The sequence below is a fragment of the Streptomyces griseoluteus genome (genome assembly GCF_004784465.1).
GTDB classification, from domain to species: Bacteria; Actinomycetota; Actinomycetes; order Streptomycetales; family Streptomycetaceae; genus Streptomyces; species Streptomyces griseoluteus.
Window position 1 is genome coordinate 1021529 of sequence record NZ_SRRU01000001.1, and the last position, 115343, is coordinate 1136871.

Sequence of the window (115343 nt, forward strand, 5' to 3'; positions counted from 1 at the left end):
GGACCCGGCACCTCCCGGCCGCCCAGACCGAGCGCGGCCAGCCGGTCCATCAGCAGCGTCACCACGGCCAGGAACTCCAGCAGGCTGCGCGGATGCCCGGTGTCCGTGAAGTACGCGGGCCGCTCCGCCAGCAGCTCCAGCGCGCGCTCCTCGTTCCCGCTCAGCGCGCAGAACTCCACGTGGGCGGCGTACGCGTCCCGCATGCTCTCCATCGGCCGCACCAGCCGGATGCCCCGCAGATGATGGGCGCGCGCCTCCTCCACCCGGCCCAGCCGCAGCAGCGGCACCAGCGAGCGGGCCAGCACTCCGTGCGGCTCGTGCGCACAGACGAACTCGCCCTCCAGCACCGGCGTCCACAGCTCCAGCGCCTCCGCGTCCCGCCCCGACCGCGCCTGCCAGCCGCCCTGCCCGCCCAGCTCGCAGGCGTGGCAGTCGGCCATGTCGTCCCGGTCGGCGGCCAGCCACGCGCGGTACGCCCGCTCGGCCCGCGCCCGGTCCCCGATGTGCGAGGCGATGCCGAACTCGGCCGCGCGCACGGCCCGTTCGGAATACCCGGCGACCCGGTAACGGCGCTCCATCTCGGCGAGCCAGTTCTCCACCGACGCCAGCGGGATGTGCGGCTGGCCCAGCATGCCCGCGGTCATCCACTTGAACGTCCAGTGCAGCGCGTGCGCCTCGTACGCGTCGAAGTCCTCCGGACGCTCGTCCCACATCCGCAGCAGCCGCGCGAACGGGACGAACACCCGGTCCTTCTCCGAGCTGTAGTTGTAGACCTTCACCTGATGACCGAGCGCCTCGATCACCGCGAGCGGGATGTCCAGCTTCTCGGCCTCGGTGAGGAGTTCCTCGGCGCGCGCGTTGCGCGCCGGGCCCTCCGGCCGCTCCGCGTTCTCCGCCATGGCCTGGCGCAGCGCCTCGAAGTCCATGATCCGGCTCATCGTCCCTCGCCCTCTCCGAGTACCGCCCGGTCCAGCAGTCCGGCGAACGCCCGGTTCACGAGCGCCGAGTCGGCCGGCCGCAGCGGGCGGTGGGCCAGCAGCAGCGCCTGGCCGTACAGCGCCTCGGCCGCCGTGCCCGTCAGCTCCGGGTCGGTCAGTGAACCGACGCGCCGCACCAGCGGGTTGAGATGGTTCAGCACCAGCCGGGCGCGTGGCGCGGTGCCGCGCAGCGAGCCCAGGATGCCCGCCCACAGGTCGTCCGCCCGCTCCTCCGCGTCCGCCCGCGCCCGCTCGTGCCGCGCCGACCGGTCGTCCAGATGCAGTGCGGGCACCGACACCGGGTGGAACGCCCGCAGCACCACATCGCAGTCCAGCGGATCGAGCCTGGCCCGCGCGGCCGCCAGGAAGCCGGAAAGCGCCAGCTCCGCCGCCGGGTCCACCGAGTCCAGATGCGCGGTCACCGTGTCCGCGTCCAGCTCCGCGACCACCGTGCCCGGCCGCACCGACGGCAGGGCCTCCACCAGCTCCGCGTCGTAGGTGTAACCCCCGTTCACCACCCCGATGCCCTGGGCCGCGGCGATCGGCGCGACCTGGCGGAACTCCTCCACGCTCCGGGTGAAGTGCACCACCGGGTGCCGTCGGGCGAACTCCTCCAGCGACAGCTCCCCGTCACTGGTCTCGAACGGCAGCCACGGCAGCATGACCCGCAGCATCTCGCCGTCGTGCCGGGCCAGCGCCCGCACCCCGAGATGGTGCACGGCCAGGAAGGCCGAGAGCCGCTCCGGGGCACCCGCCGCGAGCCCCGTCAGCCAGTCCCGCACCCGCGCGCCCAGCGCCTCGCGCACCCCGGCCAGCGTCTCGTCCTCGTACAGCGCCTCGCGCGAGGCGGTGGGCCGCAGCGTGTCCGTGTCCAGCACGCAGCGCACGAAGAACGCCCAGTCGGGCAGGAGCTGTTCGGCGCGCTCGGTGAGCAGCATGCCCTTCAGGTGCACCCGGTGCGTGGCCCGCTGCGCCGGGCTCACCGCCGAGGGGAGGACGTACGCCACCCCGCGCACCCCGGCCAGCGGCACGTCCAGCGTGATCGCGTCCAGCGGGGTGAAGCCGAACAGCTCCCGGCAGTGCGCCTCCAGCGCCGCCCGCCGCTCCTCCTGGCTCGGCCAGGGGCGGTCCCAGGGCGCCGGGAGGTCGGTGACCGGCTCGTCGTCCACCCGTACGTCGTACGGCAGCAGCGAGCCGAAGTCCCGTGCCAGGGTGCGCACCCGCGCGGGCGCCAGCCACTCACCGGCACCCGGCCGCGCCACCAGGTGCACGGTCGTGCCCGGCTCCGGGCGCGCCGAGTCCGGCAGGGTCCGCACGGTGTACGAGCCGTCGTCGGCGGCCGTCCACTCCACCGGCGGGGCGCCGGGCGTACGGGCGCTGCGGCTGACCACGCGGATGCGCTCGGCGACCACGAAGCAGGCCAGCAGACCGATGCCGAACCGGCCGAGGAACCCGGAGCGGGTCTCCTCAAGGCCCTCCGCCCGCTTGGAGCTGCGGCCGATGGTCGCCAGCAGGGTGTGCACGTCCGACTCGGTGAGCCCGATGCCGCTGTCCTCCACCCTGAGCCCGCCCCGCCCGTCCGGGAACAGCCGCACCCGCGCCGGGGCGCCGGGCTCCTCCGCCCGCCGGGCGGTGACCGCGTCCACGGCGTTCTGGAGCAGCTCGCGCAGGTAGACCCTGGGACTGGAGTACAGGTGCTGGGAGAGCAGGTCGACCAGACCGCGCAGGTCGACCTGGAAGGTGTGCGGAGGGGCGGGCTCGGAGGCCGGGGATGACTGGGAGGTCTGGGAGTCCATCGTCACGGCGCCGGTGGGAGGTGCTTCGCGCGGCGCGGGGTCGGGCGGTCGGGTGCCGTGGGGGCGGTGACCGCGGGGGATGGCCGGAGGCGCGTCATCCTAGGCCCGGAGGTCCGAGCTGACCAGGTGTTTCGGGGATCTCGCCGGGGCCGGGCGGAGTCACCTGTACGGCGATGTCGGTGGTGTGGTGTGCAATGGATCTCGTGCCCGCACTGCGAGAACCCCTGAAGAAGGTGCTCGGTCCCGCCACCGCGAAGGTGATGGCCGAGAACCTCGGCCTGCACACCGTCGGCGACCTCCTGCACCACTACCCCCGCAGATACGAGGAGCGCGGCCAGCTCACCCACCTCGCCGACCTGCCCATGGACGAGCACGTCACCGTGGTCGCCCAGGTCGCCGACGCCCGGCTGCACACCTTCGCCTCCTCGCGCGCCCCGCGCGGCAAGGGCCAGCGGCTGGAGGTCACCATCACGGACGGCAGCGGCCGCCTCCAACTGGTCTTCTTCGGCAACGGCGTGCACAAACCGCACAAGGAACTGCTGCCCGGCACCCGCGCGATGTTCTCCGGCAAGGTCTCCGTCTTCAACCGCCGCCTCCAACTCGCCCACCCGGCGTACGAATTGCTGGACAAGGACGCCGAGGACGGCGACGAGGCCGTGGAGAGCTGGGCGGGCTCCCTGATCCCGATCTACCCCGCCACCGCCAAACTGGAGTCCTGGAAGATCGGCAAGGCGGTGCAGACCGTGCTGCCCAGCGTCCAGGAGGCCGTCGACCCGCTCCCCGAGTCCTTGCGCGAGGGGCGTGGCCTGGTCGAGCTGCCCGAGGCCCTGGTCAAGATCCACCGTCCCGCCGCCAAGGCCGACATCGCCGACGCCCGCGCCCGCCTCAAGTGGGACGAGGCGTTCGTCCTCCAGGTCGCCCTGGCCCGCCGCCGCTACGCCGACACCCAGCTCCCCGCCGTCCCCCGCCGCCCCCTCGAAGACGGCCTGCTCACCGCCTTCGACGCCCGCCTCCCCTTCACTCTCACCGAGGGCCAGCAACGCGTCTCCGCCGAGATCTTCACCGACCTCGCCACCGCCCACCCGATGCACCGGCTGCTCCAGGGAGAAGTGGGGTCGGGCAAGACCATGGTGGCGTTGCGCGCCATGCTCGCCGTGGTCGATGCCGGGGGGCAGGCGGCCATGCTCGCGCCCACCGAGGTGCTGGCCCAGCAGCATCACCGGTCGGTCACCGAGATGATGGGAGAGCTGGCCGAGGGGGGCATGCTGGGCGGGTCGGAGCACGGGACCAAGGTGGTGCTGCTGACCGGGTCGATGGGGGCTGCCGCGCGCAGGCAGGCGCTGCTCGACATCGTCACCGGTGAGGCGGGGATCGTCATCGGCACCCACGCGCTCATCGAGGACAAGGTCCAGTTCCACGACCTCGGCCTGGTCGTCGTGGACGAACAGCACCGCTTCGGCGTCGAGCAGCGTGACGCCCTGCGCGGCAAGGGCAAGCAGCCCCCGCACCTGCTCGTGATGACGGCCACCCCGATCCCGCGCACGGTCGCGATGACGGTCTTCGGCGACCTGGAGACCTCGGTCCTCGATCAGCTCCCGGCCGGCCGCTCCCCGATCGCCACCCATGTCGTCCCGGCCGCCGACAAGCCCCACTTCCTCGCCCGCGCCTGGGAGCGCGTCCGGGAGGAGGTCGAGAACGGCCACCAGGCGTACGTCGTCTGCCCCCGCATCGGCGACGAGGACGAGAGCGCCGCCGAGAAGAAGGCCGCCGAGGGCGACAAGCGGCCCCCGCTCGCCGTCCTCGACATCGCCGACCAGCTCGCCCGCGGCCCGCTCCAGGGCCTCAGGGCCGAGGTGCTGCACGGCAGGATGCACCCCGACGACAAAGACGCCGTGATGCGCCGCTTCGCCGCCGGGGAGACGGACGTGCTGGTCGCCACCACGGTCATCGAGGTCGGCGTCAACGTCCCCAACGCCACCGCGATGGTCATCATGGACGCCGACCGCTTCGGCGTCTCCCAGCTCCACCAGCTGCGCGGCCGCGTCGGCCGCGGCTCGGCCCCCGGCCTGTGCCTCCTGGTCAGTGAGATGCCCGAGGCGAGCCCGGCCCGCCAGCGTCTCAACGCCGTCGCCTCCACCCTCGACGGCTTCGAACTCTCCCGCATCGACCTCGAACAACGCCGCGAGGGCGACGTCCTCGGCCAGGCCCAGTCCGGCGCCCGTACCAGCCTCCGGGTCCTGGAGGTGATCGAGGACGAGGAAATCATCGCGGAGGCAAGAGAGGAAGCGGCAGTGTTGGTGGCGGCGGACCCGGAGCTGGAGCGCCTCCCCGGCCTGCGCACAGCCCTGGAGGCCCTCCTGGACGAGGAAAGAGAGCAGTACCTGGAAAAGGGCTGAAGTGGCTTTCCCCCGAAGGGGCGTGGGGAACTGCGCGATCGGCCACCCGGCACCCGCACCCGCCAACGCACCAGCAGACCCCCTACCACCTGCGAAAATAGAAGAACCCCCAAGAAGAAGGACCGCTCACATGACCCGCGTGATCGCCGGCACGGCAGGCGGACGCCGCTTGGCCGTCCCGCCGGGGACCGGCACCCGCCCAACCTCCGACCGCGCACGCGAAGCCCTCTTCTCCACCTGGCAGTCCCTCCTCGGCACTCCCCTGAACGGCGAACGAGTCCTGGACCTCTACGCCGGCTCCGGCGCGGTCGGCCTGGAGGCACTGAGCCGCGGCGCGGCGCACGCCCTCCTCGTAGAGGCCGACGCCCGCGCCGCGAGAACCGTCCGCGACAACGTCCGCACCCTGGGCCTGCCCGGCGCCGAAGTGAAGGCGGGCAAAGCGGAACAAGTCATCCGTACCGCACCCCCCGCCGTCCCTTACGACCTGGTCTTCCTCGACCCCCCGTACGCCGTCTCGGACGACGATCTCCGCGAGATCCTCCTCACACTCCGCTCCGGGGGCTGGCTGACCGCCGAAGCCCTCGTCACCGTGGAGCGCAGCACCAGAGGGGGCGAATTCCACTGGCCGGAGGGGTTCGAGCCGATCCGGTCCCGTCGCTACGGCGAGGGAACGTTTTGGTACGGTCGCGCCGCCTCACCGTGCGAAGACGCACGATGACCGGACCCGAGAGCGAGGGATCTCCCGTGCGCCGCGCCGTCTGTCCCGGATCGTTCGACCCGATCACCAACGGACATCTCGACATCATCGCCCGCGCCTCCCGCCTGTACGACGAGGTGTTCGTCGCGGTGATGATCAACACCTCCAAGAAGGGCCTGTTCGACGTGGACGAGCGGATCGGCCTGATCCGCGAGGTCACCGCCGAGTACGCCAACGTCCGCGTCGAGGCCCACCACGGCCTCCTCGTCGACTTCTGCAAGGACCGCGACATCCCCGCCATCGTCAAGGGCCTGCGCGCGGTGAGCGACTTCGACTACGAGCTCCAGATGGCCCAGATGAACAACGGCCTCACCGGTGTCGAGACGCTGTTCGTGCCCACCAACCCCACCTACAGCTTCCTCTCCTCCTCCCTGGTCAAGGAGGTCGCGGCCTGGGGCGGCGACGTCTCCCACCTGGTGCCCCCGCAGGTGCTCCGGGCGCTCGGCGACCGGCTCCGGAAGGACTGACGCCCCAGGGGTGCGGCCGGGCGAGGTGACAACACGTCACCCGGTGTCGGACGGCCGCCCCAGGGCCGTACAGTCGTCCCGTCCGTCTCCAACACAGCAGTAGAGAGTGGCGAGCCAGGTGGACGTCCAGAAGAAGCTCGACGAGATCGTCTCGGCGGTCTCCGGTGCCCGGTCGATGCCCATGTCGGCCTCCTGCGTGGTCAATCGCGCGGAACTGCTCGCGCTGCTCGAAGAGGTCCGCCAGGCCCTGCCCGGCTCCCTCGAGCAGGCCCAGGAGCTGATCGGGGGCCGCGAGCAGATGGTCGAGCAGGCCCGCCAGGAGGCCGAGCGGATCATCGAGAGCGCGCACGCCGAGCGCGGCAGCCTGATCGCCGGCACCGAGGTCGCCCGCCACTCCCAGGCCGAGGCCGACCGCATCCTGGCCGAGGCCCGCGCCGAGGCCGAGCAGATCCGGGCGGACGCCGACGACTACGTCGACTCCAAGCTCGCCAACTTCGAGGTCGTCCTCACCAAGACCCTCGGCTCGGTCGGCCGCGGCCGGGAGAAGCTGCTCGGCACCGGCCCCGGTCTGGACGAGCACGGTTACGAGGACGAGGACGCCCCCGAGCGCAGCCAGGACCCGGAGACCCTGCGCCACGACGCGGACGCCTACGTCGACGTCAAGCTCGGCGCCTTCGAGGCGGTGCTCGCCAAGACCCTGGAGGCCGTCCACCGCGGCCGGCAGAAGCTGCACGGCCGGATCGCCACCGACGACCTGGGCGCGCTCGCGGACGACACCACGACCTTCCAGCACTCCAGCGACGCCGACTACCTGGCCGACCTCGCCGCCCTCGCCGACACCCCGCCCGCCCCGGCCCAGCGTGCCCCGGCGGCCCCGGCACCGGCCCGGGAACCGGTGTACGAGCCGCAGGAGACGTACGGCTACCAGCAGCCCGACGCCTACCCGGCGGCCTACCCCGCGCAGCCCGGCTACGCCCCCCAGGAGGCGTACGGCTACCAGCAGGACCCGTACGCGGCTCCCAACGGCTACGCCCCGCAGGCCGAGGGCGCCTTCCACGGCTACGACGCCCAGCAGGCGCCGTACGACCCGAACCAGCAGCAGGGGCAGCAGCAGGAGCAGGGCCGGCAGGACTACGCGCTGGACGAGACCAGCTTCTTCGACACCGGCATGATCAGCGCGGAGCAGCTCCGCGCGTACGAACAGGGCCGCGAGCTGTAGTCGCCCGGGGACCCGATTGGGCCCTGAGTGAAAGGTCCAGTATCCTGGCTGTTCGGTCGCGTGTATCCCCGCGATCCGCGCTGCCCGGAACACCATCGGGCCGCGTCCCTCCTAGCCCGGACCGAAAGCAGGAATGGCTTCCAACGCACGCCTCGACCACCGCAACCCTCTCGTGATCGACACCCACGAGCTGGGCCGGCGGCCTGGTGCGATGCAGCGCCTGACCCGCGAGGTCGACGCCCCCCGGGACCTCGGTATCGAGGGCGTCGTCGGAGTGCCGGAAGGCGCCCCGCTCGAGCTGGACCTCCGTCTGGAGTCGGTCATGGAAGGGGTGCTTGTCACAGGCACCGCCCGTGCATCGGCCAAGGGGGAGTGCGTAAGGTGTCTGGAGCCGGTCGGGCTGGAGCTCGAAGCGGACTTCCAGGAAATGTTCTCGTACCCTGACGCCGACGACCGTGGCCGCGTGATCGCGGAACCGGGCGACGACGCCGAGGACGACGAGGACAGGCAGTACATCGAGGACGGCTTGATCGACCTCGAGCCTCTGCTGCGGGATGCGGTGGTGCTCGCACTGCCGATGCAGCCGGTGTGCCAGGACGACTGTCAGGGTCTGTGTTCCGAATGCGGAGCGCGGCTCACGGACGACCCGGACCACCACCACGACGCCCTCGACATCCGTTGGGCGGCATTGCAGGGACTCGCCGACACCATGTCGGACGGCGAGAAGGACGAGATGAGCGGCGACGTGCCTCGATCAGCACGTGCCGACGAGAAGCAGGAGAAGTAGCCGTGGCTGTTCCGAAGCGGAAGATGTCGCGCAGCAACACGCGCCACCGCCGGTCGCAGTGGAAGGCTGCGGTCCCCACCCTGGTTGCGTGCGAGCGCTGCCACGAGCCCAAGCAGCAGCACATCGCGTGCCCGTCTTGCGGCACCTACAACAAGCGCCAGGTCCTCGAGGTCTGAGCGGCCGGTGAGAGGCACTGTGTCCACTGCCAAGAAGGTGGAAGACGCCGAAGCCAACGCTTCCCGCCGACGCGGGAACGGCAAGGCGGAGAACATGGCCTCGTCCCACACGCTTCTGGAAGGGCGGCTCGGCTACCACGTCGAGTCCGCCCTTCTGGTGCGTGCGCTGACCCACCGTTCCTACGCGTACGAGAACGGCGGCCTGCCGACGAACGAGCGGCTGGAGTTCCTCGGGGACTCCGTGCTCGGTCTCGTCGTCACGGACACGCTGTACCGCATCCACCCCGACCTGCCCGAAGGCCAGCTGGCCAAGCTGCGGGCCGCGGTGGTCAACTCGCGTGCGCTGGCGGAGGTCGGCCGTGGCCTCGACCTGGGTTCCTTCATCCGGCTCGGCCGTGGTGAAGAGGGCACGGGTGGCCGGGACAAGGCGTCCATCCTCGCCGACACCCTGGAAGCGGTGATCGGCGCGGTCTATCTCGATCAGGGCCTCGACGCGGCGTCCGAGCTGGTCCACCGGCTCTTCGACCCGCTGATCGAGAAGTCCTCGAACCTCGGAGCCGGCCTGGACTGGAAGACCAGTCTCCAGGAGCTCACCGCGATCGAGGGGCTCGGCGTGCCCGAGTACCTGGTCACGGAGACCGGCCCGGACCACGAGAAGACCTTCACTGCTGCTGCCCGCGTCGGGGGCGTCTCGTACGGCACCGGCACCGGCCGCAGCAAGAAGGAGGCGGAGCAGCAGGCCGCCGAGTCCGCCTGGCAGGCCATCAAGGCCGCCGCGGACGAGCGCGCCAAAGCGGCGAAGGCCGTCGAGGCCGAGGCCGCCCCGGACGACGCACCGTCGTCCGCCACCGCCTGACCGAGCACATCCCGAGCGCCCGCCCCCGTCCGTCGGGGGCGGGCGCTCGGTTCTTCCCAACGGTTCCCACAGGGGGTTGTCGATGCCCGAGTTGCCCGAGGTCGAGGTTGTCCGGCGGGGGCTGGAGCGGTGGGTCGGCGGGCGTACCGTCGCCGAGGCCGAGGTCCTGCATCCGCGTGCGGTGCGGCGGCACCTGGCGGGGGCCGACGACTTCGCGCACCGGCTGAAGGGGCACCGGTTCGGGACGCCCAGCCGGCGCGGCAAGTACCTGTGGCTGCCGCTCGCGGACACCGGGCAGTCCGTCCTCGCCCACCTGGGGATGAGCGGGCAGTTGCTGGTGCAGCCGCACACGGCGCCGGACGAGAAGCACCTGCGGGTACGGGTCCGGTTCGCCGACGAGCTGGACACCGAGCTGCGCTTCGTGGACCAGCGCACCTTCGGCGGGCTCTCGCTGCACGACAACACCGCCGAGGGCCTGCCCGACGTGATCGCGCACATCGCCCGCGATCCGCTGGACCCGGTCTTCGACGACGAGGTGTTCCACCAGGCCCTGCGGCGCAAGCGCACCACGATCAAGCGGGCCCTGCTGGACCAGTCGCTGATCAGCGGCGTCGGCAACATCTACGCGGACGAGGCGCTGTGGCGCTCCCGCCTGCACTACGAGCGCCCCACGGCCACCTTCACCCGCCCGGTCACCGCCGAACTCCTCGGCCACGTACGGGACGTGATGAACGCGGCCCTCGAAGTCGGCGGCACCAGCTTCGACAGCCTGTACGTCAACGTCAACGGCGAGTCCGGCTACTTCGACCGCTCCCTGGACGCCTACGGCCGTGAGGGCCTGCCCTGCCGCCGCTGCGGTACGCCGATGCTGCGGCGCCCGTGGATGAACCGGTCCAGCTACTTCTGCCCGAAGTGTCAGCGGGCGCCGCGCGTCTCGTCGTAGCGGGCGCGGGCGGCGAGGACCTCGTCCATGGCGCCCTCCACGCAGTGGATGAGCGCGAGCAGCCGCTCGGCGACCCGGCGGCCGAGGTCGGTGAGTTCGTAGTCCACGCGGGGCGGGTTGACCGGCTGCGCCTCCCGGTGCACCAGCCCGTCCCGCTCCAGCGCCTGCAGCGTCTGGGACAGCATCTTCTCGCTGACCCCGTCCACCCGCCGCCGCAGCTCATTGAACCGCAAGGACCCCTCGTACAACGCCCCCAGCGCCAGCCCGCCCCAGCGCCCGGTGACATGCTCCAGCGTCCCCCGCGACGGACAGGCCCTGGCGAACACGTCGAAGCCACACTCCACGCCCGCCGACTCCTGAATGCTCCCGCTCATACCGTCAGGGTAGGCGAGGGGTGCGCTAACCGCCAGGTTGCACTAACCGGGGGTTAGTGGGCGGGGTGCGGGGTGAGCAGCGGGTCAGTAGCCGAAGTCCTGGGTCCACCAAGGGCCGCCCGGGGCCAGGTGGACGCCCACGCCCAGGGTCTTGAAGTCGCAGTTGAGGATGTTGGCGCGGTGGCCGGGGCTCTTCATCCAGGCGTCCATGACGGCCGCGGCGTCGGTCTGGCCGCGGGCTATGTTCTCGCCGCCGAGGCCCTTTATGCCGGCCTTCGCGGCGCGGTCCCAGGGGGTGGCGCCGTCGGGATCGGTGTGGTCGAAGAAGCCGCGGGCGGCCATGTCGCCGCTGAGCGCCCCGGCGAGCTCGGTGAGCGCCGAATCGGCCGCGACCGGGGTGCAACCGACCTTCGCCCGCTCGACGTTGACCAGCCGCAGCACCTCCGCCTCGGCTGCCGCCTGCGCGGACACGGTGACGGGGGCGGAGGCCTCGGGGGCCTTCGGCCCATGGGCCTTCGACCCGGAGGCCGGCGCCTTGGTATGCGACTTGCCCGGCTTCGGGTCGGGCTCGGGGTCGGCGGCCGGCTTGGACGGAGCCGGCGTGGTGGGTGCCGGGGCCTGCGAGGTGGGGGCCGACGCCGGGGCGGACGGGGCCGGGGACGCCGGGGTCGTGCTCTGCTGTCCGCCGGTGGCGGGGGAGCCGGGGGTGCTCGGGGTGTCCGCGCTGCCGGAGGCACCGCCCTGCTCGCTGGCCGCGTTGCCGGGGACGCCCACCGCCTGCACGGTCTCGCCGGGACCGCTGCTGGTGCCGCCGCCGAGCCGGTAGTTCTGCAGACCGGGCACCGCGCCGGTGGCGACGGCCGCCGTGCCGAGGGCGACGGCGGCGGAGACGCCCAGCAGCCCCGTACGCACCGGGGTGGCGGCCTTCTTGGCGCGCCGGTGGCCGCGCTGCTTCGAGCCCACCGTCGCGGCGAAGTCGGCCTCCAGGGCCCGGCGCTCGTCGTCGGTGGCGTACAGATAGTCCGTGCTGCGGGCCGCGGTCGCCGCGTACGCCTGCGGCCGCTGGTACGACGCGGTGCCCCTGGGTTCGTACGACTCCGGCCCCGTGGTCGCGGTGCCGGATCGTCGATGGCGTCCCATGCCCTGCCCCATTCCTCGTTCTCGTCGGTCGGCCGACGCCGGGTCGCGGCGGATTCCCCCCGGCCGGTCCAACTCACTCGTTCGAGTGAGTTTCAGATGAGAGTCATTGGACCGGGACGGTACCGCATGCCACTGGGGCAGGGTGTGCCTCGCGGGACATCGGGCGGTTAGGTTGCAGCCATGAGTGAGGAAGTACGGCTGGTGGCCTGGGTGCGCGGACAGGTCCAGGGAGTGGGTTTCCGCTGGTTCACGCGTGCCAGGGCGCTGGAGATCGGCGGGCTGAGTGGTTTTGCTCTCAATCTGGCCGACGGACGGGTCCAAGTGGTCGCGGAGGGGCCCCGTGACGGCTGCGAGGGGTTGCTCGACTGGCTCCAGGGCGCCGACACGCCCGGACGGGTCGACGGTGTCACCGAGATCTGGGACACACCCCGCGGGGGATACGACGGCTTCGCCATTCGCTGACCCGGCGCCTCCGATACCCTTCCGGACCCTCTCCGCAGGGTGCCGCGCGGGGCCCCCGGAGCGAAAAGAGGCTGGTGGTTGCCAAGAACGGCTCCACGTGGCAGGCTCGCGAGTACACCTGATCGTCACGCCCCGAGGGCCCCGTACAAGCAGCAGCGCCGCCGTCCACCGGCCGCGCGCCATGGGTTCGCCCCCCAATACGGGGTGTGATCGTGTTGACCGTCAAACTTTTTGGTGAGACGCTGAAAGCCCCGCGCATCTTGGCTGTTTGGCATGACGAACGGCAGTGCAACACCAGCGTGTGCCAGGCATGCCGGGTGCGAATCCCTCACGACCCAACCGCTTCGGTTGGTCACTCAGTGTGGAGGACCATCCATCATGGCAAAGGCGCTTCTCGGTTACGTCGGCGGCTCCGACCCGCGACTCCTCGCCGAGATGCGACGGCTCCAGCAGCGCGTACAGGATCTGGAATCCGAGCTGACTCGGATCCAGTCGGAGAACGACGCACTGGCGGCTGCCGCTTCTCAGGACAGGATCATGGAGAGCATCGACGCACACCAGGCGGAGCCGGCGCTCACCTGATCACTGCATCGCTCCACGACAGCAGTCGCTCCACCCAGGCCCGGACGGCGAGGCCCGCCTGTCCGAGTCCACAGGGACGCTTCGGCGTCCCTCAGTTCTTTCCCCCGCGCAGCCTTTCAGCCTCTTCAACAAATGATGTGCCCTTCGTGCACTTGGGCGAAACCGTGGGGTTGCGAGTGTTCATGGAGTGAGATACCGCCTGCCCGGTAAAGTCCGGATGCGTGCATCTCAAGGCCCTGACCCTCCGCGGCTTCAAGTCGTTCGCCTCCGCGACCACGCTCCGCTTCGAGCCGGGCATCACGTGCGTCGTCGGCCCGAACGGCTCGGGCAAGTCCAACGTCGTGGACGCGCTGAGCTGGGTCATGGGCGAGCAGGGCGCGAAGTCGCTGCGCGGCGGCAAGATGGAGGACGTCATCTTCGCCGGCACCACCGGCCGTCCGCCGCTGGGCCGCGCCGAGGTGTCCCTCACCATCGACAACTCCGACCGCGCGCTGCCCATCGAGTACGCCGAGGTCACCATCACGCGGACGATGTTCCGCAACGGCGGCAGCGAGTACCAGATCAACGGCGACACCTGCCGTCTGCTGGACATCCAGGAGCTCCTCTCCGACTCCGGCATCGGCCGCGAGATGCACGTCATCGTCGGCCAGGGCCAGCTCGACTCCGTGCTGCACGCCGACCCCATGGGCCGGCGCGCCTTCATCGAGGAGGCCGCGGGCGTCCTCAAGCACCGCAAGCGCAAGGAGAAGGCGCTGCGGAAGCTGGACGCGATGAAGGCCAACCTCGCGCGCGTGCAGGACCTCACCGACGAACTCCGCCGCCAGCTCAAGCCGCTCGGCCGCCAGGCCGCCGTCGCCCGCCGCGCCGCCGTCATCCAGGCCGACCTGCGCGACGCCCGCCTCCGCCTCCTCGCCGACGACCTCGTACGGCTCCGCCAGGCGCTCGGCGCCGAGATCGCCGACGAGGCCGCGCTGAAGGAACGCAAGGACACGGCCGAGCGCGAACTGCGCCAGGCCCTCCAGCGCGAGGCCCGCCTCGAGGACGAGGTGCGCCGGCTCGCCCCCCGCCTCCAGCGCGCCCAGCAGACCTTCTACGAGCTGTCCCAACTGGCCGAGCGGGTACGCGGTACCGTCTCGCTCGCCGAGGCCCGCGTCCGCAGCGCCACCTCCGCGCCTCCCGAGGAACGGCGCGGCCGCGACCCCGAGGACCTGGAGCGCGAGGCCGCGCGCGTCCGCGAGCAGGAGGCCGAGCTGGAGGCCGCGCTGGAGGCGGCCCGGCACGCCCTCGACGACACCGTGGCCCATCGCGGTGAACTCGAACGCGCGCTCACCGCCGAGGAACGGCGCCTGAAGGATGTCGCGCGGGCCATCGCCGACCGCCGCGAGGGCCTCGCCCGGCTGTCCGGCCAGGTCGGCGCCGCCCGCTCCCGCGCCGCCTCCGCCCAGGCCGAGATCGACCGCCTCGCCGCCGGCCGCGACGAGGCCCGGGAACGCGCGGCCCACGCCCAGGAGGAGTACGAGACCCTCAAGGCCGAGGTCGACGGTCTCGACGCGGACGACGCCGACCTCGCGGACCGGTACGAGTCGGCCAGGCTCCGGCTCACCGAGGCGGAGGCCGCGCTCGGTGCCGCCCGCGACGCCGCCACCGGCGCCGAACGCGAACGGGCCGCGCTGCGCGCCCGGCACGACGCCCTCGCCCTGGGCCTGCGCCGCAAGGACGGCACCGGCGCCCTCCTCGCCGCCCGCGACCGCCTCACCGGCGTCCTCGGCCCCGCCGCCGAACTCCTCACCGTCACTCCCGGCCACGAAACGGCCCTGGCCGCAGCCCTCGCCACCTCCGCCGACGCCCTCGCCGTCACGACTCCGGCCGCAGCCGCCGAAGCGATCCGCCACCTCCACAAGGAGGAGGCGGGCCGGGCGTCACTGCTGGTCGCGGGGGGACCGGGGCCGGGTGAGGAAGGTAGTTCCGCTCCCGCCCCCGGAGGGCACCCCTTCGCTGCCGACCTCGTGCGAGCCCCCCTCGAGCTGATGCCGGCCGTGCGGCGGCTGCTGCGGGGGGTCGTCGTGGTGGGGACATTGGAAGAGGCGGAGGCGGTGGTGTACGCCCGGCCCGAGTTGGTCGCGGTGACCGCCGAGGGAGATCTGCTCGGGGCGCACTTCGCGCAGGGCGGGTCGGCCGGGGCGCCCAGTCTGCTGGAGGTGCAGGCGGCCGTGGACGAGGCGGCCGGCGCGCTGGCGGAGCTGGCCGTGCGGTGCGAGGAGTTGGGGCGGGTGCAGGAGGAGGCGGCCGGGACACGGGCCGATGCCGCGGCGCTCGTGGAGGAGCTGGGGGAGCGGCGGCGGGCCGCCGAGCGGGAGAAGTCGGCCGTCGCCCAGCAACTCGGGCGGCTCGCCGGGCAGGCGCGCGGGGCGGCGGGGGAGGCCGAGCGGTCCGCGGCGGCCGCCGAGCGGGCGCGGGAGGCGCTGGAGCTGGCCGTCGCCGAGGCGGAGGAGCTGGCCGAGCGGCTGGCCGTCGCCGAGGAGATGCCGGCCGAGGAGGAGCCGGACACCTCCGTACGCGACCGGCTCTCCGCCGACGGGGCCAACGCGCGGCAGACCGAGATGGAGGCGCGCCTCCAGGTCCGTACGCACGAGGAGCGGGTCAAGGGGCTCGCGGGGCGGGCCGACTCGCTGGACCGCGCCGCCCGCGCGGAGCGCGAGGCACGTGCGCGTGCGGAGCGGCGGCGGGCCCGGCTGCGCCACGAGGCGGGGGTCGCCGGGGCGGTCGCGGACGGTGCCCGGCAATTGCTGGCCCACATTGAGGTGTCCCTCGCCCGCTCCCGGCGCGAGCGCGACGCCGCCGAGGCCGCGAAGGCCGTACGCGAGCGGGAGTTGGCCGACGCGCGCGGTACGGGGCGCGAACTCAAGGCGGAACTCGACAAGTTGACGGACTCGGTGCACCGGGGCGAGGTGCTCGGCGCGGAGAAGCGGCTGCGGATCGAGCAGCTGGAGGCCAGGGCGCTGGACGAACTCGGGGTCGAGCCGGAGGGGCTCGTCGCGGAGTACGGCCCCCTCCAGCCGGTGCCGCCCTCGCTCCCGGCGGAGGGTGAGGAGCTGCCGGAGGACCCCGGGCACCCCCGTAACCAGCCGCGCCCCTTCCACCGCGCCGAGCAGGAGAAGCGGCTGAAGGCGGCCGAGCGGGCCTACCAGCAGCTGGGCAAGGTGAATCCGCTGGCGCTGGAGGAGTTTGCGGCGCTGGAAGAGCGGCACAAGTTCCTCAGTGAGCAACTGGAGGACCTCAAGAAGACGCGGGCGGATCTGCTGAGGGTGGTGAAGGAGGTCGATGAACGGGTCGAGCAGGTCTTCACCGAGGCGTTCCGGGACACCGCCCGCGAGTTCGAGGGCGTCTTCTCCCGGCTCTTCCCCGGTGGGGAGGGGCGCCTGGTGCTGACCGACCCGGACGACATGCTGGCCACGGGTGTGGACGTGGAGGCGCGGCCGCCGGGGAAGAAGGTGAAGCGGCTGAGCCTGCTGTCCGGCGGGGAGCGGTCGCTGACGGCCGTCGCCATGCTGGTGGCGATCTTCAAGGCCCGCCCCAGCCCGTTCTACGTCATGGACGAGGTCGAGGCGGCCCTGGACGACACCAATCTCCAGCGGCTGATCGGGATCATGCGGGAGCTGCAGGAGAGTTCGCAGCTCGTCGTGATCACGCACCAGAAGCGCACGATGGAGGTGGCCGACGCGTTGTACGGCGTCTCGATGCAGGGTGACGGTGTGTCGAAGGTCATCTCGCAGCGGCTGCGCTAGCCGGCTTCCAAGATCACATACGTGTGCGTTTACTTCTTGAACAACATCGACGCGTACGTATCTCTTAAGTCACAGGCATGCAGGTATTGACTTCGAAACTTGAAGGCATAGTCTCTGCAACGTTGCTTTTACCTTCAGGTGTAAGTGGCGCCAAGGTGTGCGCCACTGGAACCTGGAAGGGCTCGCCCCCACCCGGCAGCGTTGCCGTGGCCCGAGGAGTTACACGTGACCAGCACAGCGCAGGCACCCCAGCCAGGAGCCGGGACGGCTCACCCCGAACATCTCGGGCACGTCATCTTCATCGCGGCCGCGGCCGCGATGGGCGGTTTCCTGTTCGGCTACGACAGCTCCGTGATCAACGGCGCCGTCGAGGCCATCCGGGACCGTTATGACGTGGGCTCCGCCGCCCTCGCCCAGGTCATCGCCATCGCGCTGATCGGCTGCGCCATCGGTGCCGCCACCGCCGGCCGCATAGCCGACCGGATCGGCCGTATCCGCTGCATGCAGATCGCCGCCGCCCTCTTCACCGTCAGCGCGGTGGGCTCCGCCCTTCCGTTCGCGCTGTGGGACCTCGCCTTCTGGCGCATCATCGGCGGTTTCGCCATCGGTATGGCCTCGGTCATCGGCCCGGCGTACATCGCCGAGGTCGCCCCGCCTGCCTACCGCGGGCGGCTCGGCTCCTTCCAGCAGGCCGCGATCGTCATCGGCATCGCCGTCTCGCAGCTCGTCAACTGGGGCCTGCTGAACGCCGCCGGCGGCGACCAGCGCGGCAAGCTGATGGGCCTCGAGGTCTGGCAGGTCATGCTGGGCGTCATGGTGGTCCCGGCCGTCCTCTACGGCCTGCTCTCCTTCGCGATCCCCGAGTCCCCGCGCTTCCTGATCTCCATCGGCAAGCGTGAGCGCGCCCGCGAGATCCTGGCCGAGGTCGAGGGCAAGGGTGTCGACCTCGACGCGCGTGTCAACGAGATCGAGCACGCGATGAAGTCCGAGCACAAGTCGTCCTTCAAGGACCTGCTCGGTGGCAGCTTCTTCTTCAAGCCGATCGTCTGGGTGGGTATCGGCCTCTCGGTCTTCCAGCAGTTCGTCGGCATCAACGTCGCGTTCTACTACTCCTCCACGCTGTGGCAGTCGGTCGGTGTCGACCCGTCCGACTCGTTCCTCTACTCCTTCACGACGTCGATCATCAACATCGTCGGCACCGTGATCGCCATGATCTTCGTGGACCGCATCGGCCGTAAGCCGCTGGCCCTCATCGGCTCGGTCGGCATGGTCGTCGGTCTCGCGCTGGAAGCCTGGGCGTTCTCGTACCACCTCGTCGACGGCAAGCTCCCCGCCACGCAGGGCTGGGTCGCCCTCGTCGCCGCCCACCTCTTCGTCCTCTTCTTCGCCCTCTCCTGGGGCGTGGTGGTCTGGGTCTTCCTCGGCGAGATGTTCCCGAACCGGATTCGCGCCGCCGCCCTCGGTGTCGCCGCGTCCGCGCAGTGGATCGCCAACTGGGCCATCACCGCGAGCTTCCCGTCGCTGGCCGACTGGAACCTCTCCGGCACCTACGTGATCTACACGATCTTCGCCGCGCTCTCCATCCCCTTCGTCCTGAAGTTCGTGAAGGAGACGAAGGGCAAGACCCTGGAAGAGATGGGCTGACCGCCCTCCATTACCCGAGGAGAAGGGCCAAGTCCCCGCTGCCCCTCTCCTCGCACCTCCACCGCCCCCACCCCGGCCACTGCCGGGGGTGGGGGCGGTGTTGTTTCTGGGGGTGGTGGTGCGGTGCGCGTTGCGGGTTCTGGCCGGTGCCCGGTGTGTGCGCCGGCGCGCGGATGGGGGAGCCGATGCCTGTGCGGGGGCGGTGCCTCGCTGGTGCGCTTATGAGGGGTCGACGCCCGTGGGTATGAGCCGGTGCCCTGTTGGGTGGCTGGGTTTTACGACGCGGGGGGCTTGGGCTGGCGCGCGGCTGGGGGGGGCGGGCCGACGCCAGGGGTGCGGGTCGGCGTTCGATGGAGTGGCCGGGCTCTCCAGCGGGGCGCTGCTCGCTGGGCCTGGCTCCATCCGCTGTGCTCAGAGGGCCGGGGTTCCCGCTTGCCACGGGTACGCGGGCCGGTGGCGCCGGTTCGCTTCCTGCGCCCGGCGGCCCGGGGTCCGCGCCGTGCCGCCGTACGCCCCGCACGGCCGACGCGGTCGACGGAACCTCCGAGCCTCCGTACCCGGCCTTGGCCTGGCCGGACGGGCAGCCACCTTCGGCCGGGCCAGCCGTGAGGCTGGGCGTGGGGGCCGACCGACAGCGCGGTCAGCCTGGCCAGGCGACCGGCGCCGGCTTCATGAGGCTGGAGCAGCCGTGGGTCGACACGCCCGGCACCGGCCGTGGGTGCCGGGACCTGGCTGGATCGCCGTGACTGCGGGCCACCCCCTGGTGGCGGGGGCATTCGACGCACCACCTCGAACCCGCGTACTCGGCACAAGCTGACGGCCTCGGCCCCGGCCCTGGTGGCAGGGCCGTCGGTCCAGTCGGCGGAGTCGGGTGTCCGGCCCCCGCCCTGGTCGGCAGGGCCGTCGGTCCAGTCGGCGGAGTCGGGTGTCCGGCCCCCGCCCTGGTCGGCAGGGCCGTCGGTCCAGTCGGCGGAGCCGGGTGTCCGGCCCCCGCCCTGGTCGGCAGGGGCGCTGGTCCGGTGGCCGTGAGCCCCCTGGCTTCCCGGGCGGCGGAGGAGCGGTCCGACCGGCCTTCCGGCCCTGGCGCCGGCGGCGCCGCCACGCGGGGCACCGCATGCCGAAGGCCCCCTCCGGGGAGGGGGCCTTCGGGGATGAGGTCAGACCGTTGCCGGGATCTGGGCCTCGGCCGGAGCCGGGGTGGGGGTCGAGGGGGTGATCCGGGGCTTCGGGAGGGCCAAGTACAGCGCGGCGGAGATGACGATCGCTGCGATCCAGCCCAAGCCGTACTCGCCGATGGGGTTGTTCTTCGCCAGCGGGCCGGTGAACCAGTCCGACGTGGTGAAGAGGAGGCCGGAGACCAGGCCGGTGGCCCAGGAGGCGACCGCGGCGGGGGAGAAGCCGGCGCGGTACCAGTAGGCGCTGGTGGGGGTGGTGTCGGCGAGAGCGCGGGGGTCGTACTCCTTGCGGCGGAGCATGTCCGCGCCGAAGACGCCGGTCCAGGCGGAGAAGGCGACCGCGAGCATGGAGAGGAAGGCGATGAAGGAGCCCATGAAGCTGGACGCCACCAGCATCAGCACACCGCCCAGCGCCAGCGAGATCACCGCGTTGACGGAGACCGCCCAGTGGCGCGGAACCCGGAAGCCGAGGGTCTGGGCGGTGAAGCCGGCCGAGTACATCGACATCGAGTTGATCAGCAGCATGCCGACTACCGCGATCAGCAGATACGGCACGGCGATCCACAGCGGCAGGATCGTGCCCAGGAAGGACACCGGGTCGGAGGCCGAGGCCAGATCCGGCGTAGCCACCGCCATCACCGCGCCCATCAGCACCAGCGGCAGCACGACGATGCCCGCCCCGCCGACGGTCTGCCCGACGATCGCCCGCGAGGAAGCCGTACGCGGCAGATAGCGGGTGAAGTCCGGCGCGGACGGAATCCAGCTCACCCCGCCCGCGGCGATCATGCCGACCGCGGTGATCAGCGAAGCCGTCGACCCCGCGCCGCCGTGCAGGACGCGCGACCAGTCGGTGTGCACGGCCAGGTACGCCAGCACCAGCACCGAGAAGACGCCGAAGAGATACGTCGCGTACTTGCTGCACTTCTGCACCGCGTTGATCCCGAGCCCCGAGATCACGAACGTGGCGATCACGAAGAGCAGCAGCGTGACCATGTCCAGCACGCCGTTGGCCTTGATGCCCAGCGCGAGGTCCAGGATGGTGAGCAGCGCGTACGCACCGGTCACCGCGTTGATCGTCTCCCAGCCCCAGCGCGCGACCCAGATCAGCGAACCGGGCAGCAGATTGCCGCGCTGGCCGAAGACCGCCCGCGACAGCGCCATCCCCGGCGCCGCGCCGCGCTTGCCGGCGATCCCGATCAGCCCGACCAGGCCGTAGGAGATGACGGGAGCGACGGCCGCGACCACGAGGGCCTGCCAGAAGTTCAGGTGGTACGCCACGACCAGGCTCGCGCCCATCGTGAGCAACAGGACGCTGATGTTGGCCCCCACCCAGGTGGGGAAGAGTCCGCGGGTGCGCGCGGTGCGTTCGTGATCGGGGACCGGCTCGATGCCACGGGTTTCCAGCGCGCCCTCGCGCGCGGCCGTCTTGCTCATGGAGGGGGAGTGTCCTAGCGGTGGGGGACGAGGACGACGGGCTCGACGCGCGGAGCGGAGCCAGGAGTCATCGTAGTTTAATCCGACTCCACCACCCCTGTGGCATTTGTCTCCTGGAGGAAATGCCAGGAGCGTGGAAGCCCTTTCGTCGGATACCCCATGGCCGATACTGGTCGGGTTATGGAAACCATCATCCTTGCTGTAGTCATCGCCGTGGTCGTGCTCGGCGCGCTCGGCGGGCTCCTCATCACCAGCAGGCTCAAGAAGCCGCTGCCGCCGCCCCCGCCGTCGAAGCCCGACCTGACCGCGCCCCCGGCCGAACCGCACGTCGGTGACGAGGCCGAGACCCCGCGCGACGAAGAACGCCGGACCATCGAGGAGGTGGACCTGCCGGGCGGCGGCGCCCCCGCCACCGTCGAGGAGCCCCCCGCCGCCGAGAAGGCTCCCGAGATCGAGATCCCGGAGCCCAGCGCCGGACGTCTGATCCGGCTGCGCAGCCGCCTCTCCCGCTCCCAGAACGCCCTCGGCAAGGGCCTGCTCACGCTGCTCTCGCGCGAGCACCTGGACGAAGACACCTGGGAGGAGATCGAGGACACCCTCCTCACCGCCGACGTCGGCGTCCAGCCCACCCAGGCACTGGTCGAGCGGCTCCGTGAGCGGGTCAAGGTGCTCGGCACCCGCACCCCCGAGGAACTGCGCGGCCTGCTCCGCGAGGAGCTGCTGAAGCTTGTCGGCACCGACATGGACCGCGAGGTCAAGACCGAGCCGGAGAGCCGCAAGCCCGGCATCGTGATGATCGTCGGGGTCAACGGCACCGGCAAGACCACCACCACCGGCAAGCTCGCCCGCGTCCTGGTCGCCGACGGCCGCAGCGTGGTCCTCGGCGCCGCCGACACCTTCCGCGCCGCCGCCGCCGACCAGCTCCAGACCTGGGGCGAGCGCGTCGGTGCCTACACCGTGCGCGGTCCGGAGGCCGGCGACCCCGCCTCCGTCGCCTTCGACGCGGTGAAGGAGGGCAAGGAGATGGGCGTGGACGTGGTGCTCATCGACACCGCCGGCCGTCTGCACACCAAGACCGGTCTCATGGACGAGCTGGGCAAGGTCAAGCGCGTCGTGGAGAAGCACGCCCCGCTGGACGAGGTGCTGCTCGTGCTCGACGCCACCACCGGCCAGAACGGCCTCGTGCAGGCCCGCGTCTTCTCCGAGGTCGTGGACATCACCGGCATCGTGCTCACCAAGCTCGACGGCACCGCCAAGGGCGGCATCGTCATCGCCGTGCAGAACGAGTTGGGCGTCCCGGTCAAGCTCATCGGCCTCGGTGAGGGCCCCGACGACCTGGCGCCGTTCGACCCGGAGGCGTTCGTCGACGCGCTCCTCGGTGACTGACCCCCGTCACCCCGCCCGCGACCACGCCGAAGCGCCCGCCCCCAGCAGAACCGGGGGACGGGCGCTTCGCCGTACGAGGAGTTCGCCGCGCTACGCCGGTGCGGCCGAGCGGTGCGCCACATAGGCCAGCGTGCCCAGCAGCAGCCGGGCCGCCGGAGGGCGCGTCGCCCCGTCCAGCACCGGCGGCCGGAGCCAGCGCACCGGGCCGAGGCCGCCCCGGTCGGAGGGCGGGGCGGTGATGTACGTACCCGGACCGAGGCCGCGCAGATCCAGCGCCCCGGGGTCGTCCCAGCCCATGCGGTAGAGCAGGTGGGGCAGCTCGGCGGCGGTACCGGGGGCGACCAGGAAGTGCGCGCGGCCCTCAGGGGTCGCGGTGACCGGACCGAGGGGCAGCCCCATCCGCTCCAGCCGCACCAGCGCACGGCGCCCCGCGGCCTCCGCCACCTCGATCACGTCGAACGCCCCGCCCACCGGCAGCATCACCGAGGCGCCCGGCACCTCGGCCCACGCCCGGCTCGCCTCGTGCAGCGTGGCCCCGGCCGGCAGCCGGGGCGCGAAGTCCAGCGGATGCGCGCCCGGCTCCGGGCAGTCGGCACGCCCGCAGGAGCAGGCGCCGCCCGAGGCACGCGCCCCCGGCACCACGTCCCAGCCCCACAGGCCGGTGAACTCGGCGGCCGTGGTGCATTCCGGCGTGCGGCCGCGCCGACGCGTGCCGGAGCGGATCTCCCGGATGCCGCCGATCGTGAAGCCCATGCCCCCTCCAACGGGTACAGCGCGCCGGTGGTTACGAAACGGAGCGAGAGGGATGCGGAACGTGACTCCTCGACTCCCGCTTTCCCTCACCTCTACCGGGACAAGGCGGCGCATCGCGGCACGAACGGTGGTGAACGGGGCTTCGCGCGCCCCTATGCGCTTCCCTCCGCCCACTGTCGAACGTCCGGTGTCAAGTGAAGCGCGCGGTGGTCATCGTGAGTTCATTCGAAGGGGTGGCGAATGGTGGCGTTTCAGGGATCGCCGTGGCTGGAAGGGTGATCGTGGGATTACTGTGAGTGTGCGAGTCCCAGGGGCACATGCACTCATGGGTATGCCGGAGGCAAGTCGTCAGCTCGTTCGAAGGGTGAGAACCACCGGACGCGCGGCCCGGTCCACCGGCATTCTGATAGGGCTTGGCGCATCCGGCGACAGGTGGATTCAGGGAATGGGGGCGTTCCAGTGGGCGGCAACGGCGGTGGCGGGACGAACGCTGACAAGCGCCCCAACGACCTGCTCGGCTCGTGGTTCGTGCGCAGCGGCTGGTCCAAGGGGGAGCTGGCCCGCCAGGTGAACCGCCGGGCCCGGCAGCTCGGCGCCAACCACATCTCCACCGACACCTCGCGGGTCCGCCGCTGGCTGGACGGCGAGAACCCGCGCGAACCGATCCCGCGCATCCTCTCCGAGCTGTTCTCCGAGCGCTTCGGCTGCGTCGTCTCCGTCGAGGACCTCGGCCTGCGCGTCGCCCGTCAGTCGCCCTCCGCGTCCGGCGTCGACCTGCCCTGGACCGGCCCGCAGACCGTCGCGCTGCTCAGCGAGTTCTCCCGCAGCGACCTGATGCTCGCCCGGCGCGGCTTCCTCGGCACCTCCCTCGGCCTCTCAGCGGGCCCCGCGCTCATCGAGCCCATGCAGCGCTGGCTGGTCCCCACCCCCTCCTCGCCGGCCCCGCCCGAGCCCGACCCGCTGCACGAACCCCGCAGGCCCGGCCGGCTCTCCCGCCCCGAGCTGGAGCTGCTGGAGTCCACCACCAAGATGTTCCGCCAGTGGGACGCCCAGTGCGGCGGCGGCCTGCGCCGCAAGGCGGTCGTCGGGCAGCTGCACGAGGTCACCGACCTCCTCCAGGAGCCCCAGCCCGAGAACACCACCCGCAAGCTGTTCAAGGTCGCCGCCGAACTCGCCGAACTCGCCGGCTGGATGTCGTACGACGTGGGACTCCAGCCCACCGCGCAGAAGTACTTCGTGCTCGCCCTGCACGCGGCCAAGGAGGCCGGGGACAAGCCGCTCGGCTCGTACGTGCTCTCCAGCATGAGCCGCCAGATGATCCACCTCGGCCGCCCCGACGACGCCCTCGAACTCGTCCATCTCGCCCAGTACGGCAGCCGGGACTGCGCCAGTCCCCGCACCCAGTCCATGCTGTATGCGATGGAGGCCCGCGCCTACGCCAACATGGGCCAGCCCGGCAAGTGCAAGCGGGCCGTCCGCATGGCCGAGGACACCTTCGCCGACGCCGACGACTGGGACGAGCCCGACCCCGACTGGATCAGGTTCTTCTCCGAGGCCGAGCTGCACGGCGAGAACTCGCACTCCTTCCGCGACCTCGCCTACGTCGCCGGCCGCAGCCCCACCTACGCCTCGCTCGCCCAGCCGCTGATGGAGCGCGCCGTCGACCTGTTCGCCAAGGACGGCGAACACCAGCGGTCCTACGCGCTCAACCTGATCGGCATGGCCACCGTGCACCTCCTCCAGCGCGAGCCCGAGCGGGGCAGCGCCTACGCCTCCCAGGCCATGGAGACCGCCCGCAAGGTCCGCTCGGAGCGGGTCAACACCCGCATCCGCAAGACGGTCGGCGCGGCCGTGCGGGACTTCGGGGACCTCTCCGTCGTCGTCGACCTCACCGAACAGCTCGCCGTCGACCTCCCGGAGAGCGCCGACGCGGGCTGAGAGGCACGCCCCACCCCATGCCCCGGCCGCGGCCGGTCCTCCCGAACTGCCCGACTCGGCTCCCCCATGCCAGGTCATCGAGAGGCCGTACGCGGCCGGTTCACGTATGCCCCCATCCGCCTGTCGCTACGGCGAGCCCGGCGCCGGTTGCGCCACGATAACGACCGGTGTGCCCGGCAGCGGGCAGTTCATGGAGGCGTAACACGCCAGGTGCCTTCGTCACCCCCGCGAAACAGCCGGGGGCCCCGGTCGAAACCGCGCTGCGCCAGTCTCTGGCGCATAACCGGCCCACCCCTCACTTGACCGGACCGCTCAGGCACCGCCCGCACGGGGCCGTACAACCGATGAGGAGACGCCGATGGCAGCAGCCATCACGCTTGCCGCGGAGGCACCCGAACTGTCCTCCGCGAACACAGGCTTCATGCTGATCTGTTCCGCCCTGGTGCTGCTCATGACACCGGGCTTGGCCTTCTTCTACGGAGGCATGGTCCGCGTCAAGAGCACCCTCAACATGCTGATGATGAGCTTCATCAGCATCGGCATCATCACGCTCCTCTGGGTGCTCTACGGCTTCTCCCTGGCCTTCGGCTCCGGCTCCGCCTTCATCGGGTGGAACGCCGACTGGCTCGGACTGAGCAATGTCGGGCTGACGGAACTCTGGCCGGGCTACACCATCCCGGTGTTCGTCTTCATGGTCTTCCAGATGATGTTCGCCATCATCACCCCCGCCCTGATCAGCGGAGCCCTCGCCGACCGGGTCAAGTTCTCGGCCTGGGCCCTCTTCGTCGCCCTGTGGGCCACGGTCGTCTACATCCCGGTCGCCCACTGGGTCTGGGCCTCCGACGGCTGGGCCTTCAAGCTCGGCGTGATCGACTTCGCGGGCGGCACCGCCGTCCACATCAACGCCGGTGCCGCCGCCCTCGGCGTCATCCTGGTCATCGGCAAGCGCGTCGGCTTCAAGAAGGACCCGATGCGCCCGCACAGCCTGCCCCTGGTCATGCTCGGCGCCGGACTGCTGTGGTTCGGCTGGTTCGGCTTCAACGCCGGCTCCTGGCTGGGCAACGACGACGGCGTGGGCGCCCTGATGTTCGTCAACACCCAGGTCGCCACCGCCGCCGCCATGCTGGCCTGGCTCGCCTACGAGAAGATCCGGCACGGCGCCTGCACCACGCTCGGCGCCGCCTCCGGCGCCGTCGCCGGACTCGTCGCCATCACCCCGTCCGGCGGTGCCGTCTCCCCGCTCGGCGCGATCGCCGTCGGCGTCATCGCCGGAGTCGCCTGCGCCGCCGCCGTCGGGCTGAAGTTCAGGTTCGGCTACGACGACTCCCTCGACGTCGTCGGCGTCCACATGGTCGGCGGCATCGTCGGCTCCCTGCTCATCGGCTTCTTCGCCACCGGCAAGGGCCAGTCCGACGCGGCCGGCGTCTTCTACGGCGACCACTCCTTCGACCAGCTCTGGAAGCAGTGCGCCGGCGTCTTCGCCGTCCTCGCCTACTCCCTGCTGGCCTCCGCCGTTCTCGCCTTCCTCCTCGACAAGACCCTCGGCATGCGGGTCCCCGAGGACGAGGAGGTCTCCGGCATCGACCAGTCCCAGCACGCCGAGACCGCGTACGACTTCAGCGGCACCGGCGGCGGAGTCGTCGGCGGCTCCACGGCCCAGGCGCTCGCCGCCGCGAAGAACAAGAAGGTGGACGCATGAGGCTCATCACGGCGGTCGTCAAGCCGCACCGGCTCGACGAGATCAAGGAAGCCCTCCAGGCGTTCGGTGTCCACGGACTCACCGTCACCGAGGCCAGCGGCTACGGCCGCCAGCGCGGGCACACCGAGGTCTACCGGGGCGCCGAATACACCGTCGACCTCGTCCCCAAGATCCGCATCGAGGTACTGGCCGAGGACGAGGACGCCGAACAGCTGATCGATGTCCTCGTCAAGGCCGCCCGCACCGGCAAGATCGGGGACGGCAAGGTCTGGTCGCTGCCCGTCGAGACCGCCGTCCGCGTCCGCACCGGCGAGCGCGGCCCGGACGCGCTCTGACACGAGGAAAGACAGGAGTCGCTGGGTGACGCGCACGGACGACCACAAGACCGACGACACGGGACCCAGCGGCTACGCGGCGGCCCGGCTGCACCTCCTCAACGAGGGGGCGCGGTCCGGGCCGCCGCGCCGTACCGCCCTCGCCGGAATCACCGACGACTGGCTGACCGGCCTCTTCACCGCCGCCGCCCCCACCGCCAAGGGCATCTCCCTCGTCGCCGTCGGCGGCTACGGACGCGGTGAACTCTCCCCCCGCAGCGACCTCGACCTGCTGCTCCTGCACGACGGCAGCGACCCCGCCGCGGTCGCCGCCCTCGCCGACCGGCTCTGGTACCCCGTCTGGGACCTCGGCATCAGCCTCGACCACTCCGTCCGCACCCCAGCCGAGGCCCGGAAGACCGCCGGTGAGGACCTCAAGGTCCAGCTCGGCCTCCTCGACGCCCGCCACCTCACCGGCGACCTCGGCCTCACCGCCGGACTGCGCACCGCGATCCTCGCCGACTGGCGCAACCAGGCGCCCAAACGCCTCCCCGAACTGCAGGAACTCTGCGCCGAACGCGCCGAACGCCACGGCGAACTCCGCTTCCTCCTCGAACCCGACCTCAAGGAAGCCCGCGGCGGACTCCGCGACGCCACCGCCCTGCGGGCCGTCGCCGCCTCCTGGCTCGCCGACGCACCCCGCGAGGGCCTCGCCGACGCCCGCCGCCGCCTCCTCGACGCCCGCGACGCCCTCCACCTCGTCACCGGCCGCGCCACCGACCGCCTCGCCCTGCAGGAACAGGACCAGGTCGCCGCCGAACTCGGCCTCCTGGACGCCGACACCCTGCTCCGCCAGGTCTACGAGGCCGCCCGCGTGATCTCGTACGCCGGTGACGTCACCTGGCGCGAGGTCAGCCGCGTCCTGCGCGCCCGTGCCGTACGCCCCCGGCTGCGCCAACTGGCAAGGGAGCGGAGCGACTTCCTCAGAAGGGCGGTGGCGGGCGACGGGAGGGCGATCGGCGGCGGCAAAGCCGTCGCCGAACGCTCACCCCTCGCCGAAGGCGTCGTCGAGCAGGACGGCGAGGCCGTCCTCGCCCGCACCGCACGCCCCGAACGCGACCCGGTACTGCCCCTGCGCGCCGCGGCCGCCGCCGCACAGGCCGCGCTCCCGCTCTCCCCCCACGCCGTACGGCGCATGGCCGCCACCGCGCGCCCCCTCCCCACCCCCTGGCCCGCCGAGGCCCGCGAACAGCTCATCACCCTGCTCGGCTCCGGACGCCCCACCGTCGACGTATGGGAAGCCCTGGAGGCCGAGGGCCTGATCAGCCGGCTGCTCCCGGACTGGGAACGCGTCCGCTGCCGCCCCCAGCGCAACGCCGTCCACCTCTGGACCGTCGACCGGCACCTCATCGAGACCGCCGTCCGCGCCTCCGCCCTCACCCGCCGCGTCAGCCGCCCCGACCTGCTCCTCGTCGCCGCCCTGCTGCACGACATCGGCAAGGGCTGGCCCGGCGACCACTCCGTGGCCGGCGAGATCATCGCCAAGGACGTCGCAGCCCGGCTCGGCTTCGACCGCGCCGAGGTCAGCGTCCTCGCCACCCTCGTCCGGCACCACCTGCTGCTCGTCGAGACCGCCACCCGCCGAGACCTCGACGACCCCGCCACCGTCCGCGCCGTCGCCGACGCCGTCGGCAGCGAGAGCACCCTGGAACTCCTGCACGCCCTCACCGAGGCCGACGCCCTCGCCACAGGCCCCGCCGCCTGGTCCACCTGGCGCGGCTCCCTCGTCAGCGACCTCGTCCGCCGCGTCTCCGCCGTACTCGCCGGCGACCACCCCGGCAGCGAACCCGAACCCGTCGCGCCCACCGCCGAACAGGAACGCCTCGCCATCGAGGCCCACCGCACCGGCGGGCCGGTCCTCGCCCTGCGCGCCCAGGCCGAACCCGGCCCGCCGGAGGAGTCCGCGGAGACGGGCGAACCGCTCGGCGTCGAGCTGGTCATCGCCGTACCCGACCAGCCCGGCGTGCTGCCCGCCCTCGCCGGGGTCCTCGCCCTGCACCGGCTCACCGTCCGCACGGGCGGGCTGCGCACGCTGCGGCTGCCCGACGATGTCGACGACGACGGCTCCGTCCTGCTGCTCGACTGGCGGGTCGCCGCCGAGTACGGCTCGCTCCCACAGGCCAGCCGGCTCCGCGCCGACCTCGTCCGCGCCCTCGACGGCTCCCTGGACATCACGAGCCGCCTCGCCGAACGGGACGCCGCCTACCCCCGCCGCCGAGGCCGCGCCGCCCCGCCCCCGCGCGTCACCGTCGCCCCCGCCGCCTCCCGCCACGCCACGGTCATCGAGGTCCGCGCCCAGGACGCCCCCGGCCTCCTCTTCCGCATCGGCACGGCCCTGGAGAAGGCGGCGGTCCGGGTCCGCAGCATGCACGCCAGCACGCTTGGCGCCAACGCCGTCGACGCCTTCTACGTCACCAGCGGCACAGGGGCGCCTCTGCCCCCGGAGGACGCGGCGGCGACCGCCCGCGTGCTGGAGGAGGCGCTGCGGGCCTGAGACAGGTGCCGGTACTCCCCGCCCGCCGAGTGCGACGGGCGGGGACGAATCGCTTGCGCGGCCGGATACCCTGGAGGGCAGCCCAAAACGACTCCGACCTCGAGGACCGACGCCGCCGTGTTCGATACTCTCTCCGACCGCCTGTCAGCGACTTTCAAGTCTCTCCGGGGCAAGGGTCTGCTGACCGAGGCGGACGTCGACGCCACGGCGCGTGAGATCCGCATCGCCCTCCTCGAAGCGGACGTGGCGCTCCCTGTCGTCCGGTCGTTCATCAAGAACGTCAAGGAGCGCGCGCTCGGCGCCGAGGTCTCGCGGGCCCTCAACCCCGCCCAGCAGGTGCTCAAGATCGTCAACGACGAGCTGGTCACCATCCTGGGCGGTGAGACCCGCCGTCTGCGCTTCGCCAAGCAGCCGCCGACCGTGATCATGCTGGCCGGTCTCCAGGGTGCCGGTAAGACCACGCTCGCGGGCAAGCTCGGCCGCTGGCTGAAGGAGCAGGGCCACTCGCCGCTGCTTGTCGCCTGCGACCTCCAGCGCCCCAACGCCGTCAACCAGCTGAGCGTCGTCGCCGAGCGCGCCGGTGTCGCGGTGTACGCCCCCGAGCCGGGCAACGGCGTCGGCGACCCGGTCAAGGTCGCCAAGGACTCCATCGAGTTCGCCAAGGCCAAGGTCCACGACATCGTGATCGTGGACACCGCCGGCCGCCTGGGCATCGACCAGGAGATGATGCAGCAGGCTGCGGACATCCGCGACGCGGTCTCCCCGGACGAGATCCTCTTCGTCGTCGACGCCATGATCGGCCAGGACGCGGTCAACACCGCCGAGGCGTTCCGCGACGGCGTCGGCTTCGACGGCGTGGTGCTCTCCAAGCTCGACGGTGACGCCCGCGGTGGTGCCGCCCTGTCGATCCGGCAGATCACCGGCAAGCCGATCATGTTCGCGTCCAACGGCGAGAAGCTGGACGAGTTCGACGCGTTCCACCCCGACCGGATGGCCTCCCGCATCCTCGACATGGGTGACCTGCTCACCCTGATCGAGCAGGCGGAGAAGACGTTCAGTCAGGAAGAGGCCGAGAAGATGGCCTCGAAGCTGGCGTCGAAGAAGGGCCAGGACTTCACCCTGGACGACTTCCTGTCCCAGATGGAGCAGGTCAGGAAGATGGGCAGCATCAGCAAGCTGCTCGGCATGCTCCCGGGCATGGGCCAGATCAAGGAGCAGATCAACAACATCGACGAGCGGGACGTGGACCGCACGGCCGCCATCATCAAGTCGATGACCCCGGCCGAGCGCACCGACCCGACCATCATCAACGGCTCCCGCCGCGCCCGTATCGCCAAGGGTTCCGGTGTCGAGGTCAGCGCGGTGAAGGGCCTGGTGGAGCGTTTCTTCGAGGCGCGCAAGATGATGTCCCGCATGGCCCAGGGCGGCGGGATGCCGGGCATGCCGGGGATGCCGGGCATGGGCGGCGGCCCCGGCCGCACCAAGAAGCAGCCCAAGAAGGCCAAGGGCAAGCAGCGGTCGGGCAACCCGATGAAGCGCGAGCAGCAGGAGCTGGAGGAGGCCCAGCGCCGCGAGGCCGCCGCGCAGGGCGGCCACGCGCTCGGTCTGCCCCAGCAGGGCGGCCAGGACTTCGAACTCCCCGACGAGTTCAAGAAGTTCATGGGCTGACACCGGTCCCGCACGTGCCGAGGGCGCCCCTTCTTCGTGAGGGGGCGCCCTTCGCGCATCAGGGTGCGCCCCGTCAGGGCACGCGGGCGATCAGGTAGCGGAAGACGTTCGGCATCCAGACCGTCCCGTCCGGGCGCCGGTAGGGGTGCAGGGACTCGGTCAGCTCCTTGCCGACCTGCTTGCGGTCCGTCGCCGCGACGGCCGCGTCGAACAGTCCGGTCGACACCAGCCCGCGTACCGCGCTGTCGGTGTCGGCGTACCCGAACGGGCAGGCCACCCGGCCGGAGCCGTCCGGCCTCAGTCCCGCGCGCAGAGCGACCTCCTCCAGGTCGTCCCGGCGGGCCGGGCGCCAGGTGCGGGCGCCGCGCAGCGGTTCGGCCAGCTTGGCGGCGACCCGCAGAACGGTGGAGGTGGCGCACCGCTCGGGCGGGCCCCAGCCGGCCAGCACCACGGCGGCCCCGCGTGCGGCCAGCGGCAGCGCGGCGGCGAGGGTGTCATCGAGGCCGGCGGAGTCGTCGAGGGCGCCGACCGTCTCGTAGGCGGTCACGAGGGTGTACGGGGGTGTGTCGTCGTCGGCCGCGTCCGCGGGGGAGTCCGCCTGTACGAGCCGGGCGTCCAGGGGGCCGTCCGGGTCCAGGCGTTCGCGGGCGAGGGCGAGGTGTTCGGTGCGGGAGTCGACGCCGGTGACGGCCGCGCCCTTGGCGGCCGCCAGCAGCAGGGCGAGCCCGGAGCCGCAGGAAAGGCCCAGCAGGCGGGTGCCCGGTCCCACTTCGAGGCGCTCGTGGACGGTCTCGTGGAGCGGCAGAAGCATCCGCTCCTGGATCTCCGACCAGTCGCGCGCGCGTTTGCGGGGGTTCACGCGGGGTGGTGCGGAACCCGCGTGGGCCAGGTGCTCCCGCACGAGCGTAGGTGTCATAGGTAGCGCCCCAATCCGCCGGCTGTCCGTCGCTGTGCCCGGTGTGTGGCCCCCCGTGTGCCGTGCGTGCGCACTTTCCACGTATGCCAGGTAACTCCCGGCTCGCCGTGTCGTCCAGTGGTCGTGGGGCCCGGCTTGCCGCCGGATGGCGCGTGTGGCTCGAATTCACGCCCCCGCAACGCTGCCGCGCACCACCGGGTTCGGCGGCGCTCGGGGGCACCCGGTAACGTGCGGATTCCGGTGGTGGCAGTAGCCCCGCGGACGCCGGTGGCCGTACGTCTGGCTACGCACCGGCTTGTGGGGAGCTGCGAGGCTTCTCCGTGAAACGGCGGACCCGCCCTCGTCAGGACGCATCGGCGACAACTGACGGGTAGGTGCAAATTATTTGAGATGCCCCGGAATAGGAACACAGCGGCACCCCCGCTCGTTGTCATTACGTGAGCACGACACAGACACCACCTGTTCTCGCCGCGGAGCTGGCACAGGCGTGGGCCGACATTCAGCGGTACCACCCCGAGCTGCCCGACCTCGCCGCACCGGAATCACTGATCGGGGAGTCGTCGTCCGCGTGCGGGCACGAACTCTCCTTCGAGCGGCTGCTGCACGAGGCGGTGCACGGCATCGCCGCCTCCCGCGGGGTGCGTGACACCTCGCGCGCCGGCCGCTACCACAACCGCCGTTTCCTCGCCGTCGCCGAGGAGCTGGGCCTGGACCACCCCGAGGAGCCGCATCCCAGCAGCGGTTTCTCGCTGGTCACGCTCAACCCCGAGGCCAAGCGGCGTTACCGTCCGACCATCGACCGGCTGCAGCGGGCGCTGAAGGCGCACACGGTGGCCACCTCCGCCGACACCTCGCGCACCTTCAGGGGCCCGGCCGCCCGGCACGGCTCCTCCGGGGGTGGGGTCCGGGTCAAGGCGGTCTGCGACTGCGGGCGCAACGTCCGTGTGGTCCCCTCGGTCCTGGCGCAGGCGCCGATCATGTGCGGCGGCTGCGGCAAACCGTTCCGCATCCCGGAGGCGGTGGCAGCGGCGAGCTGACAAGACGGCTGCTCGTGGCAGCCGTACGGTCAGCTTCCCTCCGCCCGGCGGGCGGGCGCGGGCGCGGCGCCGAGCGCCTCACAGGCATGCCCGCGATTGCTGGCCGTGTCCCTCGGCGCCCCGCCGGGTGTGGCACAATGTCTAGCTGTACTCGACAGTCGCACAGGACCCCTCTCTCCTCCGGCTGACGCGTCCATCGGGCACTCGGGTACCGCAACCCCACGCGGCAACTCCGCCGTGCCCAACACGTCAATTCCAGGAGAACTCACTCCCGTGGCAGTCAAGATCAAGCTGAAGCGTCTGGGCAAGATCCGTTCGCCTCACTACCGCATCGTCGTCGCCGACTCCCGTACCCGCCGTGACGGCCGGGCCATCGAGGAGATCGGCAAGTACCACCCGACCTACAACCCGTCGGTCATGGAGGTGGACGCCGATCGCGTCGCCTACTGGCTGGGTGTCGGTGCGCAGCCGACCGAGCCGGTGCTCGCCATTCTGAAGAAGACCGGCGACTGGCAGAAGTTCAAGGGCGAGCCGGCCCCCGCGCCGCTCCTCGTCGCCGCGCCGAAGGCCGAGCGTCCGTCGTTCGAGGGCCTCGGCTCCGACGACGACAGCAAGGGTGAGGCCATCACCCAGAAGAAGAAGGCTGAGAAGAAGGACGAGGCGGCCGCTGAGTCCGCCGAGTCGACCGAGGCCTGAGCAGCATGCTCGAAGAGGCGCTTGAGCACCTCGTGAAGGGCATCGTCGACAACCCCGACGATGTGCAGGTCGCCTCGCGCGACCTGCGCCGCGGGCGCGTGCTGGAGGTCCGGGTGCACCCCGACGACCTCGGTAAGGTGATCGGCCGCAACGGCCGCACCGCGCGCGCTCTGCGTACCGTCGTGGGCGCCATCGGCGGCCGCGGTGTCCGTGTCGACCTCGTCGACGTGGACCACGTCCGCTGACGCTTCATAGCAACCGGCTCGGGCCGGGGAGGGCCACTGGGCCGTCCCCGGCCCGCAGTCGTATGACAGGAGATCTGTACTCGTGCAGTTGGTAGTCGCACGGATCGGCCGTGCTCATGGCATCAAGGGTGAGGTCACCGTCGAGGTGCGGACCGACGAGCCGGAGTCGCGGCTCGCACCGGGCGCCGTCCTGGCCACCGACCCGGCGTCCGTCGGGCCGCTCACCATCGCCACCGGCCGCGTGCACAGCGGCCGTCTCCTCCTGCGCTTCGAGGGCGTCGGCGACCGCACCGGCGCGGAGGCGCTGCGCAACACGCTGCTGATCGCCGACGTCGATCCGGAGGAGATGCCGGAGGACGAGGACGAGTACTACGACCATCAGCTCATCGACCTCGACGTGGTCACCGAGGACGGCACGGAGGTGGGCCGGATCACCGAGATCTCCCATCTGCCCTCCCAGGACCTCTTCATCGTGGAGCGGCCGGACGGCAGCGAGGTGCTGATCCCCTTCGTGGAGGAGATCGTCAGCGAGATCGATCTGGAGGAGCAGCGGGCGGTCATCACCCCGCCGCCCGGCCTGATCGACGACCGGGCCGAGATCGCTTCCGCGCGGGACGAGGCTGCGGAGGCTGCCACGCGCGACGAGGACGAGGACGCATGAGGCTCGACGTCGTCACGATCTTCCCGGAGTACCTGGAACCGCTGAACGTCTCCCTCGTCGGCAAGGCCCGCGCGCGCGGCCGGCTCGACGTGAACGTCCACGACCTGCGCTCCTGGACCTACGACCGGCACAACACGGTTGACGACACTCCGTACGGCGGCGGTCCCGGCATGGTCATGAAGACCGAGCCCTGGGGCGACGCCCTGGACACCGTGCTGGCCGACGGCTACGAGTCGGGCGCGCACAGCCCCGCCCTGATCGTGCCGACCCCGAGCGGCCGCCCCTTCACCCAGGAACTCGCCGTCGAGCTGTCGGAACGGCCCTGGCTGGTCTTCACGCCGGCCCGCTACGAGGGCATCGACCGTCGGGTCATGGACGAGTACGCGACCCGGATGCCGGTCTACGAGGTGTCCATCGGGGACTACGTCCTCGCGGGCGGTGAGGCGGCCGTCCTGGTCGTCACCGAGGCCGTGGCCCGGCTGCTGCCCGGCGTGCTCGGCAACGCCGAGTCGCACCGGGACGACTCCTTCGCCCCCGGCGCGATGGCCAACCTCCTGGAGGGGCCGGTCTACACCAAGCCGCCCGAGTGGCGGGGCCATGGCATCCCGGACGTGCTGCTCAGCGGGCACCACGGCAAGATCGCGCGCTGGCGGCGGGACGAGGCGATGCGCCGCACCACCGCCAACCGGCCCGACCTGATCGAGCGCTGCGACCCCGCGACGCTCGACAAGAAGGACCGGGAGATGCTCTCCATCCTGGGCTGGTCCCCGGACCTGGAGGGCCACTCGTCCGGGCGATTTTGGCGCAGGAGCGACGGCGTGGAACAATAGGCCGCTGTTGTGCGTCCGTCCGGCGTGCGCCCCTGCCACAGGGGGACACGACGCCCGTTCCGACCCGCACGGCAGACCTCTTCGAACATCTAGTTCCGTTGATGACCTGTGGCATCAGCGAAGAAAGCAGACGAAATGTCTCACCTGCTCGACACCGTCGACTCCGCGTCGCTGCGCGACGACGTCCCGGCCTTCCGCCCGGGTGACACCGTCAACGTGCACGTCCGCGTCATCGAGGGCAACCGCTCGCGTGTGCAGCAGTTCAAGGGCGTCGTGATCCGCCGCCAGGGTTCGGGCGTCCGCGAGACCTTCACGGTCCGCAAGGTCTCCTTCTCCGTCGGCGTGGAGCGTACCTTCCCGGTGCACACCCCGATCGTCGAGAAGATCGAGCTCGTCACCCGCGGTGACGTGCGCCGCGCCAAGCTGTACTACCTCCGTGAGCTGCGCGGCAAGGCCGCGAAGATCAAGGAGAAGCGCGACAACTGAGCGCCTGCCCGGAGCCCTGACGGGGCCGGATAGCATCTGGCCCCGATGGACACCGAAGCACAGCCCGCCGAACGCGACCGTTCCCGCCCACCCGGTACACCGGGTACGCGGGGCCGGTCGCGTTTCGCGTTGGCCCCGCTCGCCGAGCGGGTGCCGGGCGGCCGGTTCACCCTGGCGCTCCTCACCTGCCTCGCCTTCCTGCTGCTCCTGAGCACGTTCGTGGTGCGGCCGTTCGAGATTCCGAGCGGTTCCATGGAGCGCGGATTGAGGGTCGGGGACCGCGTCCTCGTAAACAAGTTGGCGTACCGTTTCGGTGCCCGTCCGAGCCGTGGTGACGTGGTGGTGTTCGACGGGACCGGCTACTTCGGGCACGCCGACTACATCAAGCGCGTTGTAGGGGTGGGAGGCGACCATGTGGTCTGCTGCGACAGGGAGGGGAGGATCGAGGTGAACGGCCACCCGGTCGACGAGACGGGGTTCCTCTATCCGGGGAACAGCGCGTCCGACGTGCCCTTCGACGTGGTGGTGCCCGACGGCCGCCTCTTCCTGCTCGGCGACCACCGTGCCCGCTCCAGCGACTCCCGCGACCACCTCGGCTCGCCCGGCGGCGGCATGGTCCCGGTGGAGGACGTGGTGGGGCGCGCCGACTGGATCGTCTGGCCGTACGGCCACTGGACGCGCATCGAGCGCCCCGGCGCCTACGCGCACGTACCTGCCGCGGAGGCCGCGCATGGGTAACCGGGCAAGGCCGCGCGGGGTGTCCGGCGCGGCCGCCGACAATCCGCTGCCCACCGGTGCCCGCCGGACCTCCCGGCCGAGCGCCGGCCGTTCGCGGGCCGAGCGGCGCAAGCTTCAGCGCAAGGTGAAGCGCAAACGCAGACGGTCGGCGGTGCGGGAGATCCCGCTGCTGCTCGGGGTCGCGGTGCTGATCGCGCTGGTGCTGAAGACCTTCCTGGTGCAGGCGTTCGTGATTCCCTCCGGCTCGATGGAGCAGACGATCCGGATCGGGGACCGGGTGCTGGTCGACAAGTTCACCCCCTGGTTCGGCTCCCGGCCGGAGCGCGGTGACGTGGTGGTGTTCCACGATCCGGGCGGCTGGCTGACCGGCGAGGAAGCGCCGAAGAAGAACGACCCGGTCGTGGTCAAGCAGGTGAAGGAGGGGCTGACCTTCATCGGCCTGCTCCCCTCGGACAACGAGAAGGACCTGATCAAGCGGGTCATCGGGGTGGGCGGCGACCACGTGAAGTGCTGCGACGCCGAGGGGCGGGTCACGGTCAACGGCGCCCCGCTCACCGAGGGCGCGTACATCTATCCCGGCAACGCCCCCTCCGCGACCACCTTCGACATCACGGTGCCCAAGGGCCGCCTGTGGGTGATGGGCGACCACCGGGGCAACTCCGCCGACTCCCGCTATCACCAGAACCTCCCGTACGGCGGGACCGTCTCCGAGGAGTCGGTCGTCGGCCGGGCGATGTTCATCGGCTGGCCCTTCGCCCACTGGACGCGCCTGGACGAACCTAAAACCTTCGCAAGCGTCACCGACGCGGCCTCCGGGGCGAGTGCGGCCCGTGCCCCGTCGCATAGGGTTGCCCCCTACGATCCGAACGGACTGACCCAGCTCCCGACCCCTGCGGAACTCCCGCTCGTTATGGGAGTGGTGGGCCTGCACCGTGCATGGGGCAGGCGGCGGCACAGAGTAAGGAGTTGGCGTGGGGGATGTGGCGGTTGGCGCACGGTCGGGGCACGACGGCGAGGAGCACCGCGGGCACCCCGTGGGGTCCGACGCCTCGGCCCGGGACGGCGCCGGGAACTCCGGGAACGGCTTCGCGGCGGCCGGTGACGGCACCCCGCCCGGCCGGCCCCCGCATACCGACGAGGGCGGTGGCGGCGGCGGTGCCGCGCGCCGGCCGGAGAAGCAGCGCTCGTTCTGGAAGGAACTGCCGATCCTCGTCGGCATCGCGCTGGTGCTGGCCCTGCTGATCAAGACGTTCCTGGTGCAGGCGTTCTCCATCCCGTCCGACTCGATGCAGAACACCCTCCAGCAGGGTGACCGCGTCCTGGTGGACAAGCTCACCCCCTGGTTCGGCTCCGAGCCCGAGCGCGGCGAGGTCGTCGTCTTCCACGACCCGGGCCAGTGGCTGGCGGGCGAGCCGACGCCGGAGCAGAACGCGGTGCAGAAGGCGCTGAGCTGGATCGGCCTGATGCCGTCCGCCGAGGAGAAGGACCTCATCAAGCGTGTGATCGGTGTCGGCGGCGACACGGTCGAGTGCGAGGGCAGCGCCCCGCTGAAGGTCAACGGCAAGGCGCTCGACGAGCCGTACGTCTACCCCGGCAACACGCCGTGCAGCGTGGACGACCAGGGCGGCCAGTTCAAGGTCAAGGTGCCCGAGGGTCACATCTGGGTGATGGGCGACCACCGCCAGAACTCGCGGGACTCCCGGTACAACCAGACCGACGAGAACCACGGCATGGTGCCGGTCAAGGACGTCGTCGGGCGCGCGATCGTGAAGGCGTGGCCCATCAACCGCTGGGGCACCCTGCCGATCCCGGACACCTTCGACCAGCCGGGCCTGGACACGCAGAGCTCGGCCGCCGCTTCGCTGCCGTACGCGCCGGGCGCCGGTGCGGTCGCGCTCGTGGTGCCGGTGGCGGTGTGGCGTCGCCGCAAGGGCACTCGTCCCGCTGCCGCCGAGGCCGCGCGCGAGGTGTGAGCTCGCGGGGCACTTGAGGTGTGGGTTCGCGCGGCACTTGAGCTGTGACCCATGGGCACTGCCGAGGGCGGTGTTTCCCGGAGACCCGGTGAAGAACCGGTCACCGGGGGACACCGCCCTCGCGGCTTTCCGGCCCGGTGTGCTACCAAAGGCGGATCGTGGCAGGCCGGGCGACCCCGGCGGAGGGGACCGGGAGACGACATGGCAAGTGCCCAAGGCGCGGAGTCCAAGGGCGGCCTCGGCGGGAAACTGTCGGGCGTGGCGGTGGCCCTGGGCCTGCTGCTCTTCCTGGCCGGCTTCGGCTGGGCCGCGGTGACCTACCGGCCCTACACCGTGCCGACCAGCTCGATGACCCCCACCATCGACGCCGGTGACCGGGTGCTGGCCCAGCGGGTCGACGGCGCGGACGTGCGCCGGGGCGACGTGGTGGTGTTCAGCGACAAGACCTGGGTGACCGGTGCCGACGTGGTCAAGCGGGTGGTCGCGGTCGGCGGGGACACCGTCGCCTGCTGCACCGACGGCAAGCTGAGCGTCAACGGCAAGCCGGTCGAGGAGCCCTATCTGCCCAAGGGCGCCCCGGCCGAGGTCAAGGGCTTTCCGACGGTGACCGTGCCCAAGGGCCGCCTCTTCCTGCTCGGCGACGAGCGCCAGGGCTCGCTGGACTCCACCGCGCACCTCACCGACGCCGCCGAGGGCACGGTGAGCCGCGGTGCGGTGCACGCCCGCGTCGACTCCGTGGTCTGGCCGATGCGGGGCATGCTGACCCGGCCGACCGGGTTCGAGGCGCTGGGCACGCTGTCGGAGCCGGGTCCGCTGCCGCTGATCGAGGTGATGATCGTCGCCGGTGCGGTGCTGGTCCTGGGCGGCGCCGCGTACGGCCCGATCGCGGCGCGTGTGGGCCGCTCCCGCGGCCGGAGCAGCGCGGAGCCCGTCCATGCCGGCTGAGGACACCTATGCGGGCGGGCTGCGCAAGGTCGCCCGTGTGGTGCTGCTCGACCCCGCCGACCGCGTCCTGCTGCTGCACGGCCACGAGCCGGAGGACCCGGCCGACGACTGGTGGTTCACCCCCGGCGGCGGTGTGGAGGGCGCCGAGACCCGCGAGCAGGCCGCGCTCCGTGAACTGGTCGAGGAGACCGGCATCACCGAGGTCGACCTGGGCCCGGTGCTGTGGCGCCGCCGGTGCTCCTTCCCGTTCGCCGGGCGCCGCTGGGACCAGGACGAGTGGTACTACCTGGCCCGTACGACACAGACGGCGACGGCCGCCCTCGGGCTGACCGAGCTGGAGCGGCGCAGCGTGTCCGGAGCGCGCTGGTGGACGTGCCGGGAACTCGAGCGGGCGCATGAGACGGTGTATCCGACCAGGCTCGCCGGGCTGCTGCGCACGCTGCTCGACGAGGGTCCCCCGGCCACGCCCGTGACCCTCGACACGGAAATCGTCTGAGGGTTCGCCGGACTGGCGCACAATGGGGGGATCGCACGGCTGAAGGGGAAGCTGCCATGAGCGCCGAGGACCTCGAGAAGTACGAGACCGAGATGGAGCTGAAGCTCTACCGGGAGTACCGAGACGTCGTCGGTCTGTTCAAATACGTGATCGAGACGGAACGGCGCTTCTACCTCACCAACGACTACGAGATGCAGGTGCACTCGGTCCAGGGCGAGGTGTTCTTCGAGGTGTCGATGGCCGATGCCTGGGTGTGGGACATGTACCGCCCGGCGCGGTTCGTCAAGCAGGTCCGGGTGTTGACGTTCAAGGACGTGAACATTGAGGAGCTGAACAAGAGCGATCTGGAGTTGCCGAGCGGGTGAGGTCGCTCCGAGGCAGCTCTGAGGCACCTCTGAGCTTGTTCGGGTAGGGCCGGCGCTGGTCGTCACTCAGACGGGTGGCGGAGATATCCACAAGCGCGGCTCCGTCCACCAAGATCCACTTCTTTCGGTGTGCCCCGACACGGTGGGTGCCGGAGGTGGTGCCGACATGAACAAGGCACGCAGTGGACTGGGCAGGTACGGCGAGGATCTGGCCGCGCGGCGGCTGACCGAGGCCGGGATGAGCATCCTGGAGCGCAACTGGCGCTGCGGACGCTCGGGAGAGATCGACATCGTGGCGCGGGACGGCGGCACGCTGGTCGTCTGCGAGGTGAAGACCCGGCGCGGCGGGGAGTTCCAGCACCCGATGGCAGCCGTCACGCCCGAGAAGGCGCTACGGCTGCTGGACCTGGCCGAGCGATGGGTGCATACCCACGGCGGAGCACCGCCGGACGAGGTCCGGGTCGATCTGGTCGGGGTGCTGCTGCCGCGGCGAGGCGCGCCCGCCGTGGAGCACGCGCGGGGGGTGGCCTGAATGGGATTCGCCCGCACCTGCTCGGTGGCCCTGGTCGGTGTCGAGGGTGTTCTCGTCGAGGTCCAGGCCGACCTCGAGCCTGGAGTGGCGGCCTTCACCCTGGTGGGGCTGCCGGACAAGAGCCTGACGGAGAGCCGGGACCGGGTCCGGGCCGCCGTGGTGAACTCCGGCAGCGAGTGGCCGCAGAAGAAACTCACCGTGGGACTGAGCCCCGCCTCGGTGCCCAAGGCCGGCTCGGGATTCGATCTCGCCGTGGCGAGTGCCGTGCTCGGCGCGGCCGAGCGCATCGACCCCAGGGTGCTGGCCGACATCGTCATGATCGGCGAACTCGGGCTGGACGGCCGGGTCCGGCCGGTCCGGGGCATCCTGCCCGCCGTACTGGCCGCCGCCGACGCCGGGTACACCCAGGTCGTCGTGCCCGAGTGCGCCGCTGCCGAGGCCGCGCTGGTGCCCGGGGTATCCGTCCTCGGCGTACGCAGCCTGCGCCAGCTCATCGCCGTCCTCGCGGACGAACCGGTACCCGAGGAGGAGCCGGATGCTCACGGACGTCCCGATCCGCTCCTCGCCGGGCTCCGGATGCCGGGTACCGGTTCGGCCACCGGTATGCACAGCGCCGGGGCGGCCCAGCACGACCAGGGCCACGACCTGGCCGACGTGGTGGGCCAGACCTCGGCTCGTACGGCGGTGGAAGTGGCCGCGGCCGGCGGTCACCACCTCTTCCTCGAGGGCCCGCCGGGCGCGGGCAAGACGATGCTCGCCGAACGGCTCCCCGCCGTACTGCCCCGGCTGACCCGGCAGGACTCCCTGCAGGTCACCGCCGTGCACTCGGTGGCCGGGCTACTGCCACCGGGCAAGCCGCTCATCGACGTGGCGCCCTACTGCGCCCCGCATCACTCGGCCACCATGCAGTCACTGGTCGGCGGCGGCCCCGGTGTCGCCCGGCCCGGTGCCGTCTCCCTGGCCCACCGGGGCGTGCTGTTCCTGGACGAGGCGCCCGAGTTCCACACCCAGACGCTGGACGCGCTGCGGCAGCCGCTGGAGTCCGGGCACGTGGTGATCGCGCGGAGTGCGGGCGTGGTGCGGTTCCCGGCGCGGTTCCTGATGGTGCTCGCGGCCAACCCCTGCCCGTGCGGGCGATTCTCCCAGCGCGACTCCCTGTGCGACTGCCCGCCCTCGGCGATCCGGCGCTACCAGTCCCGGCTCTCCGGCCCGCTGCTGGACCGGGTGGACCTGAGGGTGGAGGTCGATCCGGTGACCCGCGCCCAGTTGTCCGACCCCGGTGCGCGCGGTGAGTCCACCGCGACCGTGGCCGACCGGGTGCGCGAGGCCCGGCAGCGGGCGGCGGCCCGGCTGGCCGGGACCCCGTGGGCCACCAACAGCGAGGTGCCCGGCCGGGAGCTGCGCAGCCGCTTCCACGCCGTGGCGGGCGCGATGGACGAGGCCGAGCGCAATCTGGAGCGGGGCGTGCTCACCGCACGCGGCATCGACCGGGTGCTGCGGGTCGCGTGGACCGTCGCCGACCTGCTCGGACACGACCGCCCGGACGCCGGGGACGTGGCCCTCGCCCTGCAACTGCGCACCGGCGTCCCCCGCGGCGTCCCCATGGCCATCGGAGCCCTGGCATGACGGCGGACCGTGCGGAGGAGGAGCGGACCGGTCGGGTGTTCCTCACCCGCGTGATCGAACCCGGCGACGACGTCGGCGGACGGTGGCTGCGGCTGTTCGGGGTGCCCGAGGTGGTGCGGCGGCTGCGGGAGGGCGGCGACCCGCTGCCGGGGGTGAACGGCACCCGCTGGCGGGGACTGCTGGCACGGGCGGCGCGCGCCGAGCCGGAGGCGGATCTGGCGGCGGCGCGGGAGGCGGGGGCGCGGTTCGTGTGTCCCGGGGACACCGAGTGGCCCGCCCAGCTCGACGACCTGGGCGACGGACGCCCGGTGGGCCTGTGGGTGCGCGGCAGACCAGGGCTGCGGATGTGGGCGCTGCGCTCCGTGGCCGTCGTGGGGGCCCGCGCCTGCACCGAGTACGGCGCCCACGTGGCCGCCACTCTCGCCGCCGGGCTGGCCGAACGGGGCTGGGTGGTCGTCTCCGGCGGGGCGTACGGGGTCGACGGCGCCGCTCACCGGGGTGCCCTCGCGGCCGACGGGGCCACCGTCGCCGTGCTGGCCTCGGGGGTGGACCAGGCGTATCCGCGCGGGCACGCCGCGCTGATCGACCGGATCGCCCAACAGGGACTCGTCATCGGGGAGTTGCCGCCCGGTGATCATCCGACGCCCAGCCGTTTCATCGTCCGCAACCGGGTGATCGCCGCGCTCACGCGGGGCACGGTCGTCGTGGAGGCCGCCTGCCGCAGTGGCTCGCTGGCCACGGCCCGAGCCGCCCAGCGGCTCGGCAGATTCACCATGGGAGTACCCGGCCCGGTGACGAGCGGGCGCTCCACCGGGGTGCACGAACTGCTGCGCGGGGAGGCGGTGCTCGTCACCGACGCGGCGGACGTCGTCGAACTCGTCGGCGGGATCGGTGAACTGGCCCCGCCCCGGCGCGGCCCCGTACTCCCGCGCGACCTGCTCGACCCCGACGCGGCCACCGTCCTCGCCGCCCTGCCCGCCGCCCGCACGGCCGGGCCCGAGGAGATCGCCCGCGAGGCACGCACCACCCGAGAGGAGGCCGTCGCCCGGCTGTACGAGCTTCGAGCGCTTGGCTATGTCGAACGACACGACGACGGCTGGAAGTTGACACGCCAGGCGATGCTTCCGGTCAGGAAGGACCCGCACCCGTCCTGACCGAAGGTGTTCGGCCGTCCGGGGGAATCCTCTACGCCCCTGGGATTTACCGGAGTTGACGCCCGTAACCGGTCACGCTGAGCGAACCGGGTGAAGCGAGGGAGCGGGGCCGGACAGGGGTGCGCGCACGGGTGGTGCCGCACTGTTCGCACACCGCGACTCCTCAGTCACGCTACGCTCACGAAAGCTCGGGCGCCGAGGGGCCGGCCCGGCCCGCGCCCCGCTGCGCGGCCCACGCCCACCGACGGCCCGGTACCCAGCTCCCCTACCCCGCACCCCCACCCACGGCACGGCAGTTCACAGCACTTCACGGCAGAACGGCACTAGGCGACGAATGCCCCAGCACACCTCCGGCTCCGATCGGGCGGCGGCCCCCCCAGCCGCCCGCGACGGCGGCAGCGTGCGACCACCCGCTCCCTCGACGCTCGATGAGCTGTGGCGGTCGTACAAGGCGACGGGGGACGAGCGCCTCCGGGAGCAGCTCATCCTGCATTACTCCCCGCTCGTGAAGTACGTCGCGGGCCGGGTCAGCGTCGGGCTGCCGCCCAACGTGGAGCAGGCCGACTTCGTCTCCTCCGGGGTGTTCGGGCTGATCGACGCGATCGAGAAGTTCGACATCGAGCGCGAGATCAAGTTCGAGACGTACGCGATCACCCGGATTCGCGGCGCCATGATCGACGAACTGCGGGCGCTGGACTGGATTCCCCGTTCGGTCCGGCAGAAGGCGCGCAACTACGAGCGGGCCTACGCCGCGCTGGAGGCGAAGCTGCGGCGGACCCCGAGCGAGCAGGAGGTCGCCACCGAGCTGGGCGTGGAGGTCGAGGAGCTGCACGCGGTCTTCAGTCAGTTGTCCCTGGCCAACGTGGTCGCGCTGGAGGAGCTGCTGCACGTCGGCGGTGAGGGCGGCGACCGGCTCAGCCTCATGGACACCCTGGAGGACACCGCCGCCGACAACCCCGTCGAGGTGGCCGAGGACCGGGAGCTGCGCCGCTTCCTGGCGCGGGCCATCAACACCCTGCCCGACCGCGAGAAGACCGTGGTCACGCTCTACTACTACGAGGGGCTGACCCTCGCCGAGATCGGCAACGTCCTCGGCGTCACCGAGAGCCGGGTCAGCCAGATCCACACCAAGTCGGTGCTCCAGCTCCGGGCCAAGCTGGCGAGCTTCGGACGCTGACTCCTGCCGCGTTTCCCGGCCGGTCCGTAAAGTGGGGGGCGTGCCAAGGATTCGAGCGGCCTCCGTGGCCGAGCACCGGTCGATGCAGCGAGCCGCCCTGCTGGACGCGGCCCGGTCCCTGCTGTCCGAGGGCGGGACGGACGCGCTGACCTTCCCCGCGCTCGCGGAGCGCACCGGTCTTGCCAGGTCGTCGGTGTACGAGTACTTCCGCTCGCGCGCCGCCGTGGTCGAGGAACTGTGCCAGGTCGACTTCCCCGTCTGGGCGGCGGAGGTCGAGGCCGCGATGGCGGACGCACCCTCCCCGGAGGGCAAGGTCGAGGCATACGTGCGCCGGCAGCTCGCCCTGGTCGGGGACCGGCGGCACCGGGCCGTCGTGGCGATCTCCGCGAGCGAACTCGACGCCGGGGCGCGGGAGAAGATCCGGGCCGCGCACGGCGGGCTCGTGGCGATGATCGTCGAGGCGCTGGCCGGCCTCGGGCACGAGGAGCCCCGGCTCGCCGCGATGCTGCTCCAGGGGGTCGTGGACGCGGCCGTGCGCCGTATCGAACTCGGCGCGGCCGAACACCCCGAGGCGATCACCGAGGCGGCGGTCGCCATGGCCCTGCGGGGCGTCCGGGGCTGAGTCTTTGGGGCTGACGCCGTTCAGCCGGCGGGCACCGGAACCCCCAGCACCGGAAGCAGCCGCGACGGACCGTGTCCGAGCAGCCAAGGCGGCAGCAGGCCGAGGGGATTCAGATAGGTCTCCCCGTCCAGCAGTCCCCAGTGCACACACGCCTCCGGGCAGTGCGACCCGGCGCCCTCCACCGTCCCCACCACCTCCCCGGCGCCCACCTCCGCACCCGCCTTCACCCCGGCGCGCACCGGCTCGTACGTCGTCCGCAGCGAGGTGCCCGCCAGGGCCACCGCGACCACGCCCCGCCCGGCCACCCGCCCCGCGTACGACACCCGGCCCGCCGCAACCACCCGCACCGGAGCGCCCGGCACCGCCGCCAGGTCCACACCCCGGTGCCCGGCGGCGTACACGGTGGCGGGTGGCTCCCAGCCGCGCAGCACCGCCGGACGCGTCCCCACCGGCCAGGTCCGGGCCAGCGTGGGCACCCGCTCACCAGGAGGTCTCTCCTCGGGCGACGGCTCCGCCCACGCCAGGGGCGTGAGCACGGCAAAGGCCAGCAGCAGGGGCAGAAGCGCCCAGTTCAGCAGGTAACGCACCAGTGATCGCATGCGAGAACCCTGCCGCCCGCCTGCGGATCTTGGCGGGATCTGTGGACAACCTGCCGGTTGTGGACAGCGGCGTCACCCGGTGCCCTGGCCGTCCCGTACACTTCTTCTGGCGATCCGGGTCACCGGGTCGACTTCGCACGCCCCGGTACGAGGCCCGTCACAGGGTTCGTACAAGCGCCCCTCGGTCCTTCGCGGCACGGCGCACCGCGGGCGTCAGGCGCGACCGCCGTCCGGCGGACGCGGCACAACCGAGAAACTCAAGGAGATGGCCATGGCCGTCGTCACGATGCGGGAGCTGCTGGAGAGCGGCGTCCACTTCGGTCACCAGACCCGTCGCTGGAACCCGAAGATGAAGCGCTTCATCTTCACCGAGCGCAACGGCATCTACATCATCGACCTGCTCCAGTCGCTGTCGTACATCGACCGCGCCTACGAGTTCGTCAAGGAGACCGTCGCCCACGGCGGCACGGTCATGTTCGTCGGCACGAAGAAGCAGGCGCAGGAGGCCATCGCCGAGCAGGCCACCCGCGTCGGCATGCCCTACGTCAACCAGCGCTGGCTGGGTGGCATGCTCACCAACTTCTCGACCGTCTACAAGCGTCTGCAGCGCCTCAAGGAGCTCGAGCAGATCGACTTCGAGGACGTCGCCGCCTCCGGTCTGACCAAGAAGGAGCTGCTGGTCCTCTCCCGCGAGAAGGCCAAGCTCGAGAAGACCCTCGGTGGTATCCGCGAGATGCAGAAGGTGCCCAGCGCCGTCTGGATCGTGGACACCAAGAAGGAGCACATCGCGGTCGGCGAGGCCCGGAAGCTCAACATCCCGGTCGTCGCCATCCTCGACACCAACTGCGACCCCGACGAGGTCGACTACAAGATCCCGGGCAACGACGACGCGATCCGCTCCGTCACCCTGCTCACCCGCGTGATCGCCGACGCCGTCGCCGAGGGCCTCATCTCCCGCTCGCGCGTCGCCACCGGTGACAAGGGCGAGAAGGCCGCGGCCGAGCCGCTGGCCGAGTGGGAGCGCGACCTGCTCGAGGGCGAGAAGAAGGCCGACGACGCCGCCGAGGCCGTCGAGATCGCCGCCGAGGCGCCGGCCCCCGACGCCGCGGTCTCCGAGGCCGTCGAAGAGGCTGCCGCCGAGGTCGAGGCCCCCACGGCCGAGCAGGCCTGACACCGGCGCTGACGGTGGGGGCGGCACGAACCGGCGCCCCCGCCCGTCATCCGTAGCCCGACACGACGCCCGCGACCCGGCCACCGGCCGGTCGCGGGCCCGTGCGGATCTCCGATCTCCCAAGACTTCCAGAAAGACTCACAGACTCATGGCGAACTACACCGCCGCCGACGTCAAGAAGCTCCGTGAGCTCACCGGCGCCGGCATGATGGACTGCAAGAAGGCGCTGGACGAGGCCGAGGGCAACGTCGAGAAGGCCGTCGAGGCGCTGCGCATCAAGGGCCAGAAGGGCGTCGCCAAGCGCGAGGGCCGCTCCGCCGAGAACGGCGCCGTGGTCTCCATCATCGCCGACGACAACTCCGAGGGTGTCCTCGTCGAGCTGAAGTGCGAGACGGACTTCGTCGCCAAGGGTGACAAGTTCCAGGCCGTGGCCAACGCCATCGCCGAGCACGTCGCCAAGACCTCCCCGGCCGACATCGAGGCGCTCCTCGCCTCCGAGATCGAGCCCGGCAAGACCGTCCAGGCGTTCGTGGACGAGGCCAACGCCAACCTCGGCGAGAAGATCGTCCTGGACCGCTTCGCGCAGTTCACCGACGGTTACGTCACCGCGTACATGCACCGCACGATGCCCGACCTGCCCCCGCAGATCGGTGTCCTCGTCGAGCTGGACAAGCCCAACGCCGAGGTCGCCAAGGGCATCGCCCAGCACATCGCCGCGTTCGCGCCGAAGTACCTCTCCAAGGAGGACGTGCCGGCCGAGGTCGTCGAGTCCGAGCGTCGCATCGCCGAGGAGACCACCCGCGCCGAGGGCAAGCCCGAGGCCGCGATCGCCAAGATCGTCGAGGGTCGCCTCAACGGCTTCTTCAAGGACGCCACGGTGCTCGGCCAGCCGTACGCCCTGGACAACAAGAAGTCGGTCCAGAAGGTGCTGGACGAGGCCGGTGTCACCCTGAAGCGCTTCTCGCGCATCAAGGTCGGCATCTGAGTCCGTACCGCGATCGACGCGCGACCCCGATAGGGTCGACAGCAGTCGTCCGTGCAGACCGCCGTCCGCGGCTGTGCGGCGGACGGCAGCAGATCTGACGAGGAGGCCATTGCCGCGTAAGGGAGCGAGAAGCGACCCACCGGCAATGGCCTTCTTCGTATGTGCAACACGTGAAAGAGGCGGGATCCCCATGACCACCAAGGCCCAGAAGAGCGACGACGGCAAAGTGCGCGGCCGGTTTCTGCTGAAGCTGTCCGGAGAGGCCTTCTCCGGCGGCGGTGGCCTCGGCGTCGACCCGGACGTGGTGCACAAGATCGCCCGCGAGATCGCCGCCGTCGTGCGTGACGGCGCCGAGATCGCGGTCGTGATCGGCGGCGGCAACTTCTTCCGCGGCGCCGAGCTGCAGCAGCGCGGCATGGACCGGGCCCGCTCCGACTACATGGGCATGCTCGGCACCGTGATGAACTGCCTCGCCCTCCAGGACTTCCTGGAGAAGGAGGGCATCGACAGCCGCGTGCAGACCGCCATCACCATGGGCCAGGTCGCCGAGCCGTACATCCCGCTGCGCGCCATCCGGCACCTGGAGAAGGGCCGCGTGGTCATCTTCGGTGCCGGGATGGGCATGCCGTACTTCTCCACCGACACCACCGCCGCCCAGCGCGCCCTGGAGATCGACGCCGAGGCGCTGCTCATGGGCAAGAACGGGGTGGACGGGGTCTACGACGCCGACCCCAAGACCAACCCCGACGCCGTCAAGTTCGACGCGCTCGGCTACGGCGAGGTCATCACCCGCGACCTCAAGGTCGCCGACGCCACCGCCGTCACCCTGTGCCGTGACAACAGCCTGCCGATCCTCGTCTTCGAGCTGCTGGCCGAGGGCAATATCGCGCGGGCCGTCAAGGGTGAGAAGATCGGCACGCTCGTGGGTGACGAGGGCAGCCGGGACTGACCGGCGACCCCGCCCCCACCGGCGCGACCCGTCCGGGGCAAGGACGGGACGCGCCCCGGCCGGAGGATGGACAATGTCCTGTCGGTCGGGAACCGTGCAGGAAGCAGACGCGACGCAGCCGGCCCGCCGCCCGATCGGGCGCCGCGGCCGGGCCTTACTCAAGACACGCAGGAGCAAGTGGTGATCGAAGAGACCCTCCTCGAAGCCGAGGAGAAGATGGAGAAGGCCGTCGTGGTCGCCAAGGAGGACTTCGCCGCGATCCGCACCGGCCGTGCGCACCCCGCGATGTTCAACAAGATCGTGGCGGACTACTACGGTGCCCCGACGCCGATCAACCAGCTCGCCTCGTTCTCCGTGCCGGAGCCGCGCATGGCCGTGGTGACCCCGTTCGACAAGAGCGCGCTGCGCAACATCGAGCAGGCGATCCGTGACTCCGACCTGGGCGTCAACCCCAGCAACGACGGCAACATCATCCGTGTGGTGTTCCCCGAGCTGACCGAGGAGCGCCGCCGCGACTACATCAAGGTCGCCAAGCACAAGGCGGAGGACGCCAAGGTCTCGATCCGCTCCGTGCGCCGCAAGGCCAAGGACGCCATCGACAAGCTGATCAAGGACGGCGAGGTCGGCGAGGACGAGGGCCGCCGCGCGGAGAAGGAGCTCGACGACCTGACCGCCAAGTACGTGGCGCAGGTGGACGAGCTGCTCAAGCACAAGGAAGCGGAGTTGCTCGAAGTCTGATGAGCGACTCTTCCTGGGGGGCGCCGTCGCAGGCGGGGCAGGCCGGGTACTGGGGGCCCACCGTGGGTGGGCCTGTCCAGGGGGCTGTCACGGCGGGCCCCGCATACGATGCGCCCGAGGCGCAGCAGACTCGCCCCATGCCCAGCGTGCCCGACGTACCCGCGTATGGCGGAGACCAGGACGACGACCCGATGCCTGACGCCCCTCAGCCGGTGCCCGTGCCGAAGAAGACCGCGGGCCGTGACCTGAGCGCGGCCATAGGCGTCGGCGTGGGGCTCGGCGTGGTCATCCTCGCCTCGCTCTTCGTCGTCAAGGCCGTGTTCGTCGGTGTGGTCGCCGTCGCGGTGGTCGTCGGTCTGTGGGAGCTGACCAGCCGGCTCCAGGAGCGCAAGGGGATCAAGGCACCCCTGGTTCCGCTCGCGGTGGGCGGTGCGGCCATGGTGGTCGCCGGTTACGCGAGCGATGCCGAGGGTGCCTGGGTCGCCATGGCGTTCACCGCGCTGGCCGTCCTGGTCTGGCGGATGACCCAGCCGCCGGAGGGCTACCTCAAGGACGTCACGGCCGGTGTCTTCGCCGCGTTCTACGTGCCGTTCCTGGCGACCTTCGTCGCGATGATGCTCACCGCCGACGACGGTGCCTGGCGGGTGCTGACGTTCCTGGTCCTCACCGTGGTCAGCGACACCGGCGCGTACGCGGTCGGCTGGCGCTTCGGCAAGCACAAGCTCGCTCCGCGCATCAGCCCCGGCAAGACCCGCGAGGGCCTGCTGGGCGCGATCGCCTTCGCCATGGTCGCCGGCGCGCTGTGCATGCAGTTCCTCATCGACGACGGCGCCTGGTGGCAGGGCCTGGTCCTCGGCCTCGCGGTCGCGGGCAGCGCCACGCTGGGCGACCTCGGCGAGTCCATGATCAAGCGTGACCTGGGCATCAAGGACATGGGCACCCTCCTCCCCGGTCACGGAGGAATCATGGACCGCCTGGACTCCTTGCTCCCCACGGCACCGGTGGTATGGCTACTGCTGGTGGCGTTCGTGGGGTCCTGAGCCCGACGCACATCTCGGCCTTCGGGCCCTGCCCCTAGGAGGGCAGGGCCCGTTGGTGTCTGCGACACTGTTACCACCATGCCCAAGCCCGGAGAACTTGCAGCAGCCGGGCAGCAACAGGCTCCCTACTAGCGCTTTTGGCGTGGGTAGAGGGCCTGTTGTGGGTCACTGGGCGGTCTCTGGGCCGTGGGCCGCTTAAGCGTGCCCGACGGGTCGGCACAGTCCCTGCGACTCTCCCGGCTACGGTCGCGTGGGAGCACCCCGCAGCGCGTGACTGCGGGGCGCCTTGCGAGGGTCAGTCGATCATCTGACCGTCGTACTTTCCGCCCTTACAGGTCCCGGTCGCCAAATCGACTTTTCCGCCGCCGTCCTCGCACTCACCCCTGGTGGGGGCGGCACCGCTGGGGGCGGCGTGGGTGGCGGCGATGGCGGCGGTGGTGGCGCCTGTCAGGCCCAGTCCGGCGAGGGCTGCCGTGGTGATGACGGCGGCGAGGCTTCGTCGAATGCGCATTTCGTTCGCCTTTCACAGATTATCTCTGTTGGGACACCAATCAGCCTGATATTCACCCATGTGGGTGGCACGTCGTGTTGGGCCATTCGGGTGACAGTGCCGGCGGGTGCGGGGTCGGGGACGCGACCACATAGGACACGGTCTAAAGTGCTCGTTTCAATTCGGCGGTGTGCTGCGGGCAGTACACCGGCGGAGCTTCGATGGCCATGATCCGCCCCGCCTCGTCCGGATCGGCAGCTTGCATGGTCTCCACCACAGAGTTCGGACTGTCGCCGGCGTCACGCACGTGCCTGCATTCGTCTCCCTGCCGCCAAGACCCACAGGGTGATCACACCGCACCCCCACAGCCAGGTCGGCGCGTTATCCCACGCTGTCCCTGGGCCGTCCCTGGGCCGTCCGAGGGCGCCCAACAGCGACCGGCGACGACCACTACCGACAGTCGTGGCAACCGGCAGCCGCAGGTCACCCGATTGGATCTGCGACACTGTTACCACCATGCCCAAGCCCGGAGAACTCACTTTCGTCGCCCCCCGCGGAGCCAAGAAGCCGCCGCGGCATCTCGCTGATCTTTCGCCCGCTGAGCGGAAGGACGCCGTCGCGGAGACGGGGGAGAAGCCGTTTCGTGCCAAGCAGCTCTCGCAGCACTACTTCGCGCGGTACGCGCACGACCCCGAGCAGTGGACGGACATCCCGGCCGGCTCGCGGGAGAAGCTGCGGGAGGCGCTGTTCCCGGAGCTGATGTCGGTGGTCCGGCACCTGGCCACCGACCAGGGGACCACCCGTAAGACCCTGTGGCGGCTGTTCGACGGCACGCTCGTTGAGTCGGTGCTGATGCGGTACCCGGACCGGGTCACCATGTGCATCAGCAGCCAGGCCGGGTGCGGGATGAACTGTCCGTTCTGCGCGACCGGGCAGGCTGGGCTGGACCGGAATCTGTCCACCGCCGAGATCGTGCACCAGATCGTGGACGGCATGCGGGCGCTGAGGGACGGCGAGGTGCCCGGCGGTCCCGCGCGGCTCTCCAACATCGTCTTCATGGGCATGGGCGAGCCGCTCGCCAACTACAAGCGTGTGGTCGGCGCCATCCGGGCCCTCACCGACCCCGCCCCCGACGGCCTCGGGCTGTCCCAGCGCGGCATCACCGTGTCGACGGTCGGCCTCGTCCCCGCCATCCACCGCTTCGCCGACGAGGGCTTCAAGTGCCGGCTGGCGATCTCCCTGCACGCCCCCGACGACGAGCTGCGCGACACCCTCGTCCCCGTGAACACGCGGTGGAAGGTGCGCGAGGTGCTGGACGCCGGGTTGGAGTACGCGGAGAAGTCGGGCCGCCGGCTGTCCATCGAGTACGCCCTGATCCGGGACATCAACGACCAGGCGTGGCGCGGCGACCGGCTCGGCCGGATGCTCAAGGGCAGGCCCGTGCACGTCAACCTGATCCCGCTCAACCCCACCCCCGGCTCCAAGTGGACCGCCTCCCGTCCCGAGGACGAGAAGGCGTTCGTGGAGGCCATCGCCGCGCACGGCGTGCCGGTGACCGTCCGGGACACCCGCGGTCAGGAGATCGACGGGGCGTGTGGCCAGCTCGCGGCCACCGAGCGGTAACCTGAGCCGGTCAGTACAACGTCATACCAGTCATACATCTGCATATTCCGACAGGGGAGCGCCACAGCGCTGAGAGTGCGGCAACCAGGCCGCAGACCCTCTGAACCTCGCCCAGGTCATTCTGGGTAGGAAGTTCGGTCATCACTCAAGCTGTTGTGCCCTGCCCGGTCTCCCGCGCGGAGTCCGGGCAGGGCCGCGTCTCTTCCTGGCCCACCCAGGAGGACCACCAGTGCACACCAAGACCTTCGTGGCCGCGGCGGTCGGCCTCGGCCTGCTCACGCTCTCCGCGTGCGGGTCCACCGACACCAAGGGGGCCGCGGACACCAGGACCGTGACCCTCGTCAGCCACGACTCGTGGGCCGCGTCCAAGAACGTGATCGCGGACTTCGAGAAGCAGTCCGGCTACCGGTTGCGCGTCCTCAAGGACGGCGACGCCGGGCAGGCCGTCAACAAGGCGGTCCTCACCAAGGACAACCCGCAGGGCGACGTCTTCTTCGGCGTCGACAACACCCTGCTCTCCCGCGCCCTCGACAACGGCCTCTTCCAGCCGTACGCCGCCAAGGGCCTCGGCCAGGTCGACCCCGCCTTCCAGCTCGACGCGGCGGGGCACCGCGTCACCCCGGTCGACCACGGCGACATCTGCGTCAACTACGACAAGGCGTACTTCACCGAGCACAAGCTGAAGCCGCCGCGCACCTTCGCCGACCTCGCGGACCCGAAGTACAAGAACCTCCTGGTCACCGAGAACGCCGCCACCTCCTCGCCCGGCCTCGGCTTCCTGCTCGGCAGCGCGGCCGGTTACGGCGACAAGGGCTGGGAGGGGTACTGGAAGAAGCTGAAGGCCAACGGCGTCAAGGTCGTCGACGGCTGGGAGCAGGCGTACTACCAGGAGTTCTCCGGCTCCTCCGAGGGCAGGAAGGCGGGCGGCGACCGGCCGCTCGTCGTGTCGTACGCCTCCTCGCCGCCCGCCGAGGTGATCTACGCCAAGAAGAAGCCGAAGACCGCCCCGACCGGCGTCTCGGACGGCACCTGCTTCCGGCAGGTCGAGTTCGCCGGCCTGCTGAACCACGCGAAGAACCCCGCGGGCGGCAAGGCGTTCCTCGACTTCCTGCTGTCGAAGCAGTTCCAGCAGGACATGCCGCTGAACATGTTCGTGTACCCGGTGATCAAGAACGCGAAGGTCCCGGCCGAGTTCACCGAGTACGGGCCCGCCGCAAAGGACCCGGCGACCATGGCGCCCGAGAAGATCGCCGCCAACCGCGACCAGTGGGTCAGCTCGTGGACGTCACTCGTTCTGAAGTAACGCAGGCAGCGGGACGGCGAGGCCGCGGGAGCGCGGCGCGGCTGGGGTTCATGGCCCTGCCCGTCGCGTTCTTCGCGCTGTTCTTCGCCTGGCCCGTCGCCGCGATCACGGCGCGCGGGCTCAAGGCCGACGGCACCTGGCACCTCGGGCGGTTCGCCGAGGTGCTGGGCCGCTCCGACATCCGGCACGTGCTCTGGTTCACCACCTGGCAGGCCCTCGCCTCCACCGCGCTCACCCTGCTGATCGCGCTGCCCGCCGCCTGGGTCTTCGCCCGGCTGGAGTTCCCGGCCAAGCAGGTGCTGCGGGCCGTGGTCACCGTGCCGTTCGTGCTGCCCACGGTGGTCGTCGGTACCGCGTTCCTCGCCCTGGTCGGCCACGGCGGACTGCTGGACGAACTGTGGGGCGTCCGGCTGGACACCACGGTGTGGGCGATCCTCCTCGCGCACGTCTTCTTCAACTACGCCGTCGTCGTCCGCACCGTCGGCGGGCTCTGGGGACAGCTCGACCCCCGGCAGGAGGAGGCCGCCCGGATGCTCGGCGCCTCCCCGCTGCGCGCCTGGCGCCAGGTGACCCTGCCCGCACTGGCGCCCGCCGTGGCCGCCGCCGCGCTGATGGTCTTCCTGTTCACCTTCACTTCCTTCGGCGTGGTCCAGATCCTCGGCGGGCCCACCTTCTCCACCCTGGAGGTGGAGATCTACCGCCAGACCTCCGAGGTGTTCGACCTGACCACGGCCGCCGTCCTCACCCTGGTGCAGTTCGCCGCGGTCGGCGCGATCCTCGCCGTGCACGCCTGGACGGTACGGCGCCGGGAGACCGCGCTGCGCCTGGTCGACGCCTCCGTCACCGCCCGCCGTCCGCGCGGCGCCGGCCAGTGGGCGCTGCTCGGCGGGGTGCTCGCCACCGTCGCGCTGCTGCTGGTGCTGCCGCTCGGCGTGCTGGTGCGCCGCTCGCTGGACGCGCCGGGCCTCGGCTACTACCGGGCACTGACCGACGCCGACGGCGGTACGTTCCTGGTGGCCCCGCTGCACGCGGTGTGGACCTCGCTGGAGTACGCGGTCGCCGCCACCGGTATCGCCCTGGTGGTCGGCGCCCTGGCCGCCGCAGCGCTGGCCCGCCGGGACGCGGGCCGGCTGATGCGCGGGTTCGACGCGCTGTTGATGCTGCCGCTCGGCGTCTCCGCCGTGACGGTCGGCTTCGGCTTCCTGATCGCGCTGGACGAGCCGCCGCTGGACCTGCGCCAGTCCTGGTTCCTGGTCCCGCTCGCCCAGGCGCTGGTCGGCGCCCCCTTCGTCGTACGGACCATGCTGCCGGTCCTGCGGGCGGTGGACACCCGGCTCAGGGAGGCGGCGGCCGTGCTGGGTGCCTCGCCCTGGCGGGTGTGGCGGGAGGTCGATCTGCCGTTGGTGCGGCGGGCGTTGCTGATCGCGGCGGGGTTCGCCTTCGCGGTCTCGCTCGGTGAGTTCGGGGCGACCGTGTTCATCGCCCGGCCCGACAACCCCACGCTGCCGGTCGCGGTGGCCCGGCTGCTGAGCCGGCCGGGGGAGCTGAACTACGGCCAGGCGATGGCCCTTTCCACGATTCTCATGGTGGTCTGCGCGGCCGCGCTGCTCCTGCTGGAGCGGCTGCGCACCGACCGGACGGGGGAGTTCTGATGCTGCTGAGCCTTGAGGAGGCGACCGTCCGTCTCGGCGGGCGGCCGGTGCTCGACACGGTGGACCTCGGTGTCACCGAGCACGAGGTGGTGTGTGTGCTCGGGCCCAGCGGCAGCGGCAAGTCGACCCTGCTGCGGAGCGTGGCGGGCCTCCAGCCCCTCTCCTCGGGGCGGGTGCTGCTCGACGGCCGGGACCAGGCGGGGGTGCCCGCGCACCGGCGCGGGGTCGGGCTGATGTTCCAGGACCACCAGCTCTTCCCGCAGCGGGACGTGGGCGGCAACGTCGCCTTCGGGCTCCGCATGCACGGCATGCCCAAGGGCCAACGGGAGATTCAGGTAAGGGAGTTGCTGGAGCTGGTCGGGCTGCCCGGCGCGGCCCGGCGGGCGGTGGCCGGGCTGTCGGGCGGGGAGCAGCAGCGGGTCGCCCTCGCGCGGGCGCTCGCGCCCCGGCCGAGGCTGCTGATGCTGGACGAGCCGCTCGGGCAGCTGGACCGCTCGCTGCGGGAGCGGCTGGTGGTCGAACTCCGGGAACTTTTTGGCCGGTTGGGCACCACCGTGCTCGCCGTCACCCATGACCAGGGCGAGGCGTTCGCGCTGGCCGACCGGGTGGTGGTGATGCGGGACGGGCGGATCGCTCAGTCCGGGACCCCGCTGGAGGTGTGGCGCAGGCCGGCCGACGCCTTCGTGGCCCGCTTCCTCGGCTTCGAGAACGTGGTTCCGGCGAGCGTGACCGGGGTGGCCGCCGACACCCCGTGGGGCAAGCTGCCCGTGCCCGAGGGGTCACCTCAGGGGGCAGGTGAGCTGCTGGTGCGGCCCGCCGGGGTGCGGCTCGTGGGCGTCGGTGAGGGCCTCGCCTGCACGGTGACCGCCCGCACCTTCAAGGGCACCCATGTGGCGCTCCGGCTCCAGCCACGTGGCGGCGGCCCGCACCTGGAGGCGGCCTGCCCGCTGCGCGAGGCGCCGGAGACCGGCGCCGAGACCGGGGTGGAGTTCGACGTGGCGGAGACCGTCGTACTCGGCTGACCCGCGCGAAGACAGTGGCCCGCCCCCGTGCGTGACGGGGACGGGCCGCTGTCGGCTACGGCGGGCGGAAGCGTCAGCTACCGCTCTTCGCGCCACGGCGGCGCATGCCGAAGTACACCGCGCCACCGCCGACGACGACGAGGGCACCGGCGACACCGGCGATCAGGCCGGTGTTGGAGTTCGCACCGGTCTCGGCGAGGTTGGAGTCACCGATCGCCGCGGAGGGGGCGTTGCTCGGCGCCTCGGACACCGGGGCGGCGGCGCTGCTCTCGCTCGCGGACGGGGTGGCGCTGTCCTCGGCCGGAGCCGACGCGGACGGGGCCGGCGCCGGGGACTCGGAGGCGGGCGGCGTGGGGGAGGGGGACTCCTCCTTCTTGCACGCGGTCGCCGGAGCCGTCAGGTTGGGCTCGATGTTCTTGTTGTCGATGAAGCGGGGCACGTTGACGTTGACGCGGTAGACCGCACCGGGCGCCCAGTCCTCGTCGAAGACGATCGTGGCGCCTTCCTTGGTGCCGATCACCACCTGCTCGCCGATCTTCTTCTCGTCGGCGCCGTTGTTCTCCAGGAACACCGAGACGGTGGCCTTCTGGCCGGAGAAGTCGCGGTCGGTGACGGTGATCTGGCCCTTCTCACCCTTGCACGTGGCCTCGGCCTTGAACTCGCCGATGTTGCAGGCGAGAGCCTGACCGGAGACACCCAGGACCAGGGCGGCCGACGCGGAGGCCAGGCCCAGGATGCGCACGGAGCGGCGCGCGTTACGGCGGGATATGGACAAGTCATGTCCTTTGCTGAGTGCAGAACTGCGGGGGGTAGAAGGGGAGTTGGAGCGGCGGACGGAACGGAGCCCCAGCATCCCCACAAGACACACAGGTTTATAAGCGCGCCATAAGCATGTCAATGCGTAGGCGGTCAACGGGCGTTGACTTTACCTTTTTATTGCCCGGCGAGACGTTTCAACGCGTCGGAAGCCAGCTCGATCCGGCCAACCAGGGCGATACGGGACTCCATCGGCCGTTCCCGTGCCAACGCCCGCAGCAGTGGCCAGGTGGGGAGCTTCTCGGTCCAGTGCTCCTCGTCCACCAGCACCATGGGCGTCGGATTGCCGCGCGAGCCGTAGTAGTTGGGGGTGGCGTTGTCGAAGATCTCCTGTACGGTCCCGGCCGCGCCCGGCAGGAACACCACCCCGGCGTTGGAGCGGGCCAACAGGCCGTCCTCGCGGGTGGCGTTGGCGAAGTACTTGCCGAGGTGGGAGGCGAACGCGTTGGGCGGCTCGTGCCCGTAGAACCAGGTCGGGATGCCCACCGAGGCGCCCCCGTCCGGCCAGCGCTCCCGCACCTCGAAGGCGGCCCGCGCCCAGTCCGTCACGGAGGGGGTGAACGAGGGTGCCTTGGCCAGAATCCGCAGGGCCTCGGTCAGCATCGCGTCCTCGAACGGTGCCGCGTACGCCCCGAGGTTGGCCGCCTCCATCGCGCCCGGACCGCCCCCGGTCGCCACCGTGAAGCCGGCGCGGGCCAGTTCGCGGCCGAGCCGGGCCGCACCCGCGTACTCCTCGGTGCCACGCGCCATCGCGTGGCCGCCCATGACGCCCACCACCCGTGCGCCGGTGAGGAGTTCGTCCAGTGCGTCGGAGATGGAATCGTCGTGGACCGCGCGCAGCATCGAGGCGAGGATGTCGCCGTCGGACTTGGTCCGCTGGAACCACGCGTACGCCAGCGCGTCCGGCGTCGCCTCGTATCCGTCGGCCAGCGAGGCGAACAACTCCTCGGGGGTGTAGACGAATCCGCGGTACGGGTCGAAGGGCAGGCCCGGCACCGAAGGGAACACCAGGGCGCCACGGGCGGTGAGGTGCGCGGCCGCGCCGAGGTGCATGGGGCACCCGAGGAAGACGGCGCCCGTGGTGTCCAGCCTCAGCAGGTCTTCCGTACGGCCGGTCAAGTCGACGGCCTGTACGCGGAACCCCGCGAGTGTCCCGTGCGCGGCGACGACGGCGTCGAACTCCGCCAGCGACTCGATCTCATGGTCCGGGGCGACCTCTTCGGGCCGGGCGGGTATCGGAGGCATCCGCACATGCTAGGGCGTGTCCCACTCCCCGGCCCCGCCTCATCACTCGATGGAGTACCGGGCCCGCAGCCGGCTGAAGGCGGTCGGGGCCGGCCGGTGAGGGAGGAAGTCCCGGATGCGCGGCGCAGGCGCGCGGGGACGCGGTACTCGTGTCGCACTCCAGGTCGTAGTCGCCGTGGGCGTGGACGAGGTCGTACTGCAGGGCGGCGAGGCCCGCCTCCCGGTCACCGCGGGCCCGCTCGCGCCGCTCCAGCTCCTCCCGTGGGCAGTGGACGCCTACGAAGAGGACGTCCTCGGGGGGCAGTACGGTCAGGCAGTCGGTCAGCCGCCATGGCTCGCTGAGCACGTGGTCCACCACCAGGTCGTTGCCCACCTCGGCCATGGCGGCGACCGAGCGGTGGAAGCCGAGGCGGGTCCGGCGCAGCGCGGCGTCGAACTCCTCCTCGGACAGCTCCCGTTGGGCTCGCATCGCGTTGAAGGCGTCCACCGAGAGGTGCGAGTACACGCCGTCGTCCAGGAGGCCGAGCAGCTCGCGCGCGATGCTCGACTTCCCGGAACTCGACGTGCCGTTGAGGAAGATGATCCGGCCGGGTGTCATGCGGGCATACTCACCCCTGGACGGCGGCGGGGTCCATCCACATGATCTCCCAGGTGTGGCCGTCGAGGTCGTCGAAGGCACGGCCGTACATGAAGCCGTGGTCCTGGGTCTGGCCGTGCGAGGTGCCGCCCGCCGCGATGGCCTTCTCCACCAGCTCGTCCACCTTCTCCCGGCTCTCCGCGCTCAGACAGAGCAGGGTCTCGCTGGAGGTGCGGGAGTCCACGATCTTCTTCTGGGTGAACTGGGCGTAGTGCGCGGGCGAGAGGAACATCGCCACGATGGTGTCGCTGATCATCACGCTGACCACGTCGTCCGTGCTGAACTGCTCGTTGATGCCGTAACCCAGGTCGCTGTAGAACTTCCGGGTGGCGGGCACGTCGGCGGTGACCAGGTTCACGAAGATCATCTGCTGGTACATCGGTTCTCCCCTGCTACAAGTGCGCGAGCTGCTTTCGCCGGTATAGACGACGGGCCGCCGGAGAACTCATCGGCGGCCCGCGAACTTTCTTTCCCGCTCGTCCCTCAGCGCGTCGGCGGCAGCGCCGACAGGTAGGCGATCAGCAGGGTGAGCGGTACGAACAGGGCGATCAGCGCGGCGGCCCGCAGGGCGGCGGAGCCCCGCAGCATGGTGGCCGGGGCGCCGAGGCGGAGCAGCGCGGCCGTCGTGTCGGCGCGGGACTGGCGGGTCTCGACGGCGGCCGTCAGCAGCGTGGCCAGTGCGCAGCCGCCGACCACCAGGGTGGCGACGGTCGACAGCGGGCCGAAGGCGGCGGCCGGCTGGTCGTACATCGCGGTCGTGGCGAGCGCGGCCGACGTCACCGCGCAGACCACCCCCAGTGGGCGCCCGATCCGTGTGGCCTCCGACATCAGCACCCGCCCCGCCAGCAGCCGCAGCGCGCCGGGCTGTGCCGACTGGAGCACCCGCCCGCACAGGTAGGTGAGGCCCGGCGCGGCCAGGACCAGTCCGAGCGCGGTGAGCAGCCAGCCGGCCAGCACAGCCGCGCCCTCCACGGGCAGCGCCAGCATGGACGCCGGGGCGGCCCGGTTCGCGTACGCCTGTACGGCGAGACCCGCCGCCAGCGCGGCGACACCCCAGGGGAAGCCCGCCGGGGCCTCTCGGGGCGGCGGCGCGACGGTCAGCACGTCCGACCAGCCTTCGGCCTCGGCTTCCACCGGGGCTTCCGCCGAAGCGGGCGCCTCCGTCCTGTTCAGGACGGCGTGCCAGCGGGCGCCGAAGGACGCCGTGCCCTTGGCGGCGGGCCGGCGCGGGTCCCGGGGGCGCAGGCTCAGCGCCACCGCGCCGGACGCGGTGAGCGGCAGCAGCGCCAGCAGCGTCAGCGCGGCCGGTACCGGCAGCGGCCGGTCGGCCGCGAGGAACTGCGCGCCTTTCCCGTCGATGGGCAGCCCCGACAGGTCGCCGCGCAGATGCAGGAAGAACAGCAGGGCGACCATGGAGCCCAGCGTGCAGGCGAGCAGGGTGGTCAGCGCCGAGACCGCCATCAGCCGGCCCGGCCCGAGCCCCACCGCCGACAGCCCCGGCCGGGGCCGGGTGCCGGGGTCGGTACGGGCCACCGCCAGCGCCAGGTAGACCGTCGCCGCGAGCGGCACCACGCACCAGGCCAGGCGCAGCGCCGCCGCGCCCGGCGTCTGGGGGTGGCCCATCGCGTAGCCGAGGGAGCCGAGCAGCAGGAAGCCGGTGCCCGCCGAGGCGGCCGCCACCAGCAGGCGGCGCAACTGGACGGCGGGCCGGGCCGCGCGGGTCAGACGGAGAGCGAGCACGCCGCCCGGCCTTCCGTGTCCGGGGCGTCGGGGAGGTGCACGGTCTTCACCCGGCGCCCGTCCAGCAGCGAGACCGAGCGGTCGGCGAGGGCCGCCGTTTCGGAGTCGTGGGTGGCGAGGACCACCGTGATGCCGTGTGAGCGGGCGGCCGTGGTCAGCGTGCGCAGGACGTGCCCGCGGTCTGCGCGGTGCAGCGGCGCGGTCGGCTCGTCGGCGAACAGCACCGTCGGTCCGGGGGCCAGCGCGCGGGCGATGGCGACGCGCTGCCGCTCCGCCTGGAGCAGTTCGTGCGGGCGCTTCCTGGACTTGTCGCCCACGTCCAGCCGCTCCAGCCACTCCATCGCGGCCACCTTGGCGCGGCGGCGGCCGGTTCCACGCAGCATCAGCGGCAGGGCCGCGTTCTCCCAGACGTTCAGCTCCGGCACGAGCGCCGGGGCCGGGTCGATCCAGCCGAACCGGTCGCGGCGCAGCTTCTCGCGGGCCATCGGGCCCAGGGTGTGAACGGGGGAGCTGTTGAACCACACCTCGCCCCCGTCCACCCGGACCTGCCCGGACAGACAGCGCAGCAGGCTCGTCTTGCCACTGCCGCGCGGGCCGCAGACCGCGAGGATCTCGCTCTCCCGGACGCCCAGCGAGATGCCGGCGATGCCGGGCGAGCCGTCGGGATGTTTGAAGTGCAGGGAGCGTGCCCACAGCACGTCGTTGTCCGGCGGAGCCTCCATGGCGTACACCTCGGTTCTGATCCGTTTTCCCGTGTCCTTGTGCCCTGTTCGGGGGAACGAAGACCGGGCCGATCGGTCACTGGGCACGCTAGGCAGCACCGAGGGGGAGGCGGCACAGCACACGGCCCCGGGCCGCCGTTCTCACTCGAACGGGCGGCGCGGGGCCGGGGCCGGCGGGGTCAGAGCTTGGTCCACGCCTCCGTCAGGGTCGCGCGCAGGATCTGCTCGATCTCGTCGAACGTCTCCTGGTTGGCGATCAGCGGCGGGGCCAGCTGGATCACCGGGTCACCGCGGTCGTCGGCACGGCAGTACAGGCCGTTCTCGAACAGGGCCTTGGAGAGGAAGCCGTACAGGACGCGCTCGATCTCGTCGGCGTCGAAGGACTCCTTGGTGTTCTTGTCCTTCACCAGCTCGATGCCGTAGAAGAAGCCGTTGCCGCGGACGTCGCCGACGATCGGCAGGTCGTGCAGCTTCTGCAGGGTGCGCAGGAAGGCGCCCTCGTTGTCCAGGACGTGCTGGTTCAGGCCCTCGCGCTCGAACAGGTCGAGGTTGGCGAGGCCGACCGCGGCGGAGACCGGGTGGCCGCCGAAGGTGTAGCCGTGCAGGAAGACGTTGTCGTCCCGGTAGAACGGCTCGGCGATCCGGTCGGAGACGACGGTCGCGCCGATCGGGGAGTAGCCCGAGGTCATGCCCTTGGCGCAGGTGATGATGTCGGGGACGTAGCCGAACTTGTCGCAGGCGAACATCGTGCCCAGGCGGCCGAAGGCGCAGATGACCTCGTCCGAGACGAGCAGCACGTCGTACTGGTCGCAGATCTCGCGCACCCGCTGGAAGTAGCCGGGCGGCGGCGGGAAGCAGCCGCCGGCGTTCTGCACCGGCTCCACGAAGACCGCGGCGACCGTGTCCGGGCCCTCGAAGAGGATCTGCTGCTCGATCTGGTCGGCGGCCCAGCGGCCGAACGCCTCCGGGTCCTCACCGTGGATCGGGGCGCGGTAGATGTTGGTGTTCGCCACCTTGTGCGCGCCCGGCACCAGCGGCTCGAAGGGCGCCTTCAGCGCGGGCAGGCCGGTGATGGACAGGGCGCCCTGCGGGGTGCCGTGGTAGGCCAGCGAGCGGGATATCACCTTGTGCTTGGCGGGCTTGCCGACCAGCTTGAAGTACTGCTTGGCCAGCTTCCACGCGGTCTCCACGGCCTCGCCGCCGCCGGTGGTGAAGAAGACCTTGTTGAGGTCGCCGGGGGCGTAGCCGGCCAGCCGCTCGGCCAGCTCGATCGCCTTCGGGTGGGCGTAGGACCACACCGGGAAGAAGGCCAGCTCCTGCGCCTGCTTCAGCGCGGTCTCGGCCAGCTCCACGCGGCCGTGCCCGGCCTGGACCACGAACAGGCCCGCCAGGCCGTCGAGGTACCGCTTGCCCTTGTCGTCGAAGACGTGGGTGCCCTCGCCCCGCACGATGGTGGGGACGGGCGAGTTCTCGTACGACGACATGCGGGTGAAGTGCATCCACAGGTGGTCGTACGCGGTGCGGCTGAGGTCCTTCTGCGTCACGGTTATCGGGTTCCCCACATATAGGTCTGCTTCTTGAGCTTGAGATAGACGAAGCTCTCGGTGGAGCGGACACCGGGCAGGGCCCGGATACGCCGGTTGATCACGTCCAGCAGGTGGTCGTCGTCCTCGCAGACGATCTCGGCGAGGACGTCGAAGGAGCCCGCGGTCATCACCACGTACTCGACCTCCGACATGGCACTCAGCGCGTCCGCGACGCCGTCCACGTCGCCCTCGACATGCACCCCGACCATCGCCTGGCGGCGGAAGCCCACGGTGAGCGGGTCGGTGACCGCCACGATCTGCATCACGCCCTGGTCGAGCAGCTTCTGCACCCGCTGGCGCACCGCCGCCTCGGAGAGGCCGACCGCCTTGCCGATCGCGGCGTACGGCCTGCGGCCGTCCTCCTGGAGCTGCTCGATGATGGCGAGGGATACGGCGTCCAACTGCGGAGTGCCGCTCCTGGACTCGCGGGCGGAGTCCCTGTGTTCTGTGCTTCGACTGGCCACGCCCTCACTGTGCACGACACCTCGACAGTTTCGCAAGGCTCGATCGATGAAATTCGTTGTTTACGAGCTTGCAGTGTGCGGATTTCGCAGGACGCGGGGTGGCGGGGGTGTTGAAAACGCGGTTGTCCCGACTAGGGTTGGGTTGTCTCAGCCACCGGACAGCCATGCGGCGCTCCGGGGCGGGGACAGCTCGAACCCTCGAACCAGATCAGGAGGCCGGCAGTGAGCACCGAGCCGCGTGGGCTGCGCAAACTCCGGAACTATGTCGCCGGTGAGTTCCGGGACGCCGCCGATGGACGGACCACCGAGGTGGTCAACCCCGCCACCGGTGAGGTGTACGCGACCGCGCCGCTGTCCGGGCAGGCGGACGTGGACGCCGCCATGGACGCGGCCGCCAAGGCGTTCCCGGCCTGGCGCGACACCACCCCCGCCGAGCGGCAGAAGGCCCTGCTGAAGATCGCCGACGCGTTCGAGGAGCGGGCCGAGGAACTCATCGCGGCCGAGGTGGAGAACACGGGCAAGCCCGTCGGGCTCACCCGCTCCGAGGAGATCCCGCCGATGGTCGACCAGATCCGCTTCTTCGCGGGCGCGGCCCGGATGCTGGAGGGGCGCTCGGCCGGCGAGTACATGGACGGCCTGACCTCGATCATCCGCCGCGAGCCGATCGGCGTCTGCGCGCAGGTCGCGCCGTGGAACTACCCGATGATGATGGCCGTGTGGAAGTTCGCCCCGGCGCTCGCCGCGGGCAACACGGTCGTCCTCAAGCCCTCGGACACCACCCCGGCCTCCACCGTCCTCATCGCCGAGATCATCGGCTCGGTCCTGCCGGCGGGCGTCTTCAACGTCATCTGCGGCGACCGCGACACCGGCCGCATGATGGTCGAGCACCCGACCCCGGCGATGGCCTCCATCACCGGCTCGGTGCGCGCGGGCATGTCGGTCGCCGAGTCGGCCTCCAAGGACCTCAAGCGGGTCCACCTGGAGCTGGGCGGCAAGGCACCGGTCGTCGTCTTCGAGGACACCGACATCCCCAAGGCCGTCGAGGACATCTCGGTGGCGGGCTTCTTCAACGCCGGCCAGGACTGTACGGCCGCGACGCGTGTCCTCGTCCAGGAGTCCATCCACGACGAGTTCGTGGCCGCGCTCGCCAAGGCCGCGTCCGAGACGAAGACGGGGCAGCCGGACGACGAGGACGTGCTCTACGGCCCGCTGAACAACCCGAACCAGCTCAAGCAGGTCGCCGGCTTCATCGAGCGGCTGCCCGCGCACGCCAAGGTCGAGTCGGGCGGCCACCAGGTCGGTGACAAGGGGTACTTCTACGCCCCGACCGTGGTCTCCGGCCTGAAGCAGGACGACGAGATCATCCAGAACGAGGTGTTCGGGCCGGTCATCACCGTGCAGTCCTTCACCGACGAGGACCAGGCCGTCGAGTGGGCCAACGGCGTCGACTACGCGCTGGCGTCCTCGGTGTGGACCAAGGACCACGGGCGCGCCATGCGCATGTCCAAGAAGCTGGACTTCGGCTGCGTGTGGATCAACACCCACATCCCGCTGGTCGCGGAGATGCCGCACGGCGGCTTCAAGAAGTCGGGTTACGGCAAGGACCTGTCGGCGTACGGGTTCGACGACTACACGCGGATCAAGCACGTGATGACGTCGCTGGACTCCTGACCAGGCCGGATTGTTCCCGCGGGAGACGGGGCGGCACACTTTCCGGGTGCTTCACACCTCTGTTCGTGGTTCCGCCCCCTCCCGCCGGTCCGTGCTGCGGGCTCTCGGGGGCACCGCCGCGCTCGGCGCGCTCGCCGGGTGCGGGGTGCCCTCGGCGTACGTCCGTCCCGGCGACCGCTCCGCCCCCGACCGGTCCGCCGCCGACCACCGGCTGACCTGGTCGAACTGGCCGTTCCGTCGACTACGTCGAGGAGATCAACGACAACGACGAGTTCTTCGGCAAGATCAGCCCGGCCCTGATGAACCACCGGCCCACCGGCCGGGACCTGATCGTCATCAGCGACTGGATGTGCGCGCGGTACGTCCGCCTCGGCTGGGTCCAGCGGATGGACCGGGCCGAGCAGCCGAACGTCGCGAAGTACCTGGACCCGCTGCTGCGCCGGCCCGCCTTCGACCCGGGCCGCACGTACACCGTCCCCTGGCAGTCCGGGATCACCGGCATCGCGTACGACCGGCGCCGGCTCGGCCGCTAGATCCGGCACGTGAAGGACCTCTGGGCGAGCGACCTCAAGGGCCGGGTGACGCTGCTGTCCGGGCTCGACGAGGCGTTCGCTCTGCTGATGCAGGGCAACGGCGTCGACATCACCCGCTGGACGGCCGCCGACTTCCACACCATGTGCGACGAGGTGGAACGCGAGGTCCGCCGGGGCCAGATCCGCCGCTTCACCGGCAACGACTACACCAAGGACCTGGTCAGCGGCGACGTCCTCGCCTGCCAGGCGTACTCCGGCGACGTCATCCAGCTCCAGGCCGACAACCCGCACATCCGCTTCGTCGTCCCCGAGGAGGGCGCCGAACTCTGGTCGGACTCCCTGATGATCCCCGACCGCGCCACCCACAAGACCAACGCCGAGCGCCTGATCGACTACTACTACACCCCCTCGGTGGCCGCCGAACTCGCCACCTGGGTCAACTACGTCTGCCCGGTTCCGGCAGCCCAGCACATCCTCGCCGACAGCCCCGACAGGGACACCGCCGCTCTCGCCGCGAACCCCCTGATCTTCCCCGACGGCCCGATGCGCAAGCGGCTCGCCATCGCCCGCGACATCAAGCCGACGGAACGACCGGAGTTCGCCCGCCGGTGGAACTCGATCGCGGGATTGTAGGGGGCCGGCGCCCCCTCCCATGGCACGCTTTCGGTATGACCAGCTCACCCGGTGACCCGCGCCGTCTGCGGGAGCTCAGGCTGTTGCGGCGGGTGCGGGATCGGATCGACCGGGAGTACGCGCGGCCCCTGGACGTGGAGGCGTTGGCACGCGGGGTGAACATGTCGGCCGGGCATCTCAGCCGGCAGTTCCGGGCCGCGTACGGGGAGTCGCCGTACAGCTATCTCATGACGCGGCGGATCGAGCGGGCGATGTCCTTGCTGCGGCGGGGAGATCTGAGTGTGACCGAGGTGTGCTTCGAGGTGGGGTGTTCCTCGCTCGGGACGTTCAGTACGCGGTTCAGCGAGCTGGTCGGGATGGCGCCGAGCGTGTACCGGATCGAGGCGGCGCGGGCGACGGAAGGGCTGCCGACCTGCGTGGTCAAGGTGGTGACCAGACCGGTCAGGAATCGAGAAGCGCGGGTCACGGGCCACGGCTAGCGTGACGGCCATGGACATCAGCATTCACGCCAGCTTCCTCCCGCAGGACGACCCCGAGGCGGCCCTCGCCTTCTACCGGGACACCCTCGGCTTCGAGCTGCGCAACGACGTGGGCCACAACAACCTGCGCTGGCTCACCGTGGGCCCCAAGGGCCAGCCGGACACGAACATCGTGCTGAGCCCGCCCGCCATGGACCCCGGCATCACCGACGACGAGCGGCGCGTCATCGCCGAGATGATGGCCAAGGGCACGTACGCAAGCATGGTGCTGGCCACCCCCGACCTGGACGGTACCTTCGACCGGCTGGTGGCGGCCGGTGCCGACATCGTCCAGGAGCCCGCCGACCAGCCGTACGGCATCCGGGACTGCGCGGTACGGGACCCGGCGGGCAACATGCTCCGCATCCAGGAGCACCGCTGAGCCTGCCCGCGTACAACAAGAAGCCAGTACGTGAAGATGGAGATGGGATGACCAAGGGCACGGACGTGCACGCCGCCGACAGTCACGAGATGATCCGGGTCCACGGCGCGCGGGTGAACAACCTGAAGGACGTCAGCGTCGAGATCCCCAAGCGCCGGCTGACGGTGTTCACCGGCGTCTCCGGCTCCGGCAAGAGCTCGCTGGTGTTCGGCACCATCGCCGCCGAATCGCAGCGGCTGATCAACGAGACGTACAGCGCGTTCGTCCAGGGCTTCATGCCGACGCTCGCCCGTCCCGAGGTGGACGTGCTCGACGGGCTGACCACCGCGATCATCGTGGACCAGCAGCGCCTCGGCGCCGACCCCCGCTCCACCGTCGGCACCGCCACCGACGCCAACGCCATGCTCCGCATCCTGTTCAGCCGGCTCGCCGCCCCGCACCTCGGCCCGCCCAGCGCGTATGCCTTCAACGTCGCGTCGGTGCAGGCCAGCGGCGCGATCAAGGTGGAGAAGGGGGCGCGCAGGGCGGAGAAGGTCACCTTCAGCCGTACCGGCGGGATGTGTCCGCGCTGCGAGGGCCGGGGCGCGGTCACCGACATCGACCTCACGCAGCTCTACGACGACTCCAAGTCGCTGCGCGAGGGCGCGCTCACCATCCCCGGTTACAGCGTGGACGGCTGGTACGGCCGTATCTACACCGGCTGCGGCTTCTTCGACCCGGACAAGCCGATCGCCAAGTTCACCAAGCGCGAGCTGCACGACCTGCTCCACAGGGAGCCCACCAAGATCAAGGTGGAGGGCATCAACCTCACGTACGAGGGCCTGATCCCGAAGATCCAGAAGTCGTTCCTCTCCAAGGACGTCGACTCGCTCCAGCCGCACGTCCGCGCCTTCGTGGAGCGGGCCGTCACCTTCACCGTCTGCCCCGACTGCGCGGGCACCCGGCTGAGCGAGGGCGCCCGTACCTCGACGATCGGCGGCGTGAGCATCGCCGACGCCTGCGCGATGCAGATCACCGACCTCGCCGAGTGGGTACGCGGGCTCGACGACCCCTCGGTCGCCCCGCTGCTCACCGCGCTGGGCCACAGCCTCGACTCGTTCGTGGAGATCGGCCTCGGCTACCTCTCCCTCGACCGCCCCTCGGGCACGCTGTCCGGCGGCGAGGCGCAGCGGGTGAAGATGATCCGCCACCTCGGCTCCTCGCTCACCGACGTCACGTACGTCTTCGACGAGCCCACCACCGGACTGCACCCGCACGACATCCAGCGGATGAACGGCCTGCTGCTGCGCCTGCGCGACAAGGGCAACACCGTGCTGGTCGTGGAGCACAAGCCGGAGACCATCGCCATCGCCGACCATGTGGTCGACCTCGGTCCGGGCGCCGGTACGGGGGGCGGCGCCGTCTGCTTCGAGGGCACGGTCGAGGGGCTGCGGGCCTCCGACACCGTCACCGGGCGCCACCTGGACGACCGGGCCTCGCTGAAGAAGAGCGTCCGTGAGGCCACCGGTGCGCTGAAGATCCGGGGCGCCGACGCCAACAACCTGCGCCGGGTCGACGTGGACATCCCGCTCGGGGTGCTGGTCGCGGTGACCGGGGTCGCCGGGTCCGGCAAGAGTTCGCTGGTGCACGGGTCGGTGCCCGAGGGGGAGGGGGTCGTCTCCGTCGACCAGGGGGCCATCCGGGGGTCGCGGCGGAGCAACCCCGCGACCTATACAGGGCTGTTGGACCCGATCCGCAAGGCGTTCGCCAAGGCCAACGGGGTCAAGCCCGCGTTGTTCAGCGCCAACTCCGAGGGCGCCTGCCCCACTTGCAACGGCGTCGGGGTCGTCTACACCGACCTCGCCATGATGGCGGGCGTCGCCACGACGTGCGAGGAGTGCGAGGGGCGGCGCTTCCAGGCGGCGGTGCTGGAGTACCGGCTCGGGGGCCGCGACATCAGCGAGGTGCTGGCGATGGCGGTCAGCGAGGCGGAGGCGTTCTTCGCGGAAGGCGAGGCGCGTATTCCGGCCGCGCACCGCATCCTGACCCGCCTCTCGGACGTGGGCCTCGGCTACCTCACCCTCGGCCAGCCGCTCACCACCCTCTCCGGCGGCGAACGCCAACGGCTCAAGCTGGCCACGCACATGGGGGAGAAGGGCGGTGTGTACGTCCTGGACGAGCCGACCGCCGGACTCCACCTCGCCGATGTGGAGCAACTCCTCGGTCTGCTGGACCGGTTGGTGGACTCCGGGAAGTCCGTCATCGTCGTGGAGCACCACCAGGCGGTGATGGCCCACGCGGACTGGATCATCGACCTGGGGCCCGGCGCGGGGCACGACGGCGGGCAGATCGTGTTCGAGGGGACGCCGGCTGAGCTGGTGGCGGACGGGTCGACGCTCACGGGGCGGCACTTGGCGGAGTACGTGGGGGCGTGAGGGGGTGCTGACCGGGGCCTCTGGCTGGGCTGGTCGTCCGGCCGTTCGTCCCGTCGTTCGCCCGGCCGCTCTCCTGGTCGTTGGCCCTGGTCAGAGCATGTCCCGCATCCGGACGATCTCGCTGGTCTGCTGGGCGATCACGTCGTCCGCCATCTCCTCGATCTGGATGTTGTTGCCCTGCGCCTTCACGTCGGTGGCCATGGTGATCGCGCCCTCGTGGTGGGCGATCATCAGCTTGAGGAAGAGCCGGTCGAACGCCTTGCCCCGGGCGGCGCGCAGTTCGGTGAGCTGGGCTTCGGTGGCCATGCCGGGCATGGTGCCGTGGTCGTGCGCCGTGCCGCCCTTGCCGTTCATGGCCAACCAGCCCTCCATGGCGCTGATTTCGGGGCCCTGGGCGGCGGAGATGCGTTCCGCGATGCGCTTGACCTGTGTGGACCGGGCTCTCTTCGGGGCGAGTCCGGTCATCTTCAGCGCCTGCGTGTGGTGGACGATCATCATGCGGGCGTAGGAACGGTCCGCCGCGTTGGGGGAGTTGTCGTCCTGGCGCTGCGCGGCGGCGTCCGCTGCGGACATCGTGCGGTTCGCCTCGCCGGGCTTGCCGGGGGCGATGACCGAAGGGCCGGTGCGTGCGGCGGACTTGGCGCCGGAATCGCCTCCGTTCGCGGAACCGGAGCAACCGCCGACCGCGAGTACGGCTGCGGCCGTGAGGAGGGCCGTGGTGAGGGAGGCGCGGCGGTGAGGCACGGAAGTCTCCTGCGTTCGTGGGGATGCGGGTACCGACCGTCCTAGCACTCTTCCGCCCGCGAATGACCGAGAACCTTCGGACGCGTCTCATTGCGCACTGTTGACCTGTCCATGACGCGGACGATACTGCGGGGGAGTGTGAGCCGCGCCCCCACGTCCGGCACCAGGGAGGAAGCAGTGACCCTGTCCCAAGATCCCCGAACCCGTCGCAGACGCCTGGGAGTTGCCGCCGCCGCGGCAGGTCTCCTGGCCGCGCTGCTCACCACCGCACCGGCTTCCGCCACCCCCGACCCCGGTGACAGCCCCGCCGCCGGACAGCGCGTCTCCCAGAGCGAGGCCGCCGAGGTGCGGGGCGCGATCGCGGACGGTGAGATACCGGGGCAGGACGAGATCGTCCACTCCGCCAACATCGAGCACCTCACCAACGTTCCCAAGGACGCTCTCCCCGGCTACAACACCGACCTCGCCTTCCAGGGCCGGTACGCCTACGCCGGCAACTACGACGGCTTCCGCATCTTCGACATCAGCAACCCGAAGGCGCCGAGGACGGTCGCCCAGGTGCTGTGCCCCGGCTCGCAGAACGACGTCTCCGTCAGCGGAAACCTGCTGTTCCTCTCCACCGACTCCTCGCGCAGCGACAACTCCTGCGCGAGCACCACCCAGCCCGCGACCGAGAAGTCGTCGTGGGAGGGCATGAAGATCTTCGACATCAGCGACAAGGCGAACCCGAAGTACGTCGCCGCCGTCGAGACCGCCTGCGGCTCCCACACCCACACGCTGGTGCCCGAGCGGAGAGACGTCTACATCTACGTCTCCTCGTACTCGCCCAGCGCCACCTTCCCCGACTGCCAGCCGCCGCACGACGGCATCTCGGTGATCAAGGTGCCGCGCAAGGCGCCCGAGAAGGCGGCCGTGGTCGGCTTCCCCGTCCTCTTCCCCGGTGAGGGCCCCGACGGCGGCGGCAACCCGGGCGCGCCCACCAACCCCGGCGTCTCCAAGACCACCGGCTGCCACGACCTGACCGTCCTGCCCTCCAAGGACCTCGCGGCGGGCGCCTGCATGGGCGACGGCATCCTGTTCTCCATCAAGGACCCCGAGCATCCGAAGGTCATCGACCGGGTCCAGGACAACGTCAACTTCGCGTTCTGGCACTCCGCGACGTTCAACCAGCGTGCGGACAAGGTCGTCTTCACCGACGAGCTGGGCGGCGGCGGGGCGGCCACCTGCAACGCGGCAATCGGCCCCGACCGCGGTGCCGACGGCATCTACGACATCACCGGCCGCGGCGACCACCGCAAGCTGGTCTTCCGCAGCTACTACAAGATCCCCCGCTACCAGGCCGACACCGAGAACTGCGTCGCCCACAACGGCTCCCTCATCCCCGTCAAGGGCCGTGACCTCATGGTCCAGGCGTGGTACCAGGGCGGCATCTCCGTCTGGGACTTCACCGACTCCGCCCACCCGCACGAGATCGCCTACTTCGAGCGCGGCCCGCTGACCACGGACACCCTCCAAGTAGCCGGCTCGTGGTCCGCGTACTACTACAACGGCTACATCTACTCGAACGACATCAGCAAGGGCTTCGACGTCCTGAAGCTGCACGACCGCCGCACGGACTCCGCCCGCCGGGTGCACCTGCCCGAGCTGAATGTGCAGACGCAGCCGGAGTACTTCGACTGAGCGGACCTGCTGGGTACCGGCGGCTTCCCGTGCACGGGGGAGCCGCCGATCAGCGACTGGGCCGAGTCGCCGGATCGCCGTTCGCCGTCGGTGTCCCTGGTCAGGACTCCGCGCCGGACTCCTTGGGGAAGAAGGTGATCAGCGTCGCGGTGCCGTCCTTGTCGACTGTCCGGACCGCCGGCTCGGGAACGTCCTGCGTGGCGACGTCGATCTCCCTGGGGTGCCACACCAGGTGCCGCAGGACGACGGGGTAGCGCGGCGACCGTCCGCCGACGGAGATGGCCACTACGTCGTCCTTCGGGTCGTACGAGATGGTGGCGAAGGGCAGCCGGTTGGCTTCGTACTGATGACCGACCTCGGGGTCCAGTACCTCGATGGTGACGAACTCCCCCTGGTGTTCCTCGTTCAGCTGGTTGAGGGCGGTCTCCCAGGTGCTGCGGTCGAGCGTTTCGGTGCCGGCCATCGTCGTTCCTCCTCCGGTGGCGATCTGCTCTCCCCACGAAGGTAGCCGCAGCCCTGAGCGACTGCCTCGGCCTGGCAGGTCGATCCGTGCGGCCCTGGTGGACCTGCCTGGACGAGTCCGTACCGAAGCCTCACGGGGCGGGCTCCGCTTCAGGAGAGCGGTGCTCCCGCCCCGCCTGCTTTCCGCAGGGCGGTAAGCGTGTCGATTCGGTTCGTGGTGATCGAGTCCGCGCCCAGTGCCAGCAGCTTCCGCATCGAGCGCCCCGTGTCCGGGGTCCAGACCGACAGGAGGTAGCCCTCTTTGTGGACTCGGGTGGCCAGGTCGCGGTCGACCAGCGAGAAGCGGTAGTTGAGGTAGCGGGGGCGCAGGGCGGCGAGGAGGGCCGGGCGGGGGCGGGCTGTGGTGGTCCAGCTGAGGGCCAGTTCGGCGGTGGGGGCGGCTGCGCGGAGGGTCAGGAGGGACTGGGCGCCCGCGGAGTAGTAGACGCGGTCTTCGGCGCCCGACTGGCGGACCACGTCCAGGACCCGGTCCGCCACCCGCGGGGTCACACCGCCGCACAGGTCAGCCATGACCCGCGTGCCCTCCGTTGCCGACAGGGCTTCCGCCAGGGTGGGGATGCCGCCCGCCGTCAGTTCCGTCACCTGGGCCGCCGTCAGCGCCGACAGGGGGCGGTCGACCTCCCACAGGCGCTTCAGGGTGTCGTCGTGCAGCAGGACGGGGACGCCGTCGCGGGTGAGGCGTACGTCGATCTCCACCGCGTCCGCGCCCCGGTCCAGCGCGGAGCGCAGCGAGGCGAGGGTGTTCTCACGGAAGCGGTAGGGGTCGCCCCGGTGTGCGACGGCGGTCCAGGTCTGCATGGTCGTCATTCTGGCAGCCGGTGCGGCGTCGGCGGGCGAAGCCCCACCTTGGCAGGCGGGGGCGGCCAGCAGGGCCGACGACGGTGCGGCGACCGGGCCGGCCGGCGAAGCCGTGGGGCGACGACCGGGGTTGGCCGGCCGGTCAGGGCCGCGCGGCCGCGCTCGGCGGCGGGGTCCCCTGGCCGTCCGGTTGGGGTCGGTCGGCGGGCCGGTCAAGGCCGGGCACGGCCTCAGCCCGCCAGCCACGCCTCCGTGTACGCGTCGATCTCCGACGAGATCCGCTCCTTCCCCGCCCTGTCCAGGAACGACGCCTCCACCGCGTTCTTCGCGAGGGCGGCCAGACCTCGCTCGTCCAGGTCGAGCAGGCGGGACGCGATCGCGTACTCCTTGTTCAGGTCCGTGCCGAACATCGGGGGGTCGTCGGAGTTGATGGTGACGAGGACGCCCGCGTCGGCGAACTGCTTCAAGGGGTGTTCGTCGAGGGTGCGGACGGCGCGGGTGGCGATGTTGGAGGTGGGGCAGACCTCGAGGGCGATGCGGTGTTCGGCCAGGTGGGCCAGGAGCTTCGGGTCCTGGGCGGAGCTGGTGCCGTGGCCGATGCGTTCCGCGCCCAGCGTGGTCAGTGCGTCCCAGACCGTCCGGGGGCCCGTGGTCTCGCCGGCGTGGGGGACCGAGTGGAGGCCGGCGGCCCGCGCGCGGTCGAAGTACGGCTTGAACTGCGGGCGGGGGACGCCGATCTCCGGGCCGCCGAGGCCGAAGGAGACGAGGCCCTCGGGGCGGACGCGGTCGTCCGTCGCCATCCGGGCCGTCTCCTCCGCCGCCACCAGCCCGGCCTCGCCGGGGATGTCGAAGCACCAGCGCAGCACGGTCCCGAAGTCGGCCTCGGCGGACTTGCGGGCGTCCTCGATCGCGTCCATGAAGGCGCGGTCCTCTATGCCGCGCCGCACGGAGGAGAACGGGGTGAGGGTCAGCTCCGCGTACCGCACCTGCTGCCGGGCCATGTCGCGCGCGATCTCGTACGTCAGCAGCCGGACGTCCTCCGGGGTGCGGACCAGGTCCACGACCGACAGGTACACCTGGATGAAGTGCGCGAAGTCGGTGAAGGAGAAGTAGTCCGCCAGCGCCTCGGGGTCGGTCGGGACCTGGGAGTCGCGGTGCCGGGCGGCCAGTTCCGAGACGATGCGGGGGGAGGCGGAGCCCACGTGGTGGACGTGCAGTTCGGCCTTGGGCAGTCCGGCGATGAAGTCGTGCGTATCGCGGGCGGCGCTGCGCTCGGTCAAGGGAGCCTCCCCAGGCTGGTCGGACGGTCGCAGACATCCTAGGGCGGGGCGGCAGACCCTACGGCCGCTCAGGGAAGGGGCAGCTCCGTACGGTCCGTGCGGCGGCTCTAACATGGGCTGACAAGCTACGTGGGGGGATGAGGACGTGACGGAGCAGACGCAGCCCGACGGCGGACGAGGCACGAGCGGGCAGGAACCGGGCTCCGACCCGTGGGCACCGCCCCAGGGACCCTCTCTGCAGAAGCACCAGCAGACCCCGCCCTCGGTCCACGACCAGGCGACCATGGCCGCCATGCCCGCCGTCGGCTCGGGCCCGCAGGCCGGCCCCATCGTGCCCCCGCAGCAGGGCGGCCCCACTGTCCCGCCCCCGCCCATCGGCCCGAACGGCCCCGGCGTCCCGCCCTACACCCCGGCCGGCTACGGCTACCCGAGCCACCCCGGCCCCCAGGGCTACCCGGGCGCGCAGGGCTACCCCGGCTACCCCCAGCCCCCGGCCTACGGCTGGCCCGGCGCCCCCATGGGCCCCGCCCCGCAGAACAACGCGGGCACCGCCGCCCTGGTGCTCGGCATCCTCTCCATCGTGCTGTTCTGTCTCTACGGAGTCGTCTCCCTGATCCTCGGTGTCGTCGCCGTGATCCTGGGCGTCCAGGGCCGCAGGCGTGCCGACCGGGGCGAGGCCACCAATCGCGGGCAGGCCCAGGCGGGCTTCGTGCTCGGCATCATCGGCATCATCGTGGGCGTGGCCACGCTGGCGCTCTTCATCGGCATCCTTGTGTTCGCCGCGAACAAGGAGGACAGCCGGCAGGACGACGACCCCTTCGGCTCCTCCTACAACTCCGCGCCGCAGATCCCCGCCTCACCCCGCCTCTGAACGCAGCCGGTCCCGAGCCTCCATCAGCGCGAAGCCCAGGAGGTTCGGCCCCTTCCAGCGGACCGGGTCCCACGCCGCTTCGTCCTGGACGCTGAGCCCGATCCCCCACACGCGGTCCACCGGGCTCGCCTCCACCAGCACCCGCTCGCCCGTGCCGAGCAGGAACTCGCGCAGGCCGGGATCGGCGGCGAACTTGTGCACGCTGCCCTCGACGACGATCCGGAACCGCTCCCGGCGCCATATCTCCTCGTCGAAGCCCCGGACCAGCCGCCCCGCCTTCTTCGCACCGGCCGGATGCCCCGCGGCCAGCACCAGCCGCTCGGCGTCCGGGTCGGCGAAGAGGCGTGCCTTGGCCGCCATCATCCAGTGCTCGGCGGTCGCGTACTCGACCCCGTCCACCATGAACGGCGCCGGCCACCACTGGCTCAGGCACCCCGCGCCCACGCTGCCGTCCCGCTGCGGGCGGTGCCCCCAGAAGTGCAGATACTTCACGGGCGCCCCCGCCCGGACCGCGCCGATCAGCGCTTCCACCCCGTCGATCTTCCCCATGCACGCGAGTGTGGCAGCCACCACTGACAACCCGTCCCTCCTTTTCCATCGCGACTCGACAGCCCGCCGACAGATTCCGTCGCGTAACCAAAAGGCAACAACGGAATCCCTTGTTGCACTCCTGCTCCTCTGTCAGGATCGGCACTCAAATCGAGCTGGAGCCACGCCACCCGGCCCCCGGAAGGGTGTCCGGCGGAGGAGAGCGACATGCACAAGCCGGGCACCGACACCCCGGAACGATTTCCGGCGCGCGACCGCTTCGCCGAGGGTGCGCAGTTCGTCGCGGGTCGCCCCGCGCCGGGCACCTCGGGCCGTACGCACGCGGTGACCGACCCCTCGACCGGCGAGGAGGTGTACCGCTACGAACTCGCCGGGGAGAGCGACGTCGACGCGGCCGTGGCCGCCGCGCGCGCCGCCTTCCCCGGCTGGGCCGCCGCGACGCCGGGCGAGCGCTCCGACGCGCTGAACCGTTTCGCCGCAGTGCTCGCGGACCGCGCCGAGGACTTCGCCCGCGCCGAGTCGCTCCAGTGCGGCAAGCCCCTGAAGCTGACCCGCGAGTTCGACGTCCCCGGCACCATCGACAACACCGCCTTCTTCGCGGGCGCCGCCCGGCAGCTCCAGGGGCAGTCGGCGGGGGAGTACTCCGGTGACCACACCTCGTACGTCCGCCGGGAGCCCATCGGGGTGGTCGGGTCGATCGCGCCCTGGAACTACCCGCTCCAGATGGCCGCGTGGAAGGTCCTCCCGGCCGTCGCCGCGGGCAACACCATCGTGCTCAAGCCCGCCGAGCTGACCCCCCTCACCTCGCTGCTGTTCGCGCGGGCCGCCGTCGACGCGGGCATCCCGGACGGCGTGATCAACATCGTCAGCGGCACCGGGCCCGGCGCGGGGGAGCGGCTGGTCGGGCATCCGGACGTGGCGATGACGTCGTTCACCGGGTCCACCGCCGTCGGCCGGAGGGTCGCGGAGATCGCCACGGCCACCGTCAAGCGGCTCCACCTGGAGCTGGGCGGCAAGGCGCCCTTCGTGGTCTTCGACGACGCCGACCTGGAGGCCGCCGCCAACGGCGCGGTCGCCGGCGCGCTCATCAACACCGGCCAGGACTGCACGGCCGCGACCCGCGCCTATGTGCAGCGCCCGCTGTACGAGGCGTTCGTGGAGCGGACCGCCGCGCTGATGGAGACCGTGCGGCTCGGCGACCCCTTCGCGCCCGGCACCGACCTCGGCCCGCTGGTCTCGCACGCCCACCGCGACCGCGTCGCCGGCTTCGTGGACCGGGCCCGCGCCTACGCGACCGTGGTCACCGGCGGCGAGGCCCCCGGCGGCGACCTCAGGAGCGGCGCCTACTACCGGCCGACCCTGGTCACCGGGGCCGCCCAGGACAGCGAGATCGTCCAGTCGGAGATCTTCGGGCCCGTCCTCGTCGTACTCCCCTTCGACACCGACGACGAGGGCCTGCGGCTGGCCAACGACACCCCGTACGGCCTCGCCGCCTCCGCGTGGACCGGCAACGTCTACCGAGCCCAGCGGGCCACCCGCGATCTGCGGGCCGGGTGCGTGTGGATCAACGACCACATCCCGATCATCAGCGAGATGCCGCACGGCGGATACAAGGCGTCCGGCTTCGGCAAGGACATGTCGGCGTACTCCTTCGAGGAGTACACGCAGGTCAAGCACGTCATGTTCGACAACACGGCGGTCGTCCGCAAGGACTGGCACCGCACGGTCTTCGGGGACCGCCACTAGGGCCCCGCCCGCTTTCCGAAAGGGCACCACGCGTATGGATCAGTACGAGCCCGGCCGCCTCACCCCGCCCCAGTTGGCCGCAGTGCGGCGCAGTCTGCGGAGCGGGCGGGCGGCGCTGACCCGCCGGTCGCTGCTGCGGGCGTCGGCCGGAGGCGTGCTCACGGCGGGGGGCCTGGGCGCCCTCAGCGCCTGTGGCATTCCGGCGGCCGGACGGACACCCGGCGGCACCGCGGCGGACGACCGCTCGGCCCGGGAGAAGACCGTCAACTTCTCCAACTGGACCGAGTACATCGACGTGGACGACAGCGGCAAGCGTCACCCCACGCTCGCCGCGTTCCAGCGGAAGACCGGGATCACGGTCCGGTACACCGAGGACATCAACGACAACAACGAGTTCTTCGGCAAGATCAAGCCGCAGCTCGCCGCGGGCCAGGAGACCGGCCGCGATCTGATCGTCCTCACCGACTGGCTGGCCGCCCGGCTGATCCGGCTCGGCTGGGTGCAGAAGCTGGACCCGGTGAACCTCCCGCACGCCTTCGCGGGCCTCTCGCCCCAGTTCCGCACCCCCGACTGGGACCCGGGCCGCGCCTACTCCTACCCCTGGCAGGCCATCTCCACGGTCATCGCCTACAACAAGAAGGCGCTGAACGGGATCGAGGTGAGATCCGTCTCCGACCTGCTCGACAATCCCAGGCTGAAGGGCCGGGTCGGCTTCCTCTCCGAGATGCGGGACAGCGTCGGGATGACCCTGCTCGACATGGGCAAGGACCCGGCCGACTTCACCGACGACGACTACGACGCGGCGATAGCCCGGCTGCAGAAGGCCGTCGACAAGGGGCAGATACGCCGGTTCACCGGCAACGACTACACCGCCGACCTCGCCAAGGGCGACTTCGCGGCCTGTGTCGCCTGGGCCGGTGACGTGGTCCAGCTCAAGGCGGACAGCCCCGATGTGGACTTCATCATTCCCGACAGCGGTTATGTCACCTCGACGGACAATATGCTGATCCCCAACAAGGCACGTCACAAGACGAATGCCGAGCGGCTGATCGACTTCTTCTACGAACCCGAGCAGGCCGCCGCGCTCGCCGCCTACATCAACTACGTCACTCCGGTCGACAACGTGAAGCCCTGGCTTGCGAAGATCGACCGGGACGCGGCGGACAATCCGCTGATCGTCCCCGACAAGGCCATGCAGGCGAAGTCCCACGCCTTCCGCTCCCTGAGCCAGAAGGAAGAGACGGCCTACGAAGAGAAGTTCGCGAAGCTCACAGGGGCGTGACGAGGATGAAGACGACGACAGACGGCAGCGGCGACGTCCGCCTCTCCGGCATCGGCAAGACGTACGGCTCCTTCACCGCCGTGCACCCGCTGGACCTCACCGTGCCCCAGGGCTCCTTCTTCGCGCTGCTCGGCGCCTCCGGCTGCGGCAAGACCACCACCCTGCGCATGATCGCCGGGCTGGAGGAGCCGACCTCCGGGACCGTGCACCTCGGTGACCTGGACGTCACCGGGCTGCCCCCGTACAAGCGGCCGGTCAACACGGTCTTCCAGTCCTACGCCCTCTTCCCGCACCTCGACATCTTCGAGAACGTCGCCTTCGGCCTGCGTCGGCGCGGCATCAAGAGCGTCAAGAAGCAGGTCGAGGAGATGCTGGAGCTGGTCCAGCTCGGGGAGCAGGCCCGCAAGAAGCCGCACCAGCTCTCCGGCGGCCAGCAGCAGCGCGTCGCGGTCGCCCGCGCCCTGATCAACCATCCCAAGGTGCTCCTGCTGGACGAGCCCCTCGGCGCCCTGGACCTCAAGCTGCGCCGCCAGATGCAGCTGGAGCTCAAGCGCATCCAGACCGAGGTCGGCATCACCTTCGTCCATGTCACGCACGACCAGGAGGAGGCCATGACCATGGCCGACACGGTCGCCGTGATGAACGCGGGCCGCGTGGAGCAGCTCGGCTCGCCCACCGAGCTGTACGAGAACCCGCGCACCACCTTCGTCGCCAACTTCCTCGGCACCTCCAACCTGATCGAGGCCGAGGTCGACTCCCGGAGCGGCGGCGACATCGTGCTGCGCGCCGGGGACGGCAAGCTGCTGCTGCCCGAGGCGCGATGTTCCGCGCCCGCCCCGGCCGGCGGCAAGCTGCTGGTCGGCATCCGCCCCGAGAAGATCGCGCTCACCCACGCCGATGACGCGGGTTCGGTGCCCGAGGGCCGCAACCGCCTGACCGGCACGGTCGCGGACGCAGGCTTCATCGGCGTCTCCACCCAGTACGTGATCGACAGCCCGGTCGCGGGCGCTCTCGCGGTGTACGCGCAGAACGTCGAGCGGGACACCCGTCTGGTGCCCGGCGCCGAGGTGGTCCTGCACTGGAACCCGGCGCACACCTTCGCGCTCGACGCCGCCCAGGACATCGACGCGGGCACCGAGGAAGAGGCGGCCGTCTGATGCCGACCCTCGCCGAGGCGGCCCCGCCGCTCGCCCCGCCGGAGCCCGCGCGGCCACCCCGCAGGCGCGGCCGGTTCACCCCGTACTGGCTGCTGCTGCCCGGCATCCTGTGGCTGATCGTGTTCTTCGCGCTGCCGCTGGTCTACCAGGCGTCGACCTCGGTGCAGACCGGGTCGCTGGAGCAGGGCTACAAGGTCACCTGGCACTTCGCCACCTACTGGCACGCGCTCGCCGAGTACTGGCCGCAGTTCGTCCGCTCGGTGCTCTACGCGGCCGCCGCGACCGTGCTCTGTCTGCTGCTGGGCTACCCGCTGGCGTATCTGATCGCGTTCCGCGCCGGGCGCTGGCGCAACCTGATCATGATCCTGGTGATCGCGCCGTTCTTCACCAGCTTCCTGATCCGCACCCTCGCCTGGAAGACGATCCTCGCGGACAACGGGCCCGTGGTGCACGCGCTGAACACCCTGCACGTGCTGGACGTGACCGGCTGGCTCGGCTGGACCGCGGGCGACCGGGTGCTGGCCACGCCGCTGGCGGTGGTGTGCGGACTGACGTACAACTTCCTGCCGTTCATGATCCTGCCGCTGTACAGCTCGCTGGAGCGGATCGACGTACGGCTGCACGAGGCGGCCGGTGACCTGTACGCCCGGCCCTGGACCACCTTCCGCAGGGTGACCTTCCCGCTGTCGATGCCCGGCGTGGTCTCCGGCACCCTGCTGACCTTCATCCCGGCGGCCGGCGACTACGTCAACGCCGAGCTGCTCGGCTCCACCGACACCCGCATGATCGGCAACGTCATCCAGACCCAGTTCCTGCGGGTGCTGGACTATCCGACGGCCGCCGCGCTCTCCTTCATCCTCATGGCCGCGATCCTCGCCGTGGTCACGATCTACATCCGCCGGGCCGGGACGGAGGACCTCGTCTGACATGGCCGTCTTCACCTGGCTCAAGCGCCGTCTCGTCGTCATTGCGGGACTGCTGACGCTCGCCTACCTGCTGCTGCCGAACATCGTCGTGACGGTGTTCTCCTTCAACAAGCCCAAGGGCCGCTTCAACTACGAGTGGCAGCACTTCTCCACCGACGCCTGGCAGGACCCGTGCGGGGTCGCCGACATGTGCGGCTCGCTCGGGCTCAGCCTCCAGATCGCCCTGTGGGCCACCATCGGCGCCACCGCGCTCGGGACGATGATCGCGTTCGCCCTGGTCCGGTACCGGTTCCGGGCGCGCGGCGCGGTCAACTCGCTGATCTTCCTGCCGATGGCGATGCCCGAGGTCGTCATGGCCGCCTCGCTGCTCACCCTGTTCCTCAACATGGGCGCCCAGCTCGGCTTCTGGACGATCCTGATCGCCCACATCATGTTCTGCCTGAGCTTCGTCGTCACCGCGGTCAAGGCGCGCGTGATGTCGATGGACCCGCGCCTGGAGGAGGCCGCCCGCGATCTCTACGCGGGACCGGTGCAGACCTTCTGGCGGGTCACCCTGCCCATCGCGGCACCCGGAATCGCCGCGGGCGCGCTGCTGTCCTTCGCGCTCTCCTTCGACGATTTCATCATCACCAATTTCAACGCGGGCTCGACCGTCACCTTCCCCATGTTCGTCTGGGGCTCGGCACAGCGCGGAACGCCCGTTCAGATCAATGTCATCGGGACGGCCATGTTCCTCGTCGCCGTACTGTTCGTGCTGGTCTCGATGCTCGTCACCCGTAGACGCGGTCACCAGAAGGCATAAAGCCCCGTAGGGAGTTGAAATCATGGCCCCTAGCGCCATGAGCCGTGGAAAAGACAACTGGATCGCTTCCCTCTCCGAAGCACAGCCGGTCCCCTACTGGCTGGAGGACCCCGGCAGGCCCCGCCCCGAGCCCGCGCTCACCGGCACCGACACCTGCGACCTCCTCGTGGTCGGCGGCGGCTACAGCGGACTGTGGACCGCGCTCAACGCCAAGGAGCGCGACCCCGGCCGGGACGTGGTGCTGCTGGAGGGGCGCGAGGTGGGCTGGGCCGCCTCGGGCCGCAACGGCGGGTTCTGCGCCGCCTCCCTCACCCACGGCCTGGCCAACGGCCTGGCCCGCTGGCCGGACGAGATCGGCAAGCTGCACGAACTCGGCGCCCGCAACCTGGACGGCATCGAGGACGCGCTCGCCCGGCACGGCATCGACTGCGACTTCGAGCGCACCGGCGAGATCGACGTGGCCACCGAGACCTACCAGGCGTGGGAGCTGCGCGACTGGCACCGGGAACTGGAGGACAAGGGCCTCGCGGACGGCATGGAGTTCCTCGACCGCGACGCCCTGCGCGCCGAGGTCGGCTCGCCCACCTTCGAGGCCGGCCTGTGGGACCGCCGCGGCGTGGCCCTGCTGCACCCCGCCAAACTGGCCTGGGGACTGAAGCGGGCCTGCCTCGCCCTCGGGGTCCGGGTGTACGAGCACACCCCGGCCCTGACCCTGAAGCAGTACGGCGCCGGGATGGAGGCCGGTACCCCGTACGGCACGGTCCGGGCCCGCAAGGTCGCGCTCGGCACCAACGTCTTCCCGAGCCTCCTGCGCCGGGTCCGCTCCTACACGGTGCCGGTCTACGACTACGCGCTGACGACCGAGCCGCTGAACGCCGAGCAGCTCGACTCGCTCGGCTGGAAGAACCGCCAGGGCCTCGGGGACGCGGCCAACCAGTTCCACTACTTCCGGCTGACCCCGGACAACCGGGTGCTGTGGGGCGGCTACGACGCGATCTACCCCTACGGGGGCCGGGTGCGCGCGGAGTACGACGACCGGCCGGAGACCTACGCCAAGCTGGCCGGGCACTTCTTCACCTGCTTCCCGCAGCTGGAGGGCGTCCGCTTCACCCACGCCTGGGGCGGCGCGATCGACACCTGCTCCCGCTTCTCGGCGTTCTTCGGCACCGGCCATCAGGGCCGGGTCGCCTACGCGGCGGGCTACACCGGGCTCGGTGTGGGGGCCACCCGCTTCGGCGCCGATGTGATGCTGGACCTGCTGGACGGCGCGGACACCGAGCGCACCCGGCTGGAGATGGTCCGCAAGAAGCCGCTGCCGTTCCCGCCCGAGCCGTTCGCCTGGACCGGGATCGCGCTGACCCGCTGGTCGCTGGCGCGGGCCGACGCGCAGGGCGGGCGGCGCAATCTGTGGCTGCGGACCATGGACCGGCTGGGGCTCGGCTTCGACAGTTAGCCCCCTGACCGCCTTGATGTGACCCAGATCACTCGGAAGAGGTCGGTGAACTCGCGTAATGCGGGCGGCCCGACCTCCCTCTCATTCGCAGACGCGCGTGTCCGCGAACGAGAGGGAGGCCTTTTCATGACAGGGGCGAAGACTGCGGTGGAGTGGCTGGCGTCCGTCGCGCCGGACCCGGACGCCTGCCGGTGGGAGTGGGAGCGCAGCCCGCGGGGGGTCGCGCTGCTGCCCGCCGGGAAGGCCTGGGACGTGCTCGTCCTGCCGGGGGAGCTGGGGTATCCGACGCTGGACGTGCTCACCCGCGTCCTCGATCAGCCCGGCCCGGTGCTGGTCGACTTCGGGGACAACCGGGTGGGTTTCTTCGTGCCGCCCGGCACCGCCGCCCGCTGGCTGGGCACCGGCATCCGCACCGCGGGGGCCGGCACCTGGATCGTCGTGCCCTACCCCGGCCGGGCGGCCCGGGGGGTGCGCTGGCTGGTGCCGCCGGACGGGTCGGGCACGCTCACCGACCCGGCGCTGCTGGAGCTGGCGATGCACGAGGCGGCGGCCGCGCTGGCGAGCGAGGGGGACGGGCGTCGCTCGTGACGCCCTGACGGCGCCTCTCGGCGGGGTCTCTTCTGCGGGTCTCTTCGGTGGGGAACTCCTTGACAACGGAATTGGTCTGGACCAAGTTGGGTGCACCCTCGACCTCCAACTCCCCCATGCCTGGAGGCATTTGTGGACCGTTCCCGACCCCTGGTCGCATTCCTCACGGTCATGGCCCTCGCCGTGCCCGGCAGTGCCGCGCTCTCGTCGGCCGCCCGTGCGGCCGACGCGGACGCCGCGGTCAACGGCGGCTTCGAATCCGGGCTCTCCCCCTGGACCTGCACCGCCGGCACCACCGTCACCTCCCCGGTGCACAGCGGCGCCTCGGCGCTCAGAGCCACCCCGGAGGGCAGCGACAACGCCCAGTGCGCCCAGACGGTGTCCGTGAGACCCAACTCCCAGTACACGCTGGCCGCGTGGGTGCCGCGGCTCCTACGTCTACCTCGGCGCGAGCGGCACCGGCACCACCGACGTCTCCACCTGGGCCCAGTCCGCGCCCGACTGGCAGAGGCTCGCCACCACCTTCACCACCGGCGCCGACACCACCAAGGTCACCGTCTACACCCACGGCTGGTACGGCACCGGCGCCTACTACGCCGACGACGTCTCCCTCATGGGCCCCGGCGGCGGCACCACCACACAGCCGCCCACCGTGCCGACCGGCCTGAAGACGGGCACCGTCACCGCCACCTCCGTCGCCCTGTCCTGGACCCCGGTGACCGGCGCGACCGGCTACGCGGTCTACCGGGACGGCGTCAAGGTCCAGAGCGGGAGCGGCACTTCGGCCACCGTGAGCGGCCTCAACCCCTCGACCGCGTACGCCTTCCAGGTCATTGCCACCAATGAGGCGGGGGAGTCCGCCCGGTCCGCCACGGTCACCGCGACCACTGAGGCCCGCGGCGGCGGAGGTTCCACGGAACTTCCCGCCCACGCGCTGGTCGGCTACCTCCACGCGAGCTTCGCCAACGGCTCCGGGTACACACGGATGGCCGACGTGCCCGACAGCTGGGACGTCATCGACCTGGCCTTCGGCGAGCCGACCTCGGTCACCTCCGGGGACATCCGCTTCAACCGCTGCCCGGTCTCGGAATGCCCCGGCGTCGAGAGCGACGCCGACTTCAAGGCCGCCATCAAGGCCAAGCAGGCCGCCGGCAAGAAGGTGCTGATCTCCATCGGCGGCCAGAACGGCCAGGTCCAGCTCACCACCACGGCCGCCCGCGACGCCTTCGTCTCGTCCGTCTCCAAGATCATCGACCAGTACGGGCTGGACGGCCTCGACATCGACTTCGAGGGTCACTCGCTCTCGCTGAACACCGGCGACACCGACTTCAGGAATCCGACCACCCCGGTGATCGTCAACCTGATCTCCGCGCTGAAGACCCTCAAGACCAAGTACGGCACCAAGTTCGTGCTCACCATGGCGCCGGAGACCTTCTTCGTGCAGAACGGCTACCAGTTCTACGGCAGCGGCAAGTGGGGCGGGCAGGACCCGCGCTGCGGCGCCTACCTCCCGGTCATCCACGCCCTGCGCGACGACCTCACCCTGCTGCACGTCCAGGACTACAATTCCGGCCCGATCATGGGTCTGGACAACCAGTACCACTCCATGGGCGGCGCCGACTTCCACATCGCCATGACCGACATGCTGCTCACCGGCTTCCCGGTCGCGGGCGACGCCGGCAACGTCTTCCCGCCGCTGCGCCCCGACCAGGTCGCCATCGGCATGCCCGCCTCGGTCAACGCGGGCAACGGCTACGTCGCCCCGGCCGAGGTCACCAAGGCTCTGGACTGCCTCACGAAGAGGACGAACTGCGGCTCGTATCCGACCCACGGGACCTGGCCCGCGCTACGGGGTCTGATGACCTGGTCGGTGAACTGGGACCGGTTCGCCGGCTGGGAGTTCCAGCGGACCTTCGACTCCTACTTCGGCTGAGCACCAGGCTCAGGCAGGTCAGCAGCACCGCGCCCAGGCACCAGGACGCCAGCACGTCCAGCGGCCAGTGGAAGCCCCGCCGCACCAGCCCGTACGACACCGCGAGCACCAGCGCGGCCGGGACACCGACCGCCGCGAGGCGTGCGGCGCGGGTGCGGCACCAGGGGAGCAGGAGCAGCGCCGAGGCGCCGTACGCCACGGCCGCCGTCGCCGTGTGGCCGGAGGGGAAGTAGCCGGTGGCCGGGGGCACCACGGGGGTCCCCGGCCGCGCGGTCCACAGCTTCAGCGGGACCACGATCGCCGGGAGCACCGCCATCAGCAGCGCGGCCGCGGCGGGCGGAAGCCACCAGCGGGGCATGCCGACGCCCCGGCCCCGCCACGCCGCGTAGCCGAGGGCGAGCACCAGCACGGGTACGGCCACCGGGATGTCGCCGAGGTCGGAGAGGCGTTCGGAGAAGCGGTCCGGGTGGACCAGGTCCCGGCTGAGCCGGGCGTCCAGCGTCAGCAGCGGACCGTGTGCCAGGACCTGCCAGGTGAGCAGCGCGAACAGCAGCGCCGGGAGGCCGGTCAGCAGGGTGGCGGCGAGGGCGAGGCGGCGGGCGGGAGTGGACACCGGGCCAGCTTCGCATGCGCGCGGGCGGCGAGAAGGAGGTCGGCCGCCCCGGAACAGGGGGGGTGGTTCCGGGGCGGCCGACCGGACCGGGATGTCGCGCGCCCCGGGGGGTTTGGGGCGGCGACCGTCCGATCGGTGTGGAGATCCCGGAGCCCTCAGGCCCCGGTTGTGTGCGCGAGGGCACGACCAGGTCGAAGCTGGGGAGGCCCCGGCCTGAACTCGCCCGCAGTCCCCTGCGAGCGGGGTGTATCTCTCATCGGGACCGAACTTACGGCAGGCGGAGTCGGTCGGACAGACGCAATCGCGTCCTGTCATCCACCTCGCACACGTTCTTCACACCGCCTGCCGCAGTCGTCCGCCAGAGGTACGGACCACTCGCGCAGCGAGCGATCCGGTCGCTCAGATGCGCGAGAAAGCCTGCTCGATGACGTCCAGGCCCTCGTTGAGCAGGTCCTCGCCGATGACCAGCGGGGGCAGGAAGCGCAGCACGTTGCCGTAGGTGCCGCAGGTCAGGACCAGCAGGCCCTCCTGGTGGCACGCCTTGGCCAGCGCGGCGGCGGCCTCCGCGTTCGGCTCCTTGGTGTCGCGGTCCTTGACCAGCTCGATGGCGATCATCGCGCCCCGGCCCCGGATGTCACCGATGATGTCGAACTTCTCGGCCATGGTGGCGAGGCGGCCCTTCATGACCTCCTCGATGCGCTTGGCCTTGCCGTTGAGGTCCTGCTCCTTCATCGTCTCGATCGCGCCGAGCGCGGCGGCGCAGGCCACCGGGTTGCCGCCGTAGGTGCCGCCGAGGCCGCCCGCGTGCGCGGCGTCCATGATCTCGGCGCGGCCCGTCACGGCGGCGAGCGGCAGACCGCCCGCGATGCCCTTGGCGGTGGTGATCAGGTCCGGGACGATGCCCTCGTCCTCGCACGCGAACCACTGGCCGGTACGGCAGAAGCCGGACTGGATCTCGTCGGCGACGAAGACGATGCCGTTGTCGTTGGCGAACTTCACGATCTCCGGCAGGAAGCCCTTGGCGGGCTCGATGAAGCCGCCCTCACCGAGCACCGGCTCGATGATGATCGCGGCCACGTTGTCCGCGCCGACCTGCTTGGTGATCTGCTCGATCGCCTGCTTGGCGGCCTCCGGACCCGCGTTCTCCGGGCCGGTGGGCCAGCGGTAGGCGTAGGCCACCGGCACCCGGTAGACCTCGGGCGCGAACGGGCCGAAGCCGTTCTTGTACGGCATGTTCTTCGCCGTCAGCGCCATCGTGAGGTTCGTACGGCCGTGGTAGCCGTGGTCGAACACCACGACCGCCTGGCGCTTGGTGTGGGCGCGGGCGATCTTCACCGCGTTCTCGACGGCCTCGGCGCCCGAGTTGAACAGCGCCGACTTCTTCGGGTGGTCACCCGGCGTCAGCTCCGCGAGGGCCTCGGCGACCTCCACGTAGCCCTCGTACGGGGTGACCATGAAACAGGTGTGGGTGAAGTCGGCGAGCTGGGCGCTCGCGCGGCGCACCACGGCCTCGGCGGAGGCGCCCACCGAGGTCACGGCGATGCCGGAGCCGAAGTCGATCAGGCTGTTGCCGTCGACGTCCTCGATGACACCGCCGCCGGCGCGCGTGACGAAGACCGGCAGCGTGGAGCCCACGCCCTGGGCGACGACCGCGGTGCGGCGGGCCTGAAGCTCCTGCGACTTCGGGCCGGGAATGGCGGTGACGACGCGGCGCTCCTGCGGAAGTGCGGTCATGCGGGGCTCCTGGGGGTATTACGGACGCTTGCCTTCTTTTCCCGCAGGCTAAGACGGGTGCCGTGGGGTGGGCATGCTCCATGTGGGCGTTGTCGGCGGGGCCCATTGTCCGTGGTGGACATGGCGGGCCGGGCCCTCGGCGCGGCCGGACACCGGACGTCGGCCGCGTAAACGGTGAACTCCCCTTGCGGGGGCGTTAGATTGACTCGCTGATGGTGACGGACCGGCTGGTCAGGGGGCAGGGCGATGGACAGCGAAGGTACGCGGGACACGCGGGCCACCCATACGGGCCCGGTGCCGCGCCCGACGCGGCCCCCGGAAGGGTCCCCGCCGCCCATGCCCACGATGCCACCCGGAGCCCCGCCCCGCCCGGACGGCTCGGCCTTCCTCGCCTGGCTGCGCGCCGCCCGGCCCGCCGCCGCGCCCGGTGTGTGGCGCCTCGGACACCGGCCCCGGCCGGAGACCGAGCCCGAGCTGACCCCCGCCCGGCAGCTGCTCAGCGGGGCCGTGATCGCGTTCCTGGTCGGCTGGCTGGTGTGGTCGCTGCTGTGGAACGGCTACCTCGGCGGCTGGTGGGTGCTGCCACTGGAGCTGTTCACCCCGGACTCCTGGCGCGAGGGCAACGACCGCGTCGGCAACGCCGTCCTGTGGTACTCGTACTACACCCTCATCGCCCTCGCCATCCTCTTCGTCGTGGCCCGGATCGGGCGCTGGGGCGAGGTCTGGCGGCGGTTCGGACCGCCGGCCTGGGTCACGTCCGCCACCCCCGCCGAACCGCCGCCGCCCGCGCCCGGCGAGGACCCCGCGGACTGGCCCGAGCTGCGCGCCCACGGTGCGCACGAGGCCGCCGAACGGCTCGCCGCCGAGGCGCGCACCGGGCTCATGCGCGATGTCGACCACGCCCGGATCGGCCGCGCCTGGCAGGGCGTGCGCTCCGGGACGAACACGCTGGCCGCCTTCACCGGAGCCGTCCTGCGCGACGGCTCCGCCGCCTGCCCGCACCCCTCCGGCGACCGCGACCTGCCCGCCCGGCAGGCCCGGCACGACCTGCTCACCGGCCAGGTACGGCTCGGCACCGCGGCCGACGACCCCCGCAACCCGTACCAGTACCGGGGTGCCGGACTCGCCCTCGGCACCGACCTGCTCGGCACCTCCCTGGTCGCCGTCGGCCCGGCCGGCTCCGGCAAGACCGGCAGCCTCGTGAAGCCGCTCGCCGAGTCCCTCTGCCTGCACGCCCTCGCCGGCCGCGCCGCCGTGGTCAGCGTCGGAGCCGCGGGCGCCGGGATCGGCCCGGCCGAGGCGTACGACGTGGTGGTCCGCGTCGGCCATCCCGACTCCGTCTACGACCTCGACCTCTACGGCGGCACCACCGACCCCGACGAGGCGGCCGCGATACTCGCCGAGGCCCTCGTCGGCGACCTCGCCGACCCGCACCCCGGCTCCGACAGCCGCCGCTCCACCACCGTCCTCGCGCAGTTGCTCGGCCCCTTCCGCGCCGTCCACCAGCGCTTCCCCTCCGTGCCCGAGCTGCGCCAGCTCCTCGACGGCGCCCCCGGCCCGATCGCCGCGCTGCGCAAGGCGCTCACCGAGACCGGGCACGCCTCGCTGCTGCGCGAACTCGACGCACGGGAGCGGCAGCAGGCGCACCCCGGTGACGTGGCCGCCGTGCTCGCGGACCAGGTCGCGCTGCTGGACCGGCCCGCGTTCGCCGCCTTCTTCGACACCTCCGGCGCCTCGCGGCCCTTCACCCTGAAGGCCCTCGACCACCCGGTCCGCGTCCGCATCGACCTGCCCCAGCGGGGCCACGCCGACGCCTCCCGCATCCTGGCCCGGCTGGTGCTGGCCCAGTTCACGGCCGCCGTCACCGCGCGCGAGGACCGCTCCCTCTTCGCCTGCCTGCTGCTCGACGAGGCGGCCGGGGTCGTCACCCCCGAGTCGGTGCGCGGCATCCAGCGGCTGCGTTCGGCGGGCGCGGGCGTCGTGCTCACGCTGCGCACCCTGGACGACGTACCCCGCCCGCTGCGTGGCCCGCTGCTCGGCGCGACCGGGTGCCGCATGGCGTTCTCCGGCCTCACTCCCTGGGACGGCCAGGACTTCGCCGAGGTCTGGGGCAAGGAGTGGATCGAGACCCGCGACGTCACCGACCGCCAGATCATCGCGGAGACCCCGGCGGGGAAGGCCGTACACATGCTCCGCCGCGTCATCACCGGCCAGGCCCCCACCGCCCGCGCGGTCACCGTCCGCCAGGTGGAGCGCGAGCGCTGGTCCGCCTCCGAGCTCGCCCACGCGGTCCCTCCGGGTCACGCGGTCCTCTCCCTCACGACGGTGCGGGGCGAGCACGCCCCGCCCCTGCTGGTGGACCTGAGGAGCTGAACGGAGGTCCGCGACCGTACGGTGAGGCAGAATCGAGGTGGGCCGTTCATACGTTGCGGCCAAGAGATGACTGCTCCCGGTCGGCGCGACGGTGCGCCGGCCGCCCCGACCTGAAGGTCTCATGCCGCCGACGCTCGCCTCGCTCGTCCACCACTCCGCGCTGAAGCTGACGGTCCGCGCGGGGGAGGACCGCCTCGACGTGCCCGTGCGCTGGGCGCATGTCAGCGAGCTGGCCGACCCCGTGCCGTACATGGAGGGCGGGGAGCTGCTGCTGATCACCGCGCTCAAGCTGGACGCGGAGGACCCCGAGGCGATGCGGCGGTACGTGAAGCGGCTGGTCGGCGCGGGCGTCGTCGGCCTGGGCTTCGCGGTCGGCGTCAACTACGACGACATCCCCGAGGCGCTGGTGCAGGCCGCCCGGCTGGAGGGGCTGCCCCTGCTGGAGGTGCCCCGGCGCACCCCGTTCCTCGCCATCAGCAAGGCCGTCTCCGCCGCCATCGCCGCCGACCAGTACCGCGCCGTCACCGCGGGCTTCGCCGCCCAGCGCGAGCTGACCCGGCAGGCGCTCACCACCGGTCCGGAGGGCCTGCTCGCCGCGCTCGCCGCGCAGGTCGACGGCTGGGCCGCGCTGTACGACGCGTCCGGCGCCGTCGTCGCCGCCGCGCCCGAGTGGGCGGGACGCCGGGCCGCCCGGCTCACCGCCGACGTCGAGCGGCTGCGGGAACGCCCCGCTCCCGCCTCCTCGGTGGTCGCCGCCCCCGACACCGAGGACCGCATCGAGCTGCACTCGCTGGGCACCGGCCGCCGCCCCCGCGCCGCACTCGCCGTCGGCACCGCGGCCGCACCGGGCACCGCCGAGCGCTACGCCGTGCACTCCGCCATCGCCCTGCTCACTCTCACCACCGAGCGCTCCCGCTCCCTGCACGCCGCCGAACAGCGGGTCGGTGCGGCCGTACTGCGGATGCTGCTCGCCGGCGAGCCCGACCACGCCCGCGCGGTCGCCGGCGACCTGTACGGCGGCCTGCTGGACGCGCCGTTCCGGTTGCTGGTCGCCGAGTCCGCGCCGCGGCAGGGGACGGACGGCGATCCGCTGGACGCGCTCGCGGAGGCCGCCGAGTCCGCCGCCGCCCGCTCCGGCGAAGCCGTGCTGGTGGTACCCGAGCGGGACCGGCTGGTGGTGCTGGCCACCGACGGCGGTGCGGCCGTCACCGCCTGCACGGCCTACGCGGGCGCGCTGGAGGCGGCCCGCCTCGTCCCGGAGTCCAAGGGTGGTGACAACGACGCACTCGTGGTCGGCCTCTCCGCCCCGGCGGGCCCCATAGCGGCCGCCTCCGCCTACCGCCAGGCCGAGCAGGCACTCTCGGTGGCCCGGCGGCGCGGCCGGGTCCTGGTCGAGCACGAGCACGTGGCGGCCGGCTCGGTCCTCCCGCTGCTGGCCGACGACGCGGTACGCGCCTTCGCCGACGGCCTGCTGCGGGCGCTGCGCGACCACGACGCCACCGGGCGCGGGGACCTCGTCGCCTCGCTGCGGGCGTGGCTGTCCCGGCACGGGCAGTGGGACGCGGCCGCCGCCGACCTCGGCGTGCACCGGCACACCCTGCGTTACCGGATGCGCCGGGTCGAGGAGATCCTCGGCCGTTCGCTGGACGACCCGGACGTCCGGATGGAGCTGTGGCTGGCGCTGAAGGCGACCTCGGGGGAGTAGCCGCCCCCGCGCCCACCCCGCCGAACCGGCGCATCGGCCACCCGTTTCCGTACGACTCGGACAAGCGACCGCCGCGCCTGCCCGCCCTACCGTGGATCACGCACATCACCCCCGACGCGGAAGGGCCGGACCCGCACATGACCTCCACCCACGCCTTCTGGCTGGCCGGCCGCCAGGCCACCGGCGAGGACAGCTTCGACGTCTCCTCCCCGTGGGACGGCCGCGTCGTCGGCCGGGCGAGCGTGCCCACCGACGCCCAGGTCGAAGAGGCCGTGGCCGCCGCGTACGCGGTCCGCGACGAGTTCGCCGCCGTCCCCGCGCACGTCCGCGCCACCGCCCTCGACCACGTCGCGGGGCGGCTGGCCGAGCGCACCGAGGAGATCGCCCAGCTGATCTCCGGCGAGAACGGCAAGCCCATCAAGTGGGCGCGCGGCGAGGTCGCCCGCGCCGTCTCCGTGTTCCGGCTCGCGGCCGAGGAGGCCCGGCGGTTCAACGGCGGCGAGGCCCAGCGACTCGACACCGACGCGGGCGGCCAGGGCCGCATGGCGCTGGTCCGCCGTTTCCCCAAGGGCGTCGTCCTCGGCATCGCGCCGTTCAACTTCCCGCTGAACCTGTGCGCGCACAAGGTCGCCCCGGCCATCGCCGCCGGTGTCCCGATCATCCTCAAGCCCGCCCCGGCCACCCCGCTGTCGGGCCTGGTCATCGGCGAGCTGCTGGCCGAGACCGACCTGCCCGCCGGGTCCTGGAGCGTCCTGCCGGTCGCCAACGACAAGATGCCCGCGCTGGTCCAGGACGAGCGCCTCCCGGTGATCTCCTTCACCGGCTCCGAGCAGGTCGGTTACGCGATCATGGACTCGGTGCCGCGCAAGCACTGCACGCTGGAGCTGGGCGGGAACGGCGCGGCCGTCGTCCTCGGCGACTGGGCGAGCGACGCCGACCTGGACTGGGCCGCGAGCCGCATCGCCACCTTCTCCAACTACCAGGGCGGCCAGTCCTGCATCTCGGTGCAGCGCGTGATCGTGGACGGCGCGGTGTACGAGCGGCTGCTGCCGCGCATCGTCGCCGCCGTCGAGGCCCAGGTCACCGGTGACCCCGCCGACGACAAGACCGAGGTCGGCCCGCTGGTCAGCGAGGCCGCAGCGCAGCGCGTCGAGTCCTGGGTGAACGAGGCCGTCGAGCTGGGCGCCACCCTGCTCACCGGCGGCGAGCGCGACGGCGCCACCTACGCGCCGACCGTCCTCACCGACGTGCCGGCCGGCGCCACCCTTGCCACCGAGGAGGTCTTCGGACCGGTCCTCACCGTCACGAAGGTCGACGGCGAGGCCGAGGCGTTCGCCGCGGTCAACGACTCCAAGTACGGCCTCCAGGCGGGCGTGTTCACCCACGACATCCAGGCCGCGTTCCGCGCCCACCGCGCCCTCGAGGTCGGTGGCGTCGTCATCGGCGACGTCCCGTCCTACCGCGCGGACCAGATGCCGTACGGCGGCGCCAAGCAGTCCGGCGTCGGCCGCGAGGGCGTCCGCTCCGCGATGGACGACTACACCTACGAGCGCGTCCTGGTCCTCACGGGCCTCGCACTCTGACCTGCCACGGACAGGTCACCACCGGAACGGCCGGAGCCCGCTGTGCGGGGGCTCCGGCCGTTCTGTTCTGCGCATTTGACAGGCGACACCGATCGCGCGATCGGTTTGGCCTCTTAAGTCCGATAAAGAACACCTATCGGGCCATTGATTGCGCTTTTGACTTTTTCATGGGCACGGACGCACACTTTCCTCCGTATCGAGCCGCAGTTTGAGCGGACATTCGCGAAAAGTGAGAAGGCATCGTGCCGATACCCATGGAAGACGCCCTGGACGAGCAGGTCGCCACCGCCCGGAGCAAGGCGAAGCTGCTCCGTTCCCCCGGCCGCTACCTGGTCCTCTCGGCGCTCGCCGGGGCCTTCATCGGCTTGGGTGTCGTGCTGATGGTCAGCGTGTCGGGCCCGCTCAGCGCCGCGCACTCGCCCTGGGTCAAGCTGGTCCAGGGCCTGGTCTTCGGTGTCGCGCTGACCCTGGTGATCTTCGCCGGCGGCGAGCTGGCGACCAGCAACATGATGACGATGGTCCAGGGCGCGGTCCGCCGGGCCCTGACGCCCCTCGCCGCGCTCTTTGTGATCGTCGGTTCCTTCGTCGGCAACCTGGCCGGCTCGGTCGCCCTCGGCTGGCTGGTCCACGCCTCCGGGGTGCTGGGCGTCGCGCCCGCTCCCGGAACGCCCGCCCCGGGTCTGGCCGGCCTGACCGGCATGCTCACCGCCAAGATGGCCGAGAGCGGCGAGGCGCTGTTCTTCCGCGGCGTGCTCTGCAACTTCCTGGTCTGCCTGACCGTGTGGATGGGCATGCGCACCCGCTCCGACGCCGCGAGGATCATGCTGATCTTCGCGGGCATCCTGGCCTTCGTCGCCTCCGGCTTCGAGCACGTCGTCGCCAACATGACGACCTTCTCGCTCGGCCTCTTCGAGCACGTCCCCGGTGTGACCGTGGGCGCGTTCGCCCACGACCTCCTCTTCGTCGGCCTCGGCAACCTGGCCGGCGGCGGACTGCTGGTGGGCGTGGCGTACGCCGTCGCCGGCCGGCGCGGGACTCCGGCCGCGGCCGAGGAGCACAAGCCGCTGGTCCCGGCCCTCGAAACGGTCTGAGCGGCCCTGGTCCCCCCGCGCGGCCGTTCACCCGAACGGACGCGCAAGGGGTGGTGGGGCGGGCCCGATTCAGGTACCAACGATCCAGTAGCAACGGGTCGGTTACCAACGGTCCGCCAACATCCCTCTTCGCGGCGAGGTGAGCCTCATGTCCGCCCCCACCACTCAACGCAGCAACGTCTCCGAGCGCGAGGCCCGGCAGGTGGCGGAGGCCGCCCGCGAGCAGAACTGGCGCAAGCCCAGCTTCGCCAAGGAACTGTTCCTCGGGCGCTTCCGGCTCGACCTCATCCACCCCCACCCGCTCCCCGACGCCGAGAGCGTCCGGCGCGGCGAGACCTTCCTCGCCGAGCTGCGCGCCTTCTGCGAGACGGAGATCGACTCGGCCCGCATCGAGCGCGAGGCCCGCATCCCCGACGAGGTCGTGGCCGGCCTGAAGCGGCTCGGCGCCCTTGGCATGAAGATCGACACCAAGTACGGCGGCCTGGGCCTCTCCCAGCTGTACTACAACAAGGCCCTCGCCCTGGTCGGCTCGGTCAGCCCCGCCGTCGGCGCGCTGCTCTCCGCCCACCAGTCGATCGGCGTCCCGCAGCCGCTGAAGATCTTCGGCACCCAGGAGCAGAAGGACGCCTTCCTGCCCCGCTGCGCCACCACCGCCATCTCCGCCTTCCTGCTCACCGAGCCGGACGTCGGCTCGGACCCGGCGCGGCTGGCCACCATGGCGGTCCCGGAGGGCGACAGTTACGTCCTGGACGGCGTGAAGCTGTGGACCACCAACGGCGTCGTGGCCGACCTGCTGGTCGTCATGGCGCGGGTGCCGAAGTCCGAGGGGCACCCCGGCGGCATCACCGCGTTCGTGGTGGAGGCCGACGCCGAGGGCATCACGGTGGAGAACCGCAACGCCTTCATGGGCCTGCGCGGCATCGAGAACGGTGTCACCCGCTTCCACCGGGTGCGGGTCCCGGCCGCCAACCGGATCGGCCCCGAGGGCGCCGGTCTGAAGATCGCGCTCACCACGCTGAACACCGGCCGGCTGTCACTCCCCGCGATGTGCGCCGGGGCGGGCAAGTGGTGCCTGAAGATCGCCCGCCAGTGGGCCGCCGAGCGCGAGCAGTGGGGCAAGCCGGTCGCGCTGCACGAGGCCGTCGGCTCCAAGATCAGCTTCATCGCGGCGACCACCTTCGCGCTGGAGGCCGTCGTCGACCTCGCCTCCCAGATGGCCGACGAGGACCGCAACGACATCCGCATCGAGGCCGCGCTCGCCAAGCTGTACGGCTCGGAGATGGCCTGGCTGATGGCGGACGAGCTGGTCCAGATCCGGGGCGGCCGGGGCTACGAGACCGCCGAGTCGCTCGGGGCGCGCGGCGAGCGGGCCGTACCGGCCGAGCAGATGCTGCGCGACCTGCGCATCAACCGCATCTTCGAGGGCTCCACCGAGATCATGCACCTGCTGATCGCGCGCGAGGCCGTCGACGCCCACCTCTCGGTCGCCGGTGACCTCATCGACCCCGACAAGTCCCTCCAGGACAAGGCGAGGGCCGGTGCGGGCGCGGGCGTCTTCTACGCCAAGTGGCTGCCGAAGCTGGTCGCGGGGCCGGGCCAGCTCCCGTCGTCGTACGCCGAGTTCAAGCACGGCATCGACCTGTCCGGGCATCTGCGGTTCGTCGAGCGGCACGCCCGCAAGCTGGCCCGCGCGACCTTCTACGGGATGTCCCGCTGGCAGGGCCGGATGGAGACCAAGCAGGGCTTCCTCGGCCGGGTCGTGGACATCGGCGCGGAGCTGTTCGCCATGAGCGCGGCCTGTGTCCGGGCCGAACGGCTGCGGCGCGAGGGCGAGCACGGCCGCGAGGCGTACCAGCTCGCCGACGCCTTCTGCCGCCAGGCCCGCGTTCGCGTCGACGAGCTGTTCGGCCGCCTCTGGCACAACACCGACGGCGTCGACCGCAAGGTCGTCAAGGGCGTCCTCGGCGGCGCCTACGAGTGGCTGGAGGAGGGCGTCCTCGACCCCTCGGGAGACGGCGCCTGGATCGCGGACGCCACGCCGGGAGCGAGTGAACGCGTCAACGCCCGCCGCCCCTACGGCGGTTAGCCGCTAGCAGTACTTGTCGCTGCCGTCCCGGGTCGTCCACGAGCAGGTGTCGACCTTGGAGCCGTTCGACTTGGTCAGGGTCGCCGTGTCGCTGGTGTTGTTCCAGACGTACGCACGGCGGCCCTGGTACTTGTCCGACGTGGTGTCGCGGCCGCTGCCGGTGTGGACCTTCATGTACTTCCCGGCGCCGATCTTGACGTTCGGGAAGGAGTACTTGTGGTTCGAGGCGTCCTTCAGAACCCAGCCCTTCAGCGAGACCGCCGAGCGGCTGGCGTTCTTGAGCTGCACCCACTCGCCGTTGAGGCTGGAGTTGGACCGGGTGTCCTTGCCGGGGCTGTCGAAGTAGACCCGGTGGATCTGGACAGTGCCGGCCGCCTGGGCCGGGGTGCTCAGCAGGGTGCCGGTGAGCACGGCCGCGCCGGCGAGAGCGGGCAGGGCGGCGCGAAGGCGCACAGTGCGCATGAAGAGATCCCCCCAAGGATGTCGTCCACGAAGACGCTGCACGGGCGAGAAGTTCACCCGTTCAACTGAATTGTTATCACAGGATCTTCACTCCGGATTCACAATGGGAGAAACCTTCCCGCGCTGTGGGCCCCTTTCCCGCCCGGTCCAGGGACGCGCGGTCCGGGCGGCCGCCGGGTGCGGCCACAATGGGGGGATGACCGACAGCCCCGCCAGCCCCGCCCCGCTCGCCGACCCGCACCTCGTGTTCGACCCCGTCGCGGGCGACGGGCCGAAGGACGTGGTGATCCTCGGCTCCACCGGGTCCATCGGCACCCAGGCCATCGACCTGGTGCTGCGCAACCCCGACCGCTTCCGGGTCACCGCCCTCTCCGCGAACGGCGGCCGGGTGGACCTCCTCGCCGAGCAGGCGCGCAGGCTCGGGGTAGGCACCGTCGCGGTGGCCCGCGAGGACGCGGCACCGGCGCTGCGCGAGGCCCTGGCCGGGCAGTACGGCACCGAGCCGCTTCCGGAGATCCTGGTGGGCCCGGACGCCGCCGCCCATGTCGCCGCCTCCGACTGCCACACCGTCCTGAACGGGATCACCGGCTCCATCGGCCTCGCGCCGACGCTGGCCGCCCTGGAGGCCGGCCGCACCCTGGCACTGGCCAACAAGGAGTCGTTGATCGTCGGCGGCCCGCTGGTCAAGGCGCTGGCCAAGCCCGGCCAGATCATCCCGGTCGACTCCGAGCACGCGGCCCTCTTCCAGGCCCTCGCCTCCGGTACCCGCGCCGATGTGCGCAAGCTGGTCGTCACCGCCTCCGGCGGCCCCTTCCGCGGCCGCACCAAGGCCGAGCTGGCGGACGTCACCGTCGCCGACGCCCTCGCGCACCCCACCTGGGCGATGGGACCGGTGATCACGGTCAACTCCGCGACCCTGGTCAACAAGGGCCTGGAGGTCATCGAGGCCCACCTGCTCTACGACATTCCCTTCGACCGCATTGAGGTGGTCGTGCATCCCCAGTCGTATGTCCACTCGATGGTCGAGTTCACCGACGGTTCCACGATCGCCCAGGCGACGCCCCCCGACATGGGTGGACCGATCGCCATCGGCTTGGGCTGGCCCGAGCGCGTCCCGGACGCCGCCCCGGCCTTCGACTGGAGCAAGGCGTCCACCTGGGAGTTCTTCCCGCTGGACGATGACGCCTTCCCCTCGGTGAACCTCGCCCGGCACGTGGGCCGGCTCGCGGGCACCGCCCCGGCGGTGTTCAATGCGGCCAACGAGGAGTGCGTCGAAGCCTTCCTGGGCGGCGCTCTGCCCTTCAACGGGATCATGGAGACCGTCATCCGGGTGGTCGAGGAACACGGCACCCCGGTCACGGGAACTTCACTCACGGTGTCGGACGTCCTCGAAGCGGAGACCTGGGCCAGGGCCAGGGCCCGCGAACTGACCAACCGGACGGCTACCGCGGAGGCGCGTGCATGACGACCTTGATGTTCATCCTCGGCATAGTGGTCTTCGCGGTCGGTCTGCTGGTCTCGATCGCCTGGCACGAGCTGGGGCACCTGTCCACGGCCAAGCTCTTCGGCATCCGTGTCCCGCAGTACATGGTCGGATTCGGCCCGACCATCTGGTCACGGCACAAGGGCGAGACCGAGTACGGCATCAAGGCCGTCCCGCTCGGCGGCTACATCCGCATGATCGGCATGTTCCCGCCGGACGACGCGGGCCGGGTCTCCGCCCGTTCCACCTCCCCGTGGCGCGGCATGATCGAGGACGCCCGCTCGGCGGCGTACGAGGAGCTCAAGCCGGGCGACGAGACGCGGATGTTCTACACGCGCAAGCCGTGGAAGCGCGTCATCGTCATGTTCGCCGGGCCGTTCATGAACCTGATCCTGGCGGTCGGGCTCTTCCTCACCGTGCTGATGGGCTTCGGCGTCCAGCAGGAGACCAACACCGTCTCCTCGGTCTCCGCCTGCGTCATCGCGCAGAACCAGAACCGCGACGACTGCAAGAAGTCCGACCCGGCCTCCCCGGCGGCCGCCGCCGGGATCAAGGCGGGCGACAAGATCGTCTCCTTCGACGGCAGACCCACCGCGAAGTGGAACACGCTGTCCGACCTCATCCGGGACAGCGCGGGCCGCAACGTACCGATCGTGGTCGAGCGGGACGGCAGGAAGCTCACCCTGCACGCCACCATCGCCACCAACCAGGTGGCCAAGAAGGACTCCAGCGGCACCTACATCCAGGGCCAGTACGTCACGGCCGGCTTCCTCGGCTTCAGCCCGGCGCGCGGGGTCGTCAAGCTCGGCTTCGGCGACTCGGTGGTCTGGATGGGCGACCAGGTCGGCCACGCCGTGGAGTCCCTCGTCGACCTGCCCGGCAAGGTCCCGGCCCTGTGGAACGCCGCCTTCGGCGACGGCCCCCGCGAGCCGGACTCCCCGATGGGCATCGTCGGCGCCGCCCGCGTCACCGGCGAGATCGCCACGCTGGACATCCCGGCCTCCCAGCAGGTGGCCATGGCCGTCTTCGTGGTCGCCGGGTTCAACCTCTCGCTGTTCCTCTTCAACATGCTCCCGCTGCTCCCGCTCGACGGCGGGCACATCGCGGGCGCCCTGTGGGAGTCGCTGCGCCGCCAGGTGGCCCGCGTGCTGCGCCGCCCCGACCCCGGCCCGTTCGACGTGGCGAAGCTGATGCCGGTGGCCTATGTGGTGGCCGGGATCTTCGTCTGCTTCACCGTGCTCGTGCTCATCGCGGACGTGGTCAACCCGGTCCGGATCTCCTGACCTCGTACGACCAGGAAAAGCGGCCCGGAACTCCAGGTTCCGGGCCGCCGTCCATTGGGTGGGTTTGCCGGGTGGGATGTGCTGGCGGACAGCCCCGTGTCGTAATCTCAGAGCCTGGAGCCCGCGGTTCACGGGACCGGATCTTGATCCACGACTTGGGGTTGCACAGCAGATGACTGCGATTTCTCTCGGCATGCCGTCCGTACCGACCAAGATCGCCGAGCGGCGCAAGAGCCGTCAGATCCAGGTCGGCTCCGTCGCGGTCGGCGGAGACGCCCCCGTGTCGGTGCAGTCGATGACGACGACCCGTACCTCGGACATCGGGTCGACGTTGCAGCAGATCGCGGAGCTGACGGCGTCGGGCTGTCAGATCGTGCGGGTGGCGTGTCCGACGCAGGATGACGCGGACGCGTTGGCGACGATCGCGCGGAAGTCGCAGATCCCGGTGATCGCGGACATTCACTTCCAGCCGAAGTACGTGTTCGCCGCGATCGAGGCGGGTTGTGCGGCGGTGCGGGTGAATCCGGGGAACATCAAGCAGTTCGACGACAAGGTCCGTGAGATCGCCAGGGCGGCGAAGGATCACGGCACTCCGATCCGGATCGGTGTGAACGCGGGTTCGCTGGACCGCCGTCTGCTGCAGAAGTACGGCAAGGCCACCCCGGAGGCGCTGGTGGAGTCGGCGCTGTGGGAGGCGTCGCTGTTCGAGGAGCACGATTTCCGGGACATCAAGATCTCGGTGAAGCACAACGACCCGGTCGTGATGATCGAGGCGTACCGCCAGCTCGCCGCGCAGTGCGACTACCCGCTGCACCTGGGTGTGACGGAGGCGGGTCCGGCGTTCCAGGGCACGATCAAGTCGGCGGTCGCCTTCGGTGCCCTGCTCTCCGAGGGCATCGGCGACACCATCCGGGTCTCCCTGTCGGCGCCGCCGGCGGAGGAGGTCAAGGTGGGTCTGCAGATCCTGGAGTCGCTGAACCTGAAGCAGCGTGGTCTGGAGATCGTTTCCTGCCCGTCCTGCGGCCGCGCCCAGGTCGATGTCTACAAGCTGGCCGAGGAGGTCACCGCCGGCCTGACCGGGATGGAGGTCCCGCTGCGGGTGGCGGTCATGGGCTGCGTGGTGAACGGTCCCGGTGAGGCGCGCGAGGCGGACCTCGGGGTCGCGTCGGGCAACGGCAAGGGGCAGATCTTCGTGAAGGGCGAGGTCATCAAGACCGTCCCGGAGTCGAAGATCGTGGAGACCCTCATCGAGGAGGCCATGAAGCTCGCCGAGCAGATGGAAGCGGACGGCATCACGTCGGGCGAGCCGACGGTGGCGGTAGCGGGCTGACAAGTCTGGCGCCCTGGGGGAGGGAGAGGCCACCGGCCCTCTTCCTCCCCCAGAGGCGCGGGGAACTGCGCGACAAGCCCGCAGCCGCCGCACGGACATCAGGCACCCGAGCTCAAGAGCGCACCCCCAAAGCAGCGCGGCTATAGTGCGGGGACCACAGCAGAACCCCCAGGGTGAGGCCCCGCACGTGTTGACCCAGACCACCTCACGGGTGCTCGAACCGAGCGACCTCGACGCAGCGCTCGCGGTCCTCGACCGCGAGCCCGTCGCCAACGCCTTCGTGACCGCCCGTGTCCAGGTGGCCGGCCTCGACCCCTGGCGCCTCGGCGGCGAGATGTGGGGCTGGTACGAGGACGGCATGCTCACGTCCCTCTGCTACGCGGGCGCCAACCTCGTCCCCGTCTGCGCCACCCCCCGCGCCGTCCGCGCCTTCGCCGACCGCGCCCGCCGGGCCGGCCGCCGCTGCTCCTCCATCGTCGGCCCCGCCGGACCCACCTCCGAGCTGTGGCGCCTGCTGGAACCGCACTGGGGCCCCGCCCGCGAGATCCGCGCCCGTCAGCCCCTCATGATCACCGACCACATGCCCGAGGACATACATCCCGACCCCTATGTCCGGCGCGTCCGCAAGGACGAGATGGACACGATCATGCCCGCGTGCGTGGCCATGTTCACCGAGGAGGTCGGCGTCTCCCCGATGGCAGGCGACGGCGGACTGCTCTACCAGGCCCGCGTCGCCGAACTCGTCGGCTCCGGCCGCTCCTTCGCCCGCCTCGACAGCAGCGGCAAGGTGGTCTTCAAGGCCGAGATCGGCGCCGCCACCGCCCGGGCGTGCCAGATCCAGGGCGTCTGGGTCGCCCCCGAGTACCGGGGCAAGGGCCTCGCCGCCCCCGGCATGGCCGCCGTACTGCGCTACGCCCTCGCCGACATAGCGCCGATCGCCAGCCTCTACGTCAACGACTTCAACACCGCCGCCCGCGCCACCTACCGCAGGGTGGGGTTCCAGGAGGTCGGCGAGTTCATGAGCATCCTCTTCTGACGGGCCCACCGGGCCACCCCTGTACGCTCCCCGCATGGACCTCGTGATCGGCACCCTGGACCTCGAAGCCCACGTCGACGAGGCCCTCGCCGTCCAGGCCCTCGCCTTCGGCCTCGGCCCGGACGAGATCGCCGTACGCCGCCAGATCGTCCAGCGCCACATGCGCATGCCCGGCGCCCGCGCGCTCGGCGCTACCAGCCGGGGCGCGCTGATCGGCTTCGTGTACGGGATGCCCAACTCCCGCGCCCACTGGTGGTCCACCATCGTGGAGCCCTATCTGCGCGCCGAGGGCAACGACGGCTGGCTCGACGACTCCTTCGTGATCACCGAGCTGCACGTCCACCCCGGCCATCAGAACCGGGGCATCGGCCGCCGCCTGATCACCCGCATCACCGACAGCGCCGCCGAACCCCGCTCGATCCTCTCCGCGATCGACACCGACAGCCCCGCCCGCGGCCTCTACCACTCGCTCGGCTACACCGACCTCGCCCGCCAGGTCCACTTCCCGAGCGCCCCCATGCCGTACGCCGTCATGGGCGCCCCCCTGCCGCTGCGCCGTCGTTAGGGCCTGTCTTCCGGATCTTGCCGGCGTCGCGGGCCCTGGCACGCACATCTGCTGCGTTGTCGTCACTCGTCGACGCTCCGCGTCGACTCCCTCCTCCGCCTTGCAGCTGCACGCACCAGACCCCGCTCGGGTCGGCCCGAAGGCGCCGTCGGCCCGAGCCGACCAGATCCGGAAAACAGGCCCTAACCGATTTCCACCCGTGCGGGAGGCCCGGCTAACCTCCTAGCCATCACCTACATTTCCGGCAGGAGTACGAGAAAAATGGCGAACGTACCGGTCCAGCGCATGTCCAAGTTGTTGGCGAAGACGCTGCGCGACGACCCGGCGGACGCCGAGGTCCTCAGCCACAAGCTCCTCGTCCGCGCCGGTTACGTCCGCCGCACCGCCGCCGGCATCTGGTCCTGGCTGCCGCTGGGCACCAAGGTCCTCGCCAACGTCGAGCGGATCGTGCGCGAGGAGATGGACGCCATCGGAGCCCAGGAGGTCGTCCTCCCCGTCCTGCTGCCGCGCGAGCCCTACGAGGCCACCGGCCGCTGGGACGAGTACGGCGCCGAGCTGTTCCGCCTCCAGGACCGCAAGGGCGGCGACTACCTCCTCGGCCCCACCCACGAGGAGATCTTCACCCTGCTGGTGAAGGATCAGGCGTCCTCCTACAAGGACCTGCCGGTGATCCTGTACCAGATCCAGTCCAAGTTCCGGGACGAGGCGCGCCCCCGCGCGGGCATCCTGCGCGGCCGCGAGTTCCTGATGAAGGACTCGTACTCCTTCGACACCGATGACGAGGGCCTGGCCTCCTCCTACGCCCTGCACCGCGCCGCCTACCAGCGGATCTACGAGCGCCTCGGCCTCGACTACCGCATCTGCGCGGCCACCGCGGGCGCCATGGGCGGCTCCCGGTCCGAGGAGTTCCTCGCCCCCGCCGAGGCCGGCGAGGACACCTTCGCCGACTGCCCCAACTGCGACTTCGCAGCCAACACCGAGGCCGTGTACTACGAACTGGCCGCCGTCGACGGCTCGGCCGTGCCCGCGCTGGAGGAGATCCCCACCCCGGACACCCCGACCATCGAGACCCTCGCCGCCTCCCTCGGCGTCCCCGCCTCCGCCACCCTGAAGAACCTGCTGGTCAAGGTGGACGGCGAGATCGTCGCCGTGGGCGTGCCCGGCGACCGCGAGGTCGACCTGGGCAAGGTCGAGGCGCACTTCGCCCCGGCCGCCGTCGAGCTGGTCACCGCCGAGGACTTCGTCGGCCGCCCCGACCTGGTGCGCGGCTACGTCGGCCCGCAGGGCCTGGGCGAGAAGGTCAAGTACATCGCCGACCCCCGCGTGGCCCCCGGCACCGACTGGATCACCGGCGCCAACAAGGAGCACACGCACGCCAAGAACGTCGTCGCGGGCCGTGACTTCGAGGTCGACGAGTACGTGGACGTCGTCGTGGTCCAGGAGGGCGACCCCTGCCCCAAGTGCGGCGCCGGGCTGAAGCTGGACCGGGCCATCGAGATCGGCCACATCTTCCAGCTCGGCCGCAAGTACGCCGACGCCCTCAAGCTCGACGTGCTCGGCCAGAACGGCAAGCCCGTCCGCGTCACCATGGGCTCCTACGGCATCGGCGTCTCCCGCGCCGTCGCCGCCCTCGCCGAGCAGACCGCCGACGAGCACGGCCTGTGCTGGCCCAAGGAGGTCGCCCCGGCCGACGTGCACGTGGTCGCCGCAGGCAAGGCGCTCCAGACCGAGCTGGCCCTCGACGTCGCCGAGAAGCTGTCCGCCGCGGGCGTCCGCGTCCTGGTCGACGACCGGGCCGGGGTGTCGCCGGGCGTGAAGTTCACCGACGCCGAGCTGATCGGCGTCCCCCAGATCCTGGTCGCCGGGCGCCGCTCCGCCGACGGTGTGCTGGAGCTGAAGGACCGCAAGACCGGCGAGCGCGAGGAGCTGACGGTCGAGGAGGCCATCGCCCGCCTCACCGCCTGAGCGGATGCGTGAGAAGGCCCGGCCGCGGGGTGCGGCCGGGCCTTCTCACGTCCGGCTACAGCCAGGTGGCGAACTCCAGCAGCAGGTCCGCGTCCTGCTCCCGGCCCACCCGGCGGGCCCGTACCCCGGACTCCACGGCCCGGAACAGTGTCCAGCCGCGCAGCCGCTCTTGGTCCACCTCCAGCGACTCCGCGAGCCGCTTGATCCGGCGCCTGGTCACCGACGCGCCGGACGGCACCGCGATCAGGTCCTCCACCCGGTCCCGCACCAGCCGCGCCAGGTCGAACGCGGACTCGCCGACCACCGGGTCCGGGCCCACCGCCAGCCACGGCAGCCGCTCCCCGCCGAGCACCTTGCTCTGCCGGAACGTGCCGTGCAGCAGCCGGTGGTCCGGCGCCCCGGCCAGCAGTTCCTCGCGCACCGCAAGCGCCGCGTCCACCAGGGACGCCGAGTCGGGGTCCGTCAGGGCGCTCGCGGCCATCGCCTCGGCCTGCCGTCCCGTACGCTCGGCCACCGTCTCGAACCGGTGCGCGCCCTCGCCGGCCGGCGGGTCCACCCAGAGGCGGCGCAGTGTCCCGGCCGCCTCCAGCAGCGCCTTGGCCTCCGGCAGCGAGCGCACCGACACGTCCGGGTGCAGCCGCTCCAGCAGCAGCGCACCCTCCGCCACGTCCTCGGGCCCGCCGTCCAGGAGCTGTACGGCACCCAGGCCGCCCCAGTGCGCCAGCGCGGCCCGCTCGCTCTCCGGCCGGGCCCGCGCGGGCGCCAGCTTCAGCACGGCGGGGCTGCCGTCCGCGCGCCGCACCAGCAGCACCAGGCTGCTCCGGCCGCCCGGCACCTGCACCCGGTCCACGGTCAACTCGCGTCCGGCGACGGCCCGTTCGGCCGCCTCGGGCAGTCCCGCCAGCCAGTCGTCACCGGGCGGCGCGGTCTCCCGGCTCGCCCGGACCAGTCGCCGGGGCGGTTCCAAAGCCATGCGCGAGTCGTTCCCCTTCTCCTGCGTCCGCCTGCTGTTCCCTGCGGCACCCCCACAACCGAAGGCCCCAGGAAGGCTACGCCTTCCACGTACCCCCTCAGAGCCGTCGGTCCGGCCGGGGGGACAACGGCTGAGGGGCCCGCTCAGGCCGTCGGGGACCCGGAAGGGGTGGTGTCCGCGGCGCCGGCCCGGCCCGTGGTGTCGTCGGTGCGTTCCGCGAGGCCGGGGAAGGCAAGGGCGTGGCCGGACCAGCGGGCCGCGCGTACCGCGGCCTCGCGCAGGGACGCGGTGGCGGTGGTGCGGCGGGGGCCGCTGGAGGCACGGACCAGGTCGGCGTAGACCCCGGCGAGACGTTCCTCCAGCTCCGCGGCGAGGCGCAGCGCGGCCGAGGAGTCCGCCACCGAGAAGGGCAGCGCGTACGCGGGGCTCGCCGCCACGGGCTCCCCGCCCAGGTCGCGGACCGAGCGGGCCAGGGTGTCGCGGGCCGCGCGGTGGGCGTCGTACGCGGAGCGTGCCTCGCCCTGCCGGGGCGTGCCGATCCGGCCGCCGACGACCCCGTAGCCGTACACCGCCGCGTGTTCCGCCGCCAACGCTGCCTGGAGGGCGGTCAGTTCGGCCTGCTTCGTCTTCTCGCCGTCGCTCACTTCGCCGCCTCCGTCAGCAGATAGGCGTGCGCGGACCCGGCCGCCGACACCGATGCCATCAGCCGGGCCAGCTCGCCCGGCACCTCCAGCAGCGCCGCCGCGCGCCGGTCCGCCACGGTCCGCTCGGCGGACGCCAGCGAGGTCAGCGCCTCCTTGCGGTCGGCGGACGCGGTGGGCGCCGGCGAGGGCGACTTCCCCGCCTTCGCGCCTTTCCGCACCTTGTCGGCCTTGTCGTCGGGCGTGCCGCCGAAGGCGTCCCGGTGCGCGGCCACCGCGGCCCGCAGCGGGGACAGCCGGTCGGCGAGCGCCGGGTGCGCGTCGAGCACCGCGTCGTAGCGCGCCAGCAGATCGGCGCTGTCCCGCGCCGCACGCGCGCGGGCGCGGGTGGCCGCCGAGGCCGCGCGCTCGGCGGGGCCCGAACCGGCCGAGCAGCCCGTGAGCAGGGCGGTGGCACCGGCCAGGGAGGCGAGCAGGGTTCTTCTGCGCGGCCCCGAACGGGCGCGCGGCGGTGGGGAGTACGACACGGCAGACGTCCTCGGGGAACTCGTACGGGGAGAGACGGGGGAGACGCGGGGGCGAGGCGGGGGAAGGCACCGGAGAGCGGGGCCCTTCGAACAGGCCGCCCGCCCGTGATCACCGTACCCGCGCCCTGTCCCCGCACCACTCACCGGCACCGCTCCTCACCCCCGACCGCCCACCGGACGGACGCGCGGGACGTGCGGGCCCGCCGAGGGTGGACGGCAACACCCATCGCGACCGGATACCCTTTGACCAGACACGCGACCATCCCACAACAGCACACGCGGCCGAGGAGTCACCCGGATGAGCACCACCCAGAGCGAGAGGCTGCGAGAGCTGCTCGAACCGCTCGTCACCTCCCAGGGGCTGGATCTCGAGGAGATCGCCGTCGACTCCGTCGGACGCAAGCGTGTGCTGCGCGTGGTCGTCGACTCCGACACCGGAGCGGACCTGGACCGGATCGCCGATGTGAGCCGCGCGCTCTCGGCGAAGCTCGACGAGACCGACGCGATGGGCGACCAGGCGTACGACCTGGAGGTCGGCACCCCGGGCGCCGAGCGCCTCCTGACCGAACCCCGCCACTACCGGCGCGCCGTCGACCGGCTGGTCAAGTTCCAGCTCGCCGACGGCGGCGAAGTGGTCGCGCGCATCCTGGGCACGGACCACGAGGGCGTGGACCTGGAGGTCCCCGGCGTGAAGGGCCGCAAGGCCACCCACCGCCGGCTCGACTTCCCGGAGATCGCCAAGGCGCGGGTGCAGGTCGAGTTCAACCGCAAGGACAAGAAGGACATGAAGGAAGAGGAGGAGGCGTAGCCGTGGACATCGACATGAGCGCCCTGCGGGGCTTGGTCAGGGAGAAGGAGATCTCCTTCGACCTGCTGGTCGAGGCGATCGAGTCGGCCCTCCTCATCGCGTACCACCGCACCGAGGGCAGCCGCCGCCACGCGCGCGTGGAGCTGAACCGCCAGAGCGGTCACGTGACCGTGTGGGCCAAGGAGGACCCGGAGGACGTCGAGGAGGGGCAGGAACGCCGCGAGTTCGACGACACCCCCTCCGGGTTCGGCCGGATCGCCGCCACCACCGCCAAGCAGGTCATCCTGCAGCGGCTGCGCGACGCGGAGGACGACGCCACGCTCGGCGAGTACGCCGGCCGGGAGGGCGACATCGTCACCGGCGTGGTCCAGCAGGGCCGCGACCCGAAGAACGTGCTGGTGGACATCGGCAAGCTGGAGGCCATCCTGCCGGTGCAGGAGCAGGTCCCCGGCGAGACCTACCAGCACGGCATGCGGCTGCGCTCCTACGTGGTCCGCGTCGCCAAGGGCGTGCGCGGCCCCTCGGTCACCCTCTCGCGCACCCACCCCAACCTGGTGAAGAAGCTCTTCTCCCTGGAGGTGCCGGAGATCGCGGACGGCTCGGTGGAGATCGCCGCCATCGCCCGCGAGGCCGGCCACCGCACCAAGATCGCCGTACGGTCCACCCGTTCGGGCCTGAACGCCAAGGGCGCCTGCATCGGCCCGATGGGCGGCCGGGTGCGCAACGTGATGGGCGAGCTGAACGGCGAGAAGATCGACATCGTCGACTGGTCGGACGACCCGGCCGAGATGGTGGCGAACGCCCTCTCACCCGCTCGGGTGAGCAAGGTCGAGGTCGTGGACCTCGCCGCCCGCTCCGCGCGGGTCACCGTGCCGGACTACCAGCTCTCGCTGGCGATCGGCAAGGAGGGCCAGAACGCCCGGCTCGCCGCCCGCCTCACCGGCTGGCGCATCGACATCCGGCCGGACACCGAGCAGGTCACCGACTAGCTCGGCCCGTCCGCCGACCCGATCCGGTCCGGGACCTGCCCTGATCACCGCAAAGATCAGGACAGATCCCGACCGGATCGCGACCGTTCACCACACTGCAACTGTTCGATCTCTGCCCCAAAGGGGTGAGGTCGGTACGGGGAGGTAGACTTAACCGTGTCTGGCCGGACGCACACCCGAGCACGCCCTGAACGTACCTGTGTGGGGTGCCGGAAGCGGGCGGCCAAGAACGATCTACTGCGGATCGTGATGATCGAGGACGCCTGCGTCCCCGATCCTCGCGGTACGCTGCCCGGCCGGGGTGCTTATGTACACCCGGCTCCGGTCTGTCTGGACCAGGCGGTTCGCCGCCGGGCGTTCACGCGGGCACTGCGCGCCCCGCGAGCGCTCGACACAAACGCGTTGCGCCGATACGTCGAGCAGACGACAGTTGCCGAGCAGGCAACACCGTAAGAAGTGCCGCCCGGAACACCGCGGCGGCCTGGTACCTCGCGAGTCGAAAGCAGGTCGAGATTGCGATGAGCACTCGATGAGTACGCGATGAGTACGCCCATGAACTAGCGACGGTCCGGCATCACCCGGACCTCAAAGGAGCGAAGTGGCTAAGGTCCGGGTATACGAACTCGCCAAGGAGTTCGGTGTCGAGAGCAAGGTCGTCATGGCCAAGCTCCAGGAACTCGGTGAATTCGTCCGTTCGGCGTCTTCGACGATCGAAGCGCCTGTCGTACGCAAGCTGACCGACGCCTTCCAGGGCGGTGGCAACGGCAAGTCCGCCGGCAAGCCCGCCCCGCGCAAGGCGACCCCCAAGCCCGGCGCGCCCTCCCCGGCGCAGTCGGCCCGTCCGGCTGCCCCGAAGCCGGGCGCCCCCAAGCCCGCCGCGCAGCAGCCCGCTGCCCCGGCGGCTTCCTCGGCTCCCGCGCCGGCCGCTCCCGGCCCGCGTCCGGTGCCGGGTCCCAAGCCCGCGCCGCGCCCGGCCCCGGCCGCTCCGGAGTTCACCGCTCCGCCGGCCGCCCAGGCTCCGCAGGCCCCCGCCGCGCAGGGTCCCGCCACGCAGGCCCCGCGTCCCGGCGGCGCCCGTCCCGGCGCCCCCAAGCCGGGTGGCGCCCGTCCGGCCGCTCCCGGCCAGGGCGGTCAGGGCCAGCGTCCCGGCCAGGGCGCCCCGCGCCCCGGTGGCCAGGGTCAGCGTCCCGGCGCCCGTCCGGCCGGTCCCCGTCCGGGCAACAACCCCTTCACCTCCGGTGGCTCCACCGGCATGGCGCGCCCGCAGGCGCCCCGTCCGCAGGGCGGCCCCCGTCCCGCCGGCGGTCCCGGTGCCCCCGGCGCCGGTCCCCGTCCGCAGGGTCCGGGCGCTCAGGGCGGCGGTCCTCGTCCGCAGGCTCCGGGCCGTCCCGGTCCGTCGCCCGCCGGCATGCCCCGCCCCCAGGGCGGCCCTCGTCCCGGCCCGGCCGGTCCGCGTCCGAACCCCGGCATGATGCCGCAGCGTCCCGCCGCGGGCCCGCGTCCCGGCGGCGGTGGCCCCGGTGGCCGCGGTCCCGGTGCCGGTGGTCGTCCCGGTGGCGGCGGCGGTCGTCCGGGCGGCGGCGGCTTCGCCGGTCGTCCGGGTGGCGGCGGTGGCGGCGGCTTCGCCGGCCGTCCCGGTGGTCCCGGTGGCGGTGGCGGTGGCGGCGGCTTCGCCGGCCGTCCCGGCGGTGGCGGCGGTGGCCGTCCCGGCTTCGGCGGTCGTCCCGGTGGTCCGGGTGGCCGTGGTGGCACGCAGGGCGCCTTCGGCCGTCCCGGCGGTCCCGCGCGTCGCGGTCGCAAGTCGAAGCGTCAGAGGCGCCAGGAGTACGAGGCCATGCAGGCCCCGTCGGTCGGCGGCGTGATGCTGCCTCGCGGCAACGGACAGACCGTCCGCCTGTCGCGCGGTGCGTCCCTCACCGACTTCGCGGAGAAGATCAACGCCAACCCGGCGTCGCTCGTCGCCGTGATGATGAACCTCGGCGAGATGGTCACTGCCACGCAGTCCGTCTCCGACGAGACGCTGCAGCTCCTCGCCGGCGAGATGAACTACGTCATCGAGATCGTCAGCCCGGAGGAGGAGGACCGCGAGCTGCTCGAGTCCTTCGACATCGAGTTCGGCGAGGACGAGGGTGGCGAGGAGTTCCTCGTCGCGCGTCCGCCGGTCGTGACCGTCATGGGTCACGTCGACCACGGTAAGACCCGACTGCTGGACACCATCCGCAAGACGAACGTCGTCGCGGGCGAGGCCGGCGGTATCACGCAGCACATCGGTGCGTACCAGGTCACGACCGAGGTCAACGACGAAGAGCGCAAGATCACCTTCATCGACACCCCGGGTCACGAGGCGTTCACCGCCATGCGTGCCCGTGGTGCGAAGTCGACCGACATCGCCATCCTGGTGGTCGCGGCCAACGACGGCGTCATGCCGCAGACGGTCGAGGCGCTGAACCACGCCAAGGCGGCCGACGTGCCGATCGTGGTCGCGGTCAACAAGATCGACGTCGAGGGCGCCGACCCGACCAAGGTGCGCGGTCAGCTGACCGAGTACGGTCTGGTGGCCGAGGAGTACGGCGGCGACACCATGTTCGTCGACATCTCCGCCAAGCAGGGCCTCAACATCGAGAGCCTGCTCGAGGCCGTGGTCCTGACCGCGGACGCCTCGCTCGACCTGCGGGCCAACCCGGACCAGGACGCGCAGGGCATCGCGATCGAGTCCCACCTCGACCGCGGCCGTGGTGCCGTCGCGACCGTCCTGGTCCAGCGAGGCACCCTGCGGGTCGGCGACACCATGGTGGTCGGCGACGCGTACGGCCGTGTCCGCGCGATGCTCGACGACAAGGGCGAGAACGTGGAAGAGGCGGGTCCCTCGACCCCGGTCCTCGTCCTCGGTCTCACCAACGTCCCGGGCGCCGGCGACAACTTCCTGGTCGTCGACGAGGACCGTACGGCCCGTCAGATCGCGGAGAAGCGGGCGGCGCGCGAGCGCAACGCCAACTTCGCGCGGCGCGGTGTCCGGTTCTCCCTGGAGAACCTGGACGAGGCCCTCAAGGCCGGTCTGGTGCAGGAACTCAACCTCATCATCAAGGGCGACGCGTCCGGTTCGGTGGAGGCTCTCGAGTCCTCGCTGCTCCAGCTCGACGTCGGCGAAGAGGTCGACATCCGCATCCTGCACCGCGGTGTGGGTGCGGTCACCGAGTCCGACATCAACCTGGCGACCGGCTCCGACGCCATCGTCATCGGCTTCAACGTCCGCGCCGCGGGCCGCGCGGCGCAGATGGCGGAGCGCGAGGGTGTCGACGTCCGGTACTACTCGGTGATCTACCAGGCCATCGAGGAGATCGAGGCGGCCCTCAAGGGCATGCTCAAGCCGGAGTACGAGGAGGTCGAGCTCGGCACGGCGGAGATCCGCGAGGTCTTCAAGTCGTCCAAGCTGGGCAACATCGCCGGTGTCCTGGTCCGGTCGGGCGAGGTCAGGCGCAACACCAAGGCGCGCCTCCTCCGCGACGGCAAGGTCATCGCGGAGAACCTCAACATCTCCGGTCTGCGTCGCTTCAAGGACGACGTCACCGAGATCCGCGAAGGCTTCGAGGGTGGTATCAACCTCGGAAACTTCAACGACATCAAGGTCGACGACGTCATCGCGACGTACGAGATGCGCGAGAAGCCGCGAGCGTAACGCTGCGCTGTGCGTCGGCCGACGGGTCCTGTACCCGTCGGCCGACGCGCCGTCCCTGGGGGCTCCGCCCCCAGACCCCCGGCCTATGCCCACCCACCACCCGGAACTGTTGGTTGTGAAGCCGACCGAGACGGGTGGCCGGGTGGGAAACGGGGGTCTGGGGGCGGAGCCCCCAGGTTGCGGCGGAAACCCTGTCGAGCGGGCAGCTCGTACGGGGTACGGTGCTTAGAACCACCGATCCCGGACCGGCGGGTTAACCGGTTTCACATGTACGTGGGGACTCTGTCCTTCGACCTCCTCCTCGGCGACGTCCACTCGCTGAAGGAGAAGCGCTCCGTCGTCCGCCCGATCGTCGCCGAACTCCAGCGGAAGTACTCCGTGAGCGCGGCCGAGGTGGACCACATGGACCTGCACCGGCGAGCGCTCATCGGCCTCGCCACGGTGTCCGGCGACGCGGCGCACCTCACCGACGTACTGGACCAGTGCGAACGGCTGGTCGCCGCCCGCCCCGAAGTGGAGCTGCTGTCCGTGCGACGGCGCTTCCACGGCGACGACGACTGACCGAAGAAACGCGAAGAAGAAGAAAGAACGGGAGACGGACCAGTGGCCGACAACGCTCGGGCGAAAAGGCTGGCGGACCTCATCCGGGAGGTGGTGGCCCAGAAGCTGCAGCGTGGGATCAAGGACCCGCGGCTCGGCTCGCACGTCACCATCACGGACACGCGGGTCACGGGTGACCTGCGAGAGGCGACCGTCTTCTACACGGTCTACGGCGACGACGAGCAGCGGCAGGCCGTCGCCGCCGGCCTGGAGAGCGCCAAGGGCATCCTGCGCTCCGAGGTCGGCCGCGCGGCCGGGGTGAAGTTCACGCCGACCCTGACCTTCGTCGCGGACGCCCTGCCGGACACGGCCCGCAACATCGAGGACCTCCTCGACCGGGCCCGGCAGTCCGACGCCCAGGTGCGCGAGGCGTCCTCGGGTGCCGCGTACGCCGGTGGCGCGGACCCGTACCGCAAGCCGGAGTCCGACGACGAGACGGACGACGCCGCAGAATGACAGCCAAGCCCACCCCGCCCGACGGCCTTGTCATCGTGGACAAGCCGTCGGGCTTCACCTCGCACGACGTGGTCGCCAAGATGCGCGGGATCGCCCGGACCCGCCGCGTCGGCCACGCCGGCACCCTCGACCCCATGGCCACCGGTGTCCTCGTCCTCGGTCTGGAGCGCGCCACCAAGCTCCTCGGGCACCTCGCCCTGACCGAGAAGGAGTACCTGGGCACCGTCCGGCTCGGCCAGAACACCCTCACCGACGACGCCGAGGGGGAGATCTCCTCCTCCACGGACGCGTCCAAGGTGACCCGCGAGGCGATCGACGC

The 115343-nt window shown here is 71.4% G+C and carries 103 protein-coding genes and 4 pseudogenes (2 of these 107 running past the window's edge); 78 read left to right on the forward strand and 29 right to left on the reverse strand.

The features are described 5' to 3' along the window. Positions 1-938, reverse strand: the start of a protein-coding gene (locus E5082_RS04740) for a carboxylesterase/lipase family protein (RefSeq protein WP_135789975.1). The gene continues 1909 nt to the left of window position 1, outside the view; only the first 938 of its 2847 coding nucleotides appear in the window; the start codon lies at positions 936-938; its stop codon lies beyond the left edge, outside the window. Beyond that, a complete protein-coding gene (locus E5082_RS04745; protein ID WP_135790138.1) occupies positions 935-2773 on the reverse strand; it encodes an HSP90 family protein in 1839 nt (612 codons plus the stop codon). The genes E5082_RS04740 and E5082_RS04745 overlap by 4 nt, the downstream gene beginning before the upstream one ends. Positions 2774-2967: 194 nt before the next feature. Between E5082_RS04745 and recG the strand changes: the two genes are divergently transcribed. The 8 genes from recG (at position 2968) to mutM (ending at position 10374) form a co-directional block, all read left to right on the forward strand. Beyond that, positions 2968-5169, forward strand: coding sequence for an ATP-dependent DNA helicase RecG (gene recG / locus E5082_RS04750; protein WP_135789976.1), 2202 nt, complete (start codon positions 2968-2970; stop codon positions 5167-5169). Between the two features lie 130 nt (positions 5170-5299). Then, on the forward strand, positions 5300-5887 hold the full coding sequence (gene rsmD / locus E5082_RS04755; protein WP_135789977.1) for a 16S rRNA (guanine(966)-N(2))-methyltransferase RsmD: 588 nt from the start codon (positions 5300-5302) through the stop codon (positions 5885-5887). A 26-nt stretch (positions 5888-5913) separates the two neighbouring features. Then, positions 5914-6393 (forward strand): pantetheine-phosphate adenylyltransferase, encoded by a 480-nt coding sequence (gene coaD / locus E5082_RS04760; protein ID WP_229918962.1) that lies wholly within the window; start codon positions 5914-5916, stop codon positions 6391-6393. Between the two features lie 118 nt (positions 6394-6511). Next, on the forward strand, positions 6512-7612 hold the full coding sequence (locus tag E5082_RS04765; RefSeq protein ID WP_135790139.1) for a cell division initiation protein: 1101 nt from the start codon (positions 6512-6514) through the stop codon (positions 7610-7612). A gap of 133 nt (positions 7613-7745) precedes the next feature. Beyond that, positions 7746-8399, forward strand: a complete 654-nt coding sequence (locus E5082_RS04770; RefSeq protein WP_135789979.1) for a YceD family protein — start codon at positions 7746-7748, stop codon at positions 8397-8399. A gap of 2 nt (positions 8400-8401) precedes the next feature. Continuing rightward, positions 8402-8575 carry a 50S ribosomal protein L32 gene (gene rpmF / locus E5082_RS04775; protein ID WP_003951102.1) on the forward strand — a complete coding sequence of 58 codons (174 nt, stop codon included), beginning with the start codon at positions 8402-8404 and terminating at the stop codon, positions 8573-8575. Positions 8576-8582: 7 nt separating this feature from the next. Continuing rightward, positions 8583-9431, forward strand: coding sequence for a ribonuclease III (gene rnc / locus E5082_RS04780; protein WP_190045372.1), 849 nt, complete (start codon positions 8583-8585; stop codon positions 9429-9431). 82 nt (positions 9432-9513) lie between these two features. Then, positions 9514-10374 (forward strand): bifunctional DNA-formamidopyrimidine glycosylase/DNA-(apurinic or apyrimidinic site) lyase, encoded by an 861-nt coding sequence (gene mutM / locus E5082_RS04785; RefSeq protein WP_135789981.1) that lies wholly within the window; start codon positions 9514-9516, stop codon positions 10372-10374. Here mutM and E5082_RS04790 read toward each other — a convergent pair. Next, complete coding sequence (locus tag E5082_RS04790; protein WP_135789982.1) at positions 10347-10748, reverse strand: winged helix-turn-helix transcriptional regulator; 402 nt, start codon at positions 10746-10748, stop codon at positions 10347-10349. The two genes, mutM and E5082_RS04790, sit on opposite strands and share 28 nt — an antisense overlap. Before the next feature lie 84 nt (positions 10749-10832). Further along, the gene (locus E5082_RS04795; protein ID WP_135789983.1) at positions 10833-11888 is read right to left on the reverse strand and encodes a CAP domain-containing protein; all 1056 of its coding nucleotides are present in this window, start codon (positions 11886-11888) and stop codon (positions 10833-10835) included. A 180-nt stretch (positions 11889-12068) separates the two neighbouring features. Here E5082_RS04795 and E5082_RS04800 point away from each other — a divergent pair, with 180 nt between their 5' ends. From E5082_RS04800 to E5082_RS04815, 4 genes are all read left to right on the forward strand, one after another. Beyond that, complete coding sequence (locus E5082_RS04800) at positions 12069-12350, forward strand: acylphosphatase (protein ID WP_086694401.1); 282 nt, start codon at positions 12069-12071, stop codon at positions 12348-12350. Positions 12351-12728: 378 nt separating this feature from the next. Then, positions 12729-12932 carry a hypothetical protein gene (locus E5082_RS04805; protein WP_086694400.1) on the forward strand — a complete coding sequence of 68 codons (204 nt, stop codon included), beginning with the start codon at positions 12729-12731 and terminating at the stop codon, positions 12930-12932. 221 nt (positions 12933-13153) lie between these two features. Beyond that, positions 13154-16717, forward strand: coding sequence for a chromosome segregation protein SMC (gene smc / locus E5082_RS04810; protein WP_135789984.1), 3564 nt, complete (start codon positions 13154-13156; stop codon positions 16715-16717). A 225-nt stretch (positions 16718-16942) separates the two neighbouring features. Next, complete coding sequence (locus tag E5082_RS04815) at positions 16943-18361, forward strand: sugar porter family MFS transporter (RefSeq protein WP_135789985.1); 1419 nt, start codon at positions 16943-16945, stop codon at positions 18359-18361. A 1157-nt stretch (positions 18362-19518) separates the two neighbouring features. On the opposite strand, the gene E5082_RS04820 is transcribed toward E5082_RS04815, so the two are convergent. After that, entirely contained in the window at positions 19519-20970 is a 1452-nt protein-coding gene (locus E5082_RS04820) for a cytosine permease (RefSeq protein ID WP_135789986.1), read from the reverse strand. Positions 20971-21150: 180 nt separating this feature from the next. Here E5082_RS04820 and ftsY point away from each other — a divergent pair, with 180 nt between their 5' ends. Then, positions 21151-22356: a signal recognition particle-docking protein FtsY gene (ftsY, locus tag E5082_RS04825; protein WP_135789987.1), complete on the forward strand. Its 1206-nt coding sequence runs from the start codon at positions 21151-21153 to the stop codon at positions 22354-22356. Between the two features lie 90 nt (positions 22357-22446). Here ftsY and E5082_RS04830 read toward each other — a convergent pair whose 3' ends face one another. After that, a complete protein-coding gene (locus E5082_RS04830; RefSeq protein ID WP_135789988.1) occupies positions 22447-23109 on the reverse strand; it encodes a bifunctional DNA primase/polymerase in 663 nt (220 codons plus the stop codon). A gap of 459 nt (positions 23110-23568) precedes the next feature. Between E5082_RS04830 and nsdA the strand changes: the two genes are divergently transcribed. The 5 genes from nsdA to ffh all read left to right on the forward strand — a co-directional run bounded on the left by nsdA (position 23569) and on the right by ffh (position 31282). Next, positions 23569-25047 carry a transcriptional repressor NsdA gene (gene nsdA / locus E5082_RS04835; RefSeq protein WP_135789989.1) on the forward strand — a complete coding sequence of 493 codons (1479 nt, stop codon included), beginning with the start codon at positions 23569-23571 and terminating at the stop codon, positions 25045-25047. Between the two features lie 358 nt (positions 25048-25405). After that, complete coding sequence (locus E5082_RS04840; RefSeq protein WP_135789990.1) at positions 25406-26746, forward strand: ammonium transporter; 1341 nt, start codon at positions 25406-25408, stop codon at positions 26744-26746. After that, the gene (locus E5082_RS04845; protein ID WP_086694274.1) at positions 26743-27081 is read left to right on the forward strand and encodes a P-II family nitrogen regulator; all 339 of its coding nucleotides are present in this window, start codon (positions 26743-26745) and stop codon (positions 27079-27081) included. The genes E5082_RS04840 and E5082_RS04845 overlap by 4 nt, the downstream gene beginning before the upstream one ends. A gap of 25 nt (positions 27082-27106) precedes the next feature. Next, positions 27107-29614: a [protein-PII] uridylyltransferase gene (locus tag E5082_RS04850; RefSeq protein WP_135789991.1), complete on the forward strand. Its 2508-nt coding sequence runs from the start codon at positions 27107-27109 to the stop codon at positions 29612-29614. A 117-nt stretch (positions 29615-29731) separates the two neighbouring features. Then, positions 29732-31282 (forward strand): signal recognition particle protein, encoded by a 1551-nt coding sequence (ffh, locus tag E5082_RS04855; protein ID WP_135789992.1) that lies wholly within the window; start codon positions 29732-29734, stop codon positions 31280-31282. Positions 31283-31355: 73 nt separating this feature from the next. On the opposite strand, the gene E5082_RS04860 is transcribed toward ffh, so the two are convergent. Beyond that, positions 31356-32198, reverse strand: a complete 843-nt coding sequence (locus E5082_RS04860; RefSeq protein ID WP_190045373.1) for a methyltransferase domain-containing protein — start codon at positions 32196-32198, stop codon at positions 31356-31358. A 437-nt stretch (positions 32199-32635) separates the two neighbouring features. On the opposite strand from E5082_RS04860, the gene E5082_RS04865 reads away from it, so the two are divergent. From E5082_RS04865 to E5082_RS04945, 17 genes are all read left to right on the forward strand, one after another. Further along, on the forward strand, positions 32636-33235 hold the full coding sequence (locus E5082_RS04865) for a hypothetical protein (protein ID WP_030808564.1): 600 nt from the start codon (positions 32636-32638) through the stop codon (positions 33233-33235). Between the two features lie 273 nt (positions 33236-33508). Next, a complete protein-coding gene (gene rpsP, locus E5082_RS04870; protein WP_135789993.1) occupies positions 33509-33931 on the forward strand; it encodes a 30S ribosomal protein S16 in 423 nt (140 codons plus the stop codon). Between the two features lie 5 nt (positions 33932-33936). Continuing rightward, the gene (locus tag E5082_RS04875) at positions 33937-34176 is read left to right on the forward strand and encodes an RNA-binding protein (RefSeq protein ID WP_005479813.1); all 240 of its coding nucleotides are present in this window, start codon (positions 33937-33939) and stop codon (positions 34174-34176) included. Positions 34177-34258: 82 nt separating this feature from the next. Next, positions 34259-34837: a ribosome maturation factor RimM gene (rimM, locus tag E5082_RS04880; RefSeq protein WP_135789994.1), complete on the forward strand. Its 579-nt coding sequence runs from the start codon at positions 34259-34261 to the stop codon at positions 34835-34837. Then, entirely contained in the window at positions 34834-35667 is an 834-nt protein-coding gene (gene trmD / locus E5082_RS04885) for a tRNA (guanosine(37)-N1)-methyltransferase TrmD (RefSeq protein WP_135789995.1), read from the forward strand. The genes rimM and trmD overlap by 4 nt, the downstream gene beginning before the upstream one ends. Positions 35668-35802: 135 nt before the next feature. Beyond that, positions 35803-36153, forward strand: coding sequence for a 50S ribosomal protein L19 (gene rplS / locus E5082_RS04890; RefSeq protein ID WP_135789996.1), 351 nt, complete (start codon positions 35803-35805; stop codon positions 36151-36153). A gap of 45 nt (positions 36154-36198) precedes the next feature. After that, entirely contained in the window at positions 36199-36891 is a 693-nt protein-coding gene (gene lepB / locus E5082_RS04895) for a signal peptidase I (protein ID WP_135789997.1), read from the forward strand. Then, positions 36884-37993: a signal peptidase I gene (gene lepB / locus E5082_RS04900; RefSeq protein ID WP_135789998.1), complete on the forward strand. Its 1110-nt coding sequence runs from the start codon at positions 36884-36886 to the stop codon at positions 37991-37993. The genes lepB (E5082_RS04895) and lepB (E5082_RS04900) overlap by 8 nt, the downstream gene beginning before the upstream one ends. Next, on the forward strand, positions 37926-38864 hold the full coding sequence (lepB, locus tag E5082_RS04905) for a signal peptidase I (protein ID WP_135789999.1): 939 nt from the start codon (positions 37926-37928) through the stop codon (positions 38862-38864). Before lepB (E5082_RS04900) ends, lepB (E5082_RS04905) begins: the two co-directional genes overlap by 68 nt. 201 nt (positions 38865-39065) lie before the next feature. After that, positions 39066-39809, forward strand: coding sequence for a signal peptidase I (gene lepB, locus E5082_RS04910; protein WP_135790000.1), 744 nt, complete (start codon positions 39066-39068; stop codon positions 39807-39809). Continuing rightward, a complete protein-coding gene (locus E5082_RS04915) occupies positions 39799-40305 on the forward strand; it encodes an NUDIX hydrolase (RefSeq protein WP_135790001.1) in 507 nt (168 codons plus the stop codon). The genes lepB (E5082_RS04910) and E5082_RS04915 overlap by 11 nt, the downstream gene beginning before the upstream one ends. A gap of 56 nt (positions 40306-40361) precedes the next feature. After that, positions 40362-40670, forward strand: a complete 309-nt coding sequence (locus tag E5082_RS04920; protein WP_003993268.1) for a DUF2469 domain-containing protein — start codon at positions 40362-40364, stop codon at positions 40668-40670. A gap of 166 nt (positions 40671-40836) precedes the next feature. Beyond that, positions 40837-41202 carry a YraN family protein gene (locus E5082_RS04925; protein WP_135790002.1) on the forward strand — a complete coding sequence of 122 codons (366 nt, stop codon included), beginning with the start codon at positions 40837-40839 and terminating at the stop codon, positions 41200-41202. Then, a complete protein-coding gene (locus E5082_RS04930) occupies positions 41203-42828 on the forward strand; it encodes a YifB family Mg chelatase-like AAA ATPase (protein ID WP_135790003.1) in 1626 nt (541 codons plus the stop codon). It abuts the gene before it with no gap. Continuing rightward, positions 42825-43982: a DNA-processing protein DprA gene (gene dprA / locus E5082_RS04935; protein WP_135790004.1), complete on the forward strand. Its 1158-nt coding sequence runs from the start codon at positions 42825-42827 to the stop codon at positions 43980-43982. The genes E5082_RS04930 and dprA overlap by 4 nt, the downstream gene beginning before the upstream one ends. Positions 43983-44316: 334 nt before the next feature. Beyond that, positions 44317-45159: an RNA polymerase sigma factor WhiG gene (whiG, locus tag E5082_RS04940; RefSeq protein WP_031183700.1), complete on the forward strand. Its 843-nt coding sequence runs from the start codon at positions 44317-44319 to the stop codon at positions 45157-45159. A gap of 64 nt (positions 45160-45223) precedes the next feature. After that, on the forward strand, positions 45224-45781 hold the full coding sequence (locus E5082_RS04945; protein WP_135790141.1) for a TetR/AcrR family transcriptional regulator: 558 nt from the start codon (positions 45224-45226) through the stop codon (positions 45779-45781). A 20-nt stretch (positions 45782-45801) separates the two neighbouring features. Here E5082_RS04945 and E5082_RS04950 read toward each other — a convergent pair whose 3' ends face one another. Next, the gene (locus E5082_RS04950) at positions 45802-46380 is read right to left on the reverse strand and encodes a M23 family metallopeptidase (RefSeq protein WP_135790005.1); all 579 of its coding nucleotides are present in this window, start codon (positions 46378-46380) and stop codon (positions 45802-45804) included. Between the two features lie 271 nt (positions 46381-46651). Here E5082_RS04950 and rpsB point away from each other — a divergent pair, with 271 nt between their 5' ends. From rpsB to E5082_RS04975, 5 genes are all read left to right on the forward strand, one after another. Next, positions 46652-47551: a 30S ribosomal protein S2 gene (gene rpsB, locus E5082_RS04955; RefSeq protein WP_135790006.1), complete on the forward strand. Its 900-nt coding sequence runs from the start codon at positions 46652-46654 to the stop codon at positions 47549-47551. Between the two features lie 148 nt (positions 47552-47699). Further along, complete coding sequence (tsf, locus tag E5082_RS04960) at positions 47700-48536, forward strand: translation elongation factor Ts (RefSeq protein WP_030808611.1); 837 nt, start codon at positions 47700-47702, stop codon at positions 48534-48536. A 190-nt stretch (positions 48537-48726) separates the two neighbouring features. Then, positions 48727-49485, forward strand: coding sequence for a UMP kinase (pyrH, locus tag E5082_RS04965; protein ID WP_086694692.1), 759 nt, complete (start codon positions 48727-48729; stop codon positions 49483-49485). A 180-nt stretch (positions 49486-49665) separates the two neighbouring features. After that, complete coding sequence (gene frr, locus E5082_RS04970; RefSeq protein ID WP_026248385.1) at positions 49666-50223, forward strand: ribosome recycling factor; 558 nt, start codon at positions 49666-49668, stop codon at positions 50221-50223. After that, complete coding sequence (locus E5082_RS04975; RefSeq protein ID WP_135790007.1) at positions 50223-51263, forward strand: phosphatidate cytidylyltransferase; 1041 nt, start codon at positions 50223-50225, stop codon at positions 51261-51263. Before frr ends, E5082_RS04975 begins: the two co-directional genes overlap by 1 nt. Positions 51264-51558: 295 nt before the next feature. On the opposite strand, the gene E5082_RS04980 is transcribed toward E5082_RS04975, so the two are convergent. Further along, on the reverse strand, positions 51559-51774 hold the full coding sequence (locus tag E5082_RS04980) for a hypothetical protein (protein WP_135790008.1): 216 nt from the start codon (positions 51772-51774) through the stop codon (positions 51559-51561). A gap of 142 nt (positions 51775-51916) precedes the next feature. Then, the gene (locus E5082_RS32620) at positions 51917-52060 is read right to left on the reverse strand and encodes a hypothetical protein (RefSeq protein ID WP_208766223.1); all 144 of its coding nucleotides are present in this window, start codon (positions 52058-52060) and stop codon (positions 51917-51919) included. 209 nt (positions 52061-52269) lie between these two features. Here E5082_RS32620 and rlmN point away from each other — a divergent pair, with 209 nt between their 5' ends. The 4 genes from rlmN (at position 52270) to E5082_RS05000 (ending at position 57353) form a co-directional block, all read left to right on the forward strand. Next, entirely contained in the window at positions 52270-53376 is a 1107-nt protein-coding gene (rlmN, locus tag E5082_RS04985; protein ID WP_135790009.1) for a dual-specificity RNA methyltransferase RlmN, read from the forward strand. Between the two features lie 229 nt (positions 53377-53605). Continuing rightward, positions 53606-54679 (forward strand): thiamine ABC transporter substrate-binding protein, encoded by a 1074-nt coding sequence (locus E5082_RS04990; protein ID WP_135790010.1) that lies wholly within the window; start codon positions 53606-53608, stop codon positions 54677-54679. 50 nt (positions 54680-54729) lie between these two features. Further along, positions 54730-56331, forward strand: a complete 1602-nt coding sequence (locus tag E5082_RS04995) for an ABC transporter permease (RefSeq protein WP_135790011.1) — start codon at positions 54730-54732, stop codon at positions 56329-56331. Beyond that, entirely contained in the window at positions 56331-57353 is a 1023-nt protein-coding gene (locus tag E5082_RS05000) for an ABC transporter ATP-binding protein (protein WP_135790012.1), read from the forward strand. Before E5082_RS04995 ends, E5082_RS05000 begins: the two co-directional genes overlap by 1 nt. A 73-nt stretch (positions 57354-57426) precedes the next feature. On the opposite strand, the gene E5082_RS05005 is transcribed toward E5082_RS05000, so the two are convergent. The 8 genes and pseudogenes from E5082_RS05005 to E5082_RS05040 all read right to left on the reverse strand — a co-directional run bounded on the left by E5082_RS05005 (position 57427) and on the right by E5082_RS05040 (position 64578). Next, entirely contained in the window at positions 57427-58128 is a 702-nt protein-coding gene (locus tag E5082_RS05005) for an LAETG motif-containing sortase-dependent surface protein (protein WP_167513983.1), read from the reverse strand. A 158-nt stretch (positions 58129-58286) separates the two neighbouring features. Beyond that, complete coding sequence (locus tag E5082_RS05010; RefSeq protein ID WP_135790013.1) at positions 58287-59414, reverse strand: LOG family protein; 1128 nt, start codon at positions 59412-59414, stop codon at positions 58287-58289. A 42-nt stretch (positions 59415-59456) separates the two neighbouring features. Continuing rightward, a pseudogene (locus E5082_RS05015) lies at positions 59457-60012 on the reverse strand (chloramphenicol phosphotransferase CPT family protein). A 10-nt stretch (positions 60013-60022) separates the two neighbouring features. After that, entirely contained in the window at positions 60023-60430 is a 408-nt protein-coding gene (locus E5082_RS05020) for a VOC family protein (RefSeq protein WP_135790014.1), read from the reverse strand. A gap of 104 nt (positions 60431-60534) precedes the next feature. Next, positions 60535-61791, reverse strand: coding sequence for a hypothetical protein (locus E5082_RS05025; RefSeq protein WP_135790015.1), 1257 nt, complete (start codon positions 61789-61791; stop codon positions 60535-60537). Beyond that, positions 61773-62513: an ABC transporter ATP-binding protein gene (locus E5082_RS05030; RefSeq protein WP_135790016.1), complete on the reverse strand. Its 741-nt coding sequence runs from the start codon at positions 62511-62513 to the stop codon at positions 61773-61775. The genes E5082_RS05025 and E5082_RS05030 overlap by 19 nt, the downstream gene beginning before the upstream one ends. 179 nt (positions 62514-62692) lie before the next feature. Next, positions 62693-64057, reverse strand: coding sequence for an aspartate aminotransferase family protein (locus tag E5082_RS05035; RefSeq protein WP_135790017.1), 1365 nt, complete (start codon positions 64055-64057; stop codon positions 62693-62695). 2 nt (positions 64058-64059) lie between these two features. Then, positions 64060-64578, reverse strand: a complete 519-nt coding sequence (locus E5082_RS05040) for an Lrp/AsnC family transcriptional regulator (protein WP_161203079.1) — start codon at positions 64576-64578, stop codon at positions 64060-64062. 207 nt (positions 64579-64785) lie between these two features. Between E5082_RS05040 and E5082_RS05045 the strand changes: the two genes are divergently transcribed. From E5082_RS05045 to E5082_RS05065, 5 genes and pseudogenes are all read left to right on the forward strand, one after another. After that, entirely contained in the window at positions 64786-66234 is a 1449-nt protein-coding gene (locus tag E5082_RS05045; RefSeq protein WP_135790019.1) for a gamma-aminobutyraldehyde dehydrogenase, read from the forward strand. A 91-nt stretch (positions 66235-66325) separates the two neighbouring features. Beyond that, positions 66326-67400 (forward strand): annotated as a pseudogene (locus E5082_RS05050) (polyamine ABC transporter substrate-binding protein). A 35-nt stretch (positions 67401-67435) separates the two neighbouring features. Continuing rightward, positions 67436-67879, forward strand: coding sequence for a helix-turn-helix transcriptional regulator (locus E5082_RS05055; RefSeq protein ID WP_135790020.1), 444 nt, complete (start codon positions 67436-67438; stop codon positions 67877-67879). 10 nt (positions 67880-67889) lie between these two features. Continuing rightward, on the forward strand, positions 67890-68300 hold the full coding sequence (locus E5082_RS05060) for a VOC family protein (RefSeq protein ID WP_167387964.1): 411 nt from the start codon (positions 67890-67892) through the stop codon (positions 68298-68300). A gap of 47 nt (positions 68301-68347) precedes the next feature. Beyond that, on the forward strand, positions 68348-70714 hold the full coding sequence (locus E5082_RS05065) for an ATP-binding cassette domain-containing protein (protein ID WP_135790021.1): 2367 nt from the start codon (positions 68348-68350) through the stop codon (positions 70712-70714). A gap of 90 nt (positions 70715-70804) precedes the next feature. Here the strand turns inward: E5082_RS05065 and E5082_RS05070 are convergent, their stop codons facing one another. Then, on the reverse strand, positions 70805-71458 hold the full coding sequence (locus tag E5082_RS05070; RefSeq protein ID WP_135790022.1) for a DUF305 domain-containing protein: 654 nt from the start codon (positions 71456-71458) through the stop codon (positions 70805-70807). A 177-nt stretch (positions 71459-71635) separates the two neighbouring features. On the opposite strand from E5082_RS05070, the gene E5082_RS05075 reads away from it, so the two are divergent. Beyond that, entirely contained in the window at positions 71636-73138 is a 1503-nt protein-coding gene (locus tag E5082_RS05075) for an LVIVD repeat-containing protein (protein WP_135790023.1), read from the forward strand. Positions 73139-73238: 100 nt separating this feature from the next. Here E5082_RS05075 and E5082_RS05080 read toward each other — a convergent pair whose 3' ends face one another. From E5082_RS05080 to E5082_RS05090, 3 genes are all read right to left on the reverse strand, one after another. Next, positions 73239-73601 (reverse strand): DUF5335 family protein, encoded by a 363-nt coding sequence (locus E5082_RS05080; protein WP_135790024.1) that lies wholly within the window; start codon positions 73599-73601, stop codon positions 73239-73241. Positions 73602-73750: 149 nt separating this feature from the next. Then, entirely contained in the window at positions 73751-74458 is a 708-nt protein-coding gene (locus E5082_RS05085) for a glycerophosphodiester phosphodiesterase (RefSeq protein ID WP_135790025.1), read from the reverse strand. A 230-nt stretch (positions 74459-74688) separates the two neighbouring features. Continuing rightward, on the reverse strand, positions 74689-75738 hold the full coding sequence (locus E5082_RS05090) for an adenosine deaminase (RefSeq protein WP_229918958.1): 1050 nt from the start codon (positions 75736-75738) through the stop codon (positions 74689-74691). A gap of 145 nt (positions 75739-75883) precedes the next feature. Between E5082_RS05090 and E5082_RS05095 the strand changes: the two genes are divergently transcribed. Then, positions 75884-76609 carry a DUF4190 domain-containing protein gene (locus tag E5082_RS05095; protein ID WP_229918959.1) on the forward strand — a complete coding sequence of 242 codons (726 nt, stop codon included), beginning with the start codon at positions 75884-75886 and terminating at the stop codon, positions 76607-76609. Here E5082_RS05095 and E5082_RS05100 read toward each other — a convergent pair. Beyond that, positions 76595-77158 carry an NADAR family protein gene (locus E5082_RS05100; RefSeq protein WP_135790027.1) on the reverse strand — a complete coding sequence of 188 codons (564 nt, stop codon included), beginning with the start codon at positions 77156-77158 and terminating at the stop codon, positions 76595-76597. The two genes, E5082_RS05095 and E5082_RS05100, sit on opposite strands and share 15 nt — an antisense overlap. Before the next feature lie 207 nt (positions 77159-77365). Between E5082_RS05100 and E5082_RS05105 the strand changes: the two genes are divergently transcribed. From E5082_RS05105 to E5082_RS05140, 9 genes and pseudogenes are all read left to right on the forward strand, one after another. Next, positions 77366-78904, forward strand: coding sequence for a gamma-aminobutyraldehyde dehydrogenase (locus E5082_RS05105; protein ID WP_135790028.1), 1539 nt, complete (start codon positions 77366-77368; stop codon positions 78902-78904). Positions 78905-78938: 34 nt separating this feature from the next. Continuing rightward, on the forward strand, positions 78939-80186 hold the full coding sequence (locus tag E5082_RS05110; protein ID WP_135790029.1) for a polyamine ABC transporter substrate-binding protein: 1248 nt from the start codon (positions 78939-78941) through the stop codon (positions 80184-80186). Between the two features lie 5 nt (positions 80187-80191). Further along, positions 80192-81343, forward strand: a complete 1152-nt coding sequence (locus E5082_RS05115; RefSeq protein WP_190045375.1) for an ABC transporter ATP-binding protein — start codon at positions 80192-80194, stop codon at positions 81341-81343. Continuing rightward, positions 81343-82269, forward strand: coding sequence for an ABC transporter permease (locus E5082_RS05120; RefSeq protein WP_135790031.1), 927 nt, complete (start codon positions 81343-81345; stop codon positions 82267-82269). Before E5082_RS05115 ends, E5082_RS05120 begins: the two co-directional genes overlap by 1 nt. 1 nt (position 82270) lies before the next feature. Further along, a complete protein-coding gene (locus E5082_RS05125; protein ID WP_135790032.1) occupies positions 82271-83071 on the forward strand; it encodes an ABC transporter permease in 801 nt (266 codons plus the stop codon). 22 nt (positions 83072-83093) lie between these two features. Next, positions 83094-84524 carry an NAD(P)/FAD-dependent oxidoreductase gene (locus tag E5082_RS05130; protein WP_135790033.1) on the forward strand — a complete coding sequence of 477 codons (1431 nt, stop codon included), beginning with the start codon at positions 83094-83096 and terminating at the stop codon, positions 84522-84524. A gap of 126 nt (positions 84525-84650) precedes the next feature. Next, positions 84651-85112: a hypothetical protein gene (locus E5082_RS05135; protein WP_135790034.1), complete on the forward strand. Its 462-nt coding sequence runs from the start codon at positions 84651-84653 to the stop codon at positions 85110-85112. A 171-nt stretch (positions 85113-85283) separates the two neighbouring features. Further along, positions 85284-85475, forward strand: a pseudogene (locus E5082_RS32805) (chitinase); the annotation flags it as partial. Positions 85476-85725: 250 nt separating this feature from the next. Further along, positions 85726-86487, forward strand: a pseudogene (locus E5082_RS05140) (fibronectin type III domain-containing protein); the annotation flags it as partial. 418 nt (positions 86488-86905) lie between these two features. On the opposite strand, the gene E5082_RS05145 reads toward E5082_RS05140, so the two are convergent. Together E5082_RS05145 and gabT are read right to left on the reverse strand one after the other, a co-directional pair. After that, positions 86906-87658, reverse strand: coding sequence for a phosphatase PAP2 family protein (locus E5082_RS05145; RefSeq protein WP_229918960.1), 753 nt, complete (start codon positions 87656-87658; stop codon positions 86906-86908). A gap of 399 nt (positions 87659-88057) precedes the next feature. Then, positions 88058-89392 (reverse strand): 4-aminobutyrate--2-oxoglutarate transaminase, encoded by a 1335-nt coding sequence (gene gabT, locus E5082_RS05150; protein WP_135790035.1) that lies wholly within the window; start codon positions 89390-89392, stop codon positions 88058-88060. A gap of 246 nt (positions 89393-89638) precedes the next feature. On the opposite strand from gabT, the gene E5082_RS05155 reads away from it, so the two are divergent. The 5 genes from E5082_RS05155 to E5082_RS05175 all read left to right on the forward strand — a co-directional run bounded on the left by E5082_RS05155 (position 89639) and on the right by E5082_RS05175 (position 98230). Beyond that, entirely contained in the window at positions 89639-91765 is a 2127-nt protein-coding gene (locus E5082_RS05155) for an ATP-binding protein (RefSeq protein WP_135790036.1), read from the forward strand. Between the two features lie 121 nt (positions 91766-91886). Further along, positions 91887-93470, forward strand: coding sequence for a PucR family transcriptional regulator (locus E5082_RS05160; protein ID WP_135790037.1), 1584 nt, complete (start codon positions 91887-91889; stop codon positions 93468-93470). 137 nt (positions 93471-93607) lie between these two features. After that, positions 93608-95053, forward strand: coding sequence for an aldehyde dehydrogenase family protein (locus E5082_RS05165; RefSeq protein ID WP_135790144.1), 1446 nt, complete (start codon positions 93608-93610; stop codon positions 95051-95053). Between the two features lie 242 nt (positions 95054-95295). After that, on the forward strand, positions 95296-96144 hold the full coding sequence (locus E5082_RS05170; RefSeq protein WP_135790038.1) for a formate/nitrite transporter family protein: 849 nt from the start codon (positions 95296-95298) through the stop codon (positions 96142-96144). Between the two features lie 148 nt (positions 96145-96292). After that, complete coding sequence (locus E5082_RS05175; protein WP_135790039.1) at positions 96293-98230, forward strand: acyl-CoA dehydrogenase family protein; 1938 nt, start codon at positions 96293-96295, stop codon at positions 98228-98230. Between the two features lie 3 nt (positions 98231-98233). On the opposite strand, the gene E5082_RS05180 is transcribed toward E5082_RS05175, so the two are convergent. Next, complete coding sequence (locus E5082_RS05180) at positions 98234-98692, reverse strand: lamin tail domain-containing protein (protein WP_135790040.1); 459 nt, start codon at positions 98690-98692, stop codon at positions 98234-98236. A 196-nt stretch (positions 98693-98888) separates the two neighbouring features. Between E5082_RS05180 and dxr the strand changes: the two genes are divergently transcribed. From dxr to E5082_RS05210, 6 genes are all read left to right on the forward strand, one after another. Further along, positions 98889-100157: a 1-deoxy-D-xylulose-5-phosphate reductoisomerase gene (gene dxr, locus E5082_RS05185; RefSeq protein ID WP_135790041.1), complete on the forward strand. Its 1269-nt coding sequence runs from the start codon at positions 98889-98891 to the stop codon at positions 100155-100157. After that, positions 100154-101458: a M50 family metallopeptidase gene (locus E5082_RS05190; RefSeq protein ID WP_135790042.1), complete on the forward strand. Its 1305-nt coding sequence runs from the start codon at positions 100154-100156 to the stop codon at positions 101456-101458. The genes dxr and E5082_RS05190 overlap by 4 nt, the downstream gene beginning before the upstream one ends. A gap of 172 nt (positions 101459-101630) precedes the next feature. Then, positions 101631-102788 (forward strand): flavodoxin-dependent (E)-4-hydroxy-3-methylbut-2-enyl-diphosphate synthase, encoded by a 1158-nt coding sequence (gene ispG, locus E5082_RS05195; RefSeq protein WP_135790043.1) that lies wholly within the window; start codon positions 101631-101633, stop codon positions 102786-102788. A gap of 187 nt (positions 102789-102975) precedes the next feature. Then, positions 102976-103824, forward strand: coding sequence for a GNAT family N-acetyltransferase (locus E5082_RS05200; RefSeq protein ID WP_135790044.1), 849 nt, complete (start codon positions 102976-102978; stop codon positions 103822-103824). 34 nt (positions 103825-103858) lie between these two features. After that, the gene (locus E5082_RS05205; protein ID WP_135790045.1) at positions 103859-104389 is read left to right on the forward strand and encodes a GNAT family N-acetyltransferase; all 531 of its coding nucleotides are present in this window, start codon (positions 103859-103861) and stop codon (positions 104387-104389) included. A gap of 261 nt (positions 104390-104650) precedes the next feature. Then, complete coding sequence (locus E5082_RS05210) at positions 104651-106354, forward strand: proline--tRNA ligase (protein WP_135790046.1); 1704 nt, start codon at positions 104651-104653, stop codon at positions 106352-106354. Between the two features lie 55 nt (positions 106355-106409). Here E5082_RS05210 and E5082_RS05215 read toward each other — a convergent pair whose 3' ends face one another. From E5082_RS05215 to E5082_RS05225, 3 genes are all read right to left on the reverse strand, one after another. After that, the gene (locus E5082_RS05215; protein WP_135790047.1) at positions 106410-107327 is read right to left on the reverse strand and encodes an aminoglycoside phosphotransferase family protein; all 918 of its coding nucleotides are present in this window, start codon (positions 107325-107327) and stop codon (positions 106410-106412) included. 143 nt (positions 107328-107470) lie between these two features. Beyond that, positions 107471-107971 (reverse strand): ferritin-like domain-containing protein, encoded by a 501-nt coding sequence (locus tag E5082_RS05220; RefSeq protein ID WP_135790048.1) that lies wholly within the window; start codon positions 107969-107971, stop codon positions 107471-107473. Further along, a complete protein-coding gene (locus E5082_RS05225; RefSeq protein WP_135790049.1) occupies positions 107968-108495 on the reverse strand; it encodes a hypothetical protein in 528 nt (175 codons plus the stop codon). The genes E5082_RS05220 and E5082_RS05225 overlap by 4 nt, the downstream gene beginning before the upstream one ends. A gap of 298 nt (positions 108496-108793) precedes the next feature. On the opposite strand from E5082_RS05225, the gene rimP reads away from it, so the two are divergent. From rimP to truB, 7 genes are all read left to right on the forward strand, one after another. After that, on the forward strand, positions 108794-109303 hold the full coding sequence (rimP, locus tag E5082_RS05230) for a ribosome maturation factor RimP (RefSeq protein ID WP_135790050.1): 510 nt from the start codon (positions 108794-108796) through the stop codon (positions 109301-109303). A gap of 2 nt (positions 109304-109305) precedes the next feature. Beyond that, the gene (gene nusA / locus E5082_RS05235; RefSeq protein WP_086694547.1) at positions 109306-110292 is read left to right on the forward strand and encodes a transcription termination factor NusA; all 987 of its coding nucleotides are present in this window, start codon (positions 109306-109308) and stop codon (positions 110290-110292) included. Between the two features lie 156 nt (positions 110293-110448). After that, on the forward strand, positions 110449-110745 hold the full coding sequence (locus tag E5082_RS05240) for a YlxR family protein (protein ID WP_135790051.1): 297 nt from the start codon (positions 110449-110451) through the stop codon (positions 110743-110745). Between the two features lie 145 nt (positions 110746-110890). Then, positions 110891-113968: a translation initiation factor IF-2 gene (gene infB, locus E5082_RS05245; protein WP_135790052.1), complete on the forward strand. Its 3078-nt coding sequence runs from the start codon at positions 110891-110893 to the stop codon at positions 113966-113968. A 267-nt stretch (positions 113969-114235) separates the two neighbouring features. Continuing rightward, positions 114236-114529: a DUF503 domain-containing protein gene (locus E5082_RS05250; protein ID WP_030817206.1), complete on the forward strand. Its 294-nt coding sequence runs from the start codon at positions 114236-114238 to the stop codon at positions 114527-114529. A 42-nt stretch (positions 114530-114571) separates the two neighbouring features. Beyond that, positions 114572-115024, forward strand: a complete 453-nt coding sequence (gene rbfA / locus E5082_RS05255; protein ID WP_135790053.1) for a 30S ribosome-binding factor RbfA — start codon at positions 114572-114574, stop codon at positions 115022-115024. Next, positions 115021-115343 carry the start of a tRNA pseudouridine(55) synthase TruB gene (gene truB, locus E5082_RS05260; protein WP_135790054.1) on the forward strand. 583 nt of this gene lie beyond the right edge of the window, so the window shows 323 of its 906 coding nt (coding positions 1-323); it begins with the start codon at positions 115021-115023; its stop codon lies beyond the right edge, outside the window. Before rbfA ends, truB begins: the two co-directional genes overlap by 4 nt.

What these genes read in the sequence shown, in the direction of transcription:
- E5082_RS05120 (WP_135790031.1), top strand. Translation starts at nt 81,343, where the DNA reads ATGCCGACCCTCGCCGAGGCGGCCCCGCCGCTCGCCCCGCCGGAGCCC.
- E5082_RS04805 (WP_086694400.1), top strand. Translation starts at nt 12,729, where the DNA reads ATGGCAAAGGCGCTTCTCGGTTACGTCGGCGGCTCCGACCCGCGACTC.
- E5082_RS05055 (WP_135790020.1), top strand. Translation starts at nt 67,436, where the DNA reads ATGACCAGCTCACCCGGTGACCCGCGCCGTCTGCGGGAGCTCAGGCTG.
- E5082_RS05030 (WP_135790016.1), bottom strand. Translation starts at nt 62,513, where the DNA reads ATGGAGGCTCCGCCGGACAACGACGTGCTGTGGGCACGCTCCCTGCAC.
- E5082_RS04830 (WP_135789988.1), bottom strand. Translation starts at nt 23,109, where the DNA reads ATGGGCTTCACGATCGGCGGCATCCGGGAGATCCGCTCCGGCACGCGT.
- E5082_RS05065 (WP_135790021.1), top strand. Translation starts at nt 68,348, where the DNA reads ATGACCAAGGGCACGGACGTGCACGCCGCCGACAGTCACGAGATGATC.
- E5082_RS05135 (WP_135790034.1), top strand. Translation starts at nt 84,651, where the DNA reads ATGACAGGGGCGAAGACTGCGGTGGAGTGGCTGGCGTCCGTCGCGCCG.
- E5082_RS05160 (WP_135790037.1), top strand. Translation starts at nt 91,887, where the DNA reads ATGCCGCCGACGCTCGCCTCGCTCGTCCACCACTCCGCGCTGAAGCTG.
- pyrH (WP_086694692.1), top strand. Translation starts at nt 48,727, where the DNA reads ATGACCACCAAGGCCCAGAAGAGCGACGACGGCAAAGTGCGCGGCCGG.
- E5082_RS04925 (WP_135790002.1), top strand. Translation starts at nt 40,837, where the DNA reads ATGAACAAGGCACGCAGTGGACTGGGCAGGTACGGCGAGGATCTGGCC.
- E5082_RS04950 (WP_135790005.1), bottom strand. Translation starts at nt 46,380, where the DNA reads ATGCGATCACTGGTGCGTTACCTGCTGAACTGGGCGCTTCTGCCCCTG.
- E5082_RS04875 (WP_005479813.1), top strand. Translation starts at nt 33,937, where the DNA reads ATGCTCGAAGAGGCGCTTGAGCACCTCGTGAAGGGCATCGTCGACAAC.
- rsmD (WP_135789977.1), top strand. Translation starts at nt 5,300, where the DNA reads ATGACCCGCGTGATCGCCGGCACGGCAGGCGGACGCCGCTTGGCCGTC.
- E5082_RS05020 (WP_135790014.1), bottom strand. Translation starts at nt 60,430, where the DNA reads ATGTACCAGCAGATGATCTTCGTGAACCTGGTCACCGCCGACGTGCCC.
- E5082_RS05205 (WP_135790045.1), top strand. Translation starts at nt 103,859, where the DNA reads ATGGACCTCGTGATCGGCACCCTGGACCTCGAAGCCCACGTCGACGAG.
- E5082_RS05100 (WP_135790027.1), bottom strand. Translation starts at nt 77,158, where the DNA reads ATGGGGAAGATCGACGGGGTGGAAGCGCTGATCGGCGCGGTCCGGGCG.
- E5082_RS04930 (WP_135790003.1), top strand. Translation starts at nt 41,203, where the DNA reads ATGGGATTCGCCCGCACCTGCTCGGTGGCCCTGGTCGGTGTCGAGGGT.
- whiG (WP_031183700.1), top strand. Translation starts at nt 44,317, where the DNA reads ATGCCCCAGCACACCTCCGGCTCCGATCGGGCGGCGGCCCCCCCAGCC.
- E5082_RS05080 (WP_135790024.1), bottom strand. Translation starts at nt 73,601, where the DNA reads ATGGCCGGCACCGAAACGCTCGACCGCAGCACCTGGGAGACCGCCCTC.
- E5082_RS04995 (WP_135790011.1), top strand. Translation starts at nt 54,730, where the DNA reads ATGGCCCTGCCCGTCGCGTTCTTCGCGCTGTTCTTCGCCTGGCCCGTC.
- E5082_RS04920 (WP_003993268.1), top strand. Translation starts at nt 40,362, where the DNA reads ATGAGCGCCGAGGACCTCGAGAAGTACGAGACCGAGATGGAGCTGAAG.
- rimP (WP_135790050.1), top strand. Translation starts at nt 108,794, where the DNA reads ATGAGCACCACCCAGAGCGAGAGGCTGCGAGAGCTGCTCGAACCGCTC.
- E5082_RS05210 (WP_135790046.1), top strand. Translation starts at nt 104,651, where the DNA reads ATGGCGAACGTACCGGTCCAGCGCATGTCCAAGTTGTTGGCGAAGACG.
- rlmN (WP_135790009.1), top strand. Translation starts at nt 52,270, where the DNA reads ATGCCCAAGCCCGGAGAACTCACTTTCGTCGCCCCCCGCGGAGCCAAG.
- ftsY (WP_135789987.1), top strand. Translation starts at nt 21,151, where the DNA reads ATGGAAACCATCATCCTTGCTGTAGTCATCGCCGTGGTCGTGCTCGGC.
- dprA (WP_135790004.1), top strand. Translation starts at nt 42,825, where the DNA reads ATGACGGCGGACCGTGCGGAGGAGGAGCGGACCGGTCGGGTGTTCCTC.
- trmD (WP_135789995.1), top strand. Translation starts at nt 34,834, where the DNA reads ATGAGGCTCGACGTCGTCACGATCTTCCCGGAGTACCTGGAACCGCTG.
- lepB (WP_135790000.1), top strand. Translation starts at nt 39,066, where the DNA reads ATGGCAAGTGCCCAAGGCGCGGAGTCCAAGGGCGGCCTCGGCGGGAAA.
- lepB (WP_135789997.1), top strand. Translation starts at nt 36,199, where the DNA reads ATGGACACCGAAGCACAGCCCGCCGAACGCGACCGTTCCCGCCCACCC.
- E5082_RS04770 (WP_135789979.1), top strand. Translation starts at nt 7,746, where the DNA reads ATGGCTTCCAACGCACGCCTCGACCACCGCAACCCTCTCGTGATCGAC.
- tsf (WP_030808611.1), top strand. Translation starts at nt 47,700, where the DNA reads ATGGCGAACTACACCGCCGCCGACGTCAAGAAGCTCCGTGAGCTCACC.
- E5082_RS05085 (WP_135790025.1), bottom strand. Translation starts at nt 74,458, where the DNA reads ATGCAGACCTGGACCGCCGTCGCACACCGGGGCGACCCCTACCGCTTC.
- mutM (WP_135789981.1), top strand. Translation starts at nt 9,514, where the DNA reads ATGCCCGAGTTGCCCGAGGTCGAGGTTGTCCGGCGGGGGCTGGAGCGG.
- E5082_RS05130 (WP_135790033.1), top strand. Translation starts at nt 83,094, where the DNA reads ATGGCCCCTAGCGCCATGAGCCGTGGAAAAGACAACTGGATCGCTTCC.
- E5082_RS04845 (WP_086694274.1), top strand. Translation starts at nt 26,743, where the DNA reads ATGAGGCTCATCACGGCGGTCGTCAAGCCGCACCGGCTCGACGAGATC.
- E5082_RS05060 (WP_167387964.1), top strand. Translation starts at nt 67,890, where the DNA reads ATGGACATCAGCATTCACGCCAGCTTCCTCCCGCAGGACGACCCCGAG.
- E5082_RS05250 (WP_030817206.1), top strand. Translation starts at nt 114,236, where the DNA reads ATGTACGTGGGGACTCTGTCCTTCGACCTCCTCCTCGGCGACGTCCAC.
- dxr (WP_135790041.1), top strand. Translation starts at nt 98,889, where the DNA reads ATGACCGACAGCCCCGCCAGCCCCGCCCCGCTCGCCGACCCGCACCTC.
- E5082_RS05190 (WP_135790042.1), top strand. Translation starts at nt 100,154, where the DNA reads ATGACGACCTTGATGTTCATCCTCGGCATAGTGGTCTTCGCGGTCGGT.
- rplS (WP_135789996.1), top strand. Translation starts at nt 35,803, where the DNA reads ATGTCTCACCTGCTCGACACCGTCGACTCCGCGTCGCTGCGCGACGAC.
- E5082_RS04975 (WP_135790007.1), top strand. Translation starts at nt 50,223, where the DNA reads ATGAGCGACTCTTCCTGGGGGGCGCCGTCGCAGGCGGGGCAGGCCGGG.
- E5082_RS05175 (WP_135790039.1), top strand. Translation starts at nt 96,293, where the DNA reads ATGTCCGCCCCCACCACTCAACGCAGCAACGTCTCCGAGCGCGAGGCC.
- E5082_RS04795 (WP_135789983.1), bottom strand. Translation starts at nt 11,888, where the DNA reads ATGGGACGCCATCGACGATCCGGCACCGCGACCACGGGGCCGGAGTCG.
- E5082_RS04790 (WP_135789982.1), bottom strand. Translation starts at nt 10,748, where the DNA reads ATGAGCGGGAGCATTCAGGAGTCGGCGGGCGTGGAGTGTGGCTTCGAC.
- E5082_RS04860 (WP_190045373.1), bottom strand. Translation starts at nt 32,198, where the DNA reads ATGACACCTACGCTCGTGCGGGAGCACCTGGCCCACGCGGGTTCCGCA.
- E5082_RS04915 (WP_135790001.1), top strand. Translation starts at nt 39,799, where the DNA reads ATGCCGGCTGAGGACACCTATGCGGGCGGGCTGCGCAAGGTCGCCCGT.
- E5082_RS05110 (WP_135790029.1), top strand. Translation starts at nt 78,939, where the DNA reads ATGGATCAGTACGAGCCCGGCCGCCTCACCCCGCCCCAGTTGGCCGCA.
- ispG (WP_135790043.1), top strand. Translation starts at nt 101,631, where the DNA reads ATGACTGCGATTTCTCTCGGCATGCCGTCCGTACCGACCAAGATCGCC.
- E5082_RS05165 (WP_135790144.1), top strand. Translation starts at nt 93,608, where the DNA reads ATGACCTCCACCCACGCCTTCTGGCTGGCCGGCCGCCAGGCCACCGGC.
- E5082_RS05010 (WP_135790013.1), bottom strand. Translation starts at nt 59,414, where the DNA reads ATGCCTCCGATACCCGCCCGGCCCGAAGAGGTCGCCCCGGACCATGAG.
- E5082_RS04820 (WP_135789986.1), bottom strand. Translation starts at nt 20,970, where the DNA reads ATGAGCAAGACGGCCGCGCGCGAGGGCGCGCTGGAAACCCGTGGCATC.
- recG (WP_135789976.1), top strand. Translation starts at nt 2,968, where the DNA reads ATGGATCTCGTGCCCGCACTGCGAGAACCCCTGAAGAAGGTGCTCGGT.
- lepB (WP_135789998.1), top strand. Translation starts at nt 36,884, where the DNA reads ATGGGTAACCGGGCAAGGCCGCGCGGGGTGTCCGGCGCGGCCGCCGAC.
- E5082_RS05125 (WP_135790032.1), top strand. Translation starts at nt 82,271, where the DNA reads ATGGCCGTCTTCACCTGGCTCAAGCGCCGTCTCGTCGTCATTGCGGGA.
- E5082_RS04840 (WP_135789990.1), top strand. Translation starts at nt 25,406, where the DNA reads ATGGCAGCAGCCATCACGCTTGCCGCGGAGGCACCCGAACTGTCCTCC.
- E5082_RS04745 (WP_135790138.1), bottom strand. Translation starts at nt 2,773, where the DNA reads ATGGACTCCCAGACCTCCCAGTCATCCCCGGCCTCCGAGCCCGCCCCT.
- E5082_RS05215 (WP_135790047.1), bottom strand. Translation starts at nt 107,327, where the DNA reads ATGGCTTTGGAACCGCCCCGGCGACTGGTCCGGGCGAGCCGGGAGACC.
- E5082_RS05000 (WP_135790012.1), top strand. Translation starts at nt 56,331, where the DNA reads ATGCTGCTGAGCCTTGAGGAGGCGACCGTCCGTCTCGGCGGGCGGCCG.
- rpsB (WP_135790006.1), top strand. Translation starts at nt 46,652, where the DNA reads ATGGCCGTCGTCACGATGCGGGAGCTGCTGGAGAGCGGCGTCCACTTC.
- gabT (WP_135790035.1), bottom strand. Translation starts at nt 89,392, where the DNA reads ATGACCGCACTTCCGCAGGAGCGCCGCGTCGTCACCGCCATTCCCGGC.
- E5082_RS04980 (WP_135790008.1), bottom strand. Translation starts at nt 51,774, where the DNA reads ATGCGCATTCGACGAAGCCTCGCCGCCGTCATCACCACGGCAGCCCTC.
- E5082_RS05105 (WP_135790028.1), top strand. Translation starts at nt 77,366, where the DNA reads ATGCACAAGCCGGGCACCGACACCCCGGAACGATTTCCGGCGCGCGAC.
- E5082_RS05180 (WP_135790040.1), bottom strand. Translation starts at nt 98,692, where the DNA reads ATGCGCACTGTGCGCCTTCGCGCCGCCCTGCCCGCTCTCGCCGGCGCG.
- E5082_RS05155 (WP_135790036.1), top strand. Translation starts at nt 89,639, where the DNA reads ATGGACAGCGAAGGTACGCGGGACACGCGGGCCACCCATACGGGCCCG.
- E5082_RS05115 (WP_190045375.1), top strand. Translation starts at nt 80,192, where the DNA reads ATGAAGACGACGACAGACGGCAGCGGCGACGTCCGCCTCTCCGGCATC.
- E5082_RS04800 (WP_086694401.1), top strand. Translation starts at nt 12,069, where the DNA reads ATGAGTGAGGAAGTACGGCTGGTGGCCTGGGTGCGCGGACAGGTCCAG.